At 41.9% G+C, this 115,343-nt stretch carries 93 protein-coding genes and 2 tRNA genes (1 of these 95 cut by a window edge); 48 read left to right on the forward strand and 47 right to left on the reverse strand.

Annotated features, from left to right (window positions below; translation table 11 throughout):
* Positions 1 to 4 precede the first annotated feature (4 nt).
* The 3 genes from L0B18_RS13190 to L0B18_RS13200 form a co-directional block, all read right to left on the reverse strand.
* Positions 5 to 178, reverse strand: coding sequence for a hypothetical protein (locus L0B18_RS13190; protein ID WP_234572255.1), 174 nt, complete (start codon positions 176 to 178; stop codon positions 5 to 7).
* A gap of 141 nt (positions 179 to 319) precedes the next feature.
* Positions 320 to 679 carry a DUF6122 family protein gene (locus L0B18_RS13195; protein WP_370647588.1) on the reverse strand — a complete coding sequence of 120 codons (360 nt, stop codon included), beginning with the start codon at positions 677 to 679 and terminating at the stop codon, positions 320 to 322.
* A gap of 10 nt (positions 680 to 689) precedes the next feature.
* On the reverse strand, positions 690 to 1,061 hold the full coding sequence (locus L0B18_RS13200; RefSeq protein WP_234572257.1) for a VOC family protein: 372 nt from the start codon (positions 1,059 to 1,061) through the stop codon (positions 690 to 692).
* 190 nt (positions 1,062 to 1,251) lie between these two features.
* Here L0B18_RS13200 and L0B18_RS13205 point away from each other — a divergent pair, with 190 nt between their 5' ends.
* Complete coding sequence (locus L0B18_RS13205) at positions 1,252 to 3,012, forward strand: helix-turn-helix domain-containing protein (protein ID WP_234572258.1); 1,761 nt, start codon at positions 1,252 to 1,254, stop codon at positions 3,010 to 3,012.
* Positions 3,013 to 3,064: 52 nt separating this feature from the next.
* Here the strand turns inward: L0B18_RS13205 and L0B18_RS19885 are convergent, their stop codons facing one another.
* Positions 3,065 to 4,204: an FIST signal transduction protein gene (locus L0B18_RS19885; RefSeq protein WP_234572259.1), complete on the reverse strand. Its 1,140-nt coding sequence runs from the start codon at positions 4,202 to 4,204 to the stop codon at positions 3,065 to 3,067.
* Positions 4,205 to 4,422: 218 nt separating this feature from the next.
* Between L0B18_RS19885 and L0B18_RS13215 the strand changes: the two genes are divergently transcribed.
* The 7 genes from L0B18_RS13215 (at position 4,423) to L0B18_RS13245 (ending at position 11,568) form a co-directional block, all read left to right on the forward strand.
* Positions 4,423 to 6,180, forward strand: coding sequence for a helix-turn-helix domain-containing protein (locus tag L0B18_RS13215; protein ID WP_234572260.1), 1,758 nt, complete (start codon positions 4,423 to 4,425; stop codon positions 6,178 to 6,180).
* Positions 6,181 to 6,367: 187 nt separating this feature from the next.
* Positions 6,368 to 7,267, forward strand: coding sequence for an SDR family oxidoreductase (locus L0B18_RS13220; protein ID WP_234572261.1), 900 nt, complete (start codon positions 6,368 to 6,370; stop codon positions 7,265 to 7,267).
* Positions 7,268 to 7,420: 153 nt separating this feature from the next.
* The gene (locus tag L0B18_RS13225; RefSeq protein WP_234572262.1) at positions 7,421 to 7,987 is read left to right on the forward strand and encodes a hypothetical protein; all 567 of its coding nucleotides are present in this window, start codon (positions 7,421 to 7,423) and stop codon (positions 7,985 to 7,987) included.
* 12 nt (positions 7,988 to 7,999) lie between these two features.
* The gene (locus L0B18_RS13230; RefSeq protein ID WP_234572263.1) at positions 8,000 to 8,800 is read left to right on the forward strand and encodes a hypothetical protein; all 801 of its coding nucleotides are present in this window, start codon (positions 8,000 to 8,002) and stop codon (positions 8,798 to 8,800) included.
* Between the two features lie 3 nt (positions 8,801 to 8,803).
* Complete coding sequence (locus L0B18_RS13235; RefSeq protein ID WP_234572264.1) at positions 8,804 to 9,847, forward strand: S41 family peptidase; 1,044 nt, start codon at positions 8,804 to 8,806, stop codon at positions 9,845 to 9,847.
* A gap of 178 nt (positions 9,848 to 10,025) precedes the next feature.
* Positions 10,026 to 10,706, forward strand: a complete 681-nt coding sequence (locus L0B18_RS13240; RefSeq protein WP_234572265.1) for a hypothetical protein — start codon at positions 10,026 to 10,028, stop codon at positions 10,704 to 10,706.
* A 46-nt stretch (positions 10,707 to 10,752) separates the two neighbouring features.
* Positions 10,753 to 11,568, forward strand: a complete 816-nt coding sequence (locus L0B18_RS13245; RefSeq protein ID WP_234572266.1) for a hypothetical protein — start codon at positions 10,753 to 10,755, stop codon at positions 11,566 to 11,568.
* 14 nt (positions 11,569 to 11,582) lie between these two features.
* On the opposite strand, the gene L0B18_RS13250 is transcribed toward L0B18_RS13245, so the two are convergent.
* The gene (locus L0B18_RS13250) at positions 11,583 to 12,764 is read right to left on the reverse strand and encodes a metallophosphoesterase (RefSeq protein ID WP_234572267.1); all 1,182 of its coding nucleotides are present in this window, start codon (positions 12,762 to 12,764) and stop codon (positions 11,583 to 11,585) included.
* A gap of 192 nt (positions 12,765 to 12,956) precedes the next feature.
* Between L0B18_RS13250 and thrS the strand changes: the two genes are divergently transcribed.
* Positions 12,957 to 14,912, forward strand: a complete 1,956-nt coding sequence (gene thrS, locus L0B18_RS13255; RefSeq protein ID WP_234572268.1) for a threonine--tRNA ligase — start codon at positions 12,957 to 12,959, stop codon at positions 14,910 to 14,912.
* Between the two features lie 144 nt (positions 14,913 to 15,056).
* On the forward strand, positions 15,057 to 15,548 hold the full coding sequence (gene infC / locus L0B18_RS13260; protein ID WP_234572269.1) for a translation initiation factor IF-3: 492 nt from the start codon (positions 15,057 to 15,059) through the stop codon (positions 15,546 to 15,548).
* 105 nt (positions 15,549 to 15,653) lie between these two features.
* On the opposite strand, the gene L0B18_RS13265 is transcribed toward infC, so the two are convergent.
* Positions 15,654 to 16,757, reverse strand: coding sequence for an acyltransferase family protein (locus tag L0B18_RS13265; protein ID WP_370647576.1), 1,104 nt, complete (start codon positions 16,755 to 16,757; stop codon positions 15,654 to 15,656).
* Between the two features lie 173 nt (positions 16,758 to 16,930).
* Here L0B18_RS13265 and rpmI point away from each other — a divergent pair, with 173 nt between their 5' ends.
* From rpmI to L0B18_RS13320, 11 genes are all read left to right on the forward strand, one after another.
* Positions 16,931 to 17,128, forward strand: coding sequence for a 50S ribosomal protein L35 (gene rpmI, locus L0B18_RS13270; protein WP_234572271.1), 198 nt, complete (start codon positions 16,931 to 16,933; stop codon positions 17,126 to 17,128).
* Positions 17,129 to 17,162: 34 nt separating this feature from the next.
* Positions 17,163 to 17,510, forward strand: a complete 348-nt coding sequence (gene rplT / locus L0B18_RS13275; RefSeq protein ID WP_234572272.1) for a 50S ribosomal protein L20 — start codon at positions 17,163 to 17,165, stop codon at positions 17,508 to 17,510.
* Between the two features lie 150 nt (positions 17,511 to 17,660).
* The gene (pheS, locus tag L0B18_RS13280; protein WP_234572273.1) at positions 17,661 to 18,671 is read left to right on the forward strand and encodes a phenylalanine--tRNA ligase subunit alpha; all 1,011 of its coding nucleotides are present in this window, start codon (positions 17,661 to 17,663) and stop codon (positions 18,669 to 18,671) included.
* A 71-nt stretch (positions 18,672 to 18,742) separates the two neighbouring features.
* The gene (gene pheT, locus L0B18_RS13285; protein WP_234572274.1) at positions 18,743 to 21,154 is read left to right on the forward strand and encodes a phenylalanine--tRNA ligase subunit beta; all 2,412 of its coding nucleotides are present in this window, start codon (positions 18,743 to 18,745) and stop codon (positions 21,152 to 21,154) included.
* 12 nt (positions 21,155 to 21,166) lie between these two features.
* A complete protein-coding gene (locus L0B18_RS13290; protein ID WP_234572275.1) occupies positions 21,167 to 21,415 on the forward strand; it encodes a hypothetical protein in 249 nt (82 codons plus the stop codon).
* Between the two features lie 2 nt (positions 21,416 to 21,417).
* Positions 21,418 to 21,708 carry a cell division protein ZapA gene (locus L0B18_RS13295; RefSeq protein ID WP_234572276.1) on the forward strand — a complete coding sequence of 97 codons (291 nt, stop codon included), beginning with the start codon at positions 21,418 to 21,420 and terminating at the stop codon, positions 21,706 to 21,708.
* Between the two features lie 134 nt (positions 21,709 to 21,842).
* On the forward strand, positions 21,843 to 22,457 hold the full coding sequence (trhA, locus tag L0B18_RS13300; RefSeq protein WP_234572277.1) for a PAQR family membrane homeostasis protein TrhA: 615 nt from the start codon (positions 21,843 to 21,845) through the stop codon (positions 22,455 to 22,457).
* A gap of 160 nt (positions 22,458 to 22,617) precedes the next feature.
* Positions 22,618 to 23,430, forward strand: a complete 813-nt coding sequence (locus L0B18_RS13305; RefSeq protein WP_234572278.1) for a TIGR00282 family metallophosphoesterase — start codon at positions 22,618 to 22,620, stop codon at positions 23,428 to 23,430.
* Between the two features lies 1 nt (position 23,431).
* Positions 23,432 to 24,121 carry an ABC transporter ATP-binding protein gene (locus tag L0B18_RS13310; protein ID WP_234572279.1) on the forward strand — a complete coding sequence of 230 codons (690 nt, stop codon included), beginning with the start codon at positions 23,432 to 23,434 and terminating at the stop codon, positions 24,119 to 24,121.
* Positions 24,122 to 24,123: 2 nt separating this feature from the next.
* Positions 24,124 to 24,780, forward strand: a complete 657-nt coding sequence (locus L0B18_RS13315; protein WP_234572280.1) for an HAD family hydrolase — start codon at positions 24,124 to 24,126, stop codon at positions 24,778 to 24,780.
* A gap of 112 nt (positions 24,781 to 24,892) precedes the next feature.
* Positions 24,893 to 25,579: a tetratricopeptide repeat protein gene (locus L0B18_RS13320; protein ID WP_234572281.1), complete on the forward strand. Its 687-nt coding sequence runs from the start codon at positions 24,893 to 24,895 to the stop codon at positions 25,577 to 25,579.
* A 58-nt stretch (positions 25,580 to 25,637) separates the two neighbouring features.
* On the opposite strand, the gene L0B18_RS13325 is transcribed toward L0B18_RS13320, so the two are convergent.
* The 6 genes from L0B18_RS13325 to L0B18_RS13350 all read right to left on the reverse strand — a co-directional run bounded on the left by L0B18_RS13325 (position 25,638) and on the right by L0B18_RS13350 (position 29,075).
* Positions 25,638 to 26,024: a hypothetical protein gene (locus tag L0B18_RS13325; RefSeq protein ID WP_234572282.1), complete on the reverse strand. Its 387-nt coding sequence runs from the start codon at positions 26,022 to 26,024 to the stop codon at positions 25,638 to 25,640.
* A gap of 92 nt (positions 26,025 to 26,116) precedes the next feature.
* Positions 26,117 to 26,608, reverse strand: coding sequence for a hypothetical protein (locus tag L0B18_RS13330; RefSeq protein WP_234572283.1), 492 nt, complete (start codon positions 26,606 to 26,608; stop codon positions 26,117 to 26,119).
* 110 nt (positions 26,609 to 26,718) lie between these two features.
* On the reverse strand, positions 26,719 to 26,871 hold the full coding sequence (locus tag L0B18_RS13335) for a hypothetical protein (protein WP_234572284.1): 153 nt from the start codon (positions 26,869 to 26,871) through the stop codon (positions 26,719 to 26,721).
* A gap of 20 nt (positions 26,872 to 26,891) precedes the next feature.
* Complete coding sequence (locus L0B18_RS13340; protein WP_234572285.1) at positions 26,892 to 27,248, reverse strand: hypothetical protein; 357 nt, start codon at positions 27,246 to 27,248, stop codon at positions 26,892 to 26,894.
* Positions 27,249 to 27,250: 2 nt separating this feature from the next.
* Positions 27,251 to 27,748 carry a YciE/YciF ferroxidase family protein gene (locus L0B18_RS13345; protein WP_234572286.1) on the reverse strand — a complete coding sequence of 166 codons (498 nt, stop codon included), beginning with the start codon at positions 27,746 to 27,748 and terminating at the stop codon, positions 27,251 to 27,253.
* A 694-nt stretch (positions 27,749 to 28,442) separates the two neighbouring features.
* Positions 28,443 to 29,075 carry a response regulator gene (locus L0B18_RS13350; protein ID WP_234572287.1) on the reverse strand — a complete coding sequence of 211 codons (633 nt, stop codon included), beginning with the start codon at positions 29,073 to 29,075 and terminating at the stop codon, positions 28,443 to 28,445.
* A gap of 187 nt (positions 29,076 to 29,262) precedes the next feature.
* Between L0B18_RS13350 and L0B18_RS13355 the strand changes: the two genes are divergently transcribed.
* From L0B18_RS13355 to L0B18_RS13380, 6 genes are all read left to right on the forward strand, one after another.
* Positions 29,263 to 33,012, forward strand: coding sequence for a chemotaxis protein CheB (locus L0B18_RS13355; protein WP_234572288.1), 3,750 nt, complete (start codon positions 29,263 to 29,265; stop codon positions 33,010 to 33,012).
* A 494-nt stretch (positions 33,013 to 33,506) separates the two neighbouring features.
* Complete coding sequence (locus L0B18_RS13360) at positions 33,507 to 33,746, forward strand: DUF4235 domain-containing protein (RefSeq protein WP_234572289.1); 240 nt, start codon at positions 33,507 to 33,509, stop codon at positions 33,744 to 33,746.
* A gap of 50 nt (positions 33,747 to 33,796) precedes the next feature.
* The gene (locus tag L0B18_RS13365; RefSeq protein ID WP_234572290.1) at positions 33,797 to 34,264 is read left to right on the forward strand and encodes a DUF4112 domain-containing protein; all 468 of its coding nucleotides are present in this window, start codon (positions 33,797 to 33,799) and stop codon (positions 34,262 to 34,264) included.
* A 62-nt stretch (positions 34,265 to 34,326) separates the two neighbouring features.
* Positions 34,327 to 34,785, forward strand: coding sequence for a hypothetical protein (locus tag L0B18_RS13370; RefSeq protein ID WP_234572291.1), 459 nt, complete (start codon positions 34,327 to 34,329; stop codon positions 34,783 to 34,785).
* A 57-nt stretch (positions 34,786 to 34,842) separates the two neighbouring features.
* Positions 34,843 to 34,998 (forward strand): lmo0937 family membrane protein, encoded by a 156-nt coding sequence (locus tag L0B18_RS13375; RefSeq protein WP_234572292.1) that lies wholly within the window; start codon positions 34,843 to 34,845, stop codon positions 34,996 to 34,998.
* A gap of 211 nt (positions 34,999 to 35,209) precedes the next feature.
* Complete coding sequence (locus tag L0B18_RS13380) at positions 35,210 to 35,593, forward strand: YtxH domain-containing protein (RefSeq protein WP_234572293.1); 384 nt, start codon at positions 35,210 to 35,212, stop codon at positions 35,591 to 35,593.
* Positions 35,594 to 35,631: 38 nt separating this feature from the next.
* On the opposite strand, the gene L0B18_RS13385 is transcribed toward L0B18_RS13380, so the two are convergent.
* From L0B18_RS13385 to L0B18_RS13395, 3 genes are all read right to left on the reverse strand, one after another.
* Positions 35,632 to 39,039 carry a methylmalonyl-CoA mutase family protein gene (locus tag L0B18_RS13385; protein ID WP_370647589.1) on the reverse strand — a complete coding sequence of 1,136 codons (3,408 nt, stop codon included), beginning with the start codon at positions 39,037 to 39,039 and terminating at the stop codon, positions 35,632 to 35,634.
* 75 nt (positions 39,040 to 39,114) lie between these two features.
* Complete coding sequence (locus L0B18_RS13390; RefSeq protein ID WP_234572295.1) at positions 39,115 to 40,002, reverse strand: mechanosensitive ion channel family protein; 888 nt, start codon at positions 40,000 to 40,002, stop codon at positions 39,115 to 39,117.
* Position 40,003: 1 nt separating this feature from the next.
* Positions 40,004 to 41,635 carry an Ig-like domain-containing protein gene (locus L0B18_RS13395; protein WP_234572296.1) on the reverse strand — a complete coding sequence of 544 codons (1,632 nt, stop codon included), beginning with the start codon at positions 41,633 to 41,635 and terminating at the stop codon, positions 40,004 to 40,006.
* 338 nt (positions 41,636 to 41,973) lie between these two features.
* Between L0B18_RS13395 and L0B18_RS13400 the strand changes: the two genes are divergently transcribed.
* The 3 genes from L0B18_RS13400 to L0B18_RS13410 are packed head-to-tail and all read left to right on the forward strand — an operon-like array spanning position 41,974 to position 45,096.
* Positions 41,974 to 43,380, forward strand: coding sequence for a nicotinate phosphoribosyltransferase (locus L0B18_RS13400; protein WP_234572297.1), 1,407 nt, complete (start codon positions 41,974 to 41,976; stop codon positions 43,378 to 43,380).
* A 4-nt stretch (positions 43,381 to 43,384) separates the two neighbouring features.
* Positions 43,385 to 43,996 carry a bifunctional nicotinamidase/pyrazinamidase gene (pncA, locus tag L0B18_RS13405; protein ID WP_234572298.1) on the forward strand — a complete coding sequence of 204 codons (612 nt, stop codon included), beginning with the start codon at positions 43,385 to 43,387 and terminating at the stop codon, positions 43,994 to 43,996.
* On the forward strand, positions 43,996 to 45,096 hold the full coding sequence (locus tag L0B18_RS13410) for an NAD(P)/FAD-dependent oxidoreductase (protein WP_234572299.1): 1,101 nt from the start codon (positions 43,996 to 43,998) through the stop codon (positions 45,094 to 45,096). The genes pncA and L0B18_RS13410 overlap by 1 nt, the downstream gene beginning before the upstream one ends.
* Positions 45,097 to 45,145: 49 nt before the next feature.
* Here the strand turns inward: L0B18_RS13410 and L0B18_RS13415 are convergent, their stop codons facing one another.
* The 13 genes from L0B18_RS13415 to L0B18_RS13475 all read right to left on the reverse strand — a co-directional run bounded on the left by L0B18_RS13415 (position 45,146) and on the right by L0B18_RS13475 (position 54,507).
* Complete coding sequence (locus L0B18_RS13415; protein WP_234572300.1) at positions 45,146 to 45,802, reverse strand: hypothetical protein; 657 nt, start codon at positions 45,800 to 45,802, stop codon at positions 45,146 to 45,148.
* Between the two features lie 78 nt (positions 45,803 to 45,880).
* Positions 45,881 to 46,117 (reverse strand): SEC-C metal-binding domain-containing protein, encoded by a 237-nt coding sequence (locus tag L0B18_RS13420; RefSeq protein WP_255695642.1) that lies wholly within the window; start codon positions 46,115 to 46,117, stop codon positions 45,881 to 45,883.
* A 47-nt stretch (positions 46,118 to 46,164) separates the two neighbouring features.
* Positions 46,165 to 46,914 carry an MBL fold metallo-hydrolase gene (locus tag L0B18_RS13425; RefSeq protein WP_234572302.1) on the reverse strand — a complete coding sequence of 250 codons (750 nt, stop codon included), beginning with the start codon at positions 46,912 to 46,914 and terminating at the stop codon, positions 46,165 to 46,167.
* Between the two features lie 148 nt (positions 46,915 to 47,062).
* Positions 47,063 to 47,548, reverse strand: a complete 486-nt coding sequence (locus L0B18_RS13430; protein ID WP_234572303.1) for a DUF7700 domain-containing protein — start codon at positions 47,546 to 47,548, stop codon at positions 47,063 to 47,065.
* Between the two features lie 98 nt (positions 47,549 to 47,646).
* The gene (locus L0B18_RS13435; RefSeq protein ID WP_234572304.1) at positions 47,647 to 48,507 is read right to left on the reverse strand and encodes a mechanosensitive ion channel domain-containing protein; all 861 of its coding nucleotides are present in this window, start codon (positions 48,505 to 48,507) and stop codon (positions 47,647 to 47,649) included.
* Positions 48,508 to 48,594: 87 nt separating this feature from the next.
* Positions 48,595 to 48,683 (reverse strand) — tRNA-Ser (locus tag L0B18_RS13440).
* Positions 48,684 to 48,766: 83 nt separating this feature from the next.
* Complete coding sequence (hpt, locus tag L0B18_RS13445) at positions 48,767 to 49,333, reverse strand: hypoxanthine phosphoribosyltransferase (RefSeq protein ID WP_234572305.1); 567 nt, start codon at positions 49,331 to 49,333, stop codon at positions 48,767 to 48,769.
* Between the two features lies 1 nt (position 49,334).
* Positions 49,335 to 50,696 carry a tRNA lysidine(34) synthetase TilS gene (gene tilS, locus L0B18_RS13450; RefSeq protein WP_234572306.1) on the reverse strand — a complete coding sequence of 454 codons (1,362 nt, stop codon included), beginning with the start codon at positions 50,694 to 50,696 and terminating at the stop codon, positions 49,335 to 49,337.
* Positions 50,620 to 51,465 carry a biotin--[acetyl-CoA-carboxylase] ligase gene (locus L0B18_RS13455; RefSeq protein WP_234572307.1) on the reverse strand — a complete coding sequence of 282 codons (846 nt, stop codon included), beginning with the start codon at positions 51,463 to 51,465 and terminating at the stop codon, positions 50,620 to 50,622. The genes tilS and L0B18_RS13455 overlap by 77 nt, the downstream gene beginning before the upstream one ends.
* A gap of 4 nt (positions 51,466 to 51,469) precedes the next feature.
* Positions 51,470 to 51,769: an isoamylase early set domain-containing protein gene (locus L0B18_RS13460; protein ID WP_234572308.1), complete on the reverse strand. Its 300-nt coding sequence runs from the start codon at positions 51,767 to 51,769 to the stop codon at positions 51,470 to 51,472.
* Between the two features lie 230 nt (positions 51,770 to 51,999).
* Positions 52,000 to 53,721, reverse strand: a complete 1,722-nt coding sequence (ptsP, locus tag L0B18_RS13465; RefSeq protein ID WP_234572309.1) for a phosphoenolpyruvate--protein phosphotransferase — start codon at positions 53,719 to 53,721, stop codon at positions 52,000 to 52,002.
* A 2-nt stretch (positions 53,722 to 53,723) separates the two neighbouring features.
* On the reverse strand, positions 53,724 to 53,993 hold the full coding sequence (locus L0B18_RS13470; protein WP_234572310.1) for an HPr family phosphocarrier protein: 270 nt from the start codon (positions 53,991 to 53,993) through the stop codon (positions 53,724 to 53,726).
* A 187-nt stretch (positions 53,994 to 54,180) separates the two neighbouring features.
* Positions 54,181 to 54,507 (reverse strand): phage holin family protein, encoded by a 327-nt coding sequence (locus L0B18_RS13475; RefSeq protein ID WP_234572311.1) that lies wholly within the window; start codon positions 54,505 to 54,507, stop codon positions 54,181 to 54,183.
* A 61-nt stretch (positions 54,508 to 54,568) separates the two neighbouring features.
* On the opposite strand from L0B18_RS13475, the gene L0B18_RS13480 reads away from it, so the two are divergent.
* The gene (locus L0B18_RS13480; protein WP_234572312.1) at positions 54,569 to 55,012 is read left to right on the forward strand and encodes a GNAT family N-acetyltransferase; all 444 of its coding nucleotides are present in this window, start codon (positions 54,569 to 54,571) and stop codon (positions 55,010 to 55,012) included.
* A 455-nt stretch (positions 55,013 to 55,467) separates the two neighbouring features.
* On the opposite strand, the gene glmS is transcribed toward L0B18_RS13480, so the two are convergent.
* The gene (glmS, locus tag L0B18_RS13485) at positions 55,468 to 57,309 is read right to left on the reverse strand and encodes a glutamine--fructose-6-phosphate transaminase (isomerizing) (protein WP_234572313.1); all 1,842 of its coding nucleotides are present in this window, start codon (positions 57,307 to 57,309) and stop codon (positions 55,468 to 55,470) included.
* A gap of 80 nt (positions 57,310 to 57,389) precedes the next feature.
* Between glmS and L0B18_RS13490 the strand changes: the two genes are divergently transcribed.
* The 3 genes from L0B18_RS13490 to L0B18_RS13500 all read left to right on the forward strand — a co-directional run bounded on the left by L0B18_RS13490 (position 57,390) and on the right by L0B18_RS13500 (position 62,377).
* Positions 57,390 to 58,607, forward strand: coding sequence for a putative sugar nucleotidyl transferase (locus tag L0B18_RS13490; protein WP_234572314.1), 1,218 nt, complete (start codon positions 57,390 to 57,392; stop codon positions 58,605 to 58,607).
* Positions 58,608 to 58,684: 77 nt separating this feature from the next.
* Complete coding sequence (locus tag L0B18_RS13495; RefSeq protein ID WP_234572315.1) at positions 58,685 to 60,157, forward strand: SLC13 family permease; 1,473 nt, start codon at positions 58,685 to 58,687, stop codon at positions 60,155 to 60,157.
* 21 nt (positions 60,158 to 60,178) lie between these two features.
* Positions 60,179 to 62,377: a DUF5916 domain-containing protein gene (locus L0B18_RS13500; protein ID WP_234572316.1), complete on the forward strand. Its 2,199-nt coding sequence runs from the start codon at positions 60,179 to 60,181 to the stop codon at positions 62,375 to 62,377.
* Positions 62,378 to 62,492: 115 nt separating this feature from the next.
* Here L0B18_RS13500 and L0B18_RS13505 read toward each other — a convergent pair whose 3' ends face one another.
* The 10 genes from L0B18_RS13505 to L0B18_RS13550 form a co-directional block, all read right to left on the reverse strand.
* Positions 62,493 to 63,320 carry a hypothetical protein gene (locus L0B18_RS13505; protein WP_234572317.1) on the reverse strand — a complete coding sequence of 276 codons (828 nt, stop codon included), beginning with the start codon at positions 63,318 to 63,320 and terminating at the stop codon, positions 62,493 to 62,495.
* A gap of 536 nt (positions 63,321 to 63,856) precedes the next feature.
* Positions 63,857 to 66,523: an exo-rhamnogalacturonan lyase family protein gene (locus tag L0B18_RS13510; protein ID WP_234572318.1), complete on the reverse strand. Its 2,667-nt coding sequence runs from the start codon at positions 66,521 to 66,523 to the stop codon at positions 63,857 to 63,859.
* Between the two features lie 4 nt (positions 66,524 to 66,527).
* Positions 66,528 to 67,385: an ROK family protein gene (locus L0B18_RS13515; protein WP_234572319.1), complete on the reverse strand. Its 858-nt coding sequence runs from the start codon at positions 67,383 to 67,385 to the stop codon at positions 66,528 to 66,530.
* A 114-nt stretch (positions 67,386 to 67,499) separates the two neighbouring features.
* Entirely contained in the window at positions 67,500 to 68,399 is a 900-nt protein-coding gene (locus L0B18_RS13520; RefSeq protein WP_234572320.1) for a PIG-L deacetylase family protein, read from the reverse strand.
* A 111-nt stretch (positions 68,400 to 68,510) separates the two neighbouring features.
* Positions 68,511 to 69,944, reverse strand: a complete 1,434-nt coding sequence (locus L0B18_RS13525; RefSeq protein ID WP_234572321.1) for a RagB/SusD family nutrient uptake outer membrane protein — start codon at positions 69,942 to 69,944, stop codon at positions 68,511 to 68,513.
* A 26-nt stretch (positions 69,945 to 69,970) separates the two neighbouring features.
* Positions 69,971 to 73,546, reverse strand: coding sequence for a SusC/RagA family TonB-linked outer membrane protein (locus tag L0B18_RS13530; RefSeq protein ID WP_234572322.1), 3,576 nt, complete (start codon positions 73,544 to 73,546; stop codon positions 69,971 to 69,973).
* Positions 73,547 to 73,600: 54 nt separating this feature from the next.
* Positions 73,601 to 74,668, reverse strand: coding sequence for a FecR family protein (locus tag L0B18_RS13535; protein WP_234572323.1), 1,068 nt, complete (start codon positions 74,666 to 74,668; stop codon positions 73,601 to 73,603).
* A gap of 162 nt (positions 74,669 to 74,830) precedes the next feature.
* On the reverse strand, positions 74,831 to 75,376 hold the full coding sequence (locus L0B18_RS13540) for an RNA polymerase sigma-70 factor (protein WP_234572324.1): 546 nt from the start codon (positions 75,374 to 75,376) through the stop codon (positions 74,831 to 74,833).
* A 133-nt stretch (positions 75,377 to 75,509) separates the two neighbouring features.
* Positions 75,510 to 77,417, reverse strand: a complete 1,908-nt coding sequence (nagB, locus tag L0B18_RS13545) for a glucosamine-6-phosphate deaminase (protein WP_234572325.1) — start codon at positions 77,415 to 77,417, stop codon at positions 75,510 to 75,512.
* Between the two features lie 184 nt (positions 77,418 to 77,601).
* Entirely contained in the window at positions 77,602 to 78,435 is an 834-nt protein-coding gene (locus L0B18_RS13550; protein ID WP_234572326.1) for a PIG-L deacetylase family protein, read from the reverse strand.
* A 323-nt stretch (positions 78,436 to 78,758) separates the two neighbouring features.
* Between L0B18_RS13550 and L0B18_RS13555 the strand changes: the two genes are divergently transcribed.
* Positions 78,759 to 78,842 (forward strand) — tRNA-Leu (locus L0B18_RS13555).
* A gap of 218 nt (positions 78,843 to 79,060) precedes the next feature.
* The gene (locus tag L0B18_RS13560; RefSeq protein ID WP_234572327.1) at positions 79,061 to 79,381 is read left to right on the forward strand and encodes a hypothetical protein; all 321 of its coding nucleotides are present in this window, start codon (positions 79,061 to 79,063) and stop codon (positions 79,379 to 79,381) included.
* On the opposite strand, the gene L0B18_RS13565 is transcribed toward L0B18_RS13560, so the two are convergent.
* Genes L0B18_RS13565 through L0B18_RS13575 form a run of 3 tightly spaced genes read right to left on the reverse strand, consistent with a single transcriptional unit; the run spans position 79,382 to position 81,624 of the window.
* Positions 79,382 to 80,257, reverse strand: a complete 876-nt coding sequence (locus L0B18_RS13565) for a Rossmann-like and DUF2520 domain-containing protein (RefSeq protein ID WP_234572328.1) — start codon at positions 80,255 to 80,257, stop codon at positions 79,382 to 79,384. It lies immediately after the preceding gene.
* Positions 80,257 to 81,003 carry an AmmeMemoRadiSam system protein B gene (amrB, locus tag L0B18_RS13570; RefSeq protein WP_234572329.1) on the reverse strand — a complete coding sequence of 249 codons (747 nt, stop codon included), beginning with the start codon at positions 81,001 to 81,003 and terminating at the stop codon, positions 80,257 to 80,259. The genes L0B18_RS13565 and amrB overlap by 1 nt, the downstream gene beginning before the upstream one ends.
* A gap of 12 nt (positions 81,004 to 81,015) precedes the next feature.
* Positions 81,016 to 81,624, reverse strand: coding sequence for a 4'-phosphopantetheinyl transferase family protein (locus L0B18_RS13575; RefSeq protein ID WP_234572330.1), 609 nt, complete (start codon positions 81,622 to 81,624; stop codon positions 81,016 to 81,018).
* A gap of 140 nt (positions 81,625 to 81,764) precedes the next feature.
* On the opposite strand from L0B18_RS13575, the gene lysS reads away from it, so the two are divergent.
* Together lysS and L0B18_RS13585 are read left to right on the forward strand one after the other, a co-directional pair.
* Positions 81,765 to 83,312, forward strand: a complete 1,548-nt coding sequence (gene lysS, locus L0B18_RS13580; protein ID WP_234572331.1) for a lysine--tRNA ligase — start codon at positions 81,765 to 81,767, stop codon at positions 83,310 to 83,312.
* A 170-nt stretch (positions 83,313 to 83,482) separates the two neighbouring features.
* The gene (locus L0B18_RS13585) at positions 83,483 to 84,709 is read left to right on the forward strand and encodes an ABC transporter permease (RefSeq protein ID WP_234572332.1); all 1,227 of its coding nucleotides are present in this window, start codon (positions 83,483 to 83,485) and stop codon (positions 84,707 to 84,709) included.
* A gap of 16 nt (positions 84,710 to 84,725) precedes the next feature.
* On the opposite strand, the gene sprA is transcribed toward L0B18_RS13585, so the two are convergent.
* Positions 84,726 to 91,955 carry a T9SS outer membrane translocon Sov/SprA gene (gene sprA, locus L0B18_RS13590; RefSeq protein ID WP_234572333.1) on the reverse strand — a complete coding sequence of 2,410 codons (7,230 nt, stop codon included), beginning with the start codon at positions 91,953 to 91,955 and terminating at the stop codon, positions 84,726 to 84,728.
* 371 nt (positions 91,956 to 92,326) lie between these two features.
* On the opposite strand from sprA, the gene L0B18_RS13595 reads away from it, so the two are divergent.
* Together L0B18_RS13595 and L0B18_RS13600 are read left to right on the forward strand one after the other, a co-directional pair.
* Positions 92,327 to 93,748, forward strand: a complete 1,422-nt coding sequence (locus L0B18_RS13595; RefSeq protein WP_255695644.1) for an LptF/LptG family permease — start codon at positions 92,327 to 92,329, stop codon at positions 93,746 to 93,748.
* Entirely contained in the window at positions 93,735 to 94,814 is a 1,080-nt protein-coding gene (locus tag L0B18_RS13600) for an LptF/LptG family permease (protein WP_234572334.1), read from the forward strand. Before L0B18_RS13595 ends, L0B18_RS13600 begins: the two co-directional genes overlap by 14 nt.
* Before the next feature lie 60 nt (positions 94,815 to 94,874).
* Here the strand turns inward: L0B18_RS13600 and L0B18_RS13605 are convergent, their stop codons facing one another.
* Positions 94,875 to 95,201, reverse strand: a complete 327-nt coding sequence (locus L0B18_RS13605; RefSeq protein WP_234572335.1) for a DUF3467 domain-containing protein — start codon at positions 95,199 to 95,201, stop codon at positions 94,875 to 94,877.
* Between the two features lie 21 nt (positions 95,202 to 95,222).
* The gene (locus tag L0B18_RS13610) at positions 95,223 to 96,224 is read right to left on the reverse strand and encodes a PLP-dependent cysteine synthase family protein (protein WP_234572336.1); all 1,002 of its coding nucleotides are present in this window, start codon (positions 96,222 to 96,224) and stop codon (positions 95,223 to 95,225) included.
* 166 nt (positions 96,225 to 96,390) lie between these two features.
* On the opposite strand from L0B18_RS13610, the gene L0B18_RS13615 reads away from it, so the two are divergent.
* The 5 genes from L0B18_RS13615 to L0B18_RS13635 all read left to right on the forward strand — a co-directional run bounded on the left by L0B18_RS13615 (position 96,391) and on the right by L0B18_RS13635 (position 101,660).
* Positions 96,391 to 96,666, forward strand: coding sequence for a DUF4290 domain-containing protein (locus L0B18_RS13615; protein ID WP_234572337.1), 276 nt, complete (start codon positions 96,391 to 96,393; stop codon positions 96,664 to 96,666).
* Positions 96,667 to 96,794: 128 nt separating this feature from the next.
* Positions 96,795 to 98,249, forward strand: coding sequence for an isochorismate synthase (locus L0B18_RS13620; protein WP_234572338.1), 1,455 nt, complete (start codon positions 96,795 to 96,797; stop codon positions 98,247 to 98,249).
* Complete coding sequence (gene menD / locus L0B18_RS13625) at positions 98,242 to 99,945, forward strand: 2-succinyl-5-enolpyruvyl-6-hydroxy-3-cyclohexene-1-carboxylic-acid synthase (protein ID WP_234572339.1); 1,704 nt, start codon at positions 98,242 to 98,244, stop codon at positions 99,943 to 99,945. Before L0B18_RS13620 ends, menD begins: the two co-directional genes overlap by 8 nt.
* A gap of 2 nt (positions 99,946 to 99,947) precedes the next feature.
* Positions 99,948 to 100,748, forward strand: coding sequence for a 2-succinyl-6-hydroxy-2,4-cyclohexadiene-1-carboxylate synthase (gene menH, locus L0B18_RS13630; protein WP_234572340.1), 801 nt, complete (start codon positions 99,948 to 99,950; stop codon positions 100,746 to 100,748).
* A gap of 78 nt (positions 100,749 to 100,826) precedes the next feature.
* Complete coding sequence (locus L0B18_RS13635) at positions 100,827 to 101,660, forward strand: 1,4-dihydroxy-2-naphthoyl-CoA synthase (protein WP_234572341.1); 834 nt, start codon at positions 100,827 to 100,829, stop codon at positions 101,658 to 101,660.
* Between the two features lie 94 nt (positions 101,661 to 101,754).
* Here L0B18_RS13635 and L0B18_RS13640 read toward each other — a convergent pair whose 3' ends face one another.
* Positions 101,755 to 105,777 carry a hybrid sensor histidine kinase/response regulator transcription factor gene (locus L0B18_RS13640; protein ID WP_234572342.1) on the reverse strand — a complete coding sequence of 1,341 codons (4,023 nt, stop codon included), beginning with the start codon at positions 105,775 to 105,777 and terminating at the stop codon, positions 101,755 to 101,757.
* A gap of 145 nt (positions 105,778 to 105,922) precedes the next feature.
* Here L0B18_RS13640 and L0B18_RS13645 point away from each other — a divergent pair, with 145 nt between their 5' ends.
* Both L0B18_RS13645 and L0B18_RS13650 read left to right on the forward strand, forming a co-directional pair.
* Positions 105,923 to 106,120, forward strand: coding sequence for a PID-CTERM protein-sorting domain-containing protein (locus L0B18_RS13645; RefSeq protein ID WP_234572343.1), 198 nt, complete (start codon positions 105,923 to 105,925; stop codon positions 106,118 to 106,120).
* Entirely contained in the window at positions 106,113 to 108,752 is a 2,640-nt protein-coding gene (locus tag L0B18_RS13650) for a T9SS type A sorting domain-containing protein (protein ID WP_234572344.1), read from the forward strand. Before L0B18_RS13645 ends, L0B18_RS13650 begins: the two co-directional genes overlap by 8 nt.
* A 198-nt stretch (positions 108,753 to 108,950) precedes the next feature.
* Here L0B18_RS13650 and L0B18_RS13655 read toward each other — a convergent pair whose 3' ends face one another.
* Positions 108,951 to 112,979: a response regulator gene (locus L0B18_RS13655; protein ID WP_234572345.1), complete on the reverse strand. Its 4,029-nt coding sequence runs from the start codon at positions 112,977 to 112,979 to the stop codon at positions 108,951 to 108,953.
* 176 nt (positions 112,980 to 113,155) lie between these two features.
* Here L0B18_RS13655 and L0B18_RS13660 point away from each other — a divergent pair, with 176 nt between their 5' ends.
* On the forward strand, positions 113,156 to 115,343 hold the beginning of the coding sequence (locus L0B18_RS13660) for a choice-of-anchor Q domain-containing protein (RefSeq protein ID WP_234572346.1). It continues 4,589 nt past the right edge of the window; only the first 2,188 of its 6,777 coding nucleotides appear in the window; its start codon is at positions 113,156 to 113,158; the stop codon falls past the right edge of the window.

Here is a 115,343-nt window from a genome sequence, read left to right on the forward strand (position 1 = left end):
AAAATTACCCCTTCCCTTTAAACTTCGAGTAGCCATAAACGATTGCTGCAAGAATCAACACCACGAGAATAATTGCAGTCCAGAAACCGGCTTCAAAAATTCCCACTACAATATCACAGCCGGGCAGAAATAAGAACAGGTTCAAACAGAAGAGCAGAAACAGGTTTCTTTTATTCATAAATGTTTTGATAAATAGTTCTATGGTTGAATCAAAAAATCTCTCTCAATATCATTTCAAAACAGATGAAATACAAGTGTCTTTAAGTGGCAAATAATTTAGATTTCAATCAACTTTCTCAACTCAATTCAAAGTATTTATTCAGACCCAACAATCCGTCCAGTCAAGAAACATGTGAATCAGGAGGCCGAGTCCCACCAGCTGCACAATTCTCATTGTTGATTCTTTATCGGTTTTTTTAGTGAATATTCTATAACCCCAAGGAAACAAAAACATCAAACCATAAAAAAGAATGGCTGGAGTTGTATGTAAGGGATGAAAATTTATGGAGCATCTGTTCGGATCATAAATCGGATCGGCCAGCAGATGATCCAAATCAACGATCATAGTCAAAATCATAATGAGCGCAGCGTTCAACCATCTTTTTTTATAGAAAGTAAATCCTACGATGAAAGGAACAACGAAATGCAGAAAAATGTGAAGCATTAATACAATACTAATCTGTCGGTAACTACACGTGTTGATCTACCAAAATCGGATTTCCGTCCGGATCAACAATCACAAAACTGGCCGGACCTTCCGTGGATTCGTCAGCTTCCGTGTCGAATTCAATTCCGCTCTCTTTCAAATTTTTTTGAAGCTCCCGAACGTCAGTAAACGATTCGAGTTTTTCAGCATCCTGATTCCAGCCGGGGTTGAAAGTCAGGATATTTTTATCAAACATTCCCTGGAAAAGTCCGATGATATAATCGCCATTTTTCATGATTAGCCAGTTCTGCTCAAGATGTCCCCCGAATTCTTCAAATCCCAGTTTTTCGTAAAACTCTTTTGAGGCTTTGATGTCCTTCACGGCCAGGCTGATTGAAAAAGCTCCTAATTGCATTTTCTTTCTTTTTTTATTTGTGGTTGAAGTCAGATTATTTGCCAATCTGCATCAATTTTTCTTTAATCACAACCAGACTCCCGAAAATTTCTCGATGGAAAATTATCCATTTTTGTGATGCTATCGTTTGCCTGAAGAATTGTAAAAGCCTATAATATTTGCGGTTTTAAACGGGGCAAATCTTCTTTCCATGAATCAAAAATCCATTGCAGTTCTCCCTTTCGTAAATATGAGTTCCGATTCCGGAAACGAATATTTTAGCGATGGTATGACAGAGGAAATCATCAACGCACTGGCTGGTATTCAGGAATTGAAAGTAACGGCCCGAACCTCTTCTTTCGCCTTCAAAAACCGACAGGTAGATGTTCGCCACATCGGAAACCAACTTGGAGTTTCAACTGTACTGGAAGGCAGTATTCGGAAAATTAAAGACCGTGTCAGAATCTCCGCACAGCTTATCCGTACGGATGACGGCTTTCATATCTGGTCGGAAAAATATGACCGAAACCTTGTGCATATTTTTGAACTTCAGGATGAAATCAGCCTGGCCATCGCCGAAAAAATCAGGGAGAACTTTGGACATTTTGAAGTGCAGGATCATTTGGTTAAAGAAGGAACCAAAAATGTAAATGCATACGATGCGTATCTCCAGGGGCGATTTTATGAATTAAAATGGAATCACCAAGCCACGAAAAGAGCTATCGAACATTATAAAGATAGTATTCGGCTTGATTCCCAAAATCCCAGGCCATACTTCAGTATTGTTCAGTGCTACATTACGTTAACTTTCTGGAATGCCATCAACAAGCAAGAGGGAATCCGCCATGCAGAATTTTATCTTTCAAAAGGTGCTGAAATCAACAAGAACCTTCCGGAATATCACCTAGCTTGTGCCGCTCAAAAAATTATGCTTCAATGGGATGCCACAGGATCATACGACTATTTCAAAAAGGTACTTACTCAGAATCCAAACCATTCCGAAGCGCTGGAATCACTGGCGGGGTTGTATATCACGGTGGGTTCATTTGATGAAGCCTTGCAACACATCAGCAAAGCATTGGAAGTGAACCCACTCTCTCCCAATCATATATTTCTGAAAGGCAACATCTATTACTTCGCTGGAAAATATGAGAAAGCCATCGGCATGATGGAAAAAGTATTGAATCTGGATCCAAATTGGATATTTGCTATTCAGATAAAAGCAGCCTGTTTAGTACTGCAAGGGAGAAAAGAAGTGTTTGAGGATTTCATTAACTCTTACAGTCATCTGAATTTTTCCAAGTACTACAAAAACCTCTTCAGTTTGCTTCACGAACATAAGGACCTGGATATTGAATTGGCTGATGATATTGATTCTGAATACCAGCCCTGGGAACTCTATTTTTATACGCTTCGAGGCAATTTTAACGAAGCTCTGCAAAAACTGAGATGGGGTTTGAATAACCAAATTGGTCAATATTATTGCCACCGGTTTGACCCGTTTTTGAGCGAGTTAAGACAGCAGCAAGAGTACCGGAAACTGGAAGCTGAGACTAAAATCACACTCCCTCTTCTGAGCAGAGAACTTCAGACTGATCAGGAATCTGTTCCTCTTATTTCAGACGATGAAGAAGTACAACGATTGAGCAAAAATTTACGGTTTATCATGAGTGAGGAACAGCTTTACCTTCAGCAGGATCTCTCACTAAAAAGCCTGGCGGATCATTTGGATACCACGGCAAACAAGCTCTCATGGCTTATCAATGAAACCATGAATATAAATTTCAACGATTTTGTGAATGGATACCGGCTGCAAGCTTTCCAGGAAAAAGCAACAGATCCCAAGAACCAAAACTTCACTTTACTCGGCCTTGCCTTCGAAAGCGGCTTCAACTCTAAATCCGCTTTTAATGATTATTTCAAAAAGAAAACCGGGGCAACTCCAAGAATCTGGTTGAAAAATCATCAGTAAAATTTACTGAATTGCTTTTCTTACTGACATTTGAAATTACCTTGAGATCCAATTAATGCAAAATTTCTGAGATAGCTGTAATCGTCAGCATTTGATGATTTAGTTGCGCAAACTCTTTCTTTACAGGGCATATTTCGCCATAACTGTAGAATCCAACGAGTACGGCCTGATTGCCAATGTGATCCTTCGTCAAATCAATCTCTTTTTGAATGGTTTGCCCAAAAAGAAGTTTTCGCCCTATGCAACTGACCACAATGGCTAATTCAATTGGTGATTGAATCATTTCGGATGCCTGGACAGCGGCCTCTTCCACTCCTTTCATTAAATCATCAAATTCAGCACGCATAAATCGCATTGAGCTTCCTTCGGATACATCCCCGCCCAAAACAATGCTTTTGTTCAACTCATCAACATAATGGACGGTGCGGACAACAGCATCTCTATGATCACCAAAAGTGACCGCAACAGGATATAAAAGTGCTGTGCCCGGTAAACCATTTGCATCGTCTCCGAGATGTAATTTGTACAAATCGAGTGCCGGTTTTCCATCCAGTTCATAAATTACTCTTCCTGTGGCACGGGTAACTTTCATGCTTGAGCCATACTCATCCCAGCCTCCGTGACTTCCAAACCCAAACTTCATTTTATCACCATAGAAACCAATGGCTGCAATATTACCGGATTGGATATCATCATTAAGCCCAACCAATGTTTGTGCAAAATTGGCTCCGTCGCCAGCCATTCCCCCACTAATAGTAACCTGATCTTGCAATACGCTGTACATTCCATCAAGCAAATCCGTACCGTTCACCAGCCAGCCATCACTGGTTATGAAAACATGCTTTAAATCTGGTTGATTTAATTTCTCAGCCAGATATTTGCCGGCTTCAAAACTATTTTTAAAATCCTGTAAATGTGCCAACACTATGCGGGTTGGAGTCTTCTCCAATTGAACAGCAATGGCAGAAACAGAGTCATCAAGAATATCGGCCTCATAAATTTCACCGGATGTAGAACAGGATACAACCGGTACACCGGCATAGGTTTCATGTATTGCCGCAAGCCAATCCGGTTTTTCCAAATGGGTACGGCTTGTAAAAAAAAGAATAAAGCTTGCTTCTTCCGGCTCTACTATTTCGCGCTTTGAAAAAGTGAACCGATTGTTATCTATGCTAAACTGATCAATTTTCACAGTCGTTTATTCAATTTTAAAACCATGTTTATTTCTATTCGATTGAATAAAAAGTCTTTCCCTATTCTAAAAGAAGTGAAATGTACGAGCTGTCATAAAAACTTTCTTTTTAATTATTTTAAAAAGAGTAGTTTCTCTACGGTTTATTTTTGAATGTTAAGTATTCTGGAATTCCATGAATAATTGTTTCAAATTTTGGGGTATCTAATTAGCAATGTATGCTTAACCAGAAATCCATTGCGGTTCTTCCTTTTACCAATATCAGCACAGATCCGGAAAATCGATATTTTGCTGATGGAATGACGGATGAAATCATCAATGCTCTCTGTAAAATCAAGGGATTAAAAGTTACTTCACGAACCTCTTCTTTTGCTTACCGCGATCATTCAACCGATGTACGGTTCATCGGAAATGAATTGGGAGTGTCTACAATTCTTGAGGGAAGTGTTAGAAACCAGGGAAACCGTGTGCGTATTTCGGCTCAATTGATACGAACCGATACCGGGTTTCAACTTTGGGCCGAACGGTTCGACCGGGAATTATCTGATATCTTTGAGCTCCAGGATGAAATCAGCCGCATTATTGCCGACCGGATTCGCGAAAACTTTGGCCACCTTGAGGTTGGAGATCAGTTGGTCACCACCAGAACGGCAAGTCCCAAAGCCTATAACAGTTATTTACAGGGCAGATACTATCAGTTTCAGTGGACTCAAAAAGGCCTGCAAAAAGCGTTACAAGCGTACAAAGCCAGCATTGCAGCAGATCCGGATTACCCGATGCCCTATCTCGGCCTGTGCCAGTGTTTTGTGTACCTCTCAGCCTGGAATTTTTCCGACCGCATGAAAGGCATGTACATGGCCCATCATTTTTTGAGTAAACTGGGTCCTGAACATGAGCATATTCCCGAATATCATTATACCAAAGGAATGTTTCATTTTTGGGGAAAATGGGAGTTTGAAACGGCTGCGCAATATTTTTTAAAAACTCTCAGCCTGAATCCAAACAATAGTGATGCCATGCAATCACTGGCAAGTCTATACTATGTTACTGGAAATTTTAAGGAAGCTCACTCATTTATTGACAGAGCATTTGCACTCAATCCAAATTCAACAACGAATCACTACACCAAAGCAACAACCTATTACTTAGAAAAAAACTATAAAGCAGCGATACAAAGTCTCGATAAATGTCCTGAATTGGAAAATGAATGGACGATGACATCCCAATTAAAGGCAATTTGTTTACTGCTTCTGAATGAGGAAAACTTATTCAGGCACTTGGTTTCCGGGTTTGATGAAATCGAACGACAAAAATTCCAGCATCTCTGGCATCAATTTTATAATACAGCAGAAACAATCAGCCTAAAACTCATTGACAGAACCGATCATCATCTCCCTATTGAAACATATATACTTCTTTATGAGGGAAAACAGGACGAATGTTTAGCTCATCTCCAAAGGGCGATTCAAAACAGAAGCGGTTCACATATCCATTTTTTGAGTGATCCTCTCCTTGAACCGATAAAACACAATCCAGCTTACCAGGAACTCTGTCACGCTACTTTTCCCCAAACAGAGATCTCTCATGAAGAGCAGGAAAACGAGGATAAATCCAATTCCCTACTTGATGCAAATGAATTGAAGCATTTTGAGGCTGCACTCCGGCAAGCAATGAATAATGACAAGGTATATCTCGCACCTGATATAACTTTAAGATCGTTAGCCGAACGAATTGATCTTCATCCAAACAAATTGTCGTGGTTATTGAACGATCATCTGTCAATGAATTTCAATGATTATATAAATAGTTATCGGCTGGAGGCATTTCAACAAAGAGCGCTGGACCCTGCCAACAAAAATTACACACTCCTTGGCCTGGCTTTCGAAAGCGGCTTCAACTCCAAATCTGCCTTTAATGATTATTTCAAGAAGAAAACCGGTTTAACGCCGAGGGCCTGGCTTAAACAGAATAGGTAGTTTGGAGTGTGTTCATCATAAACCCGTCTGAAATTTTCTTTTGATCGCATTTTCTTACTCATAACCGCATTGGGACACATCTTTAAAACGTCCGGAATCTCACGAAGAAGTACGAAATCATAATCCCGGACGATAGCTGACATCCTTCTCCTGATCTTTGATGCAGAAACTTAAATGATACTGCATCATGGAAAATATTTTACTCGCCGGAGCAACCGGATATTTAGGCAAATATATCGTCAGAGAATTGACGTTATGGGGAATCCCGGCTGTTACAATTGCAAGAAATCCTGAAAAGCTGGGTGATATTGATTCAAATCTTATCCGGGTTATAAAAGCAGAAATCACTCAGCCCGAAAGCTTAAAAAATGTATGTGATGGTATTGATACGGTGATTTCAACCGTGGGAATCACTCGTCAACAGGATGGCCTTACTTACATGGATGTGGATTACCAGGCCAACCTCAATCTCCTCAGGGAAGCTCAAAAAGCCAGGATTCGAAAATTCATCTATATCTCGGTCATTGATGGGGACAAACTCCGTCACCTCGCCATCACATATGCCAAAGAAAAATTTGTGGATGAACTGAAAGCATCCGGCCTGGAGTACACAGTCATTCGGGCAAATGGATTCTATTCCGATATGCGGGAATTCCTGAAGATGGCTAAAAATGGAAAGATTTACCTCTTCGGAAATGGAGAATATAAACTGAATCCCATTCACGGGGCTGATCTGGCCGAGATTTGTATCCGGGCAATTTCCCAAACTACAAAGGAAATCACTGTTGGCGGACCGGATATCCTCACTCAAAATGAAATTGCTGAGATGGCTTTCTGTGCCTGGAATAAGTCTCCCAACATTATTCACCTGCCTGATTGGATACGAAAATCTGTGATTACCGGGGCCAGATTTTTTACTTCGTCAAAGACGTATGGTCCGCTGGAATTTTTCCTAACAATGATGGCACGGGACAATATGGCTCCACGCCACGGCACCCACCGGCTACAGGATTTTTACAAACGAATATGTGAGGATTCTCTGCTTGAGGAAAAATCTGACAGCAAGCTTAAAGACTCCAAATCATAATGCCGGAGCGCAATCAAAGATCTGATCACGGACTCAAAAACTTTTTCTGTGATTTTTTTTGAATCGCACGACTCATTGCTCATTAATCGACAAAGAATTTTTAAAAACTGAAATAAAACAACAAAAAACACTAACTCATAAAACACAAAAACCATGAGACAATTAATCATAACAATCATAATCATGCTTGCAAGCACGCAGGCTTTCGCACAGACTAATCAATCAAAACCCAACCGAAAAGGATTCGTAATCGGTGTAAGTGCCGGTGCAGGATACCTTTCCATTGAAGGTGATGCCGCTCCCGAAGTTTTTGAAGGCGGGGATCTCTCGCTGCCAAACTTAAAAATCGGTTGGATGCTGACTCCCAACACAGCACTCCTGTTGAGCAACCCGGGAATGGCCTATGAAGCTGACGGTGTAGACCGAAGTATCGACGCAGTTGTACCTTCCATCCAGCATTGGATGCGGCCAAATTGGTGGGTAAACGGGGGAATTGGCTTGTCTATGGATACGCCGGCATTTTTTGAAGATGACAAAAAAGGTCAGGATAATTTGATCGTTGGTCCTGCATTTATGATCAGCACCGGTTACGAAATCTATAAGAAAGGAAAATTCACAATTGATCTGCAGGGTACTGTACAGGCAGGAAGGCTCTTCACCAATGATACTCATTACGACGCCGGTATGATTCTCGCTGGTGTAGGATTTAACTTCTATTGATCCGAAGAACCAATGGACTCTTTAACCAAACTCAAGATCCTGTTAACCGTTTTAATCGCGATGACCTGTGCCGGATCAGTGCTGGCACAGGAACGGTTACCCGGCAGAAAAAACAACCTCACACTACGGTACGGAATGATCCATGGCGTTGTAAAAGACCAAATGTATTCGCCTCTAAATTATTCCAGTACAGGTGGAACTCTCGGTTTAAATTATACTCGAAGTACAAATCGTAACAACTTGCTGTCTATAATTTTAGGCCTTAAAACAAATGAAGTTGAAACAAATGTATCCGATGCATTTCTAGCTGATCAGATTCAATGGAATGCTGAAATTTCATTTCTAAAAAAATTGAAGAAACAGTCTGGAAAATGGAATCTCTACCTGGGTGGGGATCTTCATGCAAGATCAAGTTTTATCAACTACGATGATCCGGTTACACTAAGCAGTTCGCTGGCTTATGTTTCTCACAGAGGTTTGGGCCTACAGGCTTTGGCGATACGCCATTTCGAAAAAAATTCAATCTCCACACATTTTAAACTGCCTATTGCGGGCAGCGTATTTCGAACGCCTTACAGTGGATACAGTGAAGATCTGGATGAAGCCGGACTCTCCTTCATGTTTACACATGGCAAGTTTGGATCTTTGCACAATTACTTCGCACCAACCATAGGGGTTTCAGCATCCAATCACACCCTGCGTTGGCTGGATCTCACGGCCGGATATGAAATCAATTATTTAAGAAGCGACTTAAGGGAAACGGTCACAGAAATGCAGGGACATTTCATATTAACCACAACATTCAAATTCTAAATCATGGATCGTTTTAAACAACTAATCGCAGCTTCAATTCTTGTAATCGCAACGTTTTTAGGATGCGAGAATGTAATTTTGGGTTCTGATGAAGAAAGTAATCCTGAACATATTTTTGAAATGTTTTGGAATGATTTCAATGAGCACTATGCCCTGTTTGAAGTGAAAGAGATTAACTGGAACAACCTGCATTCTCATTATCGTCCACAGGTAACACCAGAAACAACCGATGAAGAACTTTGGGATATTGTGACTGAAATGCTGCTTCCTCTGGATGACGAACATGTGAAACTGCGATCAACCGACAATCAACATGTTTTTAGTGCCGGTGAATTTAAAAACCTTCATGCACTTGATGAGTTTAGTATTCAGTTAATTGCTGAAAATTATGTGGAAGCACTCTATCAAACTGAGGACTATTTCTCCTTTGGGAAACTATATGATCACAACATCGGCTATATCCATTTAATAGCCATGATGGGCGAAAATCCACTGGTCGTTTATGATGTTTTCAAAGCACTCGGTAATGTGGATGCAATCATCGTAGACATACGAAACAATATCGGGGGCAACGATGAATATGCTCACGGATTTGCCGGTGGATTTTCGGATGGAGAACATTTTATTTATACAGTCGAGACAAAAAATGGTCCGGGATATTCAGATTTCGATACTCCAAAAAAACACTTCACACAACCTTTTAAAGCCGACAATTTTTCCAAACCTGTGGTTCTTCTTACAGATGAATTCACAGTTAGCGGTGGGGAGATTTTTACTCTCAATATGAAAGCTTTTGATCACGTAACACACATTGGCGACACAACAGCAGGGGCACATTCTGATGTAGGGCCTGCTCGATTTCTACCCAACGGCTGGACATATGAATACTCCATCCAAAGATATTTGATGCCGGATGGAAAAAGCCTCGAAGGGATTGGCATTGCTCCGGATATTAAACTTCAAAACACGAAAAAAGATATTGAAAACGGACAGGATAAAGTGTTGGAATATGCAATCACATATTTAGAAGAGCAGATGAACCATTAAATGTAATTCCTCCATATGGCCGGATCTGATTGGAATACCGTTTTCACCCTGAAAAATCACTAAAAACACTTTCTGTTCTGACTGGCAACAATCCCGACGCATTCGAGCATGAGTAAACGGAAAAATTGAGATTGATTTCCAGATAAGCCGTAAACTTGGCTCGAAAACAAATAAAAAAATGACAAGATTTGTGAAGTGGCTATTGGGGATAATTCTGCTTTTGGCATTCATTATTGGCACATTCTTCTGGTTTGAAGCTGAAAAGGAAGTCAGAATTTTATGCTCAATGTTTAAGCACGGGCAATCAACTGAACAGGTTATTCGAACGCTGAATACCGGCCATCATCTGGAATATGTACATCAAAACAATCGAATCACAGTTGATAGCCCTAAAACTCTTGGGACGGCCAAATGCACCATTCAATTTTCAGAAATCGGCCAGGTACTTTCCAGTGAATACACACAATCTTTTTCACTAAACAAAACCGCTGCATGGATTGGTAGTTTCGGCTTTTTTGGGATGATATTTTTCCAGCTATTATTAGCACTTGGGTTTCCATACGGCAAACTGGCCTGGGGCGGTTTTTATGAAATACTACCTGTTTCTCTTCGAATTGGCAGTGGTATTGCCGTTTTTGTATATAGCTATGGAATCATTGTTTTGTTTGAGTCAGCCCAAATCATTCAGCTTTTAAACAAGCCTGAACTGGTCGAGTATTCAGTCTGGATTTTCTCACTCCAGTTTGGATTAAGTACAATCGGCAACCTGCAATCAAAAAGTGAAATGGAAAAGAAAATCATGACGCCAATTGGAATTCTGTTTTGCTGTCTTTGTTTAACCGTGGGAATGACCGGATGAAGATTCTTTATTCTTTATATAGATGATTTCATCTTATTTTTGAGAAATGGTTCGTCAATCCGCCAAACAACTTTTCGACTTCTATCTGAACAGCAGCATCCACGTAGCGCTGGCCGTCACAGCTTTTACAGCAATTACGATGTTCAACCTTCGAATGGAGATTGACTACAACCTGCTCTTTTTTGTCTTCTTCAGCACTATCATTGGATACAACATCACAAAATATTCGGGCAGCCATGAATCCGGCGAGGAACCGCAACCGCTTTCCAAAAGCATTCTCATTTTCTCGCTGATCTGCTTGCTGCCTCTCTTCTACTTCATGTACACACAATCCTGGGCGGTGATTATTGTATCGGGTTTAATGGGATTGATGACCGTTTCGTACAGTTGGCCGGTTTTATGGAGACGCTCAAACCTGAGGGACATCACCAGTTTAAAAATATTTGTGATCGCATTTGTTTGGTCAACGGTTACTGTTGTTTTACCGCTTCTTGCCAAGCACGCCGCTTTCGGCATAAATGCTCTTATTGAATACGGTCAGCGTTTTGTCTTTGTACTTGTTTTAACCCTCCCCTTTGATATTCGGGACGTTCGGTTTGATACGTACCAGCTTGCAACCATTCCTCAAATTATTGGAATCAAACGGTCGAGAGTTTTTGGAGTTTTTTTGCTTTGTCTTGTGGCAGCATTTGAATTTTCAAAAACTCCAATCCTGATTGATCAGGCTCTCATTTTAATCGGCGTTTCCATTTTTACCGGTTTTCTTGTGATGCAATCGGTGGTCCAACAAACACAATATTACGCCTCTTTTTGGGTCGAAAGTGTTCCCATCATTTGGTGTGCTCTCCTCTTTCTGATCTGAATGAAACCTTCTTTTTATTCAACCCGGATGACAGAAATCTGGGCCGGAACATTGTATCGAACGGGAGAAAGCGTAAATCCAAGCCCGTTGTTTACGTTGAGAAACATCTCATCCAATTGCCAGTGACCGCTGACAAACTCTGTTTCTTCGCGAACCGCAGTAAACGGGTAAAAGAAAATAGGAATAATTATCTGTCCGCCATGTGTATGGCCGCCTAATAACAAATCAGTTCCAGAATGTTGAGAAAATTCAATCAGCCGATCGGAAGCCTGGTGACTCATAACCATTTTTATTCCCTCACCCCGATAATCATTGATTAGAGTTCCCAAACTCTGGTTATCAAGCTGAGAACTGTAAATCTCAGTAACTCCGGTAACAGATATTGGAATATTTTCGTGAACCAAAGTAGAATCCTCATTCAATAGAATATTTACTCCCTCCATTCTCAAGGCATCGACAATAGCATCAGATCCCGCCCAATAATCGTGATCACCCAAAACAGCGAAAACTCCATACGTCGAATTGATTTTCCCCAATGCCCGCGCTCCAGCCTGCACGTGGTTTAAGCCGGAAGTGATCAGATCACCTGTAAACACAACCATATCGGGATTGGCTTCATTAATTAATCCGATATATCGATCCGTTTTTGTTTCATCCGTAAAATGATCGGCCTGAAGGTCCGAAATATGAACGATTGTAAACGATTCCCCTTCACCTGATATCTCAGGAAGATCTACCGTTATTTCTTCTACGGTGATTCGATGGGTATCCAAAATCATCTTGCCGGCAGTGTAAACCAATGTCAAAGCCATCACCACCAGGAAACTTTTCGCAAACCTTTTTTGTACGATTGATTTGTCCGATTTCGAAAGTCGGGATAAAATCGGCAGCAGAATATCGTGAAGTATCAGCCAATTCAGCATAACTCCGGTAAAAACCAGCCCGTACCAAAACAGGTAAATCATGAAATAGGGATATTCCTCAAGTGAGAAATACCCTGTAGACCAGAATTCAAACAGACCTGAAAAGGGATACACAAGAAAAGGAATGGCAAGCATCACAAAAAGTGACCGCCAAAACCATCGTGGTTTTAAATTCGCACGTTTTACACTAATGAAGTAACGAAATCCGAGATAGCTAAGAAAAAGAATAATAAGAATGGCAGCATACATTACCATTCGAAGTGACCAGGGCATCTGCAGTCAATTTTTTATGAACCTTCCTAATTTGAAATGAATGTAATGATACTACTCTAAACCGATTTTCGAAAAACAACTTCAATCTATATCAACATCATTTAAACTTTTAAACCTATACAAGTATTTAGTATTTTTCGGGTTGTTATTGAAACCAGAAAATTTCTAAAGATTACGAATCAAAAAAACCGGATGTCAGAAGATTTAGTTACGCTCACCTTTCCTGACGGTGCAGAAAAAAAATATCCAAAAGGAATTACCGGATACGAAGTTGCCGAAAGTATCTCTAAAGGTCTCGCACGAAATGCTTTAAGCATTACACTTGGAGACGAAATCAAGGACTTGAATCAGCCCATTGAACGAGATGATTCCATCAATATTAATACTTGGGATACGGAAGACGGTCAATACACATTCTGGCATTCGTCTGCTCATTTACTGGCAGAGGCAATCCAGGAACTCTACCCGGAAGCCAAATTCGGAATTGGTCCGCCCATCGAAAGTGGCTTTTATTATGATATTGACTTTGGAGATGAATCTTTCGGACAGGATCAGATCGAAAAAGTCGAGAAAAAAATGATTGAGCTGGCCCGGAACAAATCCGAGTTCTCAAAAAGAAATGTTTCCAAGCAGGAAGCGCTCGATTTTTATAAGAAGAAAAACAACGAGTATAAAGTTGACCTGATTGAAGATCTTGAAGACGGAAATATTACGTTCTATCAACAGGGAGATTTTGTGGATCTCTGCCGTGGTCCGCATCTTCCGGATACTTCATCCATCAAAGCCGTAAAACTGACCAAACTGGCAGGTGCATATTGGCGGGGTGACTCCGACAGCAAACAACTTACACGCATTTACGGAATCACTTTCCCCAAGCAAAAACTTCTTGATGAGTATCTCGAGCGGGTTGAAGAAGCTCAGAAAAGAGATCATAAGAAGCTCGGGAAAGAGCTTGGCATCTATATGATGGACAGCATGGTTGGCCCTGGCCTGCCGCTCTGGCTTCCAAACGGAACGGTGCTGCGAAGAACTTTGGAGAGCTTTTTACGGCAAGAACAAATTAAGCGAGGTTACCAGGAAGTCATTACTCCGCATATTGCCAATGTTGATCTGTACAGAAAATCGGGCCACTACCCGTATTACAAAGACTCCCAGTTCAACCCCATGGAAGTGGATGATGATGAGTATATGCTGAAACCGATGAATTGTCCGCATCATCATCAAATCTATTCGAATGAGTTAAGAAGCTATCGCGAATTGCCTGTTCGGCTCGCTGAATTTGGAACGGTTTACAGATATGAACAATCCGGAGAATTAAACGGTATGTCGAGAGTACGCGGATTTACTCAGGATGATGCTCACATCTATTGCATGCATGATCAGTTAAAAGATGAAATCAAACATGTAATTAACCTGACACAATACGTGTTCAGTACATTTGGCATGCCTGTTGATATTCGTCTGTCCTACCGGGATGATAATGACGAAAAGTACGGAGGAGATAGTGAGTACTGGGATCGTGCGCAAAAAGAAATTAAGGAAGTAGCCGATGAAATGGACTTGGACTATAAAATTGCTGAAGGTGAAGCCAGTTTCTATGGTCCAAAAATTGATTTCATTATCCGTGATGCAATTGGCAGAAAGTGGCAGCTTGGAACTGTACAGGTAGATTATGTGATGCCGGAACGGTTTGACCTGACCTATGTAGGTTCCGATAATGAGAAGCATCGGCCGGTAATTATTCACCGTGCCCCATTTGGATCCATGGAGCGGTTTGTAAGTATTTTGATTGAACACTTTGCCGGGGATTTTCCCCTGTGGCTTGCACCTCAGCAAATCGAAATTCTTACGATTTCTGAAGACTATACAGAGTACGCAAATCAATGTGCTGAAAAATTCAAAGACGCCGGCTTTAGGGTTAAAGTAAATGCGGAAGCCGAAAAAGTAGGCGCAAAAATCCGTGATGCTGAAACCAGTAAAATTCCATATATGCTAATTGTAGGTTCGCAAGAGCAGCAAGATGGAACTGTTTCCGTCAGACGGCATAAAATGGGAGATATTGGAACGTTTCCCCTTGATGAATTTTTAGATAAGGTGAAAGAGGAAGTCGATACACGCGCCCTTCCTCCTGCTCACGAAACAAAGTGAGTTTGATTTGATTTTTTTCAACATTTTTTTCTAAACTTTTAAGTATAATCAATCACTTAATTTTAAAACACTAACAAAAGTAAGAGGTATCTTATCGCAAAAAGACGACCAATCAGAAGAAATCGGGATGATGACCGGCCAAATGTGAATGACGAAATCCGATCATCCAGAGTACGGTTAATCCGTCCAAATGAAGAACATGAGATCGTATCTATTCAGGAAGCACTTGATATAGCTGCATCCTACGATTTAGATTTGGTTGAAGTAGCTCCCAATGCCAATCCTCCAGTTTGCAAGATCATCGATTTTGGCAAATTCATGTACGAGAAGAAAAAGAAAGAGAAAGAGGCGAAAAAGAAGCAACATACCATTCAGGTTAAAGAATTGCGTTTTCGTCCAAATACAGACGATCATGATCTTGAATTTAAAACACGCCATGCACGTGAATTCCTGGAAGGCGGCGATAAAGTAAAAGCAACCGTACAATTTCGGGGCCGCGACATGCTTTACACCGAACAGGGCGAGGAATTGCTTAAAAATCTTGCAGAGGAACTTGATGACGTAAGCAAGGTTGAGTCTAAACCCACTATGGAAGGACGTAGAATGATTATGATCCTTGCTCCCGAGAAGAGCTAATTCTTGAATGCGTTTTAGATATTTAGCGAATGAATACTGGTAAATAAAAGCCGGTATTTATTCGCTTTTTTATTTCAGCAACTCTTCCCTTCTTTCTACCGATGATTATACTTTTATAAAAATTTTATTCTTGTAAAGGTAGTAAACCGGGATAAAGCAGATAAAACAGTAAAGAAGTGCCCAAAGGAATGATGCAAGATACGGATCCATTCCAATACCGGTCGTTCCATTCATGAAGTACGAAACCATGCTGTTACCCGCTATCCAGTTTGTGTGTGTAACAACCAAAAGAACGCCTGACAAAACATACGCTGTAATGGCATTGGTACCGAAAACCACTCCGGTAAATGTGCCCTGTTCTCTGCCCAAAATATCAATCCAGTAATAACAAGCTCCCAGCATCATTGAGGCAAGTCCTGATGAATAGAGAACGTAGGAACTGGTCCAGATGTGTTTATTGACGGGGAAAACCCAATTCCACATATTTCCCAGAATAAACAATACAAATCCGCCAATCATCAGCACAATAACTTTTCTCTCCTGCGAACGATCACTGACAATTAAATGACCGGCAATCATTCCCGTAATTCCACTTGCAATGGTTGGCAGTGTGCTCAGCAGTCCTTCAGGATCCCAAGTTCCCTGGTATAATCTTCCTGGAATAAACGTGCTGTCGATCCATGCAGCAATATTGATACCGGGTTCAGCCAACGAGAGTCCAAGTTCGGGATGAGGAATAAGAGCCATGATCAACCAATAGCCGACCAATAAAACACCGCCAATCCACCATTGTGTTTTTTTGCTGGTATAGAGAAAGATCAAAGCACAGGCAAAAAAAACAATCGCAATTCTTTGCAAAACACCCGGAATACGCAGATTTGCAAAATCAAATTCAGGAAAGAGTGCCAGGAAAATACCGAGTGCAAAAATAGTGACGGAACGTTTTATAATCTTCGGAACCATATCCCCTCGCTCCCTTCCCTTCCCAAGATATTTGGTATAAGCTAAAACAATGGAGACACCCGCAATAAAAATAAAGAATGGGAAAACAAGATCTGTGGGAGTGGCACCATTCCACTCCGCATGCCGTAATGGAGGATACACATAACTCCATGAGCCCGGAGTGTTAACAATAATCATCCCAATAATAGTGAGTCCCCGAAAAAAATCTAGCGATACTAAACGATTGGAAGAAGGTTTGTTAACCACGATTATTCTTCAACTATTGGTATTCTAAAAGAGTAATATAATATTTGATGGGTTATAAAATGCATTTCATTTTCTCCTCTAATCAATTGAATGAATTTAGAAAAACTAGCTTTTTATAAAGTTCAAAGGTTCTTATCTTACGGTTCTGTAAAGTTTCAGAAAACATGGAAGTTATGCCAAAAATGAAAACAAACAGTGGCGCTAAGAAGCGGTTTAAGAAGACCGGAAGCGGTAAGATTAAACGAAAAAAAGCTTACAAACGTCACATTCTGACAAAGAAAACAAGCAAGAGGAAAAATAATCTTGGAAAGACCACTTTGGTCGACAAATCAGATCAAAAGTCTGTTGAAAGATTAATTCCTTATAGCTAAACAAAAATTATTAAACCTTAAAACGTAAAGAAAAATGCCACGATCACGAAATCTGGTGGCTTCCCGTCGCCGTCGCCGAAAAATATTAGATCAGGCGAAAGGCTATTGGGGCAGAAGGAAAAACGTTTATACCGTTGCTAAAAACGCGGTTGAAAAAGGCCTGCAATATCAATATCGAGACCGAAAGGTTCGAAAGCGATCATTCCGACGTCTTTGGATTACACGTATTAATGCTGCTGCCCGATTGAACGGAACCACCTATGCCAAGCTGATACACGGCTTGAAGGAAAATGACATCAACATCAATCGGAAAATGCTGGCTGACATTGCAGTTAGAGATCCCGAGACATTTTCTGAAATTGTGAAAGAGGCCGGCCAGTAGGCCTCAACTGCTATTTAAACCGGCAGATCCTCTGGATTTGCCGGTTTTTTTTTGCCTTTTTTCCAATGCCAGCCTATCAAGACTTGTTCAAATATTAGTTTCAAAATCCTTTATCTTTATAGGTTCTAACTACGAAATCTATAGACATTCATGCTCGATAAAATCAACGATATAAAGAAAGAAATTCAAAACTTCAGCATCGAAAATGAAGAGGAGCTGGAAGCATTTCGCCTGGAATTTCTTTCAAGAAATGGAAAAGTTCAGTCTATGTTCGGCTTGATGAAAGATGTTCCAAATGAACAAAAGGCCGAGATGGGTAAATCCATGAATGAGGTTAAAAACCTTGCTCAGCAAACATTTGATGACGCCAAAATTGCTATTCAAAAAAATGATAAAAAAGAATTTGGTGCATTGGATGATATCACTCTTCCCGTTGAACCTACCTATTCCGGATCATTCCATCCTCTTACACAAGCTCTGAACGAAATCAAACAAATCTTTCTGCGCCTTGGGTTTTCAATTGCCGACGGACCAGAACTTGAAGACGATTTCCATAATTTTACGGCGCTTAATTTTCCGCCTGATCACCCCGCGCGCGATATGCAGGATACATTTTTCGTGCGCAAATCTGATGATAAAGATGTAGATGACCTGGTTCTTCGTACACACACATCTCCCGTTCAAATTCGCCTGATGAAAGAACAGGAACCGCCCGTGCGCTCTATCATGCCCGGGCGTGTTTTTCGGAATGAAGCAGTGACCGCCAAATCCTATTTTCAGTTCAACCAGGTGGAAGGATTATATGTTAACGAAAAAGTGACGATGGGCGAGCTGATTGAAACTCTCGTCATGTTCGCAAGGCTTATGTACGGAAGTGATGTAAAATATCGTGTACGTCCCTCCTACTTTCCCTTTACGGAACCCAGTATGGAAATGGATGTTTGGTGGGAAAATGAAAAAGGCGGCCAATGGCTGGAAATTCTTGGAGCCGGCATGGTTGATCCCAATGTATTCCAATCCGTCGGGGTTGATCCTGAAAAATACACCGGTTTTGCATTTGGTATGGGTGTAGACCGGATTGCCATGCTCCGTTACGGCATTGATGACATCCGCTTGCTCTACGATAACGACATTCGATTCTTACAACAATTTAAATCATAAACACTGAATTCAGTGAATGTTCATTGAATTCAGATTGTCGATGATCATTTCCTGATCTTTCTTGACTCGCTATGAAAATTTCTTACAACTGGCTAAAACAATATCTCGATTTTGACCTTACACCTGAAGAAACAGATGAAAAACTGACTCTTCTCGGCCTCGAAGTGGAAGAGGTTGAAACCATCGGTTCTGATTTTGAGAATTTTGTCATTGGACATATCAAAGAAGTTCGTCCTCATCCCAATGCCGACAAACTGGTTCTCTGCGATGTAGACCTCGGTGATGAAACCGTCCAGATCGCTTGCGGGGCTCCAAATGTGGCAGTCAATCAAAAAGTGCCGGTTGCAAAAGTGGGCGCTACCATCCCGGTTCCGATGAAGGACGGATCTTTTCTTACCATCAAGAAAGCAAAACTTCGCGGCGAAACTTCCAATGGGATGATTTGTTCAGAAGCTGAGCTCGGTTTAAGCGAAGATCATTCGGGAATTATGGTTCTGGATGAAAACCTGGAACCCGGCACTCCGCTAAAAAAGGCACTGGATCTTGAAAAAGATTACGTTTTTGAGGTTGCCCTCACTCCCAATCGTCCGGATGCGGCCTGCCATATGGGAGTTGCGAGAGATCTTTCAGCTGTAACTGGCGGCACGCTTGAAAATCCTTATTCAAAGATTGAAGAAAAGCCGGGTAGTATGAATGATGAGATTTCAATCACTATTGAAGATGAAGATAAATGCCATCGGTATGTGGGAATTGTTGTTGATGATGTGAAAGTTGGCGAATCCCCAAACTGGTTGAAAAATCGCCTAACTGCTATCGGATTGCGGCCGATTAATAATGTGGTTGATGTGACGAATTTCATCAACCATGAAATCAGCCAGCCTCTTCATGCTTTCGATTACAATCTGATTGGTGATCAGAAAATTATCGTAAAGAGCTATCAGGAAGACAAGAAGTTTACCACTCTCGATAGTATCGAACGAACCGTTCCGGCCGGATCTCTTTTCATCTGCGATGGAAACGGCCCTGTTGCCATTGCCGGAGTAATGGGCGGGGAAAACAGTGAGGTTACCGAAGGCACTACCAAAATTTTGATTGAGAGCGCCTATTTTGATCCGTCCACAATCAGAAAAACATCCAAAAGTCTTGCGTTACAAACGGATAGCTCTTACCGTTTCGAACGTGGAATTGATCCGGCCATCCAGCAAAAAGCGGCGTGGCGGGCTGCAAAATTAATCGCAGAACTGACCGGCGGTACGATCAACGAAAATGTTGTAGACGTGTATCCAAGAAAAACGGAATCCGTGAATGTTCCGTTACGGGTTTCCAGGGTAAACCGATTGCTTGGAACTTCGCTGCAAAAGGACACGGTTGAGGATATTCTCACGAAACTTGAAATCCGGGTATTGTCTAAAGATGAAGAAAGTCTGATGTGCACCGTTCCGACTTTCCGGCCAGACATCACCCGCGAAGTTGATTTGATTGAAGAAGTGGGACGTGTTTACGATTACAATAATATTCCACGGCCTCTCTCCTCTCCTTTCACCTCTCCGGAAAAATTGTCTGACCGAGAAGAATTCCGCGAGCGTCTTCGGGAAATGGTAAAATCTCTCCGGTACAAGGAAATCACCACCAATTCACTTCTTTCCAAAAAAGAGGCAGATTTACTGGCTGACGAAGATCTTCAGATTCATACACTGAATCCGGTTTCCCAAGAGAATACAACTCTGCGTACACATCTCTCAGGAGGATTTCTAAAAGCTGTGAAATACAACCTGAACCGAAATGCCACACAACTTCGGTTTTTTGAAATCGGCCATATCTTTCGGAAGAATGAAACGGGAACATGGATTGACGGCGTTGAAGAACACGAACATCTTTATTTAGGACTTTGCGGACAATCCAAAAAAGATAACTGGCAGAGCGAAAAAAACGCGTTTACCATTTTTGATTTGAAAGCAGATCTCGAATCCATTTTTGAAAATTTGGGAATCGCAGATTCCATCACGCACGAAGTTGAAGGGAACAACACAATCATATATAAGTATGCAAATCAGGAGGTTTCCTATTTAAAACGAATAGATGCTGAGTTGCTGAAAGGATTTGATATCGAAACGGATGTTTTTGGGGCAGAAATAGATCTTACTGTACTTCTCCAAAATGGCGTTGGTAAGAAAGAAACGACCTATCAACCCATCGTAAAATTTCCAACTTTTGAATTCGATGCCGCATTTATTGTAGATAAAGACATCCGTGCGGGTCAGCTTACAAAGGAGATTAAAGAAACCGCAGGAAGTATTCTGCAATCGGTATCTGTTTTTGATGTTTACGAAGGAGAAAACCTCGGCAGGGATAAAAAAAGTATTGCATTTCGGCTGACTTTTTTAGATTCTACCAAAACCTTGAACATCAAGGACGTAGAGCCTATTGTTCAAAAAATTGTACAAAAACTTGAAAAAACTGTCGGAGCTAAACTCCGATCTTAATTCCATAAATCCATGGCTGTGAATGACATCCAGAAAGAGACATTCCAAAAGTTATTGGATCAGATACGTACGCAGGTTCAGCATTTAAGAAAGCAGAACAAGGAACTCAACCGTGAAAATCTGAAGCTGAAGTCAAAGCTAAATGAACTTCAGAAAGACCAAGCCGATATTTTTTCAAATATCAGCGAATCTGAGCGATTGGCAATGCGTCACCAAGTTTCAGGATTAATCGAGAAAATCGACAAATACCTCGAAGAGTAATTATGGAATCCATCAAAGTTAACATACTCGGAAAGCAAATCCCCCTTAAGGTTCACAGCACCGAGGTTGAAAACACCAAACGAATTGCACACTACGTTGACGAAAAGTTCAAACTTTTCCGAAATCAGTTCTCGAATCAGCCCGATTCTACGATTATGATTCTCGCCTGTCTTAGCATTACGGAAGAGTTGTTCGAATTAAGAACGGAACTCAGCCAGACGGATGAGAAAGAGAGTGAGTTGATGGAGCAGATCAATGAAGAAATTTCCAAGCTGATCAAAGAAATATCTTAATCCTTGTATACGTTGGAATGTCTGAAGAGCATTCTCTCTTTTTCTTTTCCAAATCAGAACGAAGTTTTTGATAAAAATGATTAGTTGACTAAATGTGCTCTTTCATTTTCAAATCCACTTGTTAATTGAACTAAATGTACCACGGCGAGCGATTTAACAGTTACACACATTTGATTGGAAGTATAGGTTCAGCGATCGGATTAGCCGTTTTGATCTATGTTGCCGTTGCACAAGGAGGTTTCTGGAGAATTACCAGCTTTACCGTTTACGGTCTTACCCTTCTAACGCTTTATACATGTTCCACACTTTATCATAGTTTCCAAGGGAAGTGGAAAACCATTTTCCGAAAGCTCGATCACATTTCAATCTATCTTTTGATTGCCGGAACATATACGCCTTTTACACTTATAACTCTTCGGGGCGATATCGGCTGGATTCTTTTCGGCGTTGTTTGGGGACTTGCCGCCATTGGAATTATTATTGACCTTTTGCATAAAGCCGGCAACCGTGTTTTACAGGTGATGATTTATCTCGGCATGGGTTGGATCGCCTTTTTTCTGCTTGATACGCTTATCAACCGGATATCGTCCGACGGGGTGAACTGGCTGATGGCTGGCGGACTATTCTATACAATGGGAGTGATCTTTTTTGCGCTTAGCGAAAAACACCGTCTTGCCCACGGAATCTGGCATCTTTTTGTGCTTGCGGGGAGTTTAAGCCATTTCGTAACGATTGTATTATACGTCTGAAAACAGATGGCATTCAGAAATTCCGATCGTTTCAAAAAAATCCTGAAACAAGTTTCGGATGATGATAACAATCTTCAAAGCCACAGATTTTTCTTTCACTCTCTCCCCTAAAAATCACTACTTTTAAGCTTCATAAATTTTTTGAAAACAAACTCTTTTCATGGCTAAAAACCTGACTGTTTTTTTTATTTCCGACATTGTTGGAGAACCAGGACTTTCACTGCTCGAAACCATTTTTCCCTCTCTCAGAGATAAGTACAAACCAGATTTTATTATTGCCAACGCCGAGAATTCTCACGAAGGCCGCGGCCTCAACCGGCACATTGTTCAGCGTTTGTATGATATCGAAGTGGATGTCATCACCGGCGGCAATCACTCTTTCGACAAATGGAAAATCTTCTCTTATATGAAAACGGACGATCATCTCCTTCGTCCGCTCAACTTCCCCAAAGGCAATGCCGGTTATGGTTATGGAGTTTATGAAATTGGTAAAACAGGCAAGAAAATCGGTGTTCTGAATCTCCAGGGACGAACGTTTATGGCAGATATTGACGATCCGTTTTCTACCTCCGACTGGGCGCTCGAACGAATCAAAGAAGAAACCAATCTCATTTTTGTGGATTTTCACGCGGAGGCCACCGCTGAGAAAATGGCGTATGCCTGGCAAGTTGATGGTGAAGTTTCCGTGATTGTCGGCACGCACACCCACACTCCAACGAACGATGCGCGTATTCTCCCAAAAGGTACCGGTTACATCACCGACGCCGGAATGACGGGGCCTTTTGATTCTGTCATTGGTATGGACAAAGATACATCCATCCGACGATTCACTCTCGGAACACCGCAACGGTACAAAATCGCAGAAAACGACAACCGAATGTGCGGAGTTGTTGCAGACATTGATATGGAAACCGGAAAATGTACGTCTATTGAACCGGTGATTTACCCTGAATTTCAGAATAAGGCAGATTGAGATGAGTGACGAACGGGTTCTTCAATGCACAGATATTCATAAAGAGTTTCCATCAGAATCAGGAAATGGGATTTTACAAATTCTGCAAGGTGTGGATCTCGAGGTAAAAAAAGCAGAAATCGTATCCATTGTTGGATCAAGTGGAAGCGGTAAAAGTACGCTGCTTCACATTTTAGGTGGCCTTGATCAGCCTACTTCCGGGGATGTCTTTTGGGAAAATCACTCTCTTTCTCAGTACAATAAGGATCAACTTGCAGACCTTCGGAATAAAAAAGTAGGATTTGTATTCCAGTTTCATCACCTGCTTCCTGAGTTCACAGCTCTGGAAAACGTGATGATGCCTGCTCTTATTCAAAATCAATCAGCTTCCAAAGCTGAGAAAAGAGCAGCCGAACTCCTGGAACGGTTCGGAATGAGTGAGCGACTCAATCACAGACCTTCCCAGTTATCCGGTGGTGAGCAGCAACGTGTGTCCATGGCCCGGGCTTTGACAAACAATCCATCCATCATCCTGGCCGATGAACCAACCGGAAACCTTGATGAAAAGAATACCGAATCGATTCTCAGCCTTCTTTTTCAACTTCGTGAGATGGAAAATGTATCCATTGTTCTGATTACACATGAGAAAGAAATAGCCACGCGCTGCGATACGGTCTACTCCCTACACAACGGAACTTTGAACAGAGTATAAAAATGATTTCTACAGTAATTTTTGATATGGACGGCGTCATAATCGACAGCGAACCCATTTATTTCGAGGTTGAGCAGAAGCTTTTCAGGGAAGTAGGGTTGGAACTTACCCGTGAAGAACATTCCAAATACGTGGGCCGCTCAGACCTTTGGAAAAAGGTAACTGAAAAACATGAACTGGACATTGATATCGATGAAATCCATAAAAAGGAGAAAAGCCAATATTTTAATATTCTTTCTACTTCTTTTGATGACGGTCCAATCAAAGGAGTTGCCGAAGTAATTGAGAGCCTTCATTCTCGGGGAATTACATTGGTATTGGCTTCATCATCAGAGATGAAAATTATAGAATTGGTGTTAACCAAATTCGACTTGATAAAATACTTTGATCTTCGAATTAGCGGAGATGAGCTGGCAACTTCGAAACCACATCCTGAAATTTTTCTTAAAGCCGCAGAAATGGCAGGCTCCAAACCTGAAAATTGTCTTGTTATTGAAGATTCGGCCAATGGCGTCAATGCAGCAAAAGCTGCGAATATGAAATGCATTGGTTTCAGAAATCCGAATTCAGGTGACCAGAACCTGAGTACCGCCGACTGGATTATCAACAGCTTTGATGAATTTAAATTAGAGCGGTTTAACAATATTCATTCCTACTGACAGCAAATCTTTCCCTCGCTTTTTACTTGGTATAATCGTCAACTAATTTTAACTTTGACCGTCTGAAAATAGACTGAAAATCACTCGGTCAGATGTCTAAACAAATGAAATTATGAGCAAGTTAAAAAAAGAAGATCTCGAGCAGGATTTATTGATCGAATACTCCTCGAGAATCATGCATTTCTACAATACCAACAAAGCCGCCGTTATTGGAGGCAGTATTGGCCTCGTAGTAGCCATTGGATTAATTGTAGGATATGTTATCTATTCCGGAAATCAGGAAGAGGAAGCCGCTAACTTATTGGGAATTGCTGAGCAGGAATTGCTTCAGGGTAATTTTGAAGAAGCCCTTTACGGAGATGAACAAGAGTTTACTCTTGGCTTCGAACAAATTGCCAATAACTATAGTGGAACCAGTGCCGGAAACCTGGCCAACTATTATGCTGCGATTACCGAATATGAACTCGGCAATTTCGAAAATGCATTAACCTTTATTCAGGAATATGATGTACCTGAAGGAATTTTGGGAGTTGCTCCTATATCAATGTACGCCAATATTTTAGTTGGTTTGGAAAGGTATGAGGAAGCAGCTTCTCAGTATGAACGTGCGGCAGAATGGGATGAAAATAACTCCACCACGCCTTATAATCTTTATAAAGCGGCAGAGGCTTATATGGAGGCTGGCGATACGGAGCAGGCTTTAGCTCACATCGATACGATTATTGAGGAATATCCCAATAGCCAGCAAATTGCCCAGGCTCAGCGATTAAAAGGATTTCTTGCCGAAAACGCAGGATAAAAAAAGTCCCGGACTCCACAAGAACCCGGGACTTTATCTTTGTAAAGTAACCTCCGCGCTACTTTACATCATTAACAATGCCTTTCTCTCTTTCTTTTCCATTTTGTTTTTTCTTCTGAATGTTGGCTTTATTCTCAAAGCCTACAATTTCCAGGGATTTATCATAGGTAGTCACTTTTATTTTAACTTCCATATCCTGGAAAATTGACAAATCAAAATCGGTTATATAATTCCCATCAGCATAGATTTTCCAGTATCTCGGGTCAAGGTAATCAAGAACTTGTGATCCTCGTCCAATATCCTCCCGAATTCGTAGAACCTCTTCATGATTTTCGAGATTGATGTAAGTGATGATGACTTCATTTTCGTTAATTCGGTTGGCGACCGCAATGATAAACCTCTGTGCAATCACCGTAGTCTTCTGATTCAGGGGCAGTTTGCTCATGTCCATAGGGTAATCCTCTCGCTCCAATAGCGTTTTATTCTGTCTCTGTTTATATATGAATAGGTAAGTTTTTAATAGACGAACGGAGAAAATCAGATGGGAAACTGTCCCTGTCCCTCCTCTTCTACAATCTGTTCAGTCCTCCACTTTTTATCGATCAATTGTTTGGCATCCACGCAAGTCATTCCACTCGCGATCGGGAGATTCATTTGCCCGGATTTCAATGTCTTCTGTTTTCTTAAAATTTGAAGTTTCTGGTTGAAAATATACCATTCATGCCCGCCACCGGGTTGGTCAATTCGCACTTTTGAATTCATATCCATCCTGTAAGGCTCGATATTAATACCTTCTCCTATTTTGTACACATCAAATTCATCCAATTGTAAATTAAAGTCGATAAGTGCGTGAAAACCTTCGCCATAACCGGAGAGTATTTCACTTTGGGATAATAAATGGATTGATGTTTGATGAAATGCATACGCCCATTGGCAACCAAAAAACATAGGTTCACTCAATACAAGGTAATAGTAACATTTGTCATTTTTTTTAATCCCAATTAAGGTACCCTTTTTAAAATCTGCCATATATGTTACCTCGTTAAAAAACCTTCTTCATTAATTTTCCAGTTTGTATGCGTGTAATTCCGGGACCTAACCAACGCTATTATTCATTCCTAATACATTTCCAAATGGATCTATTTTTTGACGATTTCCTGTATTTTAAGTCGAATTCCTTCCATCAATTGCTCAGCTGTCATATTAGTTCTGTTTTCCACTGCATATACTTTTTGAGGATGATATATTCTTTTGTTCTCTCTTTCTTTTTTAAAAATAATTTTTCTATTCATTCGCCTCTGATTATGAATGTTTATACTTGAGGTCCCTGATACTCAAATAGTTCGAATATCGGTGGCTTTACATGAAAATTTGGGCTTGGACATTGATCGCACCTGATGCCATTTACCGACTGCAACTCATCTTTATTTGTGAATAAAACAATTTCTCCAGACTCCGTAATCTTCATAAGGGTTGAAGAAACCGGAATTGCAAAGAATCTCTTTTGCTTATCGATGATTTCATCACTTTTTAAAATGGCATATTCAATTCTTGAACCGGAGGCATTACGAGTCACTTCAATGATTTCTCCAAGAGTTTCATCACTGGAGTTTTTCACCCGCTTGCCTACCGATTTAAGAATGATATCTGTTGTCAATGAAAGTGGCATAATCACACAGATTTCGCCCGTGGATTTACACTCTCAATGGCTAACTCATTTAGCGTAGCGTCCGCTTCAGATTCTTCATCCAATGTCTGTTGTAGTTTCTTGGCAGCATTATTATGCCCCAGAGCTTCGGCAAATGTAACGGCTGTTCCATAAGCTGAAATTTCATAATGCTCTATACGTTGGGCATCGGCAATTATACCGGCATCTTTCACATCCAGATCGGGGTTTTCTGAGATAAACTCTTCCGCTTCCTCGATGAGTCCTTTCATTGCATTACAGGTTTCTCCTGAAAGATCCAGATCCAATTCTTCGCCGATTTCTTCCAGGCGCTTCTTGTGGCCTTTTGTCTCTTCAAGATGCTCTTCAAAAGCTTTCTGTAACTGTTCGTTTGATGCATTTTCAACCATTGTGGGAAGAGCTTTTATCAACTGCTTCTCAGCGCTGTAAATGTCCTTCAATTGATGATGAAATAGATCTTCAAGATTATTTAATTCTCCCATAGTCTTATTGTTTTTTTTAGTATTTAATTTTAAAGGTTAAACTGACTCAGGCTGCGATACCTTTGTCAGGTAATTCCTGCAACGATTTTCACATCGTCTGCAGGCATTGGCACATTGTTGACAATGATCGTGCTCGTGTTTCTCACACTCCACTGCACATTCAGCACATATATTTTTACACAATTCAACTACAGTAATCGCATGACCGGAATCCCTCGCCAACAGTTTTAAAGCCATATGGCAAATGTCAGCACAATCCAGATCCAGTTTTATACAGTCGGTCATCTCTTGCACGCTATCTTCAGCCAGGCAAGATGCCGCGCAATTGTTGCAAGCTGCTACACAATCCTCTAATGATTCAACTAATTCACTATAAACTTCCATATCATGTCGGTTATTTTAGTGGTTCTTCTCTCAAATGCACTTGTAGTGTATTAAACAATTGCCCGACGACATATAGAATAAACTGTGACTTATACGTAGTCTGATTTGCTACAACCTTGATTTGTCCTTGCAGAAATTATTCTCCCGCAAATACTTAAGAAGCAAAGGAAAGCAAAAAGAGGTTTTCTTCTTAGCTCAAAGAAAAGAATGGCAGATCAATTCAATATCAGAAAATTAAATCGATTCAAAAAAGGTGGGCATAATTAGGGATACAAGACAATTGAAAAAAAATTCGAAATCAAATGTATGATTAACTTATCAGGTCATTTTCTATGGCGTACCGGGTCATTTCTACATTGGTTGATAAATGCAGTTTTTCCTTTATCCGAGACCGATAGGTATGCACTGTATGAGGACTGAGATTTAATTTTTTTGCAATTTTTTGCACATCGCTGCCGTCCGCAATCATACACAACACTTCAAACTCCCTGTCGGAAAGCAGTTCATGTGGAGGTCTCCCCTTATCATCCATTTGGGAGGCTAACTGTTCAGCCACATCAGGTGTGATATATTTTCTTTTCTCTACTGCAATTTTATGTACAGCTTTGGATAATTCATCGGATATAGACGATTTACTCAAATATCCATTGGCACCTGCTTTAATGCACCGCACGGCAAACCGATCTTCAGGATGAATGCTTAGAATCAAAACAGGGAGGTCGGGATACATCACCCGGATATCTTTCAAAAGGTCAAGGCCACTTTTACCCGGCATTGAGAGATCAAGTATGAGAATGTCCGGAATTTCTTCGGCAAGAATGTCCAGTACTTCCCCGCCTTTATTTGCTTCGGATATGACTTCGATATCCATCTCTCTGTTTAACACCCTCTTCACCCCTTCAAGCATAAGAGGATGATCATCCGCGATTGCCACTTTAATCATCACTACCTTGGTCTGTTGTTTTGCGTGAATGTACTTGAATTAATAAAAAAATACCAAGCCTTTACAAACTTTTAGAACAAAAGCCATTGAAGTATAAATTGATTAGAAAACCATTCCTGTATCATTATTAAGAATATTTTATCTTGAAGCATTCTGCCAATTTTTAGTTTTAGTGAAGATTTCCAATATGGCACGATCAGACCAAAACGAACATCATGTTACATCTTTGATAGTGGCACTTGGAGCCTCGGCGGGAGGATTAGAGGCTTTAAAATCCTTTTTGCAGGCACTGCCAAATAATAATGGAATGTCTTTCATTGTTGTACTTCATCTTTCTCCGGAAAAGAAAAGTAATCTTGCTCAGCTGCTACAGTCTAAAACGGAATTGACGGTTCAACAGGTTGCGGAAAAAACATCCATCGAACCCAACCACATCTACATTATCCCTCCCAATAAATTGCTACAGGTGGAAAAGAATAACCTGGTTCTTTCTGATTTCCAAAAAAGCCCGGGACTCAACACTATCAATCTTCTTTTCAAAACCCTGGCTGAAAGCAAGGGGGAAAAAGCGGTTGGCATTATTCTTTCTGGCAGTGGAAGTGACGGGACTGAAGGATTACAAGCTATAAAAAAACATGGCGGACTTGCTCTTGTGCAGAAACCAGACGAAGCTAAAAATGCAGGAATGCCAAAGAGCGCCATAAAAGCCGGTGAGGTAGATATGGTAATGTCTGTAAAAGAGATACCCGGTGAATTACTCCGATATCAAAAAACATATTCGAAGAAAACCGCTTCTGAGATTGATGAAGATGAACAAGAAGAGCTTCTCACTGAAATATTTGAGAGAATAAAATCAAGAACCGGCCATGATTTTAGCAACTACAGGCGTTCTTCCGTCTTACGGCGAATCGACCGGCGAGTGCGCATGGTGCATACATACTCGCTCTCTCAATATGTAGATTACCTGGATAAGAATCCTGAGGAAGCAGAAGAGCTTTTCAAAGATATGCTTATTGGGGTGACAAGTTTTTTCCGGGACAAAGATTCCTTCGAAGTTTTAAAAGAAACGGTTATACCCAAACTTTTCGAAAATAAAAACAAAGACCAGCACATTCGCGTGTGGGTTCCCGGATGTGCGACCGGAGAAGAAGCTTATTCCCTAGCCATGCTTCTGCTTGAACACGCTTCAGAAATTGATAATTACCCACAGATACAAATTTTTGCTTCAGATGTTGATGAAAATGCATTAAGCCGGGCCCGGGAAGGACGATATCCAAAATCCATTGAAGATTCTGTCCCCAAAGAGAGATTGCAACGATTTTTCCATCGCCATGAAGATGATTACCTGGTTGATAAAAAAATACGCGAGCTTATTCTTTTTGCTTCTCACGATTTACTCAGTAATGCTCCGTTCTCGAATCAGGATCTGATTGTTTGCCGAAACCTGTTGATCTATCTGAATAAAGATCTGCAATCTGAAATTTTTAACCTTTTTTATTATTCACTCCGGGAATCGGGGTATTTATTTTTAGGCCGATCTGATTCGCATATCGGTACCGAGGGACTCTTTCGCACACTCGACAGAAAGCATCACATTTATCAGCAGAAACCATCTGCAAGGTCACAATTAACACTTCCGACATTGCCGTTGTTGAACAGCAACCGGCGGATCTCAAACAGACCGGAAACTCCGCAGCAAAGGAAAAAACGTGTAAAAGAAATGCATTGGAGGTTGCTGGCAAAAATATATTCACCCCAAAGTGTTTTGATTGATGAAGATTACAACGTACTTCATGCCACAGAGGGAATTGAGGAATACTTAAAAACATCCGTATGGGATCCTTCTCTGAACATTCTGGAAATGGCAGAACCTCCGATACGTCAGGCTTTGAGAGGTATTCTCTTTCAACTCAAGGAAGAAACAGATGATGTCATCAAACAGAAAAAAGTACAGGTAAATGTAGATAGTGACTCTAAGCTGGAAATTTCTGCATCAACAGTTACTGACAGCAAGTATCACAACAAACTGATCAATATCGTTTTTAAGAAATCCAAAAATGCTTCTCAGTACATCCCGGAGAAGGATAAAGAGGAGATGGAAGAAAGCGATATTATCGATTCTCTCGAGAAAGAGCTGGAATATACAAAAGACCAACTCCGCGTTTCGATTGAAGAGTATGAAACAACCAACGAGGATTTAAGAAGCTCAAACGAGGAGCTTCAATCCATGAATGAAGAACTTCAATCCACCACTGAAGAGCTGGAAACCAGCCAGGAGGAATTGCAGTCTCTCAATGAAGAACTTCAAACCGTAAACGAAGAATTAGAGCATAAAGTTGAGCAACTAAGCCGTGCTCACAGCGATCTTGAAAACCTGATGGAAGCTACAGAGGTCGCCATTATTTTTGTCGACAGGCATATCAGAATTCAACGTTTCACCTCCACTTCCACAGAACTGTTCAATTTGATTGATTCGGACATTGGACGGCCTCTGTTTGATATTACAAACTCTCTGAATTACGATAGCCTTAAAGAGAATATTCAGTCGGTTCTCGATACTCATGTATGGATTCAGAAGCCCATTTCAACCTCGGATGATCGATCATTTATTATGCGGCTCCGCCCCTACGAATCCAGTGAAAATATAGTTGAAGGAGTTGTTATCACCTTTTCTGAGGTTACTGAATTAAGGAAGTCTGAAAAAGATCTGGAAAGAAAAGCCCGCCAGGAAGAAGCCTTGGCCAATTTAGGTATCTATGCCCTGGATGGACAAGAGGCGGAGGCAGTTGCTCACCGGGCCATACAGATTTGTTGTGAAATTTTGCACCTCGATTATTGTATGCTCTACGAATATAAATCGGATGAAAATCTGTTTTATCTGATCGAGTCTGCCGGGGAAGGTTTTGAGGACGATTGTCCCAAAGATTTAAACGTAGTAATAGAAGAGGAAAAAACCTGGGATATTGGATTTGTACTCAAACAGGAAAAATTTGAGGTAATCAAAGACTATAAAAAAGAACAGCGATTTCTAATCCCACCATTTCTTGAAAAACATAAAATTTCAAGTGGTGTTCATGTTTTGGTAGAATTGAAGGATAACATATTTGGAGTTTTAAGCGCTTATACCAAATCAGGAAGAGATTTTTCTGAACACGACATGAACTTTTTGCGCGTGGTTGCTAACCTGATCGGGGGATCTATTGAGAGAAACCGGGCCTATCTTAAACTTGAACAGGCCAACAAACAGTTGCAGCAAGAGATGAAACATACCCGGCAAATAAAGCGGGAAATCATCAATAACAATGTACTTGAGCGTTGGGAAATTGGTGGATACTTACACGATAATTTTGGACAGTTTCTTGCTTCTGTTAAAATTCTGGCCGATGAGATCAATTACAAAGTTTCAAATGACGATCAGAAAATCTCCGGAGAAGTAGATGAAATAAAAAGAATTATGGATGAGTGCATTATGGGCATTCGCGAAATAGTTCATGATATTATCCCCGTAGATGTTGAACAGGAAGGTGTTGCCCAGGCTTTTAAAGTAGTGATGGACCAGACCTCAAAAATGTATAATGTAAAAGGCTTGCTGAAAGATCCCGATAACATTTTAAACGAGATAAAAAACAGACGCGTAGCCACTCATCTCTATTATATTGTACAGGAAGCGTGTAAGAATGCGGCTACTCATGGAAAAGCCGACCAAATAACGATCCTGGCAAAAAGGGAAGGTGAGAATTTTCATTTACATATTAAAGATAATGGAGTTGGACTTGAAAACTCTAAGAATGGCAACGGAAAAGGTATCCGTATCATGAAACACCGTATGGATTTACTGGAAGGTTCGTTTGAAATGAAAAACTATTCTGAGCCAAATAATTCCGGAACTGTCGTAACATGTATACTGCCTTTTGAGAATTTAAAACGGGATGAGTAATTCATAATCAACATCTTTCCCGTTGATTACTACTTAAGACCGAATTCTCTGATAAATTCCCCAATATCTCTACCCATATATCTCCCATAAGGTTACAATCTTCTGCTACACAAGAGTAATACTTTTTGCTACAAACCTTCCGGACTCTACCACATATATTAACAATCGATATTTGAAAGGTATTACACTTCAGATATCATCATGTATTGATTGCTGAAGGCAGTTTCTCTGGTTTTATCGGGATGGATAAAATTGATACAAAGATGCTTTCAATCTTGATCCGGGTTAAAGCCTGGACAAGGTGGTTGTGATCCTAGTCAAGAGAGAGTGCTGATAAAGTGCCCGGCAGGTCCCCAAGCCCTGCCGGGGCTTTCAGTATTAGGTTGATACGAAAATTGACAAACCTTCCTTTAAACTCACTGTGAAACAGTTTATGGAACAATAAGAAGGATCAATGCCTAAAAAAAGGAAACCATCACTAAATCTTTTTCGACATGAATGACGATTTAAAAAAATTAACGATAGCCGGAGCTTCCGTACTTGTAGGTTATTCCTTAAAACAATTCGCTCGAAAAAAATGGATGAATGTTTATAATGAAGAACCACCTACAACTCACCCGTCTGAAGAAATTAACTGGAAAAAAGTAATTATTTGGAGTGTAATTACAGGAACGGCCATTAGCTCGGCCCAGCTCGCGACCAAACGGTATCTCACACTAAAGCTGGACTCATAAGACCGGGGCAGCATAAGTATGATTTTTAATATAAAACGGGCCACAAAAACTTGGTAGAAAAGCAACTTCATTACTCTAAATCCCGAAAATTTGCTGAATGGCTGGATAGCCATTTCACTATTCCGGGTACAAACATAAAATTTGGGATTGATCCTGTTCTCGGTTTGTTTTCCGGGATTGGCGATCTCGCAGGAGCTTCACTTTCCATCTATTTTATGTTTTATGCCACGCGGCTTGGCGCAGAATCGTCCATAATTTTGAGAATGTTTATGAATATTCTTGCCGACCTGACAATCGGCTCTATTCCCATTCTTGGAGATCTGTTTGATGTTGCCTGGAAAGCTAACCTCCGAAATGCCAAACTGCTCGAAAAACTTGAGCAAAATCCCGACAAGCTTGAAACAGAAAGTACGGTGCTGATGTGGGTCTTATTTATCGTATTGGTAGCTGTATTGATTGGTGTAATTGTAGCAGTTGCCTGGTTATTTGCAGAGGCCTGGCTGGCTCTTTTCGGATAATAAATATGTAAAAGGAACCTAAAGTCCGTTTTTGAGTCAAAAACAATAAATAAACCATTGTCATGATGAAGAAAATAATCAGTCGAACAACTACAGCTCTTTTGGTCGTTACTGCCTCTGTGATCTTTGTGCAATGTGGCAATCGACCGGATAATTCAAACGCTGAAGGTGAAAGAGATAGTTCAACTGTTTACCTGAATAACCAGAACACATCCTATATAAATGAACGCGAAGAATTAGTGTTGAATCTGGAAAATCTTAAAGCAAATCTTGACGGAAGGATTGAAAGTTTGGATTCAAGAATTGAAGATGCTGATGAAAGAACAGCTGAAGAATTGATTTCGATAAGAGACGGGTTAACCAAAGATCGTTCTGAAGTGCAAAGTACCATTGAAGGGCTTCACAATTCCAACCAAAATACCTGGAATAATGCAAAAGGTAAGGCAGAAAATCTGTATGAGAGAGTTTCATCAAAGCTTGAAAGATGGGATGAAACGCTTCAGAATCGTAATAGTGAATAATTAAGTTCAACTCTTAAAAAGTAGCATTCTTAATTTTAATCAAACACGGAGAACAGTATGAGATCTCTTCTATATATAATCGCGGTAATATTGGTAATTGGATGGTTAGTAGGATTTATTGGCTATTCGGCCGGAGGATTGATTCACATCCTTCTCGTCATTGCCATTATTGCAATTTTAATTGACCTCATCCGGGGACGACGACCTCTTTAGGATATCATTCAATTAGATAGATGATTCTTAAACAGGTCTGTAATTAATGAATAGGTGGATATTTGCGCTTTCAGTAGAGCTCGAATAATAAAAGCTTACAGAGAAGTAATCCATCCATTCATGAGTTAGGAAAGAAAGTCGTATTGAAGTCTTACTTACAAATTGATTTTGAAATAAGAGAATAAAACTAATAATCAAACATCAGAGCACCATGTTTTCTATAAATAAAAAAAGAACCCCCTCTATAGGGAAAGATAAATTTATTTTAACTGCCGTCGCAAGCGCCTTTGGTGGAGCTCTTGTGGGAATATTGTTTGCTCCTGAGAAAGGGACCACATTAAGAAAGGATATTTCTGATAAAAGAGATAAATATCTCAGAGATATCAGAAATAACGCTGGTGAATTGAGTCGGTATTTGAAAAATAATGCAGACTCTCTTCTTCAAAAAACCAGAAAAACGGTTTCGGATACTGAAGAAGAGTATACTGAATGGACAAAGCAGGAGCTTTATGACAGGGCAAAAGAGCTTGGAGTAGAAAGCTATTCCCAAATGAATAAAGCGGAACTTATCGAAGCTTTGGATAACCACTTGTAACAGCCACGTTCGGTACATTCTACCGAACGTGTGTCAATCTACATATTTCGCCGGTATTGTCCGCCCACTTCATAAAGCGCATGGGTAATCTCTCCAAGTGAAGCGACTTTCACGGTTTCCATGAGCTCTTTAAAGAGGTTTCCCTCCTCTCTCGCTACTTTTTTAAGTTTTAGCAGAGCTTCTTTTGATTTTTCACGGTTGCGGTTATGAAAACTTTCAAGGCTTTTGATCTGCTGATTTTTTTCCTCTTCCGTTGATCGAATCAATTCTATCTCTTTCTCATCTTCTGCAGAGACAGACTCACTTTGAAACGTATTGACTCCGATAATCGGCTTCTCTCCGGAATGTTTGAGGGATTCATAATGAAGGCTCTCCTCCTGAATTTTTCCACGCTGGTACATGCTTTCCATTGCGCCCAAAACACCTCCGCGTTCCGTAAGCCTGTCAAACTCGCTGAGGATGGCTTCTTCAACAAGGTCGGTCAGTTCTTCAATGATAAAAGATCCCTGTAACGGATTCTCGTTCATCGTCATACCCATCTCTTTATTGATGATTAATTGAATGGCCAAAGCACGACGCACGGATTCTTCTGTAGGAGTTGTTATAGCCTCATCATAAGCATTGGTGTGCAATGAGTTACAGTTATCATATACAGCCATTAGAGCCTGTAAAGTTGTGCGAATATCGTTGAATTGAATTTCCTTCGCATGAAGAGAACGGCCGCTGGTTTGAATGTGATATTTCAGCTTTTGTGACCGTTCATTCGCACTGTATTTGTTCTTCATCGCAATAGCCCAAATCCGTCGGGCTACACGTCCGATCACGGCATATTCCGGATCAAGTCCGTTACTGAAGAAGAACGAAAGATTATGAGCAAAATCGTCGATATTCAGTCCTCTGGAGAGATAGTACTCCACGTAGGTGAAACCATTGGCGAGAGTAAATGCGGCCTGAGTCACAGGATTTGCACCAGCCTCGGCAATATGATAGCCTGAAATAGAAACAGAGTAATAATTTCTGACTTTGTGCTCGGTAAAATAACTCTGAACATCACCCATCATTTTCAGGGCAAATTCGGTTGAAAAAATACAGGTGTTTTGAGCCTGATCTTCTTTGAGAATATCTGCCTGAACTGTTCCCCGTACCACTTTCAACGTATCATTCTTGATGCGTTCATAAGTTTTGGCATCTACAAACTGATCTCCGCTAACCCCAAGCAATCCCAAACCGAAGCCCTCATTTGTCGCTGGCAACTCATTATTATATTGCGGTTGCGGGATATCATTTTCTACAAAATATTCGCGAATTTTTTTCTGAACCGAGCCCCATTCGCCCTGCTCTTTTAAATATCGCTCAACTTCCTGATCGATGGCTGTATTCATATACATTGCCAAAATCATTGGTGCAGGACCGTTGATCGTCATCGATACGGATGTTTTTGGTGATGTCAGCTCAAAACCGGAATAGAGTTTTTTCATATCGTCCAGCGTACAAATACTCACGCCGGAATTCCCGATTTTTCCATAAATATCAGGACGATGAGCGGGATCTTCACCATATAACGTCACGGAATCAAAAGCTGTGGAAAGTCGTTTTGCCGGCATTCCTTCACTCACGTAATGAAACCTGCGGTTTGTTCTTTCAGGCGTACCTTCTCCGGCGAACATTCGGGTTGGATCCTCTCCTTCTCGCTTGAATGGAAATACTCCAGCAGTAAAAGGAAAATATCCTGGCAGATTCTCTTTTAGGGCAAATCTTAGCCGATCCCCAAGATTTTTTGTTTTTGGAAGTGAAATCCTCGGGACTTTTGTCCCACTCAGCGACTCTCGTTTCAGCTTATTGTGAATTTCTTTCCCACGAATTTCTACCGTAAACTCATCACCGGAATATTGTTCGTAAAGCTGATTCCATCCATCCAGGATTTTTTTAGGAAGTGGATCTAACTGTTCGGTCCAATAATTCTCCATTTCCCCCAGACGGGACAATAACTTCTCTTCATCATCAGGTTTCCAGCTTTTTATTTGATCAAGCGTTCCCCTCACCTGGGCCAGTTTGGAAGCGATGTCCACCTGTTCTTCAGCCCATTGGTGATAACTTTCGATGGTTTCTGAAATCTCCGAGAGATAACGTTGTCGCCGGCCGGGAATAATTGCCTGGGTTTGTAAATCTTCAGCTGGTTCGGTGTTTTTGTATAACTGTGGATTCCAATCCAGGGGAAAACGATCTTTAACAAGCTCTGCAATTTTGGCAAACAATCGGTGAATTCCTTCATCATTGAACTGTGCGGCGATGGTTGGATATACCGGCATTTTTTCCGGTTTCACATGCCATTCACCCCGATTTCTTTGCATCTGTTTTCTGATATCCCGCAATGCATCCAGAGAACCTTTCTTGTCGAATTTATTGAGCACAACAACCTCGGCCACATCCAACATATTAATTTTTTCAAGCTGAGTGGCAGCTCCGTACTCGTGGGTCATTACATAAATTGGCAGATCGCACACTTCAAGAATTTCCGTTCCACTCTGCCCGATACCACTTGTCTCCACAATTATCAAATCGAAACCTGCGGCTTTATATACTTCAATGGCTCCTTTTACCGCGTCACTGATAGATTTGTTGGAAGCTCGAGTAGCCATGCTTCTCATAAACACTCGTGGAGTATCAATACTGTTCATTCGAATTCGATCTCCCAACAGTGCGCCACCCGTTCTGATTTTTGAAGGATCAACGGAAATCACTCCAATCGTCAACTCTTCAAACTCAGTTAAAAATCGGCGGATGATTTCATCGGTAAGAGAGCTCTTCCCCGCCCCGCCGGTTCCGGTAATTCCAAGAACCGGAATCGTTTTATCAGATTTCTGAACATTTTGGTCTCCATTCAGAACCAGATCGGATCCGTTGTAAAGCGCCAGCTGATTCACACGGTTTTCCAGCGCGGTAATGATTCTCGAAAGGGTGTTCAAATCCACATCATACAATTTCTGAAGATTGACTTCCGATCCCTCAGTCGTATCAAAATCACAGGCTTCCATCATATAATTGATCATACCCTGCAAGCCCATCTGGCTCCCATCATCAACAGAAAAAATCCTGGCCACGCCATAATCATGAAGATCTCTGATTTCTTCCTCTGTAATCACTCCGCCACCACCGCCAAACACTCTAATTTGTGAAGCGTTGTTTTCCTCCAAAAGGTCAATCATATATTTGAAATACTCACTATGCCCTCCCTGGTAAGAACTGATAGCAATGCCTTGCGCATCTTCTTGAATAGCACACTGCACAATTTCATGAACTGACCGGTTATGCCCGAGGTGAATTACTTCTGCACCTGTTGCCTGCAAAATTCGCCGCATAATATTGATGCTGGCGTCATGACCATCAAAAAGACTGGCGGCTGTGATGAAACGAACTTTATATGTGGGCTCGTATTTCGTGGGCATTCCCTGTCCGTTTGCAGAAGCTGATTTTGTGGATTTCTTTCCTTTTATCGTCGATGAGTCAGACATATTTTAAATCTATTCCTTTTCGGGGGGAAGTTCTTCTTTGTTTTCCGGTTCCAGGTAACTGATGGTTCTCTGGGGAAACGGGATCACGATGCCTTCCTTGTCAAAACGTTTTTTAATGCTCTCAAGTACATCGCAATACATTCTAAAGCCATTTGGGGGAGAATCCGCCCAGGCCCAGGCCCTCATGTTTACAGCCGAATCACCTAACAGAGTAACTCTTACACTAACTCTCGGCTCACCTTTTAGGGTGTCTTCCATCGTTCGGTTATCAATATTAAGTGGATGATTTTCAATCTCTTCCGTCATTATTTTTCGTGCCAGATCTATATCAGATCCGTAACTGATGCCGATATCCACAAATTTACAAACCTTCGTATCCTCAAAATTTGAGTTAATCAGTAGTTGATTACTGATAATAGAGTTTGGAATAATAATTCGCTGATTTTCGAAATTCCTGATGACCGTATGCCTCAGCCCAATGTCTTCAACAACTCCCGACAGGCCATCCGGAAAAGAGATTCTGTCGTTAATTTTGTATGGCTTGGAAATCACAATAAAAAAACCACTGATGATATTTCCCAACGATTGCTGAGAGGCAAAACCAACAGCAATGGCCAAAATTCCGGCACCGGCCACCAACGACTGTGCAATCGGTTTGAGAAAAGGGACATTCCATATCGCGAAACTTATTCCAACGGCATAAATAATGGCTGAAATGGAATTTCCAATAAACTTATAGGTTGTAAGATGTTCATCACTCTCTTTTTCACTTCTGTCCAGGACTTTCTTGTACACGCTGTTTACAACCCTGGCAAGAATGAACGTGATGGTAAGAATAAAGATAATTTTTAAGGCCAGATCATACGTATTAATGAACTCCATTACTTGATCGTGCATATTATTGGCGGTTAGGATTATCGTTCATTTCCCCTGGTTCTGGTAATTCGATATTGGTTGAATCCGTTGCTGTTGTATCAGGTTTCGGCCGGTATGAAATCGTCACCTCAGATGTAAATCCTTCTCGTACCGGGATATTATTTCTCAGTCCATACGGCTCAGGAGCCGAAAATGGAATTACCGTTCCGGGGTTCCACCGGCCGTTGCCATCCACATCCTCAAATATCTTCATCTGGTATGTTAATGGCGGCAAATTATCAATAAAAATGAAATTGGTAAACGTTGTATCCACACGGATGCTTTCAGCTTCATCAGTTATTGTTAAATACGATATCGTTGTGGAATCACTGTTCTCAACGGTTAACTCAATTCCTCCAAGCTGATTTCTCTGCCAGATGTCGGGTTCAATTAACTCGCGTTCTTCTGTCCAGGGATCCCAAATCCTGAACTGATAACGGATGCCGGGCTCCCACGTTTCTTTTGGCAGAATTCTGAGAATGTGATTATCCACTTCAAGCGGCTGCCATTCCGTTTGCGCCACATCGCCTTCTAGAACAATCAAAGAGTCCACAACGGAATCATCATTAATAAACCGTGAGTATGTAACTTCAAGAGGCTCATCGGGGAAAAGCCCGCTTCCCGAATTATGAGAGATTGTTTGGAGTGCGGTTGTATCCTCTTGAGCTGAACCAATAAACGGTGAAATATCAATCTCAAGCGGATTATCGGCATTATCTGTGATGTTGTTTGCTTCAATCAAAAAATCCATAGAATCAGGAAGTGCATCAATTGTTTGAGCGAACAGCACCGTGGCGTCTTGATCTGATGTGTACAAAGGAACAGCTCTGGTAAATTCATTGCCAAGCGTGTCGGTAAGAATAAATTCCGACCTTTCATTGATTATGACTTCTTCTGAAAGACGAATACGAAGGCGGGTTCCCGACAATAGTCCCACACCATCCAATGTTGGAGCCACCGTATCCGGCATGCTGATGTAAAGAGTCCCAATGTTCAGCGAATCGTCTTGCGCAAGTGCATAGGTCTCTTGATGAAATGGTTGGGCCGATTCTCTTCCCTGCTCCCAGATACGAGTTTGATTGAGATCATTCACATAAAAAATCTTGTACGTATTCTCACTGAGATAACCAAAATGTACACTCCCGGATGTATCTGTTTCTGCCACATATCGTGCGCGTTGAGTAAGATCAAATGGTTCGGCATAGAGAAAAACCCGTTGTCCGCTTTCTCCTCTTCCTGTCTGAGCATTTAAAAGCCGTGCCGATATACTTGCGTCATCCAGAACATCGCCGGTACTCAAAGCAAGATCAAAAGGTGCATCCATTTCGTTCCGGTCTGTATCGGTAACATCCGTACCCAGTTTTACAATAATGGTTGTGTTTTCAGGTAATGGAGATAGAAATTCAACCGTGGCTTTTTTCCTTCCGAAATCCACTTCATACTGAATTCCCAAATCGGGTTGAATGCTCACATTTTGCCGGAAAGAATTACGGTCGATAAATTGATCAAAAGAAAAGGATACTTTATTTCCATCGAAGTTCGTGGTGCCGTTCTCGGGATTTGTTCCTACTATTTTGGGTCCCCGTTCATCCGGTTCTCCCCCGGTTGGTCCCATAGGAGTGGCACAACTTTTGAATAAAAAGACGACCAAGATCAATAAAAGGATGTAAAAAAACTTCTTCAATGCAGCAAATGAATGGGTTAAAATCAATCGTTCAAAATATAAGTAAAATACAGACCCTTACAGAAATACAAGTTTAAGTTTCAAGTCGTTGTCCGATCGTTGTAAACAAAGTGTATTGAGTACTCATAATCTATCTTATTTTTAGGGATATGAATACTTCACTCCGCCCGCAATGATGGTTTTTACATTCGGCGACCTCAATCTTCCTGCATGTATCTTGTTATTCCTTTCGTTATTTTCTGTTCTGAATATTCAACTCAATATAAAATATGTATATAGACAATCCGGCGTCCTATACGGATTATTACGAACTCACCATGGCCCAAGGCTACTATTTAGCCGGAATGCATGACAAACGTGCCAGTTTTGATTACTTCTTTCGAAAGAACCCATTTGATAACGGATACGTGGTTTTTGCCGGCCTGAAGGAATTAATTGATACTCTGAAACATATCCGGTTCAGTGAAGAAGAATTGGGCTACTTGGAAGATGAAGGATTTGATAAGGACTTTATCGGATATCTGAAAGAGTTTAAATTCAGCGGAAATATCTGGTCGGTTAAAGAGGGTGAAATTGTTTTTCCCAATGAACCTATCGTTATTGTGGAAGGAAATTTACTGGAAACACAGCTCATTGAAACGCTTCTCCTGAATGTGCTGAACTTCCAGTCGTTGATTGCAACAAAAGCAGCTCGTATCAAATTTGCTGCTGGTCAAGATTCTACAATTCTTGATTTTGGCCTCCGACGAGCCCAGGGACTGGCGGGAATTCATGCCACAAGAGCCGCTATGATCGGCGGATTCGACGGCACATCCAATGTGTACTCGGCACAACGCTTTTCCGTTCCAGCCGGCGGAACAATGGCGCACTCCTGGATTCAGTCATTTGAAGATGAGCTAACAGCTTTCCGGGTCTACGCCAATCACTATCCGGATAATACCGTACTTCTTGTAGATACTTACGACACCCTTGGAAGCGGCGTCCCCAATGCCATTAAAGTGGCCAGCGAACTAAGAAACGAAGGCCATGAGCTGAGAGGAATCCGGTTGGATAGCGGCGACCTCGCTTACTTTTCAAAACAGGCCCGAAAAATGCTGGACGATGCCGGATTTCAGGATGTAAAAATCGCCGCATCCAATCAGCTGGATGAACGGGTCATTTCAAGTCTTCGATCTCAGAATGCGCCTATCGACATTTTTGGAGTTGGGACAAGACTTGTTACGGGCGATAACTCTCCCGCCCTTGACGGAGTTTATAAACTGGGTTCAATTGGTGGAAAACCCACTTTAAAAATTTCAGAAAACATTGAGAAAATTACTCTTCCGGGACATAAAAAAATCTATCGTTACCTGAATGATGATGGCAGTTTTTATGGTGATGCCATTTTGCTTGAGAAGGAAAATCTCCTGGAACGCATGCACCATCCCACATTTCCCGCAAAAAAAAGCCATTTGAATGGCAGAAAATTTGAGGAACTGTTGATACCAGTCATTAAAGAAGGCGAAGTGATTACTGAGCTCCCGACTGTCAAAGAAATTTCTGCCTATAGAAAAGAACGATTTGGCAAACTCAACCCGGAGTTTAAACGTTTTGATAATCCCCATATCTACAAAGTGGGCATCAGTACAAGGCTGATGGAAACACGCGATAATCTTTTGAATCTTTTAAAACCGTAATCTCATGAAAACACTTCTGATTGTAGATCTTCAGAATGATTTTTGTCCCGGAGGAACGCTTGCCGTTCCAGAGGGAGATGAAATTGTTCCGACAATCAACAAATTGATCAATGTTTTTGATATCGTCATCCAAACGCAGGATTGGCATCCCGCAGACCACTCATCCTTTGCTTCTTCCCATGAAGGAAAGGATCCTTACGATACCATTGCCATAGATTACGGAGAGCAGGTTCTGTGGCCAGATCATTGTGTTCAGGGTTCGATGGGTGCAGAGTTTCATCCTGATTTGAATCCTTTGAAAACGCAGGTCATCATCCGGAAAGGATTTCGAAAAGCCATTGATTCCTACTCCACTTTCTTTGAAAACGACCAAAAAACATCCACCGGGCTGACGGGTTACCTCAAAGAGCGTGGCATCACGGATTTGTATACGGTTGGTTTGGCCACCGATTTTTGTGTAAAATGGTCTGTACTTGATGGAATTGATGAAGGTTTCAACATGTATATCGTGGAAGATGCTGTAAAAGGAATTGACCTGAATGGTTCTCTCGAATTAGCCTGGAAAGAAATGAAAGAAAAAGGCGTCAATGTAACATCCTCACAAAAACTTCTGTAGTGGCTGGCTCAGTTCACGTTGACGGAATTATTCTTGGTGCCGGAATCACTGGCCTCTCTTGTGCCGAAGCACTTCTTCAAAAAAGAAAAACCTGTGTGGTTTTGGATCCGAATGAGATTGGTTACGGTGCTTCTTGCTCTCCTGGAATGCTTGTGAACCCGGCTACAGGACGCCGTGCCCGAAAAGCATGGAAAGCTAAAAAATGTTTCAACCTGATTTCAGATGTATTGCATCGTGTCCAGGCAGAATTTGGCCAGACCATATTTGAAACGAGCGGAGTTATTCGGCCTGCACTCACTAAAAAACTCTCCAAAAATTTCGAACAGTCCCCGGGAAAATATGAATGGCCGGATGGATGGATTGAATGGCTTCCGAAAGATGAATTCTCAAAACAATTCCCGGTCTTTAAAAATCATTTTGGCGGATTATTTGTGAGAAATGCAATGACCGTCAACGGAAATCTTTTCATCAAAGCTTTTGCTGAATATCTCGACCGGCGGGACATCCATATACTTTCAGGTATAAATTATGATCTTCAACAGTTTCGAAAAAAATGGGAGGCAAATTTAGCAAATAGCCAAACGTATGAAGCTGATTTTGTAATTGATGCAACGGGCTATCAGCAGGTTAAATCTGAGGAGTGGAATATGGTGCCGTTACATCCGGTCAAAGGTCAAACAGCCACCTTCTTTTTTGATGAACCTCTCCCCTTCAAAACCTCCGTCTCCAGCCTTGGCTATATGGCTTTCATCAAAGATCAACCCAATCAAATTACAGTTGGAAGCACGTACGAACATAATTTCACCCATCTGAAACCGGATGAAAACGGATTAAACTACCTGAAGAAAAAACTGGACACCACTTTTCCCGGTTTGATTGACAAAAGCATTTCGATTGAACAGTGGTCTGGCGTGAGAGTCAGCATTCAGGATAAGAAACCGGTGATCGGACCTCATCCCGATAAAAAAGGATTATATATGATTGGAGCGCTGGGATCAAAAGGATTATTGATGGGCCGATTTATGGCAGACACTTTGGTTGAACATATCCTGAACGGGAGTTCAATTGAAAAAACTATTTCGATTGAAAGGTTTCTCTGAAACTCACCTCAAGATTGAATTGATTCGCTTTGTTTTATCAACCTGAGAATCAATTAGCAGAAGAAACGTTCAGGCCTTTACCAGGTGTAATGATGAGATCAAATGATGAAAGAATGGCCCCGATCTGATCCGTTTTTGTTAAGACCTGATCATTGTACCATTTATAACTTAATTCGGCATCCGAGTACGGCTCAGAAATCAATTTTTCCATTTTCATTCGGATTAATTCACGACCAAGATCTTCACTGGTTAATTCAGTCATTCCATCCAATTCAAGCCAGCCGACAATTAAATGCCGGAACGTACCAAAATCGGCTGAAGCCGGAGCATCCGGAAAAGCTGCTTTCAACTCCTCAATTGCCTGTTCGGTTTTATCGGACTGTTGATAAACAAACCAGTGTGCCTGTTCGTGTAGAAAAACCGAAAGCTGAGCCTCATCATTATCCAGATACTCGGTATTGAGTGTTAAGATCGGATGGCTGTGAGGGTCCACTCCTGATTCGATCTGAATCTCATTGGTGAATATCCAGGGATCTAATTTATACCGGGATAATATTCGCCTTAACTGCTCCCGTGCTTCTTCTTTTTTCTGTTCTGTAAAGATGATCTCAGTTTCTGTTCCCTCATTTTGGGCTTGCAGATAGGAATCCGGATATATTCCACTTATGGCCCAAAAAGTTAGTGCGGCAATAAAAATTTTAATCATTGTAAATAAATTACTTAGAAAACGATGAACAGTTATCAGAACGCTTCATTCTAAAACAGAAGCCGCTTCAAAATCAAATTAATGGCAATGACCGTGAGCTTCTGACCATGATGTTCCCGGAGGACAGTCCTGCGTGTTTCCTCCGCCAGATAAGGAGAGAAAAACAAAAACCAGTCCCAGGACAATAGCTATTCCGAGCCCGATCATTCCCATCTTGGATGATACGCCTGAACTGTCTTTACCCATGTGACAATTTTTGTACTTCTTCCCGCTACCGCAGGGACAAGGATCGTTTCGGTGTGGTTTTGTTGACATAAATTCTGCTTGAATTAGTTTGCTATATATCTATTATACAACTTTTTTTACTCCGAATACCAATCCTTCAACTTCACCTCAACATCCACATTTGCGGCATCTACTAAATTTTTAAATTCATTGATATCCTGTCCACGGTGGTGGTATGGGTAGACAATTGCCGGTTGGAATTCAATAACGGCATCAGCAGCTTGATTGACGTCCATCGTGTAAGGCAGGTTCATGCAAACAAAAGCAATATCAATTCCTTCAAGAGATCTCATTTCAGGAATATCTTCCGTATCGCCGGAAAGGTAAACCGTTTTCCCTCCAAAATTGATGATGTAACCGTTGCCTCTCCCCTTTACGTGGCGTGAATCAGGATCATCTACTGGAAGGTTGTACATTGGAATAGCAGAAACCGGAAGTCCCATCACTTCTGCAGATTCACCGTTTCCGATAATAATCGTCTCGGCACCTGTAACTTCCATCTGGTCAGCCACAGCCTGCGGAACAACAAACGTGGTGTTTTCGGTATCCAGTGCAGTCAGGGTTTCGGGATTCAGATGGTCACCATGAATATCAGTGATAAAAATGATGTCCGGGGCATCCAAATCAGAAAAAAGTTCGGCACCTCCAAACGGATCCACAAAAATGGTCTTTCCATCAAATGTAAATGCAACTGTTCCGTGGTTAATCGGGTAGACGGTCAGGGCGCCATTTTCTGTGTCGTAAGTATCCGGAGTGGATGATAATTGGGCAAAAGCTGAAAAGGTGGAGAGTGCTAAAATCAGGATAGTAAAAAGTATATTCTTCATGATGCCGGGATTGTCCATTAATTGCAATTGACTTCAACTGTGATACCGTACCAATTTAATAGCCTTGGGAGATTTAGCAAAATTATGTGGTTATCCAGGAAGAATGATTAGCAAAAAGGCAATTAAATGGAGTGCAAGCTGAAAAAAATCACCGAAGCTCTTCAAATTGAGGGATCGTTTCCAGGAAGTAAATCATCTTCTCTTCAGCTTTCTGAATTGCTGCAGCAATTTTTTTTTCATCAATCTTGATTTGCCTGATCTTCTCATCAGATTGCAAAGCCAGGTATTTCTGAGCATTTCTTCGAAGTTCAAAACCAGTTCTCTTGATCTGATCCATTGCTTTCTCTTCGGGAAAAAAAATCCTGAAATTATAATGTGGGGCCACATGATAGTGGCCATCGTCTTTTCCGAAACAATCAAACTTCATGATCTCCTTACCCCGTGATTTAAGAATAAGTGCCGGCCCTTTGCCGATCTTCAGAATTTTCCAATAAACCTCAAATTTCAGATCCGCTTGAATCGGGATTATTTCAACGTCTTTTCTCACTGATTTTTTCTGCCCATTTTTGGCTTTCCGAAGCCCGACTTTCTTTAGCACTTTTTTTGCGAGAGTTTTTATTCCAGATCTGCTCATAATAGTGTAAGCTAATAGACTGGTTCATGGACAATACTTCTCTTTTGTTTGAATATAGGAATGAGATTCTATTTTTCCGCCTTTATCGTGGGAAAGAATTATTCCTGTTCTTTCTTTATTGAAAAATCATGATTACTGAACACATCCGATAAAATTGATTGTTCAATAAAACTTCGCTGACTTGATTTGACCGGTACACGAATCACCAGGTGAATTTCTCCGGCTGTTGGAACCTGAACAGTCACCCGTGGATCAGCCGTTGGCACATCCAGTCCTTTTTCCTGGCTTAAATATTCCATATGCATTCTCACCTCTTTTAAATAAGGTTTGCAATACTTGTTTGCCGATTTCAGGAAGGCTTCCTGGGCAGCACGCCAGTTTTCATCACGTTTGAAAGGAACTGTAAACACATGCAGCACAAAATCATGCGTATAGCTTTCGTTGATAACGGGTTCGGATACAAACATGGCATTGGGGATGACGGTCATCCGTCCGGTACGCTGATGGGTGAGCTTACCCGGACCAACTTCAAGAATAGTCGTTGCCAAAATGTTTTGGTCAATCACATCACCCCGAAAATCCTTGATTTGAATTCGATCGCCAATATTAAAAGAACGGGCCCCGGTTTTTAAAATGGATCCGGTCACGCACATAATCAGTTCTTTCGTAGCTACTACAAAGGCTACGGCGATGGCTACAACCGAAAGAGCGAGTGTGCGAAGTTCTTCACCCCAGATAAAAATCAGCCCGAATATTAATACCAAAATCATGGCATTCCGGGTTTGGACCAGCCATCGTCTCTGGAGTTCTTTTGATCGTACTTTCTTTCTGATAAACCTTGATGCAATAGAACGCAGAGCGATTACAAACAATATAAGAATTGCTGTTTCCAGCAGTAGTGTCAGCATCGTTTCAGAAATGGCCAGTTGATCCTGCAAGGGTGTTAAACCATCGAACATTTAAAAATGAGAAGAGATTTTACGGGATACTTCGCTTGACCTGTTGAAACGGCTTTTAAATACGGTTCAAGGAAGATTTCGAATTTGCGGAGAGGGAGGGATTCGAACCCTCGATACCCCTTTCAGGGTATACTCCCTTAGCAGGGGAGCGCTTTCGACCACTCAGCCACCTCTCCGAACGGTCAAATTATGACTCTTAAAGAGCATCCAATATAGGAACCTTTTATATGCCTTTGCAACCCGGGATTTGAATTTATTTCTAATTCTCTTCTTTTTCCTGGAGAATATAAATCTGTGCTAAATTCCTGCCTTCCTGGGCATAATCAAGGCCGTATCCCAGAACAAACAGATCCGGAATTTTAAAACCGACGTAATCAATTTGAACATTGTATTTGGTTGCGTCCGATTTGTGCAGCATCGTTATCACCGAAAGCGAAGCCGGTTTCAACTCGCCTACTTTGTCTACAAGATATTTCATCGATAAACCGGTATCTACAATATCTTCCACCAAAATTACGTGGCGTCCTTTCAAATTCGCATCAATCTCTTTCAATTGTTTTACCTGTCCGGATGATACTTTTTCATCGCCGTAACTGCTCAACTTCAAAAAATCCACTTCGCAGGGTATGGTTACGTAACGCATCAAATCAGCCAGAAAAATATATGCACCGTTCAAAACTCCAATAAAGATGGGCTTCTTGTCTTTAAACTCGTGGCTCAATTGATCACCCAGTTGCCGGATTCGCTGCTGTATTTCTTCGTGAGTGAGATACACACGAAATTTTTCTCCATTGATATTTACATATTCCGGTTGATACAAATCCATGTCAGTCAACTTTTCTGATTTTTAAGGTTTGTGTGGTTGATGAAGTACAGCGAACGGTTTCGGAAATGGTTCCTATGGCGTTCGATTTTAAGTTAGCCGGAAATATAAGAGCACAAATTGTGCCATCAAAAGATTCCAACACAAGCGCATCCTTCTTCAAGTCCGAAGGAATTTTTCGATTTGTTAAATGATCGGAGACCAGTTGAGTGCCCCCCATTCCAAATGGCTGAAAACGATCGCCCGATTTCCAATATCTCAGGGTTAAGGGAAATGCTATTTGATTGATATCGAGGTATAGAATTTTATTATAAAATTGTTCCGAAATCTCTTCTTTATAAAAGGCAAACCCATTGATTTCCAGAGAGTTACCTATCTGATCCTCATAAATTTTATAATGGATTTTCTCAGGAGATGAATCATCTACAATTTTAAAAACCGTTCGATCTCGCTGAATAAAATGCTCACCAGAAATTTGGAGTTTTTGCCCGCTTTCCAAATGATACAGTTCGTCCAAATTCTCCAAAAAACCAAGACTCACCTCTGCATCAATCTCACACTCTTTGATAAATTCAAGTAGAATTGACGGCTGAATATCCTGCGGAAGATCCAGAAATTTTTTACGGTTTAATTGCTTCTTCCCTTCCCTTGTTTGATTTAACATCCAACCGACCATTGCAAAAAATTCATTCGATCGATCGGTAACTCTTAGCAAGTTATTTTTCCATCCCGGGAATAGACGATTCAGATCAGGGAACCAATGATTTCGTATAAAATTACGTGCATAGGTCGATTCTTCATTCGTTCTGTCGATGCGATAGGGAATATTAAACTCCTCGACGAAATCCATAATTTCCGCCTTTGAAATATTCAACAACGGACGAAATAAAACTCCGTCTATCACTTCCATGCCCCTCCAGGAAGCAAGGCCGGCTCCCCTCAAAATTTTTTGGAGAATTGTTTCAAGCTGATCATCCTGGTGATGAGCCGTGAGAACAAGACCGGCCTCAAGTTCATTTCTGAGCTCTTCAAAAGCTACATAACGTCGATACCGGGCCCAATCCTGGAAATTTTTACCAACAGCTTCCATCTTAGAATCAAACCGGAGCGACACACATTCCATGCCCCAATGCATACAAATGTCTTCCACAAGTTTCTGATCGTTGTCTGACGCCTCACCGCGCAGCTGGTAATTGCAGTGTACAACAATTGTTTCTACATCAAACCGATGCAACAGATAGAGCATCGCCATCGAGTCCGGTCCGCCACTAACCCCGGCAATGACACGGCTATTGGGTTGAGACAGATGGACCTGCTTCTGTTGCTGAAATTCCTTCGCTATCGGGGATGATTCGAACTTGCTCATATGTGAATGTATTGACATCCAACTGCTGATTCAACATCATTAACTCTCCATTCGAGTTTATCCCGATAAATTTGAATTTTTGATTGGGGATAACTCCATTGATGCTTACCTGAACCCATTCTCCATAACCAACAAGCTTTTTACTGATGTCTTTTTTTAGAGTTTCATCTCGTTTGTACCACCGTTGATAGATATTTTCCATTCCGAGTAAGAGCTCATTCAAAAGTTCTTCTCTGGAAAGTGTGGAATCCGATACTTCATTGAATGAAATCGCAGTTTCTTTCACACCATTACTAAAATGACTCTGTCCCACATTCAAACCAAAACCAATCAAAACGCGATCGGTTCTGGAGCCATTAAAAATACATTCTGTAAGTACGCCTCCCAGTTTCTTTCCATCTACGAGAATATCGTTTGGCCATTTAAGACAAACCTGTTTAGACTCTGATATGTGAGGTTCTAAAGTCTTTGTAATGGAATATGCAATACCAATAGAAAGCAGGTTTAGCCGCTCTTTTACATTTGGCCGAAATGCGACCGTAAATGTAAGATTTTTAAAGGGTTCAGCCTCCCACTTTCGCTCGTATTGTCCCCGCCCTTTCAACTGATGGTCAGCCAAAACGACTGTTCCGTGGGATAAATCGGAAGAGGGAATTCCTTTCAAGTAAGAATTGGTGGAATCTGTTTTTTCGAGGTAGATAAATTCACTTCCCAACCAGGAAGTCTGAAGTATATGACGAAACTGATCTACATCGAATTTTTTGGACATGAGTTTACTTTCCTACTTCCACAACGCTGTCTTCACTTCCAAAATCATTGGCAACATATTTGTCAGCGGCATCGTCATTTTCCCACTTTTCACCGTCAATTAAATATTTAAAACGGTATTCATTTTCTGGTTTCAGCCGCAGGGTTACTTCCCATTTATCCTTCTTTTTTTTAAGGCTGTCTGATTCCTTGTCCCAGTCATTAAAATCGCCTACAAGTTGAACACTATTTTCAGCCCACTCTACTGGGATTGAAAATGTTACCTTACAAATTGTTCTCTTTGGTGTAAAAGTCTTTTTTAACATGATCGTTGGATTGCTATTTGAAATTTAACACACAGAAACTACCTAATAATCTTATGATATAAAATGTTTATGAGTTTATTATTATGTTAAAAATGTTATTAAACTTTATTTATTTAAAATAAAATGGTTTTATAGCAAAAGTATTAGAGATGGGAGCGTTTCCCGTCTTAACAAAAAAGTTTAAACCACTGATAAAGCTTAAGATCATCGGAATTTCAAAAAATTGCTAATCAATAAAGTGCCCTCCAACCTTCCAGTAGTTCATAGACCTGATCCAATTCTTCAGTTTCTAAAATTTTATCGGAAAGATCCTTCATCTCCTTATAAGTATGGCTACAAAGCACAGATTTAACAGCAGGAATAGAACCGGTATTCATACTCAAATCATTAATCCCCATACCAAGAAGGCAAGCGGCAGCTTCTGGTTTCGATGCCATTTCCCCACAGACTGTAACCGGAATATTATGCTTATCGGCTGATTCTTTAGTGATTTTTATCAGTCTCCAGATAGCCGGGTGAAAACTGTCAAACAGATGTGAAATCTTCTCATTTCCACGATCTACGGCAAGAGTATACTGGGTTAAATCATTCGTACCGATACTAAAAAAATCCACATACTTGGCTACAAACTCAGACATCAGAGCAATACTTGGCACCTCAACCATCACTCCAATAGAAATATTCTCATCAAAGGGAATATCCTGACGAGCAAGGTTTTTCATTACATTCGTACAAATTTCTTTCACCGACCGGATCTCATCGATTCTAGACACCATCGGTATCAAAATTTTTACTTTCCCAGAAAAATGACCAGATACTCGGTAGATTGCTTCCAGTTGATTTCTCAGTAATTTTCTTTTGTCTAACAACATTCGAACTCCCCGCCAGCCGAGGAACGGATTGTCTTCAAATGAGGAATCATCAAGAATTTTGTCGCCCCCGGCATCGAACAAGCGAATGGTTACAGAGTTTTGACCGGCAGCCTCCAATACTTTTCCATAAAACTCGACCTGCTGCTCTACATTAAATTTTTCCGAATCAAACAGAACCGTTTCTGTTCTCAATAGCCCGATTCCTTTAGCTCCGTGTGTATTTAATCTGGGTAATTCTTCGAGGAATTCAATATTTGCACGAAGTGTAAATTGTGAGCCGCATTCCGTTTTATCAGGTTTATTAGCCCATTCAAGAGCTTTTTCAAAACGTTTTTGCTCGTCCTCTCTACGGCGTTTATACTGCTCTTTCTGCTTCCAGGTGGGATTGATTATCACCTGACCCGTGGTTCCGTCAATAATTACATCGCTGCCGTCATAGATGTTATATCGGTTCCAGTGGACATTAATCACACAGGGAATTCCCAAAGATTGCGACAAAATTACGGCGTGTGAAGTAAGCCCGCCCTTTTCCATCACAATTCCTGCAATATTAATCCGGCTCAGATAAACCATCGCCGTCGGTGAGATTTCTTCAGCAAAGACGATTTCTCCTTTTTTTACGGCGTACCCCTTTTTCTTCTCTTTGGTAGCTCGTATTAATTCATCCCGGACCGAAACAATGTCGATGGTGCGGTCTTTGGCCCATGCAGAACCTGAATTTTCCATCAACTGAATGTAATCGTTAAACGTGCTGAAGATGGCATATTCAACCGCAAATTGATCTTTCTCGATCTTTGATTTTACTGAGGAAGTTACTTCGGGATCATAAAGTGTTTGAATTTGAGCATCAATAATCTCTTCAAGCTCTTCATCCTCAGGAATATATTTCAGCTTCTCATACTCACTGCTCACCAGCTCTCTCGCCTTTTCGAATTTGCCGATGTGCTTTTCGATATCCGATTCAGCAATTTTTTCGGGGTGAACAGCACTGCTTTCATCACGGAGTGTCCACACTTTGCCTATCCCGATTCCGTGAGCTGCTGGGCGACCTGAAAATACTTTTGTGTGGAAATCCTTCATGATCAGGATGCCATGTTGAACTTATTTTCGAATAATTCGGCTATCTTTTCCAGGGCTTCTTTTTCATCTGGTCCCTCCAGAATAAGCTCCATTTCTGCCCCCGATTCTGCTGCGAGAGTCATAACACCCAGGATACTTTTTCCATTAACTTTGTATCCGTACATCTTTATAAAAAAATCAGATTTAAACCTGGAAGCGGTCTTTACTAAAACAGAGGCAGGACGCGCATGTAAACCGGATTCGTTTTTAACAACTACTTTTTTAGAAACCATAGATTTTAAGAGAAGATAAAACAATATGATTGATAACCTTAACTGAAGATATGAAAAACAAAGTATCGTTTTAGAACATAGATAAAGATTATCAAAGAAAGTTTTAAAAACTTAATCGAAATCGAATTTGGATGCCGTACTTTGAACGACATCCTTTAATTCTTGATGAGGTTTAAAGCGAATTGATTTAGAAAATCCAGAGCAGAACGGAATTGAGCGCAGAAATAATGATACTGTAAATAACAGCCCACCAGAAACTTTTGATGGTAAGCCCGTCAACCATTTTATCAATAATCATCAAAATCCAGGCATTGATAACCAGCACAAAAAGCCCGAGTGTTAGAACGGTGAGCGGCAACGTTAATAATACAATGAGTGGTTTGATAAACATATTAATCAAACCAAGCAGAATCGCAACACCGATGGCCGTCCAAAAACTTTTAATTTTAACGCCGTCAAGGATATAGGCTCCCAGAAAAACAACAATGCTATTAATGAGCAATATTTTTAACATAGGTATGATGATTAAATGGAGGTTTCACTTCAATACGAATCAAACCAAATAAAGTTTAGTTATGCAGTTGATTTATGCCCAGAGTTTGGATGACCTTTCCTCTATGGATCTTTACATGATGCTCAAGCTCAGACAGGATATTTTCATTATTGAACAAGATTGTATCTATAATGACCTGGATAATTATGATCCACTTTGCGAACACTTGCTACTGAAAGATGGAACCAATGTTGTCGCCTGCGCACGAATCGTGCCGGAAAATACAAAGTTTAATCAGCCTTCGATTGGCAGAGTTGCCGTACATAAAGAATACCGCCGGCAGGGTCTTGGCAAAGAAATGATGCTAAAGGCGCTGGAAGTCCTTTCTAAAAAAAATATCGATACTGTAATTATCGAAGCCCAGAGTTACCTGTTGGCATTTTATGAATCTTTAGGATTTCACAAAATAAGTGAAGCTTATACAGTAGATGGCATTTCACATCATAAAATGATCTATCGGTATTAAACACCGATTTTGTCAATCTGACCTCATCTACAAAAAAAATCACACAATACCAGAAATCAGTAGTCCCAAGCTTTTCCAGTAATGTTGATATAAAGAATGGTTATCCTGTAAAAGCAACGATTATGATAACAATGAGTACTGCAACTTTAAATAAAACTGCTTTCCAATTTCTCATTTAAGAACACAAAAAATTTGGTGGTTGAAAATCACGTCTGTATGTAAGTAAAAATAGCCTTAACCGCAAGTTATCCACATTATAAATTATTAACAAATATTTTTTTAGTTATTTAAAAACGGCTCAAAAATGATATTAACAGGCAGAATAATAGGGATGATCTTGAGAGGAGCAGTCTTTTTAGAAAAGTTATTCACACCCTTTAGAAAAAATTTGTATCTGCAAACGTGAATAACTTTTCCAAAATGAGAGAAATCAATACTCAAAAGAAAGATTAAGACTATTCAACCGTCACGCTTTTCGCGAGATTTCGGGGTTGATCTACATTGCATCCCCTGTTCACAGCAATGTAATAGGACAAGAGCTGCAAGGGTATAACTGTAAGAAGTGGTGTAAAGCAATCTTTTGTTGTGGGAATTGAGATATGAAACTCGGAGAGATCAATTACATCGGAATTTTCGTCATTCATGATAGAGATGATCCGTCCTTTTCTGGCCTTTACCTCTTCGATGTTTGAAATCATTTTTTCATTGGTATGATCGGTCGCTGCAATCACAACAACAGGCATCATTTCATCAATCAGAGCAATAGGACCATGTTTCATCTCTGCTGCGGGATATCCTTCTGCATGAATGTATGAGATCTCTTTTAGTTTGAGAGCGCCCTCAAGTGCTACAGGAAAATTATAACTACGGCCCAAGTACAGAAAGTTGGGAGCATAGGTAAACAGCCCGGCCATTTTTTGTACTGCCTCATCAATATGCTCTAAAATATATTCGACTTTGGAAGGAACTCTTGCCAATTCCTGGATAAAATCAGCAAACTCATTATTACTTAATATTCCTTTTCTTTTCCCAACGGCGAGGGCCATCATTGTCAAAACAACTACTTGGGCCGTGAATGCTTTTGTAGATGCCACCCCGATTTCCGGGCCTGCATGGGTAAAAACTCCTGCGTCTGTTTCACGCGAAATGGTAGAACCCACCACATTGCAAATTCCAAGAACCAAAGCTCCCCGTTTTTTTGCCTCTCTGAGTGCTGCAATTGTATCGGCCGTTTCGCCACTTTGGGAAATTACAAGAAGTACATCTCCTTCTCCTATCAAGGGATCTCTGTAACGAAACTCGGATGCATATTCTACCTCAACCGGAGTTTTGGCCAAATATTCAAACAAATATTCACCAACCAATCCTGCATGCCAGCTTGTTCCACACCCCGCAATGACAATTCGTTTTGCATTTACAAGATCGTCCATTACATCTTCAATACCACCAAGCTGAATAATGTTTTTCTCTACATTCAGCCGTCCCCTCATACAATCGGCAATGGAGCGCGGTTGTTCAAATATTTCCTTCAACATAAAATGGGGATAGCCTGCTTTTTCAATCTCATCGATGCTGATAGCCAGTTCGTGAACTTCTTTGGTCAGCTCTACATCTTCAATCGTTTTTACACTGTAACTATCCTTTGTGATTGTTGCCATTTCCCCGTCATCCAGATAGACAACTTTATTGGTGTATTCCACGATTGGCGATGCATCCGAGGCTATAAACATTTCGCCATCACCAATGCCCAGCAACAGTGGTGACCCTTTTCGGGCTATATAGATTTTATCAGGCTCATTCTTATTCACGATTGCCAAACCGTAGGTTCCGACAATCTGTTTCAGGGTTAGCTGAATCGCCTGTTCAAAAGTAATTCCTGTAGAAGCTGTATAGATTTCTTCGAGAAGTTGCGCGACAATTTCGGTATCTGTCTGGCTGTGAAATGTTTTCCCCCGTTCAATTAACTGTTTTTTCAGCGTGTTGTAGTTCTCAATAATTCCATTGTGCACAACTGCAATCTCACCAGATTCGCTGAGATGCGGATGAGAGTTGACGTCATTTGGCTCGCCATGTGTAGCCCACCGGGTGTGCCCGATTCCAATTTTTCCGGAAGTACCGAGTTCCCGGACTTTTTTTGCCAGCCTATCAACTTTTCCTTTTCCTTTATTGTATTGTAAATCTCCATTAATAAGTGCAATTCCGGCCGAATCGTAGCCCCGATATTCCAGCCTTTTCAGCCCTTTTAATAAAACTTCAGAAGCGTCTCTGTCTCCTACGTATCCTACAATCCCGCACATAATGATATTTTTTAAACTATTTTATTTTATTGCCTAATTTAACACAACTTCCTTAAGGAATAAAAGAATCAATTAGTGATATGAAAACCCGTTGTTGTTTTTTCGAGGATGATTTTCTCGAGAATTTTCACCCCCTCACCTTAACCCGTCCCGTTTATGATCTTCGGGTCGGAATTCTCACTCTCGGAGATAAATGGCTTCACGCACTCAATGTTCCCAAACAAAAGTCTGCCGGCACATTAAGAAATCACCTGAAAGGTGTTTTTGATGAATTTAAAATTTCTGATCCTTCCGATTTTGCACTTTGGATCAACCCAAGATTCATTCCATCAGACGGCCTGACTAATGAAGTCAAAAATCTGAATGAAAATGAAGGTTTAATCTCAGACAATCAACTGGTTGCAGCGTTCATTTCGTATGAAACTCACGAGAAATGGAAACAACTGGGAATTGACCTTGACGATATAAACGCCAAAAATTTAAATCATGATAGTTTGATTACCCTGAAAAATAGTTGGGAATTGTTTCAGATTAATGGTGATCAGATTAGTAGCGACGTTGAGTTAATTCGAAACAATTTTGAGAGAAATACAAAGGATTTTCCCCACGCTGTTTTTACGAGTGAAGAGAACATTTTTATTGAAGAGGGTGCCATTATTGAACCGGGAGCTATGTTACTGGCGGACGGCGGGCCCATTTATATTGGCAAAGGTGCACGGGTTATGGCAAATGCAGTTATCCGGGGACCGTCCGCCATTTGTGAGAAATCTGTAGTAAAGATGGGGGCAAAAATTTATGAGGATACTACAGTGGGTCCGGTTTGCAAAGTGGGCGGCGAAATTGCGAATACTATTTTCCATTCCTATTCCAATAAAGGACATGATGGATATGTGGGAAATTCCGTGTTTGGTCAGTGGGTTAATTTAGGTGCAGATTCCAACACATCAAACCTGAAAAATAACTACAGCAGCGTAAAAGTTGTGGACTGGAAAACTAAAAAAGAAATTGATACCGGCCAGCAATTTATCGGGACCATTATGGGAGATCACAGCAAAACGGGGATCAACGCCATGCTGAATACCGGCACATTATGCGGAGTTTGCTGTAATCTTTTTTCTGATAATTATCCGCCGAAATTTGTACCCTCCTTTAGTTGGGTAAGCGGCAACGATATTGTCCCTTACCATTTCGATAAAGCCGTTGAAGCCATGGAGCGAATGATGGAACGCCGGTCCATACAACTGACACCATCGTACCATAGAATGATGAAAGCCTTATTTCAGTCAACAAGTTTTTGACAAATTCTGAATGGGGGTAAGCGCTTTTAGTATGGTCTTTCACATATATCATCAACTATTAGAAAACCGGAGCAAGTTTGCAAGTAAACCTTAGTTTTTCCAGAAGTGGGCTTTACCTTGGGTTACTGTTTTTTATTGCTATTCTGATACTCCCTTCACCTGAATCTATGAGTGATGTGGCCTGGAAAACAACAGCCGTTGCCGTTTTGATGGCGACCTGGTGGATCACCGAAGCCATCCCTATTGCGGCCACCTCCCTCCTGCCAATTGTACTTCTCCCGGTTCTTGGAATTGCACCCATCAGCGATTCAACCGCTCCTTACGCAAATCCCCTGATATTTCTTTTTATGGGCGGATTTATCATTGCCATTGCTATGCAGCGGTGGGACTTGCACAAACGGATTGCCCTGCGAATCATCAATTTTGTAGGAGTAAAACCATCATCCATTATTATTGGCTTTATCATTGCTTCGGCATTTTTAAGTATGTGGGTCAGTAACACCGCCACGGCTTTGATGATGCTTCCCATTGCACTTTCTGTATTACATTTTACAGAACGCGAGGACTCCGGTGATTCATCAATCACAAATTTTGAGATTGTCCTTGTTCTTGCCATTGCCTACGCCTGCAACATCGGTGGGATTGCCACATTAATTGGAACTCCACCAAACGCACTTTTTGCCGGTTTTATGCTGGAAAATTATGAGGTTGAAGTCAGTTTTGTCCGTTGGATGAGTATCGGCGTTCCACTGATCCTGGTACTTCTCCCGTTGATGTATATCATCCTCTCTAAACTTGTCTTCCCCATAAAACTTAAAGAACTGCCCGGTGGCCGGGATGTAATTCAAGCCAAGCTCAAAGAGATAGGCAACATTACAATACCGGAAAAACGTGTTGCCATTGTTTTCACTATTACTGCTATGCTCTGGATTTTCAGGCCTTTACTCACGGGAATCCTTCCTGGTTTGTCAGATGCCGGTATAGCAATTGCAGCCGGAATTATTCTGTTTATTATTCCATCAGGCACTACTGACGAAAAGAAATTACTGGCCTGGCATAATATGAAGGAACTCCCCTGGGGAATTTTGATTCTCTTCGGAGGCGGTTTAAGTCTCGCTATGGCTATCAGCTCATCCGGGCTGGCTACCTGGATTGGTGAAAGTGTTCAAAGCCTCGAAACATTTCCCATCATTTTATTAATCTTTTCAGTCATCTTAATTGTAGTATTTCTTACTGAAATCACAAGTAACACGGCAACAACAGCTGCCTTTCTTCCCATTCTTGCATCAACCGCTATTGGGATGGGACAAAATCCCATGATGTTTATATTACCGGCTGCAATTTCGGCAAGTTGTGCATTTATGCTTCCCGTGGCTACACCTCCCAATGCTATTATTTACGGAAGCGGAAGGGTATCAATTCCACAAATGGCGAAGGCCGGTTTTTGGCTGAATATTATCATCTCCACTATCCTGACGCTGGCTGCCTATACTCTGTTTGCATATGTATTTGGAATAGAGATTGGCGTGATTCCTGACTGGGTTCAATAACATAAATATCATTTCTTAGCTTTGCTCATTTATATCCTGCTCCTGCTCACTCTACAGGTTTTTAGCACTCCCGAAAAAACTTCTGATATTTTATCCATCACAAAAATTGATACTCCAATTGTACTTGACGGCATTCCGGATGAAGAGATATGGGAGACCATTCAACCCCTTCCCGTAGTCATGTATCAGCCTGTTTTTCGGGGTGATATGACCGAGAAGTCCATCATAAAAGTGGCGTACGATAACGAGTATGTCTACGTAATGGGACAATTGTATGACTCGGAGCCGGATAAGATTACAACAAATTCACTTTACAGAGACCGATATAGCGGAGATGATACGTTCGCCATTGTGCTGGATTCTTATAATGACAGTGAAAATGCAAAATGGTTTTTCACAACCCCGGCGGGAAACAAAACCGATATGCAAATTTCAAATGACGCCGAGGGGGAAGATTCAAATAACCGAAACTGGAATACCTTCTGGGATTCAGCTTCGACTACCACCGATGAAGGATGGTTTGTAGAAATGCGTATCCCCTTTTCAAGTCTTGGTTTTCAGGAGGTAAACAATGAAGTTATTATGGGCATGATTGTGTACCGCTACATTGCCCGAAAAGCAGAACGCCATGTTTTCCCGGCTATCCCGGCAGATTGGAACAGGGGATTTGCAAAACCATCTCAGGCTCAAAAAATCAGGCTTCAGGGAATCGACTATAAGAAACCCTATTACATAACTCCCTATGTACTGGGCGGTTTTGATCAATTAAACCAATTAAAAAGCACCGCAGATGGATACAAACGAAAAGATGATTTAACAACAGAAGCCGGCCTGGATATAAAGATTCCTGTTTCTGGCAATATGAATCTCGATATAACTGTAAATACAGATTTTGCCCAGGTTGAAGCCGATGAAGCGCAAATTAACCTTACAAGAACACCCCTCTTTTTCCCGGAGAAACGCCAGTTTTTCCAGGAAAGATCCGATATTTTTGATTTTAATCTTGGAGGTTCCAATACACTTTTTTACAGCCGGAGAATCGGGCTGGATGAAGGACAGCAGGTTCGCATTTTGGGTGGAGCCAGGCTGGCCGGAAGAACCGGTAAATGGGATGTCGGCTTACTAAATATGCAAACCGATGCTGTTTCATCTCTTGATATTGAATCAAGAAATTTTGGTGTATTAAGAGCCAGAAGAGATCTCATCAATGAGAATTCTTACCTCGGCGGAATTGTAACAACCCGAATGGGAGTTGACGGCTCCTACAATATCGGCACCGGTTTAGACTTTCTTTATAATTATTCAGGCGATCATTTTATTGATTTCAAAATTGCCTCAACATTTGACGACAGTTTTAATGAAGATTATTCACTCTTAGATAATAGCAACTTTCGATTATTTCTTAATAAAAGAACATCATCCGGATTCTATTATCGGTCCACGTTAAAACGAGCCGGGCCGCGATATCAGCCTGAAATGGGTTTTGAATCCCGCACCGATTATACGCTTTTTGATGCCAGGATTTTTTATGGTTATTTCAATTCAGCCGATTCTCCCCTGCGAATAGTAACTCCCGGACTTCGTTACCTGAGCACTTTTAGAAATGATGACAACTCCATAGAATCCATGCTGATTGAACACCCGTGGGAAATCAAATTTAAGAACGAGGCCGGGATTAAGATTACCGCATCCTGGTGGTATGAAGATTTAATTGAACCTCTTTCCTTTAGCGAAAAAACGTTTGTAGAGCCGGGCAGTTATTCATTTTTTGGTGCAGAAATTGAATATGAAATGTCTGATACGAAAGCACTTCGTTCCAAATTTAAAACCAGAATTTCGAAATTCTATGATGGAGAACAGTATTCGATATCTGTTTCTCCTACCTGGAATCAGTCCCGCCACCTTGAAATCAGTGGAGATATTGAGCTCAATTACCTGAACTTTTCGAGCAGGGATCAGTCAGAATTTCTGAACATTTACAGGTTGAGATCGCTAATCGCTCTTAATACAAAAGTTTCGCTTCAGCTCTTGAGTCAGTACAACTATTTAGCCCGTCAAATTGCAACCAATGCTCGTTTCAGATATAACTTTGCCGAGCAAAACGATCTATGGATTGTCTATAATGAGATCACAAATACAGATATTGAGAGAGCTGTCCCAACTCTTCCTACATTTGACAGCCGGGTATTTCTGATCAAATACACATATACATTTCATTGATAAAGCTGAGCTATCAAATTTCTCTTAACCAGTTATTCGTTATTTACTCATTGAAGACATAAAAAAAGCTCAGACCGATCAGACCTGAGCTACTATGTAATAAGAAAAGGTAAAACTATTGTGCTGGTTCTACATCTGCTACAAAGAATGTTCCACCGGCACCACCTTGTCCAGTTACATTGCCCCGGACTTGTTCATCAGGAGTAAAGTAATAAAGCGGGTTACCTTTATAAGATAGCTGTGGTCCCAGGTCATCTTCCCGAACTACAGTAGCAAAATCATTCTGGTTCAATGATGAAGGGATTATCCAATTCTCGGAAGCCTTAAACGGAGGCCAGACTCCGGCACAACCACCTGCACAGTTGCTAAGGTTTTCGCCATCGTTGATAGATCGATATAAACTAACGCCCCGATCATCTACCAGATAGACGATAGCCTCTTCACCTTCGGTTACAGATTGCCGGCCTACCAATACGGAATAGTCTGGTTTGGCTACATGGAATACACCATTTCGTCCATCACCCTGCGTTTCACCAGCGCCTTCCAGTACGCCGTCGCCTTCGGGTGAAAAATAGTATAATGGCCAGCCCTTGAATGTTATTTGCTTCTGGCCATCTTCACGAGTAATTGTACTGAAATCAGATCCGTTCAGGTCTGAGCCAAAATCGAAATCGTATAATTCACCAACCAATGGAGGCCATACATCAGCACATCCGCCATTGCAGTTACTTTCCCCGGTTACATCCCCGGCGAAAAAGTACAATGTTTGATTATCCTGATTTACCAGTATTTTTCCGAATTCGTTATAATTGCCGATTTGCACTTTCGGTTGCGGTTCATTTATGTCATCACTCTTCAGGCTATCTTCTTCACAGCCAGCTAAAAGGCCGAGTACTAAAAGAAACAGACCCAGTATTTGGAAATATTTAGTTGAAATGGTCATCTTAAAAAAGTTAATAGAGTTTAGTATTTGATTGTTTAACTGTTTGTTGTTAATCATTTGAGAATGCAAAGATAGTTTGTTCATTCACGGTACAGTTATCACAATTCCGGCGAATCCGGGTCTATTTCCGCCAACACAGTGTAAAAATCCGACGGAGTAGAATAATTCCGACATTGTGCAAATAAATGTCCTGTTCCTTCGGGTTTTGGAAGGGATCATTAATTATCGAAAGCTTTTATTCTGACGGACACAAAGAAGAGAGTTCTAACTTAAAGCTTGCCATACATTATCAATGAAGAGAGATCTTATATACTCTTGAGTTCAAAAAATTCTTCATTCCAAGAAAATCTATTCTATTGCCGAATATCGAAGGACATCAACTTCTGTAATCTCTTGAGTAAAAAAATAGTGAGATGAGTCCTCAGTGAATAGAGTCAACCTCAAAAAAAAGCACCAGGTCTACCCGATTCTAAAAGAACCAGATAGTACCTGATGCTGTTGTCAACCTACCTTGTTAGGGTGTTAGATGGATTATTTTAATCCGCACATTGATACGCTGAAGTATCATCCAACGCTCCGAGTCGTTCAATCAAATAAGGAACGCTGTAGTTTGTTGTCCAGCCGAAGATTCTCAGTCCCATAGAAAAACTCCAGATAGGCATTCTTCTGCTGAAGAATGAATTGCTTGCGGTCATAGGAAGATTGCTGACATCTTCCATTGCCGTCTGCAGTTCAGCCTGTGTCTCGTAATCTTCAAACGGTTGAGACATTGGGTCTATCATTAAATTTGTAGCACGCTTACACGCTTCCACCAGGAATTCCGACTCACCACTTAAATCGTAAGCTGTTATCAACGGATGAATACTGGAGAGATAGGATTCATAATCATGATCGATTGGTGGAACATCACGAAGACTACGGGCATGTGTTAAATATGCTTGCTCAATATCCGGCCGGTCAAACATCTGCAAATATTTCGTCAGCCCGTGGGAAAGATAATTCTGCGAATAGCCATAACGGTCAATTCCCATTCTTCCGCCCTGTCGTTTTTGAAGTTCAAGGGCAAGCTCAACGCGATAATTCAATTCATCAAGATATTTGTCTTCTTTTGTGGCATCGTACAACTCAGAAAGATTCCAAATAGAAAGGTATAATCGCCGACCTCTCAATCCGTGGTCGCCAAAAATCCGGCGGATGTAATAATCTCCGGTTAAACGGGCGATTTCCAATCCACGGTGATATCCATCCAAATAGTATGAAGAAACCCAACCTGTCAGCCACACGTGTGCAGAAAGCATTGAGATCCACTGTTGACCGGCATGCCGGCGGCCCATTCCAAGATATGGCGAACCTTCTTCCTCTTGCTCAGACAAAAACCAATCGAGAGAACTGTTTGTGTCTCCACGATAACCTTTTTGAGCTGGCCAATGGGTGTTATCAACATCCATTGTGTGGCGACTTGCAGCCTGTGCCATTTTATACATTTCCGGATCTCCGGTACGAATAAAGTTCGTCCACCACATGTAATCCTGAGAAGGTTCATTGTTGGCCCATTGATACCAGTCATCACCAAAATAGTAATTCTTCACATCGCCGTAAGTGAACATGCCATACCAGGGCTCCCAGTTTTGGTTGAAGAGCATCCATTGGAACTTGTACTGCATGGCTCTTTCGAGGTCGGGAAAATTGTTATCGGCATCAGCAAAGAAGCCATAAACACCGGCTTTTCCATACCAGGATGGATCTGCATGAGCAACAGGAGGATCTAACACAAATTCCATTGTTTCTTTGATTTCAGGAAGCGTTTTGGACCCTTCGTGAAAGTAGAAAATGGTTTCGGTGGTTTTGGTTAAACCGGTCGCGAAATTACCAACCATGCCACCATCATTGCCCATATCATTTCTTTCGAAACTCATAGGATCTTCGTTGGGACTCCACGTGTAGGCATACACTTCGCCGGTTTCGATATCAACCACCAGTTCATTGGGATATTCTTCCATCATATTTCTGATCCCGATACTCACACCAAATTCATTATCAGAAATGCTTACCCAGCCGGCTGCTTTTTGGCTTTCCTCAAGAGTATTGCCATCGGCAGAAATGCTTGCTTTAAAACCATCTATTCGTTCTTCATTAGTAGAATTGGGTTCGTTCGCAGTCATTGTAGCATCCGGCCCGGTTTGGAAAACCGAATACCTGCTTTCATTTCCAACCGATGCTTCATACACGCTGGATTCGCCTTCTTCCCACCAATTTCCGGTCAACAATTCGGAACGGAATGTTTTCTCGCCATCCAGATTATATTGAAGTCTGAAGCCGGTACTTTCAATCATATCATAGGGTTCCGTCAAACCTTCATCCTGGCCTCGCTCCTGCTCATTAATAATCAACTCTGGCTGAGTGGCGATATCGGCATGTTGTTTTCCGTTTAACGGTTCGCTTTTATCCGGCTTGCCGGTGTATGTAATTGTGTGATAAACTTTTATATAGGATTTTCCGGCGTAGGCATGAATATAGGTTACAAATGGTGAATTTTCGTGTTCAGGATTACTGTACTCATACTCACCTACCACTTTTATGATCGTATGAAGCGGACCGGATCCCTTCTCAATAAATTGTTGATGAACAACTGCCCGTGAGGTATCGATACCGCTATCGTTGATATAATCCAAAAAAGAACCTCGTCCTTCAATGGCTGTGGCTACAATGTTATCATCCGTAAATCCTTCGCCATTTGTATCCAGTTGAACTAAATCCAAAAAACCTGAACCGCCTTTATTAACTTCAAAATAAAGAGGACCTGTATTCACTTCGGCCCCGCCATTGGTTCGCTGATTATTTTTAAAAACGATCGGGTTCTCAATCTGTACTGTTTTCCGAACGTCTTCTCCATACTCAATGGTGTATTCTCCCGATTCATCGGTAAAAAAGAAAACCCACAGCCATTTGACACTCGGGTCAGCCGGCTCCCACGTGGACACTTCTGTAGTTTGAGATAGAATTTCATCTCCATCTTCATTCAGAACACGGACATGATCGGGCGAATACAGCGTACCTTTCGGGAACGGTATTCCAAGTTTTACAGGCTCGCCAGAGTTAGCATTTTTTACATGAACGGTGACAGAGTCAGATGCTGATAATGTGTTTGCAAATCCCGTAAAGATCAATGCAAACAGAAGTGAGATACAGAAAAGTCTATTCATTAAATTAATATTTAATAGGATGATTATGAGTTAAAGCTGCTGCACCAAGTACAGCAATGTGCTGTGTTTTTGACACGGTTATCTCAACATGATTTAATGAATTCGGGAATCCGAATGTTTTTAGTTCTCTCTCAAATCCATCTTTAAATTGATCGAAAGTACTACTAATGGAACCGCCCAAAATAATGCACTCCGGATCGTATGTATAAAGCACAATCTTGATGGCTTCAGCGACATGTGTTCCAAATTCCTGGAACAACTTCTTCGAAGCGGGATCGTCGTTTAAAGCCTTTTCGTAAATTTCTTCACCATTCACACCCACTAATTTGCTAAAAAACTGACCGCTGCAATAATGCTCAAGGATGGATTGTTTGTATGGAATCATACCAAACTCTCCGGCTCCGCAATTACGGCCCTCATAAATTTTCCCATCCAGGATAATCCCACCTGCAAACCCGGTTCCAATAATGAGACCCACCAGGTTCTTTTTGCCTTTTCCTTCGCCGAACATATTTTCTCCAAGAGCAAAACAATTCGCGTCGTTATTCAAATAAACTGATTTCCCGGTCTTTTCTTCCAGAAGGTCTTTCAGATGAACTTTTTCCCAACCGGGTATATTCTGCACGTCATACACAATGCCTTCTTTCGAGTCTACAACACTTGGAACACCAATACCAATGCTGGTTGCCCCCTTGTCTACAGTCTCGATCATCTCGCACATGGTATTTAAAATGGACATTACCGATTTGTCTTTCGGCAATGGACCTTTTTCGAGAGCTGTAATTTTTCCATTGTCAACTAAGCCTACTCTGAGATTCGTAGCGCCTAAATCAATTCCTATTACTGGAGTAGTATTTTGCATAAAAAGTTGATCGTATTTTTGATGTGGACTTGATGATAATCCAGCTAATTTGAGGAAGCAAAAAACCGACTGGCTTCCACGCCAATCGGTTTTGGTACGTTATGAATTCTGCTGTTAGTTCAGCATTGGAAAGATCATTCGAATTTCTTCCTCACTTGGATTACGTCCATATTCTGCAATTTCAAAAGATTCGGCATGTTCAAATCCGGCTGCTTTTTCCGGTCCATACCATTTCTCCAAGCTTGCTCTCTGTTCGTCAGAGATACTGCTCCATCCTAAAAAGGTGTTCTTTAACCATTCAAACCGTTCTTCTTCACCTTCCGGTATTTGGTCTTCACTCATTCCCATTGTCCACGGCATCCACTCATAAACCTGAGAAACATGAGCATCCAGGCCACGGGCCTTGGTTTCAAACACATCGTCAATTCCTACACTGATATCGTGGCTGAATGGATTCGGTTTGGAAAATCCGTCTTGCATATATAAGAAAACCGGATTATTTGGAAGAGGTGGTGTATCAGAAACTACATTGGGCACAATAACCATGTAAGATGCATCAATCACCAATTTGCCTGCATTTCGGTGATCCGGATGATAATCGTTGGGACGAAGACCGATTACAACATCTGCATTCCATTCCCGAATTGCACGAATCACATCTTTTCGAATATCGAGTGTAGGCATTAATTCAGAATCATCGTTTTCCCAAACTTCATACTCTGCTATGCCTGTTCTTCTTGCAGCTTCTTGCGCCTCGGCCCGACGCCTTTTCGCTAAAACGCCTCCTCCCATTTCCTGGTGGCCAGCATTTCCATTGGTGATGGCAACATACTTCACCTGATGCCCGGCCTGTGCCATTAAGATTGCCGTTCCGGCCATTTTGAAATCAGCATCGTCGGGGTGAGCGAAAATTGCGATTACTCTAAGGGGATCATCAGCGGGTGAATTTATCTGCGCATCTGCCGGTTTGGCAATTGCAAAAACTAAACACAGAATGACTACTATTTGCTTCATATCGTACTCCATTTGATTTTCCACCTGGGGTTACCACAAGCGGATTGTTTCATGTTCAATTCTAATATCCCTCTTTCCATACACTTGGTATGGAAAGAGGCATCAAATGAATTATAAGGGATTTTGTTCAAGTTCACCCGGTGCTGAATCAATTTCTCTTTGAGGAATCGGATATAACAATCGGATATCATCAGCTGTGTATGAAAGATTTTCATCCTCATTCAATTGTTCAGCTAAAACAGGCTGTGCAACGCCAAATCGTTTCAGATCGGGCCATCGCTTGTTTTCACCGACAAACTCACGGCGTCTTTCAAGAAGTAATTTTTCCTCAAAAGAACCGGGCAGTGATTCAACCGGAGTTGTAAGACCTGCGCGAGCACGAACCTGGTTAATCAGTGCATTGGCTTCCGGTGTATCACCCAAGGCTTCAGCAAGCATCAGCAGAACATCTGCATATCTGAACACAATGAAATTGTTATCAGCATCGAATGCGTCGAACTGAACGCCATCGTATTTACTCAGGTATTCATTTCCTTCATCTTCAGGATCGTCCGGCGTAGTGTATCCAAAAGAACCACCGAAATATCGCTCATCTTCTTCTTCAAATGCAGCAAGTGCATCGTCTGACAATGTTTGCGGAGCATTTCCTCCACCCACTCCACCAGAGACGGAAAAATCAGGGGAGAAATATTCTGTGAATGAACTTCCGGTTCCCTGCCCACCTGCTTTGTACTGAATTTCGAAGATGGATTCGTCATTATTCTCGTTTTCAGCTCCCCACAGGTCAGCATAATTCGGGAGTAAAACATACTGACCAGAGTTTACAACTCTTCTGAGAGCAGCTTCTGCTTCGCCATTATTACCGTTGGTTAACTGAACCAAACCAAGAAGAGTTGCGGCGGCTCCGCTTGTAGCCCGGCCGATATCCGCTCCGCCATATGAATCGGGAAGAAGACCTTCCGCTTCCGCAAGGTCGCCCGCAATTTGATCATAAATCACATCCGCAGATACCTGATTGATATCTACATTCGGGGTAGTTACCTCATCCAGCTGAATCGCAATATTGCCAAAAATAACTGCCAGGTTGTAGTACACTAACGAACGGATAAATAATGCTTCACCACGAATTCGTTGTCCAAGAGCGGGATTATCAAGAGAGGCTCCTTCTAACCGGCTAAGGATTGTGTTTGCTCTGGCTATGATTTCATAACCACCTGCCCACGTATCCTCTACTTCTGGGGCTGTTGTCAATTCTGTGAAGTGATTAATTCTGAGAAGCGACTCAGCCAAACCAGTGGCACCCCCGCCATTGGCAAAGTTATCTGATCGCATTTCAAAGGCTAATGCATAGGCTCTGCCATATGCGTTGTTGCCTGCCAGACCGGCATAAGCACCGTTAATGCCGGTTATAAAATCCGTATCGGTTTGATAAAAGTTTTCTACGTTTCGTTCCGATTGTGGAGCCAGAACAGTAAAGTCGTCTCCACAGGAAACCAAAAGTGTAAGTACGGAAACAATCAATAAAAGAGATTTAAATGTTTTCATAATATTCACCTGAGTTTCAATTTCAATTAAAAGGAGACGTCAATTCCAAACTGGAAAGCTCTGGACAACGGATAAGCTCCGTAGTCTTCGCCGGGGGTAAGGGCTTGACTTGGTTGTAAATTCACTTCCGGGTTAAATCCGATGTAATCTGTCCAGATAGCCACATTGGTTGCAGAACCATACACACGTACACTTCTTGCAAAACCATCAATCCATTCAATCGGCAGATTGTAACCAAGCGTGATATTTTTCAGCTTGATATAGGAGCCGTCTTCAACCTGGTAAGATGAAGGTCGGTTGTTATTACCACCGGATGTACGTTCTGCTTTGGGATGCTCACCGTTTCCTGGTTGTTCTGGAGAGATCCACCGATCATTCAGTACTGCATAACTTCCAAAGTTGGCTTCACCATTTTTCAGGTGACGGGCAGTAAGGTTTAACACTTCTCTTCCTTCAACACCCTGGATGAAAAAGCTGAAATCAATGTTCTTCCAGTTAAACCGGTTGGTTATCCCCCAGGTATAATCCGGATGATAATCGCCGAGAATGGTACGGTCGTCCGCATTGATAACGCCGTCATTATTTACATCTGCAAATCTGAAGTCACCGGGAGTGGGATTTCCTTCCGTATCTTCCGGAGCATTCGCAATTTCTTCTTCAGTCTGGAAGATTCCTTCTACTTTGTATCCATAGTAGCTACCAATCGGAGCGCCTACTTGTGTGATATGCCGGATACCGGCAGCACCTGATACAAGAATCGGATCGCCTTCAGGCCCGAGTTTCTTCACTTCATTTGTGTTTTTAGCGAAGTTGAAATCAGTGGCCCAGTTGAAATCCCCAACAATATTTCGGGAAGTAATCTGAACTTCGACACCTTTGTTTTCAACTTCACCAATGTTGGTCAAAGCGTTTGTAAAACCGGTAACCGCCGGTATGTTCACTTCGAGCAGAAGATCGGATGTTTTACTTACGTAGTAATCGAACGAACCGTAAATCCTGTCTTCAAGCATGGCAAAATCAACACCTCCGTTTAACTGGTGGGTTGTTTCCCAGGTCAACTCACCGTTGCCTAGCGTATTTGGAACTACCCCGGAAACAATTTGATCTCCCAGCACATAGTTCGATCCCGTCAGCAATCCAATAGATCCATAGTTTGGAATCTGGAAGTTTCCAGTTACACCATAACTAATTCTCGGTTTCAACTGACTAAAGAGATCAACATCAGCCATAAAAGGTTCGTTAGTTAACTGCCAGCCAAAAGAAACGGATGGGAACACCCCTGTTTGATTGTCGGCACCAAAACGTGATGATCGGTCAGAACGAATTGTAGCCGTAAGCAAGTATCTGTCAAGTAACACATAATTCACTCGTGCCAAGTAAGATATGAGCGACCATTCTTCAATGGTTTGATTACCACCGGTAATTTGGCCTCCGTTTACAGTCTTTACCTGATCATCGGGGAAGTTCTGAGCAACTACCCGGCTTCTTTCGTCATTTTGTTTTTGGATGGTATAACCTGCAATTGCATTGATTCGATGATCCTCACCAATGGCAAGTTGGTAATTCAATGTATTTTCCCACAACCAGTTAAAACTTTGCGATGAGGAAGCCTGTCCAAATGGTCTTGGATCGCCACCTCTATAGTACAATTGTGTTCCCTGGAAGAATGATCGTTGGTAATTGTCGATATCATATCCAACCATGGATTTGAATTCCAGGTTATCCATGACGTCATATGATGCAGTCAGGTTACCGAAAATCCGATTGTTTTTGATGGTTTCATCAATATAATCACGGACGGCAAGCGGATGGTTGGTCGTAGTCATGTTTCCACCAAGCTCATTGTGGCTGCCTTCCAATTGTCGATAAGTACCATCATCATTGTATGGACTTACTACGGGAGACTGTGTCATAGCCGAGTAAATGATTCCGGGAGGTGTTCCGAAATATGGAGCATTCGCTGGTTTTCGGTCGTGTTCCGTAAAAGCAGCATTCAGCCCGAAACTTAAATCCAATCGGTCCGTTAAGTCAGCCGAGAGGTTTGTATTGATTGAGTAACGGTTAAATCCGGATCCTTCAATAATCCCCGTTTGATCCATAAAACCACCACCGAGGAAGTAGGTGAAACTGTCCGCACCACCACTGACTGACATATCATAATTTTGCAATACAGAGGTATCTAAAACCAAATCCAACCAATCTGTATCTGTTCCATCCCAGTTTACATAAGCTTCAGGAATCAAGTGACTGGCTGTGGCTCCATTATCTTCACGACCGGCGTTAGTGTCCGGGTTATACTGAGGATTATAAGTCTCACTATTTGGATCAGTAGGATTCAGCTCGCGAAGGTACGTAGTATTACGAGCATCCTTTGCATAAGAAATCAATTCTTCAGCATTCATCAATTCAGGTACATTGAATGCTGATTGAATTCCTACGTATGAACGGAAATTCACCTGTGGTGCTGTATTTTTATTCCCTTTCTTAGTAGTGATCAGTATTACGCCGTTTGATCCACGGGAGCCGTAAATCGCAGCAGCTGATGCATCTTTTAATACTTCAATCGATTCAATATCCGCCGGATTTAAAGTTGCCAGAGGATTGGCGCGTGGCGGTTGGAATGCATTACTCTGAGAAGCAATCTGATCCTGCTGATTAAAGTTTTGAGAAATTGGAACACCATCTACAACATAAAGAGGGCTTGTACCGGCAGAAATAGATCCCATACCACGAATAAGAATCTGTGGAGCAGAACCCGGCTCTCCTGTAGACTCAGCCACATTCACACCAGCCAAACGTCCCTGGAGTGCATTTTCAAAACTGGAAACCGGTGTACTTTCAATTGTTTCTGCACGAATCGAAACTACCGATCCTGTTACCTCAGCCCGTTGCTGGGTTCCATAACCTACAACTACAACATCGTCAAGCATGGCAACATCAGATTCCATTTCAATGTCAAATTCTGTCTGGCCATCGATTGCTATTTCTTGCCGTACGTAACCCACATATGAAAAGGCAAGTGTTGCAGCATCGTCCGGTACGGTCAATGTGAATTCACCATTTTCATCCGTAGTAGTTCCTGTGTTCGTTCCCACTAAAAATACAGTAACACCAACCAGGGGCTCACCCGTATCCGCATCAGTAACTTGACCGGTAAGATCTAAATCAAAAACTTCCTCTTCTTCGGCAGGTACCTCTTTCTTTTTGAGAAGAATTTCTTTGTTTTGGGTAATTACGGATTCGTATTCAGTATTTGTCAATGCATGAGCTAATGCATCAGCCACCCGGATATTCCGGTTTTTAATGGTCACTAACTCCCCTTCTTCAAATATCCCCGGATCGAATGCAATTTCAAGATTTGCTTCCTGGGCTATATGAAAAAGCGCCTCCGACAGAGGGAAATTTTCAAACTGAAGAGTAATCGTATTCCGCAGCTCTGGTATATATGAGCTATATTCCTTCACGGAATAATAAGTAACGAGATTGGTCACCGAGGTGTCCTTCGTTTGTTCCTGAGCATACACAGTATTTGGCTGAAGAGAAGCTGCTATCAACAAGCCAATCACTATCGGCAGTATTCTGATGCTGGTAACGGTTTTCATACGCGAGGGTTTTTATTGGTTAACTGTTTGATAAAACAAACGTAGTGTCCTGTTTTATTTATTTCGTACGGTTATTGTATCCTTCGTTTCATTGATATCGTACTCAATATTCATCGACATGCTAATTACATCAAACACATCTGCAACAGAGCGTGTTTTCAGATCAGCCGTAAACTCCTTTTCCATAAGTGAATCATTAGAGAGCTCAAGATTCACATCTACGTCATACCATCGTTTAATGTGGGCTAATACTTCTTCGAATGGCGTATTTTTAAAGATGAGGCGACCTTCCTTCCAGCCGGTGTAATCAGAGACATCATCCACCATTTCAATACTCATTTCACCGGCATCCCGATTTAAACTTCCCAGATATCCCTGATTTATAATGAGTTTCTCGCCGGTATATTTATCTTTTTTCAGTTCCACAGTTCCTTCCTGAACCACTACCCTGATTTTCTCATCATCGTCATAGGATTTTACATCAAAGGCCGTGCCTACAACCTCAACAACGGCATTGTTGGTTTCTATGTAGAAAGGCCTGTTTTTGTCCGGGGTTACATCAAAAAATGCCTGGCCGCTTAATTGAACCACACGCTGCGATGGACTAAATGTATCGGGCACGGTAAGCTTACTATCTGCATTTAAAAATACTTTTGTGCCATCACCCAAATCCACATTGGCACGTTCTCCGGCCTTGGTGAAAATCTCCTTAAAAACAGGTTCATAAACCTGCGGCTCATTAACGGGTGCGTATTGAAGCGTTAAAAAGACAGATGTAAAAGCCACCAAAATTAACGCCGCAACTTTTAGCAGGTTCGAAATAATTTGCTGACGTTTTCGAAGCCGTCGGAATTTTTGAATGCGTGAACGCCTGCTTCCGGAATCGGATAAATCAATTCTTTCTGACATCCGGTCCCAATCTTTTTCAAGATTTAACTCCTTTAAGAAATTCTCTTGTGATTTTTCTGATGAAGCCTTCCAGATTTGATCTACTGAATGCAAAATCCGCCTGTTCTCATTACTGTGATTCAACCAGGTCTCCAACTGATCAGAATCGTTACCGGTCATTGTATTGTCTAAATACCTTACAATGACATCCCAAATGTTATCTTTGTTTTCCATGATATTTAATTGTTCTTGACTTATAGACAGAGTAAAGCAAAGCTACCCCCACTCCTGCATCCATATTATTTTTCAATACCTGCACGAGATGGTTCTTATTTAAATCAATGGTTTTGGTGAGTTGATCCAAGACAGAAATGCATTTCTTTCCCACAAAATGAGCTATAGATCGAGCTGTTCTCTGATAAATTGTAAAGACCGTCCCATTTGATTTTCAACCGTTTTCCGGCTGATTTCCATCACTTCACCAATTTCCTTGTAAGAAAGTCCGTGTTTTCTGTACAGGATAAATATTGCCCTCCGGCGTTCCGGCAACTGTTCAACCAGCTTCCAGATTTTTTCGGATAGCTCTTCAGTATTTAGGACTGTTTCGTGTTCACCGGATTCAATTTCCCGCTGACGCGTTAAATCATCCTGTAACCGAAGTTTCTGACTGTTTTTTTCCAGGTAATTTAATGACTGATTCCGAACGGCCTGGTAGAGGTAGGCTTTTAAAGATTGTGTAATGTGAAAGTTTTCCTTGTTGTCCCAAATTTTTATATACACATCCTGCACAACATCCCGGGAAGTATCGATAGATTTTACATACGTATTGGAAAAAACACATAGCCGTGCGTAGTACTTATAAAAGAGCGTTTCAAAAGCACTTTTATCCCCTTCACGGATTCTTTTTACAAGATCAGTATGTTTTGGTTTCAAATCTCCCATTCGTGAAATACAGCATTGGTCATTTATTTTGGGATAGATTTCTTCCTATAAATACTTCGGGTTGAGCACTAAACATGATGGGTTTATAAATAAATATTCAGAACAAGTAGTAAACGGGCGATAATTTATAGGGTTACAACGTCCACCTCGAAAATCCTTCGATGGAATCGTATTCTGCGAGCCCAAGCCGATCGTAATCACGGGCATTTTTTATGGTTTTATCGTCGGCAACCATCCAAAATTCATTACTGACGGAACCCGGATATTTTGGCTGGTCTTTTTGTGACGTATGTTTAAAAATGGCTTTTCTTTTTTTGAGGCGTTCGTCCGGACTTAAGGGAACGGCCATATCAATATCGCTTACATCAATATCCTGCCAAATACCACGGTAGAGCCATACGTAACAATCATCGATCCAATCTTCATCTTTCAAATTTCTCAAAACCGTCAAAACAGCTTCGAGACAGATTCTGTGAGTTCCGTGCGGATCGGATAAGTCCCCGGCTGCAAATATCTGGTGAGGTTTTACTTTCAAAATCACATCTTTTACCAACTCTAAATCTTTTTTTGAAAGCGGGCTCTTGCGTACCCGGCCCGTTTCATAAAACGGCATATGAAGAAAACTGACCTGCTCATCCGGGATTCCGCAATAGCGGCACGCCGATCTCGCTTCAACTTTGCGAATATTGGATTTCAAATTCAGCATTTGTTCAGAGTCGAGGTCACCCGGTTCTTTTTTTGCCAACGTTTCAGAAAGGTTCTGAAAAAGCTTCTGTTCCTCTTCATCATCGCTGTAATGCGAAATGAAATCGGCATACCGAAGGGCCTCGTCATCATAAACCCCGATATCTCCCGACGTTTGATACGCAACATGAACTTTATGTCCGTGTTCCACCAAACGCATCAACGTACCGCCCATGGAAACCACATCATCCGCCGGATGAGGTGAAAAAACCAATACCTTTTTGGGATGAGGTTCGGCGCGCTCGGGCCGGTTAGAATCATCTGCATTGGGTTTTCCGCCCGGCCAGCCTGTAATGGTATGCTGTACTTTATTGAAAATATGGATGTTCATATTGTACGCCGGTCCATATTCTGTCAGGATATCACTCATTCCATTTTGATTGTAATCTTCATCCGTAAGTTTGAGAATGGGTTTATCCAGCGTAAGGCTTAACCATGTGACAGCCTTTTTTATGAGCTTTTCATTCCACTTGCACGGACCCACGAGCCAGGGGGTTTTTCTACGGGTCAATTCGGAAGCAGCGGCTTCATCCAAAATAACTTTGGTATTTTCATGATTCTGAAGAAACGTGGATGGAATCTGCTCAGTGACTTCCCCTTCCAAAGCCCGTTTAATTATCTTTGCTTTTGGCTCTCCCCAAGCTATCAAATAGATTTTCCTGGCTTTCAGAATGGTACCCACACCCATTGTAATGGCTTGGCGGGGAACACGTTCTTCCCCATAAAAAGATGCGGCGGCGTCTGATCTTGTAACTTCGTCCAGGGTTACCAGCCGCGTTCTGGTTTTTGCAAGTGATCCCGGTTCATTAAATCCAATATGTCCTGTTCGTCCAATTCCTAAAATCTGGATATCCAGCCCACCGGCTTCATCAATTTTTTGCTCGTACTGTTTACAATATTCATAGACATCTTCTTTGGGGATGGTACCATCAGGTATATGAATATTCTCTTCGGGAATCTCAATCTTATCAAAGAGATTCTCATGCATAAACCGAACGTAACTTTGAAGTTCCTCCGGATGCATGGGATAATATTCATCCAGGTTAAAAGTGATCACTTTTTTGAAACTCAGGTTTTCCTCTTTATGAATCCGCACCAATTCACTATAAACCTGTAAAGGTGTGGAGCCCGTTGCCAGGCCAAGAACTGTGTTTTGTCCTGTCTGATTTCGTGCCCGGATAAGATTGGCTATTTCCGATGCTACAACTTTGGAGGCCTCACTTGCAGTTGAGAAAATCGAAGCATCAATCTTCTCAAATATCTTCTGACCGGTTTCATCAAACGTACCGTTATGCATTATATATAACTATTTGTCTTAGAATTTATCTTTACGGATTATAAGCTTTCTTCCTAGAAATAGTACATGTTAGTTTAAAACTCCAAAAATAATAAAACCAAAATCCCCGAAGTCTTTGATACAGCTTCGGAGAGATTGGTTTTTGAGTACAGAATCTGGGTACTACGTATTCAAGTTTTAAATATTAATCACGTCGGGAACCGGCTCCGTCGGGTGCACCTCTGTAATACCGAAAGTGCTCCTCTGGTCCTGTTCTTTCCCGAAGTCTTTGCATAAACTGTTCAGCTTCTTCTTCAGGCAAATCTTCAATGTCTGAACTGATGTAGTTATCCCTCATGGAAGTAAACTGGCTAATGTATCTGGATCGGGACATAACTTTGTTATCAACATAATCAGAAATATCTACCGTTGTATTTGCTCCGTCAGAGCCCCAAAACATATATTCATTTACACTGTGTGGTTCCATTCCTAACTGCTCAATCTGCTCAGGAAAAATCAGGTGCCACTCCGCTGCCCGGGTTGCATCAACAGCAAGATATGCGGCTGCCCGGTGATCGGTTTTGTGCCATTTTTGGTATCCCCATCCCGGCTCAAATGCAATAACTACATCTGGTTTTAAATCCCGGATGTGATATACCATTTGTTTTACCACTTCTTCTTGGTCGGCAAATTCCAGCATACCATCCGTATATCCCAGGTTGATATAGTTCGATTCAGGAATACCCAATTCAGAGAGAGCCGCAACTTCTTCGTATCTTCTGATTTGCGCGAGGCGCATACGGGTCATATTACGATCGTATGTTCCAACATTTCCGGATGTTAACAACATTACATATACATCATTTCCATTTGCATTAAGAAGTGCGAGTGTACCGTGGCTACCCGAATCATCGTCGGGATGCGCACCAATTAGCAAAATGGTTTTGCCTGTCCACTCCTCAACGGGGGTTTCCGGTTGTGCAAGAAGCAGCACCGGTAGCAAGAGAGTCATTAAGGTCAAAGAAAGTTTTTTCATCATGAATGTTAATTTGGTTAATAATAAGGAGCACCCGGCAGTAAATGTTGGGCATAACATATTACACTCATCCCGGTGATCATACTAAATAGACTATGCGCAAAGCGCTTACCCCCATTATTTTTTTAAATTAGATTTGAAAAGAATTTGTCCATAAAATTCTATCGCTAAATCGGTTGGCCTAAGGATGATTTAAAGCTTTTTGGTTTGGGTTTTCAGATCATGTCAAATGATGTTTTATCTTTCTTTCCCTCAAGATATTTTTCTGCAATTGGTATTGTAATCTCTCCTCAAACCTTCCTATATTTTATGCTTCATATTGAAATGCCCGAGTGGCGGAATTGGTAGACGCGTGCGCTTCAGGTGCGTATGTCCTTACGGACGTGGAGGTTCGAGTCCTCTCTCGGGTACAAAAACCTTGCGAGTCAATGACTTGCAAGGTTTTTTTGTTTTGTCCCTTCTTTAATAACTTTCCTCAAATTTTACTAATTTGAACTAATTGATTGGAATCTTTCGTACTTCATATCTTCAAAACAGGGCTGTAACAAACCGTGAGAACACTATGAAACACGCAAAATTATTATTCCCAATTCTAGTTCTTCTCTTTGCGATTTCGGGATGCATAACCATGGAGACTACATCGCTTGGCCCAACCGACTCCCCCCCGGTTGCAGCCGATCAAGTATGGGTTTTCTTTAACGAGGATGAAATTGAGTATGACTTTACACGAGTTGCGCTTTTTCATCTTGAAGGGGATGCCGCCCGGCCCCAAGAGAGTAAGATGATCAAAAAAGCCAAAAAGAGAGCTGGCGAAATGGGAGAAAATGCTATTGTACTCAGAGATATACATGAACCGTCGGATGACACCGAAATAGCTTCAGAATTGCTGGGTAGCACGGCTGAACGACGCGAAGCCATTGTGGCTATTCGCATTCACGATGATGAGTAATCAATCTGAAGAATTACTCAGTAACGTCTTTAATTGCTGTACCTGGTCCTGCGATAATTTCCCGGATGCTTCGGCAATTTTTAAAGCTTCAAGCCCAAGAGTTTTGTAAAGACTTTCCTGATCTTTCCTTTCCAGTTCTTTTAAATGGGTTTTCACAGACTCGCTGTCTCCTCTGGAAATCGGACCACTCAAAGCCTTTGCAGGACGTTTCTCAAAAATGTTTGTCACTGTTTGATGAAGTAACGTTTCGAGTGCATCAAAGCCATCATCCAGTTTTGCATCTTTCAATAAATTCTCCACACTAAACATCAGCGCTACAAAATAGTTGGAAGCCATTACCGCCGCGATATGCAAAATTCGTTTTTGCTGTTTATCAAGCAAAATGTATTTCGCTCCCATCTCTTCAATAATGGGTTGCAGTTTATCCCCGGCTTCTGGATCTCCCTGCAGGCTTATCGATATATTTTTAAAGCGATCACTCCCATCCCCTTTTCGAAACGTCTGGATTGGATGCATCGATACCACTTTTGCCCCTTTTTCTGAAAGAACACTCAACTCATCGGAAGTGAGATTTCCGGAACAGTGAACAACGATTTTATTCTCCCAGGATATTGGATGTTTGGAGAGATCACCGGCAATTTTCAAAATGAGATCATCCGGAGCTGTTATAAAAATAAAATCCCCGGTTTCACTGTCTTTTTTTGGAATAAGTGAATGAATGGGGTAAAATTCTCCGGATTCATCAGAGTAAATCAAACCGCCTTTACTGTTCCATGTAGACCGAATTGTGTACCCGGCATCCCTGAAAAATGTATGAAGCGTTGAACCAAGAGCGCCGGTTCCAATAATCGTGACGGATGGTTTGGAAGATCCCATCACTCAAAAATCGGCTGATTTTGCATCACAGCATATCCTGAATGGATACTTTCGGAATCGGAATCGTTTTCAAACTGAATATTCAATCCCCATTTTTTCGCAACAAGCAACCCTGTGATAAACGATCCAATTCCCGTAATACTCGAAACGCCGCTATTCAGATAATTCATCAACCCTGATTGATTATCTTTATCGAGAAATTCGGATATCTGGTCAATCTCATTTTTATCGGCGTGAGCCAGATCACAACAGCATACAAGCAAAGCATTTCGTGAAGGCAAGATTTCCTCCAAAGCCATTGCAAGCTCTTTAATGATGATCGAATTTTCGTCCGTAATCTGAATATGAGAAACAGTGAAATCATCCAGCACGCACTGAAGCATGACTAACTGGTGGTAAAGGCTGGCATCCTTTCCAAACGCATGATCATTAATAAAGAAGTCATCATCTTCGTCAGCAAAATCATTTCGTAAACGGTCGTTTGCTTCAACTACTCCGAGGTGAGTCTCAATTTTTTTGAAGGATGGCATCAACAGTTTTTTCTCTACAGATCCCGGGGTGGACTCTACAACGACAACGGTTTTAAAATCCTTCGATCCAATCTGGGAATAGGTTTTGCAGACGGCATCGAAATTGTCAGACGTAATTTTCTGAGGAGAAATGATGATTCTTGTTTGCTCCTGTTCTGAGGCATGCCGGTCTAAACCGGCTTTTATATTATCACGGCTTAGTGAGGTAATATCCATAAAATGAGGTCTTTAGTGATCAGGAAACTTATGGTAGCAGACTGATATCCAATGATTTTTATGCTGAAAACTACAAATTTTTGCCCGTTTTCCATCATCAAATTCCACATCAAAGAAACCCGGATCCTTCATTAAAATCCGTACGCTTTTCATCGGTTTTCGAAGTCCGGTACCAATCATTTTCAGTGCTGCTTCCTTGAGTGTCCATACCTGAACCGGTTCCAGTTTCTCATAAAGGTCCGCTTTCTCATCAATGTGTTTCATGCGGTTAATTAAACGGTCGTGTACGTTTCGATGAATATTTTCCATATCACAACCCACGTTAAACTCAAACGAAATCGCACCGGCAACAGCATCTTTGGTATGAGAAAAGCTGACTGATACTTCTCTCCCTTCACAAATGGCTTTTGGTTTTTCATTTTTTTGAGTGAGAATCTGGATTTCTTCCTCCTCTAAAAATTCCACAGCCATATCCCTGATTAAATCTCTTCCGGATTGATTTTGAAGGAGATCCGAATCAACACCTTTCATTCCTGCTTCAAAGGACTCATAGGAAACATAAATATTCTTTGGCAGGCAGTTTATATCTAACCGAATTGGGTATAGTTTTTTTGATTTCATAAGGATTTGAAATCTACCAAATCCAAATTTCTTCTACTAATTACAATCACAGGCTTTATAGAAACAAGAATGCCACTTTCCATTAACTTTTCTTATCTTTTTAAGCTCGAAAAAATAATCATTGACAGAACAAAAAATTGATGAGTAATACGGAATCATCGCTTAGTGAACAACACGAAATCAGACTCGAAAAACTTAATGAACTGCGGGATATGGGTATTAATCCCTATCCTTTCGAGTATGACGTCACTCACCACTCTGCTGATATTTTAAATAATGCTACTGAATTCATCATTGAATCGTCCGATGATTCGGAAACCGATGAAGATAATGCCCCGCGCGTTTCTGTTGCCGGCCGGGTTACCACCCAGCGGGTGATGGGTAAAGCCTCCTTTTTTACACTTCAGGACTCCAGGGGAACCATCCAGGTTTATATCCGCCGGGATGATGTTGGCGTTGATGAATACAACAAGGTTTTTAAACGATTGGTTGATATTGGCGACTTCGTTGGAATTAAGGGATTTGTGTTCAAAACACGCACCGGCGAGACAACGATTCATGCCGAAGAATTTCATTTTCTTGGAAAAACCGTTCGTCCTTTGCCCACTCCAAAAGAGGTGAAAAATGAGCAGGGAGAAACGGTTACCTACGATGCTTTTTCTGATAAGGAACTTCGATATCGTCAGCGATACGTTGATTTGGTAGTAAATCCGGAGGTTCGAAAAGTTTTCCGACAGAGAACCCATATGGTTCAAACCATGCGCAATTTCATGAATGAGCGCGGATATATGGAAGTGGAAACTCCTATTCTTCAACCCATTTATGGTGGCGCTTCGGCACGTCCTTTTATCACTCACCACAATGCGCTGGATATGGATTTGTATCTGCGGATTGCCAATGAACTTTACCTCAAACGGCTCATTGTCGGCGGGTTTGATGGCGTGTATGAATTCTCAAAAGATTTCAGAAATGAAGGCCTTTCCCGTTTTCACAATCCCGAATTTACCCAGGTTGAGCTTTATGTAGCTTATAAAGATTACAACTGGATGATGGATTTCATGGAAGAGATGATCGAAAAAGTGGCTCTTGAACTTCACGGTTCCACCAAAGTGAAAGTTGGAGACAACGAAATTGATTTTAAACGTCCCTGGCCGCGAGTTCCGATGTATGAAGCCATTGCAAACGAAACCGGCTTTGATCTTTCCGATAAATCCGAAGAAGAGATTCGCGGAATTGCCAAAGAGCTGAACATTGGTATTGAAGACGGCATGGGTAAAGGCAAACTTATTGATGAGATTTTTGGCGATTATGTTGAATCGAAATTAATTCAGCCGACCTTCATCACCGACTATCCAATTGAAATGAGCCCGTTGGCCAAAAAACATCGTTCAAAAGAAGGACTTGTGGAGAGATTTGAAGCCATTTGTAATGGCAAAGAGATTGCAAATGCATTCTCTGAATTAAATGATCCGGTAGATCAGCGAGAGCGTTTTGAAGAGCAAGCACGTCTCCGAAGCGAAGGCGATGACGAAGCAATGACCGTTGATGAAGACTTCCTCCGGTCCATTGAATACGGCATGCCTCCAACGGCCGGAATTGGTATTGGAATTGACCGTCTCGCGATGATTATGACTAATTCTGACTCCATTCGTGATGTGCTGTTTTTCCCACTGATGCGGCCAGAGTAAAACGATACGGATTGTGAAAAATGTCATTGCGAGCGGAGCCAAGCAATCTCTTGACTTTAATAAAATTTGGAGATTGCCGCATTCCATTCTCCCGACAGTCGTTGGGATCATTTCATTCGCAATGACTAAACCTTAGACCTTAAGCCTTAAGCCTTAAGCCTTAAACCGCCTTGAAATTCACCCTTTACATCGCCGGAAAGTATTTTTGGAGCAAGAAGCGGGAGTCCCGTTTTCTTTCTTTTATCAAAATTATGGCGATTGGTGGTGTGGCGATTGGCTCGGCCGGGTTGTTGATTGCACTTTCCATTGTTCACGGATTCAAATCCACAATCAACGAAAAAATTATAGGATTTGCTCCGCATGTTACTGTGAATACGTTCATGAATGATCCTCTCCTTCGGGCGGATACGCTTCAAACCTATTTGAGCGACTTTCCCGGTGTGGAGGAAGTTCAGCCGGTAGTGATGGGACAGGTTATGATTCAGTCCGCCGGAGGCGTAAGCGGAACGCTGATCAAAGGAGTTCCGGAATCCGGAGATGTGACGCATCTTAGAGATTATATTTTAGAAGGAGCTTATGATCTCTCTGTTCAGGAAAGTGACTTGCCGGGATTGATTCTCGGCTTCGATCTTGCCAGAACCATTGGTGCCGAAGTGGGTGATAAAATCACCCTTTTTGCTCTGGAAGGATTGCCCACGCCGTTCAATACTCCTGAAATTCAGCAGTTTACTTTAACCGGAATCTATCAAACAGGCATTGCCCGTTTTGATGATAATTTTGCTCTCACTACTTCAGAACCGGTTCGCAAACTCTTCGGTTTCGATCCCCAGTATGCAAGTACTATGGAGATTAATGTCTCCGATCCGAATCAAATAGAACACATCTACGGTGAAATTCGCGACGCCACTGAATTCCCATATGTCACCGAAAGCATTTACCAACGATATCGAAATATTTTTGCATGGATTGATCTTCAGGAAGAAACGATTCCGTTGGTTATCAGTGTGATGGTTATTGTGGCGGCTTTCAATCTCATTGGAACCGTTTTGATGATGGTGCTTGAACGTGTTAAAGATATCGGAATTCTGAAAACCATAGGCGCCAAAAGCCGGGCGATTCGCCAGATTTTTCTTCTCGAAGGTTTATTTGTTGCACTCTCGGGATTGATTACCGGAATCGGGATTTCCTTATTGTTTTATTGGCTCCAGGTCACCTATCAAATCATTCCTCTTTCTGAAGAGAATTACTACATGAGTTACGCGCCGGTTGAACCTCATCTTCTGGATTTCATCATTGTTGGCGCCGTTACACTTCTTCTCTGTGCATTGGCTTCCTGGCTGCCGGCCCGAATTGCTGCTCAAACCGATCCGGTAAAAGTGCTTTCTTTTGGGAAGTAAGAAAAGAATTCAGCCGCTACGTTGACCGAATATTGATCCGAATACTAAACCGGATATCATGTGTGGTGCGCTTGAATGTACCGGAGGATTTAGGCAAAATTTGGCTGAAAGCATATTCAAAATTGGCCTGAATGGTATTTGAAAAACGATAGCCCACAACTGCACTGGCATTGATTCTCGACTGCCCATAAATATTCCCCGGATTAAATGAGTAGGCATCGGGATTCCGGTCAATTACACTGGCATCATTCTGTAATGCACCATCCAAATCGGCATCGAGCCGAAAACGCTGTTCGGTATCATCAATTACACTTCCGTTCAACGTCAAGTCTACATTGCTTGCCGTTCGTCTCACAAAAGGAATTTTGAAGTTTCGAAGCGTATAGGCAATGGAAAACCGTAATCCTTTGGAGAGGCGCTCAATTACCTGGCTGTTGGCTAACGACAAACTGGTGATGTTACTCGTTTCGTATCCAACCTGGGTTCTCAGGCCATTCAGCCATGTAACGTTTAACTGAATCAGCGGAGCAAAACGCTTTTCAATGTTTACTGTAGACGGCTCAAACTCAAAACGCTCATCTTCAACCGTAAACACACCCACCCGCCGTGTGATCAGATCGCCGGGATTATTATTTAAATTCCAGCCGATTCTATACAAGCCTTCATAAGCATGCGTCAGTGTAGCCCGTTGCATTGATTGACCAATAAATGGAATCATATTCTCGATGCCCGTCCAGTTAATCCTCCAGTTGGGTAATGGAAAAACAGCAAAGTTTTTTTCTCCGACAGATCTGCCACTGCTCATGTACGCATCCCGAAAATCACGGTGAAGAGCTACGGGATTCAGAAGTGTATTATCTCCCCCTCCCGGATCACGAATAATATTTTCGGTACTGCCCATTCCGTCAAAAGCCGTTTGAAGCTGATTTCGGAAGAGTTTTTCATATCCCGGACCAAAAGCCCAAATACTTGAACTAATATTTCCCGAAGCACTTTCAACCGAAGAAAATTCATTTTGTGGATTTAATGAAAGTGATTCCGAACGGCGGCGATCCCATTGGGTTTGCCAGTTCAAATCTACCGATACATTCTGAAGAGGATTCAGGCTTGCCGTTACGGTTACATTATCGGAGTATGTATTGTTTGTTGGTAACTGGATGGTGGAGACACCGTCAGGATTTGCAATCAGATTTCCCTGGCCAATGCTTTCGAAAATCCCCAACCGATAACCAAGAGGCGGAGATGATTGATCTCCAAACATGTCGAAAAATTGTGAACTTCCGGCGTAACCACTTTGGGCAGAAGCTTTTGAGTTATTATAAGTTACGTCTATTGTCTCCAGGCTAAAAACTGCAAGAGCCGCCTTTCTACCAAAATACGCAAGGTGTTCTCCAAAACTGTAGGATGTTGTATCGGTCTCTGCTTCTCCAGTATTACGCCTTTCCGTCCTGGCTGCATCATCCGCTTCCACCGCATTTTGATAAAATGGAATCCGATCTAAAAGATTTTCAGTATCCATCCGCATAGTATGATCGAGCCGAAGATTATTAGAAATCCGTGCTCCCAGATCTGATCCAAAAGGTGAATTTTCCCAGCGGTATCCGCCCGAATATCTCGTATTATAAGACAGCCAATCCAGGAAATCAATCTGGTTAAACCGAGGCTGCCAACTGGCTGTGTAAAGTTCATTATAATTATTCCGTCTGGCCGCTTTATCTCCGGAAATCACATCCCTGAAAACGGACATGGACGGCAACGGATCAAAGGCTGTACTGTCAATTCCCGCCCTACTGGCCGACTCGGTAGCAATTCCCGTTAAATCAAAAATAGTTTGAGCCTGGATAGACGTAGAAATGGACCGGGTGAGGTTATATCCCAGACCGACATTTGTTGTGTATGTAAAACTATGGGTCTGCTGAAGCGGTTGCTCCAGTTCTCCCGTCAGACGTCTTCGCTTTCGTTCTTCATAGGTTCGCTGAGTACCCACTGAAGCGGACAAATTCGTAGGCATATATCCCAATTGCAGACCAGATAAAACATTCAGAAGTGGTACATCCTGGATGAAATCAAACGGCCGGATGAATCGCACATTTCGCAGAGTTAACGCGTATCGAAGGGAGCCGTTGAAATTCCAATTATCCTGAAAAGTATACTGTGGATTTCTGCTATCGGTAGTATTGTAAACATAATTCAGCGTGGTATTATCAAGCAGAAGACGAGCTACATTATTTTGAGAATTTGTTTTGGATACATTCGACAAGTTGATTGCATAGGTATCGCTGAACGTTTCAATCTCCTTTTTTTGACGATCGATCAATAGGTTTTGCTGCTCTTCATCCAGATCTGTCCGCGACCGCACGGCATCTTCAAACTCGGAGAAACGAACGTCTCCCTGATTCGGAAGGTATTTGGGAATGGAAGATGATCGTCTTGCCGATAAATTAACGGGAATGTTCCATCCAAACCGTTCGGGTATAAAACTGTCGAGGTAAAACAGGGTATTCACATCATAAGCGAATTCGTTACTGACCCTTCTCTGGCCAAGGCGCGAATCCAGAGAGCCAAACCCCTGGGTCTGACGAGTGACATTTGCATTGACCGTTGCAAAGTCTGCAAGTTTAATGGTTGATTTTGCATTTGCCGCCCACCCTTTTTCGTTATCAAAACCAGACACACGAAGCTCATTAAGCCACATTTGGGCGTTCAAAACAGGTGTTCCATTACCGGATGGATTCTCCGGATCGAATGGATTTCGGATACCCATCCCAATTTCAGTGACCCTTCCAAGAGACGGATTCCCTTTGATCGCTACAACTGCTCCCGGAACTGCATTTTCAAGGATATCAGCCTGTTCATAGATTTCTGAAAAAGCACTGCCCTGTTCTTGGTCTCTCAATTGCTTGAGTTGATTGAAAGCAGAGAGAACAATATTCATGCTATTCTCATCATACATCCATACCTGGGCGGCCTCTTCTTCAAGCTGAGCATTATTCGCGGGATTAAACTCCTCCTGAAACGGAAAGTTTGGGTCCGATGGAGTGACCGGTTGCCTGTACTCGTAATAGTTATTTTGCAAATCATTCCCGAAACGCATTACCAGTTCTGCATCTCCGCGATTATCATAACCCTCACCATGCACAAACATCCTCATGTTTGAATAATTAAGCATATCCAATCCTCCCGGATATACTCGTTTAATGAGCTGAACCGAACCCGGACCTAAGTTATTGACGTCCATAACAATAGACTGTTCATTTTGGAGAGATTGTAACTGTGAAGCCCTGTTTTCAGCCCGAATAGCTCCCTCGGGCTGGCGATATGGAAACGGTTTACGGTTTGAGTTCTCCTCGATGTTCAGTGAACTGATTCTCATCTCAGCATTTGGGTCGCTGGCATTATTGATATCCTCGTCCTGCCTCCACTGGCTACCCACAAATTCAAGGGTAGCAAAACGCATCGTAAATGGTTTTTCGTAGCCAGACATCCAAACCCGAATGTATGTGATATTCTGAAAGTCATTGATATCCCCGAATTTTCTTTTGAACTCACTTAATGGAATTCGAACCTGGTACCAGCGGTCTTGCTGTCCGGAACCGGGGGGATCGGTTATATCATTTATAAATGTTCCAGGGCTTCCGATCTCCAGTTTTGAGGGATCTGCAGGATTTAACTCTACTTCGTATTGGAAATAAGCATTCGTTAAAGAAACAGCCGACGGGTTGACCAAACCTTCTGTGTTGGGCCGATTTGTAATCGCTCTTTTATCACTTTGATCAATGGGCGTATTTCCATCATTATAGCCTAACAAACGATGGAATCGCTCATGAAGTGGTAAATCTTGCACTGCTTCCTCCCCATAAAAGAAGTAGTCATCATTGGATGGATCAGAAGCAATTTCTGCGAATTGAGGACTGTTTGCGCCAAACTGCTCTCTCATTTGATTTACAAACTCCTCAAAAACCGTTTGTTCATTCAGGTTATTTACCCCGTTGGTATTGGGAAGGCCATCCAGCCCTACGTCTTCGAGTTCACGGTTTGTATTAGAAAACTGTCCTTCAGGCGGAGGCGGATTTGCCGGTATTGCAGATCTTGTATTCGATGGATTATCTAAAATCAGAGTCTCTGGGTTCAGGGCCAGTCCATCCTCTGTATTCAGCTTTGTATTTGGAATCACATCTTCCGTCACCAGCCCAACATCAATGTACATGGTTCCGTTATAATCCTCTATGGCGGCCCCGCCCTGCATCTCTCCATTTGGCAATATGGGCTGCACCCAAAATTCTAAAAACTCAATATTGTTCTGTGAAAAATCTTCCTGCCCCGCCGGGATAACTGCGGTCATTCCTCCCCACGTTTTCTCAGGATCCTCTTCTAAAAGAGTTCTTAAATTACTATTGTAATTATATGGCCCTCTTGATGTTGGATTATAATGAACATCCAATGTTGTTATAATTTCTTCCTGTGGATTCTGTGTCTCCCGACCGGGAAAGACATCGGTTACTCTCACCGGTTCTGATTCAGCTGTAAATTCTACTCCATCTAATATGGAAGCTATATTTCGCGGTATGGTATACCAGGCAAACTGAGATCTCAAATCCGATCGCTCAATTCGGGATTGCGTGCTGGAAATCGGCATACCGGGAAAATCATCCTCTTCAAAAAAAGAAATATCGGCCTCGTATCCGGGAACGGCGGCGGGAGCAGAAGCCAGGTTCCATCGTGTAGCATTCAAGAGGCTGATTTTGATATTCGATCCCTCGAAATCATCAATAAATGCGAGGCCGTTTTCTTCATCATCAAAAAGTTCGTTATTACGAATGGCCTGGCTAACAGCACGGGTTTCTGCTACCCCGGGCCGCAGCTGAGCAAATTCACCACTAAAACTAACCTCGGAAGATTCCCTGGTTTGAAGAATCGGCAGGCTGTCAATAAACCGTGTAATAAAAGGCGCATCGAACTGAGCGTTTGCATCGAACCCGATAACGGCATTGTTGATGGGCTCATCCCCCAGCCGGATCTTATCATCCAATGGACGCTCACTAAATCGAAAATAAGTACCGCCCAGTGTGATATTATCTGTAAAATTATATTCGGCCCGAAATCCGGTAAAGGTTTTCTGCTCGATGGATGTGAGCGACTGATTCTCATACTCAATCCGAATGTCCTGTCCGGGAGCAGTGTAGCGTTCATTCAGGATGGTGATACTCCCAAATGAGTAATCTACCTGGTAGTCAATATTTTCCTGAAGTTCTGTTCCGTTTGCATAGACACGTACGGATCCCTCCACAAGGGCAATTCCAAGATTAAAGTTTTCCTGCACACCACCTCTTGAAGTCCCACGGAATTGATAAAAACTGTTCTTTGAACTCTGAGCCGCATTTCTCTGCCGCTCGGTATAGAGTTCTCTATATGATAAACGCTCAATATCCTCATCGGAAGCCGGTGAATCCTGCAATACTTCAGCAACTCTACTACCAAATGGTTCCAGATACGGAAAAATAATCAGTCCGTTTTGCGGATCAAGAGTTCCGGTTCCAAGGTCAATCTGATTGTCGATCTGAAGAGCTCCCTGAGAATCCACCCGATCCAGGCCGAGATCCTGGAGCATTGTTACGCCCCGTCCGGGTAAACTCTCCCTGGCTATGTTATCTTCCGTATAGAGAAGCTCAATTTCAAGTGACTCACGGGTGATATTATTTACCCCCAACGAATAGATATTCCGCATCGTAAGCGGAAACAGGCTATTATCCGTAGACACATTTTTAGGACGAAGCATTTTCAGAAAAATCCGGTCGCCGCCGCCGCGATTAATTTCTCCTACTTCGATATTCTCGCCGTTACCTCCTTGATAATTAAAAGCCACCGCAAGTACCTCTCTCGAACCAAGAGCCCGCTGCAAGGAAATATAGCCGGTTATTTTGTTGATGGTATAATCCACTCCCTCTTCAAGAAGAGTAAAATATCCTTCCTCGAAATTTCTGGAATCATCAATGTTTAAATCGGAAGCGGAAATTCCTGTTTGAGGATCGCGGTATTGGTCGAGAAGATTCTCTGAAAACGGATCAGCCCGATTATCAGGAGGAGCATAAGAATCGGCAGACAGCCGGTTCACACCCATATCAGCCAATGCCACGGCCAATTTCGATCCCTCTTCAGTCTGAATATTTTCACGAAGAATCCATACTTCAACATCCGCTATCTGGAGAGTCTGGGAAAGTTGCTGAGGATTCGCCATACTGGTTTCAAACTCCTGGCGAGTGTAAAAGTCCATGAAGAAGTGCTGATCATCGCTATAATCTGCCGGCCGAATCTCAATGGTTCTCTCCTGTGAACCGCCAGTAATGGTCTCCACATTACTCTCCCCATCCTGTTGAGAAACAACCGATGTAAATCGCAGCGATCCCATTTCTGCAACCGACTTAATTCCAAACAGGGCACCACTACCGCGAATCAGTGAATTGCCGGTGGTCAGCGATACATTCCCCATTTCAATACTTTTGATAATCTCATCCTCATACCCTTCATAAACAATATTCAGGGTATTCTGATAATCCAGAGTGCGTTCGGTATCCCAGTCGGTTTGGATTGTAAGTTTGTCGCCAATGGTTCCCTGGATATTCAACTGAAGATTTTGATCAAATGTTGGATCAACCCGCGTTTGTTGATCCCGCGGCAAATTCGGGTCTTCCGATTTCTGAACCGATGCCCCCACATTCATCTGGGCAACACCATTCACCCTCAGGTTTACTTCCGGCTTGCCAAATATGGTGGTAAATGCAGATTGACGCCCACCGGGAACCTGTAAACTAAAATCGAGCAAACCTCGTCCTGTGCCCTCTCTTTGGCGCGCTTCACGAATAAGGAGCGACCAGTTTTGTTTCTTTGCATAAGCTTCGTGTTCTCTTACGAGCTGATCAAATGAATAAACAGACGGAACTCCCGAACGAAAACCACCGATTCGTTTCTCTATATAAAAATTGCCCTCATTCTGCCTTTCAATATACACTTGTTCTTCCGGCAACGTTATGAAGTAGATCGTTGGAAGAGGACGCAAAAAGGGTTTGGCGGCAAAATTTCCGTATGTGGTTCGAAATGCCCTGCGTAACTTTTCGGTATTGGAACTATCTGCCGGTGAGTCGGAGACATACTCATCCCTTACCTCCTGAGCATCTGCAAAATCATTGCATAGCAGAAAGGCAAAAAAGGTTACCAACGTAATTTGAGAAAAACGACGTAAATCAAACACAGAGTTGATCAATTTTTTCCTGGCTTGAGACAACAATTTACAGCATAATTTTAACTGCAATAGTCATAAAAATTCAAAAACGTCGTAGCGTTGCTGCGATAGGAGATTGTTGAGTGAAAAAGTTTAACCGAAATTCGGTGATGAATAATAAAGTATTACATGAAATGTTGAAAGTATTATCCATACCAACTCTTTTTCCACATTTATTGAATCGTCATTCGTTTTATGAAGAGAGCCAGAAACCATACATTAAGTTTTCGTTGCATTCGAGAAGATACATATTTCAATGGGCAGGAGTCTCAAATTTCGGAGATCAACAGATCTATTAATTTTCTATTAGCTCATTCCACAAGGTCTTATATTCAGCAAGTATGTTAAATCATGTTCAAATAGATTTACTGAAGAAACACATCGGACCGTTTCTGTTCTGTTTCACAACGCTCATGTTTGTCTTGTTGATGCAGTTCCTGATTCTACACGTAGACAAACTTGTGGGAAAAGGTCTGCCCATGTCTATTATTATCGAATTGATTTTAAACAACCTGGCTTACATGGTTGTCTTGGCTGCTCCGATGGCTGTTTTGGTTTCAACGCTGATTGCATTTGGTCGCTTCTCAGAATGGAATGAACTGACGGCGGTACGTGCGGCGGGCATTAACCCTATTAAGCTCATCACGCCGGTTCTTGCAGTGGGTTTTATTCTGTTTCTTTTTATGGGGTATTTTTCAAACTATGTTTTGCCGGAATCAAATCATAAAGCCCGTTCCCTCTTCATTGATATCCGAACTCAAAAACCCGCCTTCGACCTGAAACCTTCTACATTTTATAATGATATTGATGGCTACACTTTTCTGATCAAGGAGATCGATTCAGAAACAGATTCGTTATATGATGTTCGTGTTTTCCAGGATGAAACGGATAACAGGAACCGCGCGATTATCAATGCAGAAAGTGGATGGCTGGAGAGTCCAAACGATGTGACCCTGTCGCTCTTTCTTTTAAATGGATCGTGGTTGCGTTTTATTCCCGGTAAAGACAACACCAGCGGAACCATTGAACGAAGTACATTTAAGAAACACAGGATGACGTTTGATTTATCCGATCTCTCCTTCTCGCGTTCCAATCCTGAACAAAGAAGCCGAACGGACCGAACCATGAGTGCGCAAGCCATGCTTGCTGTTGTAGATTCATTAAATATTGAGAAGGAAAGTGAGATTGAAAAATTCAAGGATAATTTGTCTCAGAATGTAAGTTTGCCATTTCATTACGAGCCGGCCCGTGTATTTGAATTAAGCGAAGAAACTGCTCAGGATACGGTAAAACTATACACATCGGAATTTGTGGTTCTGAATGAGCTGCCCAATCCTACGGCACAGATGTCTTCACTAAACCGGGCCATTAGTGTTATGGATCGATACCGACCGGAACTTGAAAGCCTCAAAACAAATCTTGACTGGCGCAATTCCAGGATCTCGGAGTTCATGAGTGAAGTTCACAAGAAACTTTCGATTCCTTTTGCCTGTGTGATTTTTGTACTTGTGGGTGCTCCTATCGGAATGTTAACCCGCCGCGGAAACCTGGGTTTTGCAGCCATCATCAGTTCAGTTTTATTGACAATTTATTTCCTGGCTGTGATCCAGGGAGAAAAGCTGGCCGACCGAATGATGATCAGCCCTTTTATGGGAATGTGGGGAATCAATATTTTCTACCTGATTATGGGTATCTTGCTGACACTTCACGTCAGTTCATCCATACGAATCACCAACTTATTCAGGAGAAATGAAAAAACTTGATCGTTATATTTTCTTCCGGATTCTGCTCATCACGGTTTTCATGTTGGCTGTGCTGATTTTTATCTTTATCCTGATAGATTTTTCGGAAAATAGTGATGATTTTGCCGATAAAGGCGCTACGTTCGCTCAAATCTGGAATCAATATTACCTGAATTATATTCCGGAAATGACGCGGCTTGTCATACCTGTAGCTGTTTTTACAGCTTGCCTTTTCCTTACCGGACAAATGACGGAAAGATTGGAAATCATCGCGATTAAAGCATCGGGCATTAGTCTTTACAGGCTTGTGGTTCCCTATATTCTCATCGGAATTTTTCTTGCGGCTATTGTCAGTTATCTGGATGCTTATGTTATTCCCGAGGCCAATTCCGAGCGAATCGAATTCGAGCAGGAATTCCTGTCTAAGGGCAGCGAACGGATAGATCGCGGTGGTATTTTCCGCCAGGATTCAGACAGCACCATTCTCAATATCAATTTTTATGATCCCAATACAAACACTGGCTACCGGGTCTTCCTTACTGAATTTCGTGGAAATGAGATCTCAAGAATTACCCAGGCTCAGCGATTAATTTGGGTAGATTCCACCTCCAACTGGATTACCGACCGGGCTGTAACAAGAGTGATGGAAGACAAAAAAGTGGAGGTTTTTAATACTGATCGTGAAGTGTTTGACATCAACATTTTGCCACGTGATCTGGCCCGCAGAACATCCGACATTTATCAACTGACCTATCCAAAAGCCTTTGCATATATTCGTTCCATCGAAAGAATCGGGGCCGGCGGAATTGACTTACCAAAAGTTCAACTTTACGGACGAATGGCCTACCCTTTTTCCATCATTGTGGTTTGTATTATCGGGTTTGCGCTCGCCGCTGACAAACGCAAAGGCGGTAAAGGATTTTACATAGCAGCCGGCCTCGCCATCAGTTTCATCTATCTTGTTTTGATGAAAGTAATCGAACCATTCGGAGCAACCGGCACAGTTACCCCAATATTTGCGGCCGTCTTTCCTCACGCATTCTTTTTGATCGTGGGAATATTACTTATGCTATTAACCAGGAAATAGATAAGCTTTGCGTTTGATGGCAACATGCGTTTTAAAAAAACACATGTTATGCATATCAACTCAAGCCTCCGGTTTTGGCCCCCGATAGTTAAACGGCATGTCAAACTTCTCCTTTGTAGCGATGGGCCCGTGTTCAGTCTCGTATTTTCGAATATTTTCATTCAGGGCGTTTGCAAGCCGTTTGGCATGATCGGGTGTTAATACCAGGCGTTTTACAACTTTCGCCTTTTTCACAGCCGGCATCATAGAAATAAAATCAAAAACAAACTCCGATGGCGAATGTGTGATCATCACCAAATTGGAATACGTTCCTGTAGCCTCTTCATCTTTCAGTTCAATTTCTATGTTTTGTCCCTTTTTGGGTTTCTTTGGATTCATTGAGTCCATTTCTATAAAATTTTTCTGTAATTACTCGATATAATTATTCTCGCGCATCCAATCATCATTGTAGATTTTAGAGATATAGCGCGTTCCGCTGTCCGGGAGAATGATAACCATTAGATCGGTGCTTTTCAGATTCTCTTTTTTTGCATATTCCAATGCCCCGAAAACGGCAGCTCCGCAAGATCCTCCTACAAATAAACCTTCTTGTGTAGCGAGGTTTCGGGTCATCAGAAACGCCTGTTTATCACTCACCTGCACAACATCATCAATATAGTCGAAATCAATATTTCCCGGGATGATATCTTCCCCAATCCCTTCCGTTTTGTAGGGATGGATAACATCTTTGTTGAACTCACCGGTTTCAAAATAGTGCTTGTATACCGATCCGAAACTGTCCAGTCCAATCACTTTGATATCGGGGTTTTTCTCTTTTAGAAATTTGGCTACTCCCGTGATGGTTCCTCCGGTTCCCATTCCGCACGCATAGTGTGTAATCTTGCCTTCGGTCTGTTCCCAAATTTCAGGCCCCGTGGTTTCATAGTGTGCCTGCGTGTTGCTTAAGTTTTCATACTGATTGGGATAGTACGAATTCGGAATTTCTTCACTAAGGCGCTTGGCAACCGAATAATAACTTTGGGGATCTTCCGGATCTACATCTGTAGGACAAACCTCCACTTTTGCACCCAATGCCCGAAGCAAATCAATTTTTTCTTTACTCTGTTTATCAGTTGTGGTAAAAATACATTTGTATCCGCGAACGGCGGCCACAAGTGCCAGTCCCATCCCGGTATTTCCCGAGGTTCCTTCTATTATGGTTCCGCCCGGCTTAATCAATCCTTTTTCTTCAGCGTCATCAATCATTTTGATGGCAATTCTGTCTTTTACGCTTTGTCCGGGATTCAGGTATTCAACCTTTGCGGCGACAGTAGCTTTCACGTTTTCCGTCACTTTTCTTAACCGCACAAGGGGGGTATTGCCAATAGACTCAAGTATGGAATTCTGTATCATAAAGTACTTCTGTTTCATCTGTATTATTTGAATGGAAATATAGCAATTTTTACCACCCTATTTCAGTTTTCATCCGGGCCGATTATCTCTTTGAAACTATATGGTTGAATCGAAATTTTTATTACACAATTCCGATTCATTCTGCTTACATTTTAGCTTTATTGCTCTCACGAATTAAATCTTCATGTTTTTAGAACAAGAAAAACCAAAAGACTATGACTGCGGATACAATCTCGACCTGATGATTGCCGCTATTCCCAGGATTGACGACATCGACGAACGCATTAAATATGCGAAGCGTGTTGTTGGCCTTATCAAACAAAGCCACCCCAACTGGGTTGAAGAAAACGGACAAAGTAAATTGGCTTGGGATTACTTTTTTGAGCTCGCCGATTACAACCCCAGAGATTACGACATCGAAAATCCGTTTGAAAACGGAACCGTTGATGATGCCGAATAGTTCTCGCTCTACTGATTAACTTTTTTGATATTTGCCTCAATAAAGGTTGAATATTGAGGATATCAAATTTTTGGAATGATCAGTTTTCAATTTATATTGAAAACACTGAATAGACGCTTTGACTGTTTATGGATTTTGATAACTCGGAAAGCATTATTCCAACCACTTTTATAGAGTCGCTTGAGTCGCCTGCATTTACGGATTTTCTACGATCTGTAAACCAAAAGGAAGCTCCCCTTCTATCCATTACACTGCCAATTGCCGGGATTGATCCGCTCGCAGCGCTTGAACTGAATCCCGATTACGATGAGAAGTTTTACTGGGCTCACCCCGTAAATTCTATTTCCATTTCAGCGGCGGGAAAAGTGCGGGAATTAAAAGCGACCGGGAAAAACCGGTTTGATGAGATTACTGAACAGACCGTTCAGATTAAGGATGAAATTCAGGCATATACGGCCATTCAGCACTCCATGGCCGGCCCTTTATTTCTGGGAGGTTATTCATTTAATGATCATAACATCGGGCAAGTTTGGAAAAAATTTGGTGCCGCGCGATTTGTACTTCCCGAATGGATGTTGGTTGAAATCGGTAATCTTCACCTTCTCACTCTTGCTATTGAAAAGGATAACCGACCGGCCGATGATATCTACCAGGAAATTATTTCCAAAATTACGGATTTCATAAACCTTGCGGGACGATTACAACATTCTGAACAGGAAGAAAAAACGCAATCGAATATTCTTTGTACTCTGCAAGAACCGGAAGACAGGAAACGCTGGTTCTCAAAAGTGGAGAAAGCCAAACATCTGATTCAACAGAAAAAGTTTGAAAAGATAGTACTGGCCCGATCGGTATCATTTCAGTCAAAACGGACGCTGGTGCCAACTGTGCTGGCGCATAAATTACGCCAGAAATATCCGGCCTGTTATAACTTTCTTATTCAGCGGGATCCTGAGACTTCATTTATCGGCGCTTCCCCCGAACGATTGGCGTCGTTCAATAATGGCGTATTCTTAACGGAAGGATTGGCCGGAAGTATCTCCCGGGGAAAAAGTGCCATGGAAGATGCATCACTTGCCCATACACTTTTAAATAGTTCGAAAGACCGTGAAGAACATCGCTTTGTGGTACAGGCAATTGATGACAATCTGAAACCATTCAGCGATAAAGTGGACCATCCGAAACAGCCTCAGATTAAGAAATTACAGAATGTACAGCATCTGTTTACACCCATTCGGGCGTCCATAAAAGAAGGCGTTGAAATCCACGAACTTGTACAGCAGCTTCATCCGACACCGGCTGTTGGCGGTTATCCCAGAGTAGATTCCGTCCCCTACATCCAGCAGATTGAACAGATTGATCGGGGCTGGTACTCGGCTCCTGTGGGTTGGTTTAATTTGAAAGGATCCGGAGAATTTGCAGTAGCCATTCGCAGCGCTCTTCTAAACAACAATAAAGCAGAACTTTTTGCCGGTTGCGGAATTGTCTCAGACTCAGACCCGGAAAAAGAATGGAAAGAGACATTGTTGAAATTTGTACCGTTGATGGATGCCCTGAATCAGCTTGACAAGAATTATGAATGAATCACTGACCTGGAGCCTGACGCTTCTCTCCTCTTTGTATGATTCAGGTGTTCGGCACGCCGTTATTTCTCCCGGTTCCCGTTCCACGCCTCTCACTCTTGCCGCATCCATTCACCCCGGCATTCAGAAAAAAGTTGTACTTGATGAACGGTCAGCGGCATTTATTGCACTCGGAATAGGTAAGTCTACAGGATTTCCAGCCGTTTTGATTTGCACTTCCGGCACGGCAGTTACCAACTATTATCCGGCTGTTATTGAAGCGAAGGAATCCGGTGTGCCATTGATTGTCTTATCGGCAGACCGCCCGCCCAATCTCCGAAATCTTGGAAGTTCTCAAACCATTGACCAGTTGAAGATCTTTGGGAATCAAACGGTTTTCTTCCATGAAGCCGGAGAACCTTCGGGTGAAAAATCTGATCTGAAGAGAATCGCTTATGCGGGAAAACAGGCTATTGATTTTTCTATCGACAGAGGCGGTGCGGCACATATCAATCTGGCATTTCGAAAGCCACTTGAACCGGATGTTGATTTCTTCAATCAGGAAAAGGAAAGGCTTTCAAAATTTTCTTTTGATACAGAGCCTGAACGGTTTTCAAATGCGTGTGAGATTACACCGAATCAAAAAATACTGGACTTTATTGAGGCATCAGGAAAACCGTTGATTATAGCTGGGCCGGCCAATCCGGCTCATGCTTTGACTCAACAAATTGATTCCATCTCCAATCATTTGAACGCACCGGTTCTTGCTGAGCCCGGAAGTCAGGTCAGCAATGAGCAAAAAAACCGGATCAATCATTTCGACCTGTTTACACGCGATCGGGAGATTCGTAAGAGCCTTCAACCGGATTTAATTCTTCGTTTTGGTGACCAGCCATTTTCAAGTTCTTTGCTTTGGATGTTGGAAGAATGGAATGATATTCCTGTAATTCATCTCTCGGCAAGAAAGAGTCCTCAGGATCATGCAATATCTGTTTCTCATACCATCTATTGTCAAAAAATTGACTCCATTAACCTGGATCGCATTCAGCCAAAAACCGAAATCGACTGGCTTGAAAAATGGCGCCGATATCAACAAAAAGCTGGTTCTATTTTACAACGTCGGGTAAGAAAAACGGATTCTCTAACCGACGGACATATTTTCAGTTACTTTTCAGAACAGCTTTTAAATGATTGGAATGTCATGTTATCCAACTCGCTCCCAGCCAGAGATATGTTGACCTTTGGTCACGTTCATCCGAATCAATTTGTTAATCGTGGAGCGGCGGGAATTGACGGTATTTTATCAACTGCAATTGGCATCCATTTCTCCTCAAACATTCCAACATGCTGCCTGATTGGGGATCTGGCATTCTTACATGACAGCAATGCGCTGTACACGCTTCAACAAGTAGAAGATCGCCCTTTTGTGGTCATTGTAGTTAACAATCAGGGCGGTAACATTTTCAAGATGCTGCCTGTTTACAGGAACGAAAAAAAAGCCGCGCCGGGGGAAATTTTTCAATCCTATTTTGAAACACCTCAGAAGACGGATATTTCCCATCTCGCAAAAGCTTCCGGGATCCACTATCAAAAAATTGATTCTCTTTCTTCGCTGAATAAAGTAAAACTGGATGAATTTGAAGAGGCTACCATCATTGAATGTGTCACCGACAGGCAGGCCAGCATGAATCTTCGAATTGGCCTCCTGACTTCGTAAATATGCAGTTTTACACAGATTCATTCTACTACCATGTAACTTTACATCAGTCCAAAAGCTCTCTCCCATACCTTTTGATGCTTCATGGTTTTATGGGAAATAGCCACGTTTTTGACTCTTTGATGGATGAACTGAAATCGTTCTGCAATCCAATTACGATAGATTTGGCCGGTCATGGGCAAACACAATCGCCGACCGATCCTGATTTTTATACTGCTGATCGGCAAGTTCATCAGGTCACGTCAATTATCAGAAGATTGAATTTTGAGAATCTTTACCTATATGGATACAGCATGGGCGGGCGACTGGCTTTCCAGATTTTAGCATCACATTCCAAACTCTTTTCCGGGGCTTTTATCGAAAGCTCTCATTGTGGAATCCAATCAGATGAGGAACGGTTATCGCGTCAGATTTTGGATGAAAAACGCGCTCAACAGATTGAATCCGGCTTTGAAAATTTTATTGAAGATTGGATCAACTTGCCTCTTTTTCAGCACACACCTGAAAATCTAAAAGCTGTTTACGAGAATATTATGAAGCAACAAAATCCGGAACAACTGGCTGCATCTCTTCGTGGATTTGGCGCTGGAATGATGCCAGAGATATGCGATCAGATTTCAAATCTCAACCTTCCATTAACTTTAATCGCCGGAGAACTGGATCACAAATATGTGACTATAATGACAAAACTGTCCAGCCAATTTAAATCCGCTGATCTCCATATTGCCGAAAAAGCCGGACACAGAGTTCATACAGATCAACCCAAAAAACTCATTCAAATTTTAAAAAATACAATCACTTGAATCTGAATCAGATTTCCTTTTCTATTCTTTTTACCTTTGAGCTAAAATCACCCCATTGAATCCATAAACAGAGAAACCATGGCAGACTGGAAAACAGTAAAAGATTTTGAAGATATCACCTATAAAAAAAGAGAAGGCGTTGCGCGGATTGCTTTTAATCGTCCCGAAGTGCGGAATGCTTTTCGGCCAAAAACTTTATTTGAACTTGAAGAAGCCTTCATCGATGCCCGTGAAGATACCTCGATCGGTGTGATATTACTTTCAGGCGAAGGACCTGCCAAGGATGGTGTTTTCTCTTTCTGTTCCGGTGGCGATCAAAAAGTACGCGGCGCACGTGGCTATGAAGGCGGCGATGGCGTTCAACGGCTCAACGTTTTGGATATCCAACGCATCATTCGGTTTATGAGTAAAGTGGTCATCTGTGTGGTTCCGGGCTGGGCTGTCGGTGGCGGACACAGTCTGCACGTTACCTGCGATCTCACCTTAGCCAGTAAAGAACACGCCATCTTTAAACAAACGGATGCCGATGTGGCCAGCTTCGACGGTGGGTTTGGATCAGCACTTCTCGCCCGGCAAGTAGGACAAAAACGCGCCCGTGAAATCTTTTTCCTCGGCCGAAATTATTCTGCACAAGAAGCATTTGAGATGGGAATGGTTAATGACGTGGTTCCTCACGATGAATTGGAAGAAACCGCATTTGAATGGGCTCAGGAAATTCTCGGAAAAAGTCCAACCGCCATTCGAATGATTAAATTTGCCTTCAATTTAGTGGATGACGGAATTGTGGGACAGCAGGTATTCTCAGGTGAAGCAACCCGACTCGCTTACATGACCGAAGAAGCCAAAGAAGGACGCGATGCATTTCTCGAAAAACGAAAGCCGAATTGGGGCAAGTTTCCGTGGGTTGAATAAATCAAGATACTGGGTTCGAGAAGCAGTTTACAGATGGAGGTCTATTGAATGACTTGAGTTATGTTTAGACTCATTTGATGATTTATTACAGCATTTACTTCAGTACATCTGAAGGGTTCATTCCAAACTCTTTCTTGAAACTGGTGGAAAAATATCCTGGATCCGGATAGCCAACAGCTAATGCTGCTTCGTGAACACTGAAACCTTTTACCTCTAAAAGTGTTTTTGCTTCATCTAACCGTACTTTCCTGATAAAATCATTAAGACTGATTTCACTCACTTTCTTCCATTCGCGATACAAGGTTGATCGGCTTATAAATAGAGAGTCTGCCAGCAAATTGACACTCAAATGTGGATTGGATAACTGCCGATAAATAATCTCTCTCAAATTTATGACAAGTGGATCTTCCTCGCCCCTTCCATTTTCAAGCTGTTGATGTTTCAGTACGTCTTCCCTTCGAAGTACAGCTTCGATTTGGGATAGAAGTAACGAACTTTTAATGGGTTTGGTCAGGTAGATATCAGCTCCTGTAGAGAGGCCCAATTCTATATCCACCTCCTGGTTTTTGGCAGAAAGAAAAATGACCGGCAGGTGTTTGTATCTCTCTTCATTACGAAGCAACGTAACAAATTCCAGCCCATTCATACCAGGCATCATGATATCCGAAATCACCAAGCTGATATTATTATCCCTTAAAATTTGAAGAGCTTCATGACCTTCTGCTGCCGTTTTAACTTGATAGTGAACAGAAACAAGCGATTGAAGATAGTCCCTGTAATCACGGTTGTCTTCTACAATCAGGATATGGCTGGCATCGGGACTTACTGAGTTTGACTGGGTAATTTCGATATTTTCCCGAAAGGCTTTTCCATTTTTGGGCAGCGTATTTATAAATGGTTCATGAATCACTGTATCCGTTTCATGGATGTGGTGAAATCCTTTTTTCAGGTGAATAATAAATTCAGTTCCTTCATCTTTTTTAGAAATCAGTTCCACCCTGCCGCTCATACGATCCACCAATCCTTTTACAAGATAAAGTCCAATCCCGGTTCCTTCAGCAGCTTTATCTCCATCAACCTGGTAGAGGTATTCAAATACATACTGTTGTTCTTTTTCATCAATCCCGATTCCTTCATCTTTAATACTTAGCAAGATCTCATTGTCGAATTCTCTGAGTGCCAAGTAGATTGAGGTACCCTTCGGAGAAAATCGAATAGCGTTGGATATAAGATTTATGACAATATGCTCCCACGCTCCAGGATCAACATAAATGAAGTCTTCAATATCATCCGATTCGAAAATCAGTTCAATTTCTTCTATTTGCAGTTTGGACTGGAACTGTCCTGTAATTTGACGGGTAAGTTCCACAATGTTTACAGGACGGACGGTTAGCCGCATGGCATCCGAATTCAGTTTGGTGACATCTAAAATCTGGTCAACCAAATTCTGAAGTCTCTGCCCGTTGGTATACATTAATTCGAAGCGTTGTTGAACGATCTCATCAGAGATATCTTTCGGGTTCTCCATCAAGTCTTCCAGGGGACTGACAATCAGCGAGAGCGGTGTTTTAAGTTCATGAGTGATGCCGGAAAAGAATCGCGATTTTTGTTCGGCAGCTTTTTGCAGTTCCAGGGTTTGCTGATTGACACGTTCCTGGAGTCTGCGCTCTCTAAATTCAAGTACCCGTGTTCTGTATTTGATTCCGCCCCACAGGGCAAGTAATCCAATGAGTCCGAGAAAAAGCTTGAACCACACCGTTTCATAGAAAAAGTACGGAACGTTGATGAAGATGGTAGCCTCGGCAACATTTGTTGGATTACCGGTGCGATGTACTGAAACTTGAAACTCATGCCTTCCCGGAGGAATATTCGTTAACACGGCCAGCCGTCCCTCTGTGGCACTTTCCAAACCCTGGTTTACTCCTTCCAGTTTATACCAGAACTGCATTTGCTCCGGCGCCGAAAAGTTAGGTGCAGAAAATGAAATCCGGATGTTCCGCTCGCCCGAAGGGATTTCAAGTTCCGTATAGCCATAGGCTGAAAGAGTTCCATTGGAGAACGAAATTTCTTCTATCAAGGGTTTGGACGGCGGCAGCATAAATTGTGAGGGATCAATCACGGCGATTCCATTTTGATTTGGAAACCATAATTTTTGATCGGATGACAAAAGCCCGGCGTTTTGAACACCGCCGTTGGCTTCGCGGTTGCTCATGCCGTCTTTTTCCGTAAATCCCATGACGGATAACTCTTCCAATTCTCTATCGGCATATCGGTTTAGCTCCTGTTTAGATATTCTCATGATTCCGCCGTTGGAACTGATCCACAAATGCTGGTCAGGAGATTCAATGATCCTGTGAAGCGAGTTATTGATCAAACCATCATCAACTGTAACGCTCTTGGTCGAAAGCAGGGTTTCATTTTCATCAAATATCAGCCGATTCAGTCCAATACTCTCGTTTGCAACCCAGATGGTATCAACGGATTGAATATAAATGTCTCGGATCGATGCACTATTCAACGCTCCGTTTTCATCCGAAAAATTTTGAATGGTTTCGCCCCTGACAATTGTCAGGCCGTGCTCCCTGGTACCAAAGTATAACGCTCCATTTTTGTCTTCCCGAATAATCCTCACTCCTTTAAATTTCTCTGCTTCAGCTGTATTGAAATAGGTGTATGTATTTTGATTTTTCACGATCAACGTATCATGAGAACCCATAAAAAGACGGTTTTGGCTGTCACGATACATGGCTTCAATTGTGACATCGGTTCCTGCAAGAGGTATCAGCTCTTCAACTTTTTCCCAGTCACTGTCGACAAATTTCCAAAGACCTTGTCCCCAGATACCGGCATAGATTGTTCCATCTGTATCTTCGAAAATCAACCTGACTATACCGTTAAATAAACCGCTGTTCTCTCCTGTCCACTGTGTGATGTTGTTTCCGGCAATACGATAAACCCCATTTTCGAAACTTCCGGCCCAGATCGTATCATCGGATGATTGAACCAACGAATAGATATTACTAAAGCCGGGAATATTGTCCGGCGAAATATTTGAGAAACGGCTTTTGCGAATATTGATAAGTCCATCCCGAACGGTTGAAATCCAAAGAGTTCCCTCTGTATCGACGATCGCAGACCTGATTTTTGGAGTATCTATGGTGGTTTTTCCATCAATGATAATTTCATTATCCCCGAGCCGTATCTCTTCATTATTCTTCCCCTTAAAAACCTGGAATCGTCTGTAGGTTTCATCAACCTTGTCAAATTGTGGCTGGATTTCAAGGAGCGTTTGGGAATCGGGGAATAACCGATAAAAACCTTTGGCAGTACTGACTATAAATGACCCGTTTTCTTCAGGAATCAAATCCCAGACAAATACCAACTTTTCATTCCAGGTATATTTCTGTTGAATCGCTTTCTCGGCAAAAGAAAATTGAAAGAAGCTTTTATTGCCCAGTAACCACACCGAACCGGGATCAAATTGTTTGATACGGATGGTCATTGATCTTTCGAATGAGAAATCTTCACTTTTTAAAAGAAGGTTAGTATTTCCGTTCCTCCATTGGATCAGCCCTTCGTTATTTACAATTAAAACGGAACCGTCCGATAGGGCCTGAACTCCCCATGACTGTTGTTCAAAAAGAGGAGACTCTATCTCTTCAAATGTTTGAGTTTCACGATTAAATTTTGCGAACCCTTTTGCAGTTATAATCCAAATCTGTCCGCCGGAATCGGTGGTTATCCAGTTGCGGTGCCCGTTAAATTCCCCCAGGATCTGACCGTATGTTTTAAAGGAGGCGCCCGTTTTTATAGTCAATGAGGCATCTTCGTGAGCCAGAAAAAGTTCATTCTGATCAGACAAAAACATTCCTCCCAATCTGTTGGAGTGTAAACCCTCCGTATTTGCGGATGTATAGACTTTGAATTCGTAACCGTCATACCGTGTCAGCCCGTCCAGAGAGGAGAACCAAAGAAACCCATCCTTATCCTGAATGATCTGGTTGATGGAGTTGACCGGAAGCCCGTCCTCTACCGTGTAATTCCGGATCAGGTACTCATCATCCAGTAAACCTGCACCCTGAAAAAGAAATGCTATTGCTATTAGGAAAAGAGTCATAGGAAGGTTGGTTTGAGAGAGCAATCAGCAATAATGACACGATATTACAGATATCTGAACCGATTTCAAAGTTAGGCTTTTCTATTATTCGGCGTTGGCTGAACGCAAAAGACGATTTGAACGATAATCTATAATTCCCGACTACATGAAGCATATTAAAGAAATCCTATTGGCAGGTTTTATTCTTGGCTGCCTGCCGATAACTGCCTGGGGCCAGGCTCCCCCTCCTCCACCTGCAAAACCCGAGCAAACTCCAATTGATGGAGGATTATTCTTATTAACTGCGGCAGGAGGAGGCTATGCAGTCACAAAACTTAAAAAGAGGAATTTGAGAAATGAATGAATTAATGCAGATCTCATGGATGAGGTTTATCAGCAAGTCTTTATTAAAACATCTGGGTGTTATGCTGCTAATTCTGGCATTTCCCACTATTGTAATGGCTCAAACCTATACAGTAAACTCGACAGGTGACGACGTTGACGCTAATCCTGGTAATGGTACGTGTGCAACTTCGGGTGGCGTTTGTACACTAAGGGCTGCTATGCAGGAGGCGGAGGCCGTATCGGGCAGACAGGACATTGTATTTCATTCAAGCGTAACCGGAACGATTCATTTGGAAGGTGCTCTTCCTGATATAACTACGGGAATGTCGATCATAGGCCCGGGTGCTGATGTGCTTACTCTTCGCCGCAGCGGCAGCGGGACCTATCGAATATTCCACATTATACAAAGGAACATCACGATTAGCGGGTTGACCATTACAAATGGAAATGTGAGTAGAGGAGCCGCTATTTATAACAAAGGTAACCTCACGTTGCTTGAATCGGTTATTACAGCAAACGCAGGAACCTATGGAGGTGGTATTGCCAATGAGAGCAGTTTACTTATTGAAAATAGTATAATTTCAAATAATACAGGAGGAAATGGAGCCGGTATCTATAATGATAACGGAAATCTAACGATTAGAAATAGTGCGATTATAGATAATAAAGCCAATAACAGCGGCTCCAGCAATGGCGGGGGTATTACCAACAGGGATGAAGCAATTCTGACGATTGAAAACAGCACTATCAGCCGGAATTTAGCTGAAGGCTCTGGTGGCGGTATTTCTTCATATCTGTACAGTACAGTAACGATAAAAAATAGTACGCTCACAGGAAATTCAAGTGGATACAGTCTTGGCGGTGCAAGCCTCGATACCGACCGGACCACAATAACGATTTATAATTCAGTCATTGGCAACAGCCAGGAGGGTGATGAATGCGTGCTTGAACGCAACGATGGCCTCACCATTTCTTATTCACTCAATGAGGATGGCACATGTTTTGAGGGCGGTAGCAATGGCAACTTAACTGGCGATCCTGGCCTGGCAGATCTGGCCGATAACGGCGGCCTCACTCCTACCCATGCTCTTTTACCGGACAGCCCGCTTATTGATGCCGGTGATCCATCCACCTCTTCCGGAGGGTTCCTGACAAATGGGAATGGCCCGATTGATCAGGCCGGTAATTCGCGATTTACAGGTGCAGCCATTGATATCGGTGCCTATGAATTTGACGGACTTTCCGTAAATCTGACCGGCGATGAAGGATTTCGAACATTTTCAGTTCCAGCTGAAACCAGACTTGACGACTTTTTAGAGCCTATCTGGACACAAGGGTTAACCGGTGCCGATCACAGTGGTGGTGATCCGAATGTGTGGGTATGGAATAATGATTATAGCGGAAATGACATCAATGGATGGGAGCTGCCATCAAATTTAGAAGAAACACTACAACCCGGTGAGGGAATGTTGGTTTATGTCTTTGAAGATGATGAGTACGAAACCGACGGCTCCTGGCCCAAAACACTTTCGGTCAGTGGATCGCCGGAAGACCTTCCCTTCTCCTTTGACAGCAATCTGAATACAACCTCAAATGGGTTTACTCTTCTCGGCAACCCGGGGGTTTCAAGTATCGATTGGGATGATATGAACAGATCGGGGGTGGCGAATGCTGTGTATGTGTGGGATCCTTCTGCTGGTGCCGACGGACAATGGATTTCTTATGCAAACGGTTCAGGGGATCTGACCGGAGGTATTATCCGCCCTTTCCAGGGATTTCTTGTGCAGAACACCAATAGCAATCCGTCATTAGAAATATCAAACTACACGACAAATCGCGGAGAGTTTTATGGAAAACAAAAATCGGAGAGTGAACCACTGGCGATTCGTTTTCAACTGGAAGGAGAAGGGTTAAGCAGTTCTGCATGGGTTTACTTTAGTGAAGACGGTTGGATGGAAAACGACCCGGGAGATGCTCTCAAGCTGCAGCCACTTACTTCAGAATATGCTCTTTTGTCTACCACTTCTTCTGATGGAATATTGATGGACATCAACCATCTTCCTTTTCAAAGCACCTCTGTCATAGAACTCCCTTTAAATTTAGAAGTAACAAAAAACGGAAATTTCACTCTTAATGTCACCAAATTTAATCTGCCGGAAGGATGGTCTGCTTTTCTCACGGATCAACATACCGGAACACGGCTTAACCTGTTTCAAGACTCCAAATATACTTTTGAAATGAAAAGCTCATTCAAACAGATAAATGAGAAAGCAGTACAGAAACCGGGTGTGCTTCTTAAACAGGTCAAAAAAGTTAAAATTAATGGAGGTGATTCACGATTTATGCTTAACCTCACACCCGAAAATGTCACTACTGGAACTCTTCCCGATGTGTTTATGCTGTCCCAAAACTATCCAAACCCATTCAACCCAACTACATTGATTAGCTACCAGTTACCTGTAAATAGTGAGGTTCGGTTGGACGTGTATGACATGCTGGGACGAAATGTAGCCACGCTGGTCAGCGGCCAGGTTTCGGCCGGACGGCACACCGTCAATTTTGATGCAAGCAATTTATCCAGCGGTATTTACCTGTACCGGTTGCAGGCGGGTGGCCAAATCATCACGAAAAAATTAACAGTGATCAAGTAATGAAGGAACCAACGTTCGGAGATTACGCCAAACACTTTTTGATAAGCACAAACCACTTTGCCAAAACCATTTTTAAAGCAAATCTTTGAGAATATAACTGGCCGAATTCTTTGTCCCCGGGTCAGCATTTCTGAGGTTACAATCCCATCGGGTGAGTCACCAAGTTTTTAGGTTATCATCCGATGACTGACAATTTACTTAGCTTATAACCTCTGAAGGACTGACGCCAAACTCTTTCTTAAAACTGGTAGAAAAGTAGTTTGCATCGGCATAACCAACAGCGGCGGCGGCTTCCTGCACGTTAAAATTCTTCTCATTCAGCAAAATTTTTGCTTCTTTAAGCCGCACTTTTTTGATGAAATCATTCAGGCTGATATCGCTGATTTCGCCCCATTTCTTGTAAAGAGTCGTGCGACTCATAAATAAAGTCTCACTCAACATATTTATATTCAGGGAAGGGTTCCCCAACTGCCGGTACACAATTTCTCTGATATTTTTTTCCAATTCGCTTTCACTCTTTTCTATCTCACTCAATTTACCGGACTGAAGGATTTTCTCCCGTCTCAATACAGCCGCAACCTGCGAAAGAAGAAGTTTATTTTGAATAGGCTTTGTGAGATAAATATCGGCTCCCGTTGAGAGGCCTCTTTCCATATCAATCTCGGTACTTTTTGCTGATAAGAAAATTACAGGAAGATGCTTGTAGGTATCTTCTTTTCTGAGATTTGAGACAAATTCCAGTCCGTTCATTCCGGGCATCATCACATCAGAAATAACCAGGTCGGGATCCAATTTTTTAAGCTTTGTAAGAGCTTCGGAGCCATCGGCGGCAACATTCACTTCATAGTGTTGAGACAAGGTAGATTGAAGATATTCACGAAAGTCGGCATTGTCTTCCACCACAAGAATTTTTTGAGCACGATTATTTTTAACCTGCCTGGAAGTCTCATTCCTTTCTGTTTTGTGAGTCTTTATTTCGGGTTCTGTAAGTACAAACGGCTCGTGAATGATTGTATCTGATTTTTCAAAATGACCGAAGCCTTTTCTTAATAAAACACAGAACTCTGCACCCTCTCCTTTTTTTGAATCCACCTTGATGGTTCCTTTCATTCGCTCCACCAATCCCTTTACAAGATATAACCCGATTCCTGTTCCTCCTGCAGCATTCGCCCCTTCTGCTTGATAGAGATATTCAAAAATCTTGTCGGCATCCTTCTTATCAATTCCAATTCCTTCATCTTTTAACGAGAAAAATACCTGGTTTGCCTCGCTGGAAATTTTTACCTGAATGGTTGAATCTTTGGGAGAAAACCGGATCGCATTGCTCATCAGGTTAATTACAATACGCTCCCACGCATCTGTGTCTACGTAGATCGTTTCATCAACAGAACCAGATTCAAAAACCAGTTTGATGCCTTCCTGTTCCAGTTTTGAATAAAACTGCCCGATAATCTTTTGGGTGAGCTCTGTGAAACGAACCGGACGAAGAGTCAATTTAATAGCATCGGAATTGAGCTTGGTTACATCCAGAATCTGGTCTACAAGATTTTTCAGTTGGACTCCATTCCGCTGCATCATACTTATTCTGTTTTGGACGGTGCTCCAGTTGTCCGGTTTTGGATTCTCAGCAAAATCATCAAGAGGCCCAAGAATAAGGGAAAGCGGCGTTTTCAGCTCATGTGTAATGCCGGAAAAAAATCGTGATTTTTGGTCAGCAGCTTCTTTTAAAGCAATTGTCTGTTGGTCTACCCGTGCCTGGAGCTTTTGCTCCCGCTGCCTTAAAATTCGGGTTCTGTATTTGACGCCACCGAAGATCAGAAGAAACCCGAACAAACCTGTCAAAGCATAAAACCATGGAGTTTCATAAAAGTAATAGGGAACATTGATCAGAATCGAAGCCTGGGCGGCATCTGTGCTTCGTTCCAGCCGATAGGCCATTACCTGAAATGTATGTATGCCGGGCGGGATATTGGTAAAAACAGCTTCCCTGCTTAAATCTCCGTTTTCCCAGTCGGTGTTTACTCCCTGAAGCTTATATCTGAAATGAATACGATCGGGGGTTGAAAAATTAGGTGCCGAAAATTTAATTCTCAAGTTTCTGTCATCCGCATCTACCTCAACATTTGTTTGATTCTCAATGAAAAGCGTTGTGTCGGCTAAGGCAATCTGTTCAATAACGGGTTTTGGATTTGGCAGGGAATTTTCCTGAGCAATTTTTAGCGGATCAATAATTGTAATCCCTTTTTGATTGGGGAACCAGAGTTTTTGATCCTGTGTTAAAAGTCCGGCTGTCTGGACCCCGCCATTTGCCTCCCTGTTAATCATTCCATTTCTTTCATTGAACCCTAAAAGAGAGAGGCTGTTAATTTCTCCATCTGCATAGCGGTTCAACTCATCCAGAGATATACGCATGATTCCCCCATTGGTACTAATCCAAAGGTGGTGGTCGGGAGTTTCAATAATCCTGTGAATCGAGTTTTTAATCAACCCGTCCTGTTCAGTGACGGATTTTACCGAAATTGTATCATCTCTCTTAAAAACGACCCGATTCAATCCGAGGTTTTCTGTCCCCACCCAAAGCGTGTCCCCCGACTGGATAAAAATATCCCGAATAAAGTTACTGGTTAGCCCACTATTTGTATTTAAAAAGTGTTGAAATGAACCGTCTTTCAGCCTTGTAAATCCATTGCCATTTGTCCCGAAAAATAAACTACCATCTTTGTCTTCCCGGATTACACGAACACTATGAAAGGCAAGAGTATCGGTATCATCAAAAAAACGGTAGGCTTCGTTTTCGCGAACCACCATACGTTCACTGTTTCCAATCAGCAACCGGCCGGCCCGGTCTCGATGCATCGCTTCTACCGTTATATCATCCCCCACCAAATCAGAAAATGGTTCAACTTCTTCCCAGTTATTATGACTGTACTCCCAAAGTCCGTCTCTCCACATACCTGCGTAGAGTTTGCTATCAGCATCTTCAAACAAAAACCGACATATATTGGCTGTCAGGTTGCTGTTATCCATATTCCAGTTTTCGGTACTTTCTTCCTTTATTCTGTATATACCGTTTGAAAAACTTCCCGCCCATTTAGATCCGTCAGATGACTCTATAACCGGGTAAATATTTTCGAAGCCTTGAATCTGACTGGAAGTAATGTTCAAAAAATCACTCCTTCGAATTTGAAAAACTCCGTTTCGGATTGTTGAAATCCAAAGAGACCCCTCACTATCGATAAAGCCGGACTGGATTCCATCCGTTTGCAATACCCTTTTCCCGTCGATGATTACCTGTTTATCTCCCAACCGTATCTCCTCGCCGGCAGCGCCTCTGAAAACAAGATTAATTCGCTCTATAGACGTCTTAAACTCCGGTTGAAGTTTAATCAGCTCTTCGGTTTGAGGATTTAAAGAATAGAAACCAGTTGAACTATTCAGGATATATGTACCATCCGGATCAGAATGAAGATTCCAGGCAGCAAATTGTTCTTCCTGTTGATAGTGTACATTATCGATAGTGGACCCGGAAATTGAAAAACGAAAGATGCCATCGCCGCCTAACAGCCAAATTTCACCGGGAGAAAATTCTATTACCTGAAGTATGTCTTTGAACGGAAAGGGGGATAATTCATTTTCCAATAGTAATGATGCCCGGTTATTTTTCCAGAGAACAAGGCCATTTTCGTTAATGACGAAAATCCCACCGCTATCAGGGGAGCCAAGAGTCCATGTATTTTCCTGAAGAAGTTGTTCGTCCGGTGATTCAAAGGACTGTGTTTCCCTGTTGAACACCGCAATGCCCTGTGTGGTGGCAATCCATATTTCTCCGTTATTGGCTTCGATAATTCGAAGTGCATTTCCTTTAAAGTCCCCAAATGCTTCGGCAAATGTTGTAAAGGTTGATCCGGCTTTTCGCATAATCATACCTTCGGCAAGAATCATCCAGATTTCATTTTCACGGGTCTTGATCATACCGGCAATACGGTTCGAAACCATTCCTTTGGTATTGCCTGAATTGAATACGTAGAAATCATACCCATCATACCGGATCAATCCGTCGAGGGTAGAAAACCACAGGTAGCCATCATCATCCTGAAGAATTCGGTTCACAGAATTTACTGACAACCCATCTTCTACAGTAAAATTCTTCACCAAATATTCCTCGCTCTGGAGTGCTGGAAATCCCTGTAAAAAAAGAGAGAAAAAAAGTACTACAAAAGCCATCATAGTTGTAAAAGGAGGTTTAACCCTTGATTGCGGACGATATTAAAGATATCCCGAATAATTTCAAAGACATCTTTTCCTATCCTTTGTGCCTGTAGATCTTCGGTCTCTTACATCCTAATCTTTAACAATTCAATTAATAACGTATAGGTATGATTCATTTTAAGCCTAATTCATCAATGGGTAGATTTTTTCTTTTTGGGGGTAAAAAACGAATGTCCGGTATTGTTCTATTTCTGGCTCTTACTATGATGGGTATCGCCACTGTACAAGCTCAGACTATTCGCTATGTAAAGGAAGGTGGCACAGGAAATGGTTCCAGTTGGGCCAATGCAAGTGGTGATATCCAGAGGATGCTTGATGACTCTTTTGCAGATGATGAAGTTTGGGTTGCGGGCGGAACGTATAAACCAGTGCGGCCTATTTCAAATCGCCCCGGTCCCAACGATCCGACCAACAGAGATAATTCCTTTTTTATACGATCCAATGCAAAACTTTATGGGGGATTCGCCGGGAATGAAAGTTCCCTGAGTGAACGGGATTTAAGCATAAAGGAGAATGAGACCATTTTAAGCGGAGATATTGATGGAGATGGAATAACGGATAGCCAAAATTCCCATCATGTGGTTGTTATTGTAAGTGGGAGCTTAGATGGTTTTACCGTAACAGGCGGATATGCCAACGGAAGCGGCAGTGTTGACCCCAATGGAAGTACTGCTGAGATAGGGAAAAATCAGGGAGGGGGTATTTATATCGTAAACAATGGAAATACCCACCTGTCCAACCTAAAAGTTGTAAATAATTATGCCTACTTCTACGGTGGAGGAATCGTGGCAAAAGCGGATCAGGATGAAAGTAATACCCTGCCTCTTTATCTGACAAATGTAGTGATTAGCGGAAATGAAGTTAACAGGCAAGGCAGCGCGTTATCTATAGTTCGAAGAACAGATGCGGTCTTAACCAACGTTACAATCAGCGGAAATAATGTGGTGTCGAATGATGTGGATCATTCGGCGATATATGTTACCAGTTATTCCAAAGTAACCCTTCGAAACAGTATTATTTATGGAAACAGCAATCATTCCACTATTGATGCAACGAATTCCTCCTCCGAAAGTGAATCTTTTAATAGCCTGATTGAAGGCTCCTCCAGCACAGCAAATGGAAATATTGCCAGCACGGATCCATTATTTGTTAATGCCCCGGAAGCAAATACCGCTCCCTTCTTCAATGGAGATTACCGGTTTTTTGATGGAAGTGCAGTATTAGGTGCCGGAAATAATTCGGTCTTTAATTCCGGAGCAACACCAGACCTGTCTCATATTGACAAGGATATTTCCGGGAATGATCGCATCCAAAATGGAACGGTTGATCTTGGGGCCCATGAAGGATCATTAGCAGTGCCGGTAGTAACCAATAATAATGACAGCGGACCGGGCTCCCTTCGATTTGTAATCGAAAATACATTCGATGGAAGTATAATCACATTTGATGAATCTCTGAACGATGAGTGGATTTACCTAACCAGCGGACAAATTTCGATTGACACTCCACTCACGCTGGATGCAAGCAACCTGTCTGATGGAATTATTATTAGCGGAAATGATAATAGCCGTGTTTTTGCAATTGAGTCAGGAACAGAAGTTACATTTCGCTCCCTCTCCATTACAGATGGCAGTGCCAGCAGCGCCGCCGGAATTAGAAATTCCGGGGATCTTACACTTGAAAATGTAACTGTATTTGGAAACTCGACAACGGGAAATCTTGGCAGTGGAGGAGGTATTATGAATAACGGATTTTCTTCCCGCTTAACTCTTCAAAGCAGTACTATTTCGGGAAATAGTGCCCCCGGCGGAGACGGTAATGGTGGTGGAATTTATAATGAAGGTTCACTTACAGTTCAAAACAGTACGGTTTCGAACAATAGTGCCGGAGCTTCTGGCGGAGGTATTTTAAGCTTAGGCGGATCAAGCCAACTTAATTTAATAAACAGCGTAATTGCCAATTCGGAAGGAGGCGATTGTTTAACATCAGGGAGTTTGTCGGAAGAGAATAGTTTTGTTGGAGATGGATCGTGCAGTGCTACGTATAGCGGAGATCCCATGTTAAATTCGCTGATGTATAATGGTGGACCTACGATGAATCATCTGCCAATAGTCGGCTCCCCCCTTCTCGATGCAGGAAGTTGCAGCAATACTTCGACTGATCAGCGGGGTTTTAACCGACCTATTGATTTAGACTTCATTGCCAATGCCAACAACGGTTGTGACATAGGTTCTGTTGAAGCGACCGCAGACGAAATTCCCTTAGGCGAAGTTATCCAGCCCGAAAGTGGAATTTTGTATGTGGATAAAAATGTTTCCGGCG

Source organism: Rhodohalobacter sp. 614A (assembly GCF_021462415.1).
Lineage (GTDB): Bacteria > Bacteroidota > Rhodothermia > Balneolales > Balneolaceae > Rhodohalobacter.

Excerpts from the sequence above, each read along its gene's own strand:
- L0B18_RS13530 (WP_234572322.1), bottom strand. The coding sequence starts at position 73,546 with ATGAAAACCGTTACCAGCATCAGAATACTGCCGATAGTGATTGGCTTG.
- L0B18_RS13380 (WP_234572293.1), top strand. The coding sequence starts at position 35,210 with ATGTTTTCTATAAATAAAAAAAGAACCCCCTCTATAGGGAAAGATAAA.
- tilS (WP_234572306.1), bottom strand. The coding sequence starts at position 50,696 with ATGAGCAAGTTCGAATCATCCCCGATAGCGAAGGAATTTCAGCAACAG.
- ptsP (WP_234572309.1), bottom strand. The coding sequence starts at position 53,721 with ATGAAGGATTTCCACACAAAAGTATTTTCAGGTCGCCCAGCAGCTCAC.
- menD (WP_234572339.1), top strand. The coding sequence starts at position 98,242 with ATGAATGAATCACTGACCTGGAGCCTGACGCTTCTCTCCTCTTTGTAT.
- L0B18_RS13400 (WP_234572297.1), top strand. The coding sequence starts at position 41,974 with ATGTATATAGACAATCCGGCGTCCTATACGGATTATTACGAACTCACC.
- L0B18_RS13575 (WP_234572330.1), bottom strand. The coding sequence starts at position 81,624 with ATGAAATCAAAAAAACTATACCCAATTCGGTTAGATATAAACTGCCTG.
- L0B18_RS13520 (WP_234572320.1), bottom strand. The coding sequence starts at position 68,399 with ATGAAGCAAATAGTAGTCATTCTGTGTTTAGTTTTTGCAATTGCCAAA.
- L0B18_RS13640 (WP_234572342.1), bottom strand. The coding sequence starts at position 105,777 with ATGACTCTTTTCCTAATAGCAATAGCATTTCTTTTTCAGGGTGCAGGT.
- L0B18_RS13560 (WP_234572327.1), top strand. The coding sequence starts at position 79,061 with ATGGAGACTACATCGCTTGGCCCAACCGACTCCCCCCCGGTTGCAGCC.
- L0B18_RS13435 (WP_234572304.1), bottom strand. The coding sequence starts at position 48,507 with ATGTTCGATGGTTTAACACCCTTGCAGGATCAACTGGCCATTTCTGAA.
- L0B18_RS13525 (WP_234572321.1), bottom strand. The coding sequence starts at position 69,944 with ATGAAAACATTTAAATCTCTTTTATTGATTGTTTCCGTACTTACACTT.
- menH (WP_234572340.1), top strand. The coding sequence starts at position 99,948 with ATGCAGTTTTACACAGATTCATTCTACTACCATGTAACTTTACATCAG.
- L0B18_RS13205 (WP_234572258.1), top strand. The coding sequence starts at position 1,252 with ATGAATCAAAAATCCATTGCAGTTCTCCCTTTCGTAAATATGAGTTCC.
- L0B18_RS13460 (WP_234572308.1), bottom strand. The coding sequence starts at position 51,769 with ATGTTAAAAAAGACTTTTACACCAAAGAGAACAATTTGTAAGGTAACA.
- L0B18_RS13310 (WP_234572279.1), top strand. The coding sequence starts at position 23,432 with ATGAGTGACGAACGGGTTCTTCAATGCACAGATATTCATAAAGAGTTT.
- L0B18_RS13430 (WP_234572303.1), bottom strand. The coding sequence starts at position 47,548 with ATGAGCAGATCTGGAATAAAAACTCTCGCAAAAAAAGTGCTAAAGAAA.
- pheT (WP_234572274.1), top strand. The coding sequence starts at position 18,743 with ATGAAAATTTCTTACAACTGGCTAAAACAATATCTCGATTTTGACCTT.
- glmS (WP_234572313.1), bottom strand. The coding sequence starts at position 57,309 with ATGTGCGGGATTGTAGGATACGTAGGAGACAGAGACGCTTCTGAAGTT.
- L0B18_RS13190 (WP_234572255.1), bottom strand. The coding sequence starts at position 178 with ATGAATAAAAGAAACCTGTTTCTGCTCTTCTGTTTGAACCTGTTCTTA.
- L0B18_RS13290 (WP_234572275.1), top strand. The coding sequence starts at position 21,167 with ATGGCTGTGAATGACATCCAGAAAGAGACATTCCAAAAGTTATTGGAT.
- L0B18_RS13415 (WP_234572300.1), bottom strand. The coding sequence starts at position 45,802 with ATGATTAAAATTTTTATTGCCGCACTAACTTTTTGGGCCATAAGTGGA.
- L0B18_RS13605 (WP_234572335.1), bottom strand. The coding sequence starts at position 95,201 with ATGGACTCAATGAATCCAAAGAAACCCAAAAAGGGACAAAACATAGAA.
- L0B18_RS13340 (WP_234572285.1), bottom strand. The coding sequence starts at position 27,248 with ATGCCACTTTCATTGACAACAGATATCATTCTTAAATCGGTAGGCAAG.
- rpmI (WP_234572271.1), top strand. The coding sequence starts at position 16,931 with ATGCCAAAAATGAAAACAAACAGTGGCGCTAAGAAGCGGTTTAAGAAG.
- L0B18_RS13425 (WP_234572302.1), bottom strand. The coding sequence starts at position 46,914 with ATGAAGAATATACTTTTTACTATCCTGATTTTAGCACTCTCCACCTTT.
- L0B18_RS13540 (WP_234572324.1), bottom strand. The coding sequence starts at position 75,376 with ATGGGAGATTTGAAACCAAAACATACTGATCTTGTAAAAAGAATCCGT.
- L0B18_RS13200 (WP_234572257.1), bottom strand. The coding sequence starts at position 1,061 with ATGCAATTAGGAGCTTTTTCAATCAGCCTGGCCGTGAAGGACATCAAA.
- L0B18_RS13355 (WP_234572288.1), top strand. The coding sequence starts at position 29,263 with ATGGCACGATCAGACCAAAACGAACATCATGTTACATCTTTGATAGTG.
- L0B18_RS13650 (WP_234572344.1), top strand. The coding sequence starts at position 106,113 with ATGAATGAATTAATGCAGATCTCATGGATGAGGTTTATCAGCAAGTCT.
- L0B18_RS13610 (WP_234572336.1), bottom strand. The coding sequence starts at position 96,224 with ATGAAACAGAAGTACTTTATGATACAGAATTCCATACTTGAGTCTATT.
- L0B18_RS13345 (WP_234572286.1), bottom strand. The coding sequence starts at position 27,748 with ATGGGAGAATTAAATAATCTTGAAGATCTATTTCATCATCAATTGAAG.
- L0B18_RS13230 (WP_234572263.1), top strand. The coding sequence starts at position 8,000 with ATGGACTCTTTAACCAAACTCAAGATCCTGTTAACCGTTTTAATCGCG.
- L0B18_RS13315 (WP_234572280.1), top strand. The coding sequence starts at position 24,124 with ATGATTTCTACAGTAATTTTTGATATGGACGGCGTCATAATCGACAGC.
- L0B18_RS13510 (WP_234572318.1), bottom strand. The coding sequence starts at position 66,523 with ATGAATAGACTTTTCTGTATCTCACTTCTGTTTGCATTGATCTTTACG.
- L0B18_RS13655 (WP_234572345.1), bottom strand. The coding sequence starts at position 112,979 with ATGATGGCTTTTGTAGTACTTTTTTTCTCTCTTTTTTTACAGGGATTT.
- L0B18_RS13420 (WP_255695642.1), bottom strand. The coding sequence starts at position 46,117 with ATGTCAACAAAACCACACCGAAACGATCCTTGTCCCTGCGGTAGCGGG.
- L0B18_RS13615 (WP_234572337.1), top strand. The coding sequence starts at position 96,391 with ATGTTTTTAGAACAAGAAAAACCAAAAGACTATGACTGCGGATACAAT.
- L0B18_RS13470 (WP_234572310.1), bottom strand. The coding sequence starts at position 53,993 with ATGGTTTCTAAAAAAGTAGTTGTTAAAAACGAATCCGGTTTACATGCG.
- pncA (WP_234572298.1), top strand. The coding sequence starts at position 43,385 with ATGAAAACACTTCTGATTGTAGATCTTCAGAATGATTTTTGTCCCGGA.
- L0B18_RS13320 (WP_234572281.1), top strand. The coding sequence starts at position 24,893 with ATGAGCAAGTTAAAAAAAGAAGATCTCGAGCAGGATTTATTGATCGAA.
- L0B18_RS13635 (WP_234572341.1), top strand. The coding sequence starts at position 100,827 with ATGGCAGACTGGAAAACAGTAAAAGATTTTGAAGATATCACCTATAAA.
- L0B18_RS13490 (WP_234572314.1), top strand. The coding sequence starts at position 57,390 with ATGAAAACCCGTTGTTGTTTTTTCGAGGATGATTTTCTCGAGAATTTT.
- trhA (WP_234572277.1), top strand. The coding sequence starts at position 21,843 with ATGTACCACGGCGAGCGATTTAACAGTTACACACATTTGATTGGAAGT.
- L0B18_RS13305 (WP_234572278.1), top strand. The coding sequence starts at position 22,618 with ATGGCTAAAAACCTGACTGTTTTTTTTATTTCCGACATTGTTGGAGAA.
- thrS (WP_234572268.1), top strand. The coding sequence starts at position 12,957 with ATGTCAGAAGATTTAGTTACGCTCACCTTTCCTGACGGTGCAGAAAAA.
- L0B18_RS13645 (WP_234572343.1), top strand. The coding sequence starts at position 105,923 with ATGAAGCATATTAAAGAAATCCTATTGGCAGGTTTTATTCTTGGCTGC.
- L0B18_RS13215 (WP_234572260.1), top strand. The coding sequence starts at position 4,423 with ATGCTTAACCAGAAATCCATTGCGGTTCTTCCTTTTACCAATATCAGC.
- L0B18_RS13330 (WP_234572283.1), bottom strand. The coding sequence starts at position 26,608 with ATGGCAGATTTTAAAAAGGGTACCTTAATTGGGATTAAAAAAAATGAC.
- L0B18_RS13390 (WP_234572295.1), bottom strand. The coding sequence starts at position 40,002 with ATGCACGATCAAGTAATGGAGTTCATTAATACGTATGATCTGGCCTTA.
- nagB (WP_234572325.1), bottom strand. The coding sequence starts at position 77,417 with ATGCATAACGGTACGTTTGATGAAACCGGTCAGAAGATATTTGAGAAG.
- L0B18_RS13375 (WP_234572292.1), top strand. The coding sequence starts at position 34,843 with ATGAGATCTCTTCTATATATAATCGCGGTAATATTGGTAATTGGATGG.
- L0B18_RS13250 (WP_234572267.1), bottom strand. The coding sequence starts at position 12,764 with ATGCCCTGGTCACTTCGAATGGTAATGTATGCTGCCATTCTTATTATT.
- hpt (WP_234572305.1), bottom strand. The coding sequence starts at position 49,333 with ATGGATTTGTATCAACCGGAATATGTAAATATCAATGGAGAAAAATTT.
- pheS (WP_234572273.1), top strand. The coding sequence starts at position 17,661 with ATGCTCGATAAAATCAACGATATAAAGAAAGAAATTCAAAACTTCAGC.
- L0B18_RS13370 (WP_234572291.1), top strand. The coding sequence starts at position 34,327 with ATGATGAAGAAAATAATCAGTCGAACAACTACAGCTCTTTTGGTCGTT.
- L0B18_RS13240 (WP_234572265.1), top strand. The coding sequence starts at position 10,026 with ATGACAAGATTTGTGAAGTGGCTATTGGGGATAATTCTGCTTTTGGCA.
- L0B18_RS13295 (WP_234572276.1), top strand. The coding sequence starts at position 21,418 with ATGGAATCCATCAAAGTTAACATACTCGGAAAGCAAATCCCCCTTAAG.
- L0B18_RS13620 (WP_234572338.1), top strand. The coding sequence starts at position 96,795 with ATGGATTTTGATAACTCGGAAAGCATTATTCCAACCACTTTTATAGAG.
- L0B18_RS13480 (WP_234572312.1), top strand. The coding sequence starts at position 54,569 with ATGCAGTTGATTTATGCCCAGAGTTTGGATGACCTTTCCTCTATGGAT.
- L0B18_RS13245 (WP_234572266.1), top strand. The coding sequence starts at position 10,753 with ATGGTTCGTCAATCCGCCAAACAACTTTTCGACTTCTATCTGAACAGC.
- L0B18_RS13325 (WP_234572282.1), bottom strand. The coding sequence starts at position 26,024 with ATGAGCAAACTGCCCCTGAATCAGAAGACTACGGTGATTGCACAGAGG.
- L0B18_RS13550 (WP_234572326.1), bottom strand. The coding sequence starts at position 78,435 with ATGATGAAAAAACTTTCTTTGACCTTAATGACTCTCTTGCTACCGGTG.
- L0B18_RS13235 (WP_234572264.1), top strand. The coding sequence starts at position 8,804 with ATGGATCGTTTTAAACAACTAATCGCAGCTTCAATTCTTGTAATCGCA.
- amrB (WP_234572329.1), bottom strand. The coding sequence starts at position 81,003 with ATGGATATTACCTCACTAAGCCGTGATAATATAAAAGCCGGTTTAGAC.
- L0B18_RS13360 (WP_234572289.1), top strand. The coding sequence starts at position 33,507 with ATGAATGACGATTTAAAAAAATTAACGATAGCCGGAGCTTCCGTACTT.
- L0B18_RS13475 (WP_234572311.1), bottom strand. The coding sequence starts at position 54,507 with ATGTTAAAAATATTGCTCATTAATAGCATTGTTGTTTTTCTGGGAGCC.
- L0B18_RS13535 (WP_234572323.1), bottom strand. The coding sequence starts at position 74,668 with ATGGAAAACAAAGATAACATTTGGGATGTCATTGTAAGGTATTTAGAC.
- L0B18_RS13225 (WP_234572262.1), top strand. The coding sequence starts at position 7,421 with ATGAGACAATTAATCATAACAATCATAATCATGCTTGCAAGCACGCAG.
- L0B18_RS13455 (WP_234572307.1), bottom strand. The coding sequence starts at position 51,465 with ATGTCCAAAAAATTCGATGTAGATCAGTTTCGTCATATACTTCAGACT.
- L0B18_RS13595 (WP_255695644.1), top strand. The coding sequence starts at position 92,327 with ATGTTAAATCATGTTCAAATAGATTTACTGAAGAAACACATCGGACCG.
- L0B18_RS13565 (WP_234572328.1), bottom strand. The coding sequence starts at position 80,257 with ATGGGATCTTCCAAACCATCCGTCACGATTATTGGAACCGGCGCTCTT.
- L0B18_RS13385 (WP_370647589.1), bottom strand. The coding sequence starts at position 39,039 with ATGCCCACGAAATACGAGCCCACATATAAAGTTCGTTTCATCACAGCC.
- L0B18_RS13600 (WP_234572334.1), top strand. The coding sequence starts at position 93,735 with ATGAAAAAACTTGATCGTTATATTTTCTTCCGGATTCTGCTCATCACG.
- L0B18_RS13335 (WP_234572284.1), bottom strand. The coding sequence starts at position 26,871 with ATGAATAGAAAAATTATTTTTAAAAAAGAAAGAGAGAACAAAAGAATA.
- L0B18_RS13395 (WP_234572296.1), bottom strand. The coding sequence starts at position 41,635 with ATGGGACCAACCGGGGGAGAACCGGATGAACGGGGACCCAAAATAGTA.
- L0B18_RS13505 (WP_234572317.1), bottom strand. The coding sequence starts at position 63,320 with ATGACCATTTCAACTAAATATTTCCAAATACTGGGTCTGTTTCTTTTA.
- rplT (WP_234572272.1), top strand. The coding sequence starts at position 17,163 with ATGCCACGATCACGAAATCTGGTGGCTTCCCGTCGCCGTCGCCGAAAA.
- L0B18_RS13515 (WP_234572319.1), bottom strand. The coding sequence starts at position 67,385 with ATGCAAAATACTACTCCAGTAATAGGAATTGATTTAGGCGCTACGAAT.
- lysS (WP_234572331.1), top strand. The coding sequence starts at position 81,765 with ATGAGTAATACGGAATCATCGCTTAGTGAACAACACGAAATCAGACTC.
- L0B18_RS13220 (WP_234572261.1), top strand. The coding sequence starts at position 6,368 with ATGGAAAATATTTTACTCGCCGGAGCAACCGGATATTTAGGCAAATAT.
- L0B18_RS13350 (WP_234572287.1), bottom strand. The coding sequence starts at position 29,075 with ATGATTAAAGTGGCAATCGCGGATGATCATCCTCTTATGCTTGAAGGG.